Origin of the sequence: Qipengyuania flava, assembly GCF_011762005.1 — a bacterium.
GTDB lineage: Bacteria > Pseudomonadota > Alphaproteobacteria > Sphingomonadales > Sphingomonadaceae > Qipengyuania > Qipengyuania flava.
Map to the genome: position 1 here is coordinate 397,681 of NZ_JAASQU010000002.1, position 112,036 is coordinate 509,716.

The following is a 112,036-nucleotide window of genomic DNA, read 5'->3' on the forward strand; positions in this document are numbered from 1 at the left end:
CGCAGTTTCGTAATCGCCGCTCATCCCCATGCTCCGGCCGTCCAGACCGTGATCGCGCGCCAGCTTGTCGAGAAAGGCGAAGAAGGGCGCGGCTTCGATCTCGAAGGGCGGGATGCACATCAGGCCGGCTACCGGAATGTCGGCATCGCGCGCCTGTTCGAGCAATGCGGGTAGCTCTGCGACCGGACAGCCACCCTTCTGGTCTTCCTCGCCCACATCGACCTGCACGAAGCACGGTACGCGGCGATCGAGCTTGTCCATCGCCTTCGCCAGCGCCTTCACCAGGCTCGGCCGATCGAGCGAATGGATCGCGTCGAACAGCGCTACCGCGTCCTCCGCCTTGTTCGACTGGAGTTGGCCGATGAGGTGCAATTGCACTGCCGGATGCGCTTCGCGCAGCGCGGGCCATTTGCCCTGCGCTTCCTGCACGCGATTCTCGCCGAAATGGCGCTGGCCTTCGCGCAGCAGCGGCTCGATCGCTTCCGCCGGGTGCATCTTGCTGACCGCGATCAGCGTCACATCCTCAGGTTCGCGGCGAGCGATCGCGCAGCTCTTCGCGATATTCGCTTGCACGTCCTGAAGCGGGGTCTGGGCCTTTTCCATCGCCGCGCGCTATAGCGGTTACATGGCGCGAAACCAGTCCCCCTTGCCGCTGCTGTGGCTGCTCAGCGACAAGCGCAATGATGCCGGGCTGGAAGACGCGCTGCGCGCCCTGCCCCCGCGTTCGGGCTTCGTGTTCCGGCATTATCATCTCGAGGAAAGCGCGCGGCGGCAAAGATTCGCGGAGCTCGCCGGCCTGGCGCGCGCGCTGGGCCATACGGTAATCCTTGCGGGACACGAGAACTGGGGCGCCGACGGGCACTATGGGCGGCCAGATCGACTGGGTGCGGGGCTTCGGCTTGCCACCGCGCATGATGCGGCGGAACTGGCAGAGGCGGTTGCCGCGCAGGCCGATGGCATCTTCCTCTCGCCCGTGTTCGCCACCGCCTCGCATCCCGGCGCCGACACGCTCGGCGCGGCAGGTTTCCATGCCCTGGCCCGCGACAGCAGCGTGCCGGTTATCGCGCTGGGCGGCATGAATGCCGCACGCGCACGCGAACTCGCTTGGCCACGCTGGGGCGCGATCGACGGACTCGGTTCGACGAAGCGCGCTTGACGGGCGAGTCCCCGAGGATTCATACTGTGCGCCTTCGACGGATCAGGGGATAATTCATGGCTTCGCGCGCAGGCGCAGCACCCGATTGGCGTGCGGCATTCCGCCGCAGCTTCCGCCGCGCCACGCATATGGCCGGCGCGGGGATACTGTTCGCGCTACTCGTCTTCCTGACGCTGGCGCTGGCCAGCTACACGCAGACCGACCCCAGCCCGTCGACCGCGGCGAGCGGCGACGACATCCGCAACTGGATGGGCGCGAGCGGGGCTTGGGCAAGCGAACGCGCGCTCAACTTCCTCGGCATCCCGGCGGTCCTGTTGTTGCCGCTGTTGTATATTTCCGCGCGCCGGCTGTGGACCGGCGTCGAACGCGACGACGAGACCGAGACGCCCGGTCGCTGGTGGGGCCCCTTCGCCATGCTGTTGGCGGCAGTCGCGCTGCTGGGCACCGTGCTCGCGCTCGTGTTCGAACCCGATACCGGCAGCCTGCCCGCGGGCGTCGGCGGGTTGTTCGGCCAGCTTGGCGGCCTCGGGATCGAAGCGGTGGCCGAACGGTTCGGCGGAAGCTTTTCAGGCTGGATCGTGCTGGTTCTCGCGCTGCTGGCGCTGGGTGGCGGGGTGGCGCTCGTAACCCGTGTGTTCGCGCTCGACTGGGCACAGTTCCTGACGCTGCCCGACTTCGTCCGCCGCAAGGCGCAATTGCCCGATATCGACTTGCCTCTCGCCCCCAAGAAGCAGAAGCGCGTTGCCGCGCCGCCTGCAGGGGACGACGCAGACGAGCCCGAGATCGCTCGCGAGCCACGGCGCGCACCCGAGATCGCCGATCCCGCGCCGATGCCCGCGCAGCCGCGTCCGGCAAAGGCCAAGCAGCGCGACATGTTCGCCAATTTCCAGCTGCCGAGCCACGATCTGCTCGACGACGCGCCGGAGAATTCCGCGCCCAAACTCGACAAGATGGCGCTCGAACGCAACGCGCGCCTGCTCGAGAACGTGCTCGACGATTTCAACGTCAAGGGCGAGATCACGGCGGTCCGCGCCGGCCCCGTGGTCACCATGTACGAACTCGAGCCCGCCCCAGGCATCAAGGCGAGCCGCGTGGTCGGACTGGCCGAAGACATCGCGCGCAACATGAGCGCGATCAGCGCGCGCGTTTCGCCGATCCCCGGGCGCACGGTGATCGGCATCGAACTGCCCAATGCCGACCGCCAGATGGTCAGCTACAAGCAGCTGGCCAATTCGGCAGCCTTCGTCGACCATAAGGGCAGCCTGCCGATGATCCTCGGCAAGGACATCGCCGGTGAACCGATCGTCGCCGATCTCGCCGCCATGCCGCACCTGCTGGTCGCGGGCACTACCGGATCGGGTAAGTCGGTGGGGCTCAACGCGATCCTGCTGTCGCTGCTCTACCGCTTCACTCCCGACGAATGCCGCCTGATTCTGATCGATCCCAAGGTGCTCGAGCTCAAGACCTACGACGACATCCCGCACCTGCTCAGCCCGGTGGTCACCGAACCGCACAAGAGCGTGCGCGCGCTCAAATGGGCGGTCGAGGAAATGGAGAAGCGCTACCGCATGATGAGCAGCGTGAACTCGCGCAATATCGCGGGCTTCAACGAGAAGGTCAAAAAGGCAGCCGAGAAGGGCAAGCCGCTGGGCCGCCGCGTGCAGACCGGCTTCGACCCCGAAACGGGCGAAGAGCTCTACGAAGAAGAGCAGCTCGATTACGAACCGCTGCCGCTGATCGTGCTCATCGTCGACGAGCTGGCCGACTTGATGGTCACCGTGGGCAAGGAAATCGAAGTGCTGATCCAGCGGCTGTCGCAGAAATCGCGCGCCGCCGGCATCCACCTGATCATGGCGACGCAGCGCCCGTCGGTCGATGTCATCACCGGCGTCATCAAGGCCAACCTGCCGACCCGGATCAGTTTCAAGGTCACCAGTCGCATCGACAGCCGCACGATCCTGGGCGAACAGGGCGCCGAACAGCTGCTGGGCAAGGGCGACATGCTCTACAAGCCCAACACCGGCGCGATGATCCGCGTCCACGGCCCCTTCGTATCCGATGAAGAAGTCGAACGCGTGGCCGATCACTGGCGCGAACAGGGCAAGCCCGATTACGTCGACGCGGTGACCGAAGAACCCGAGGATGGCGGCTTCAATTTCGAGGACGAATTCACCGCCAGCGACAATCCCGACGAACGCAAGTATCGCCAAGCCTGCCAGATCGTGATCGAGAACCAGAAGGCCTCGGGTTCGTGGCTGCAGCGCCAGATGGGCGTGGGCTACAATACCGCCGCCAAGTGGATCGAACGGATGGAAAGCGAAGGGCTGGTCGGCCCCGCCAACCACGTCGGTCGCCGCGAGATCTTCCGCGATCAGGATGGCAATCCGATCTGATTGCGCGTGCGGGCGAACCGCAGCGGACAAAATCCACGCGACTCGCTGGCTGCGGCAAGCTAAACACCGCGCCGATGACCAGCCCGACCGACGACACAGCCAGCATTGCCGACAACGACAAAGCCCGCACCGGGGCCTTCGCCAGCCGCCGCCCGATCAGCCGCTGGACGGTGCTGCGCGCTCTGGCCGAAATTCGCATGTGGTGGCGCGACGGAGTCATCGCCGATCTCGACCATGTCGCGACGATCGAACGGGTGCGCGGCGAATCGCTGCTGACCAGCCGCTACATCTTCATGACCGCGATGAGCGCGGGCATTGCCATCCTCGGCCTGCTGCTGTCGTCTCCGGCAGTGGTGATCGGCGCCATGCTGCTCTCGCCGCTGATGAACCCGATCATCGGCACCGGCTTTTCTCTCGCCACGGGCGACGCGGACTGGCTGCGGCGCTGCGGCAAGGCGCTGCTCGCCGGATCGGCCTTCGCAATCCTGTTCTGCGCGCTGATCGTATTCGTCTCGCCCCTGCAGACGGTGACCGAGGAAATCGCCGCGCGCACACGGCCGAACTTGTTCGACCTGCTGGTGGCGCTGTTCTCCGCGCTCGCGGGTTCCTACGCGGTGATCCGCGGCCGCGAAGGCACGATCGTCGGTGTGGCGATCGCCACAGCCTTGATGCCCCCGCTGGCGGTGGTCGGCTTCGGCCTGGCCACTTTCAACTGGACCGTTTTCGGCGGCGCGCTCGGCCTGTTCATCACCAACCTCGTGACGATCGGGCTGACCGCCGCGATCATGGCGCGGTTGTACGGCTTCCAGTCCGACCTAACGCATCGCCAGAGCCGGTTCCAGTCGCTCGGCATCATCGCGATCTTCCTCGCGCTGGCGGTGCCGCTCGGCTTCTCGCTGCGCACGATCGCGTGGGAGGCCAACGGCCAGCGGATCGTCAATCAGGAGGTCGCCGAAGCCTTCACCGATCGCGCACGTGTCGACCAGCCGATCGTCAATTGGGCGGCGCAGCCGGTCACTGTTTCGGCCAGTGTCTTCACCCCCGAATTCAATCCCGATGCCGACAGCGAGGTCGCGACGCGCCTGGCCGAACGGCTGGGTCGCCCGGTGGTGGTCACCATCGACCAGTTCCAGGTCGGCACCGACCCGGGCGCGGCCGAACAGGCGGCGCTGGCGCAGGCGCGGGCACGCGAAGCTGCCGAGGCCAGCGAACGCCAGATCGCCGCCCTAGGACAGAATCTCGCCCTGATCGCGGGTGTCGAACGCAGCGACGTGCTGCTCGATCGTGACAGCCAGCGCGCGCAGGCTGCGGCGCGGCCGCTCGAAGGGCTTACGCTTGCCGGCTATCGCGAGCTCGAACGCCGCCTCGAAAGCAGCACGCCGGGCTGGACGGTGGAATTGCGCCCGCCGCTGGCGGTCCTGCCGACGATTGCGGTTGGCGACGAAGGGCTCGATGCGGACAACGAGCGGCGCGTAGCGTTGCTCGCCTGGGCGGCACAGCGGACCGGGCTGCGCATCACGCTCAGCGGCGGGACCGATTCGGTTGGCGCCGTAACCGAAGCGCTTGGGAGCGCCGCCGCATCCTTCGACACGCGGCCGAGCGGCAATGGCAATACGGTCAGCGCCGCGTGGTCGACTGCCGCGACGCCGCAGGGCTAGAGCGAACGTTCGGCAAGGCGGGGTTTGGGAGGAAAGAGGGCGCGCGCCCCGCGGGCGGGCGCAGCACTTGCCGCGGCTTGGTTGCAGTTGTAACGAGCGCGCGCAACAAGGAGTCCCCCCATGCTCATCGGCAGCCCCAAGGAAATCAAGAACCACGAGTACCGCGTCGGCCTGACGCCCGAGAGCGCGAAAGAGCTCGTCATGCAGGGCCACGATGTGTGGATCGAAACGCAGGCCGGCAGCGGTATCGACGCGTCCGACGAGCAATATGTCGCCGCGGGGGCCAAGATCGTCGATGGGCCCGACGCGATCTTCGCCGAGTGCGAGATGGTGGTGAAGGTCAAGGAACCGCAGGCGGTCGAACGCAAGAAGCTGCGCGAAGGCCAGATCCTCTACACCTATCTGCACCTCGCGCCCGATCCCGACCAGACCAGGGACCTGCTCGACAGCGGCGTCACTGCAATCGCCTATGAAACCGTCACCGGCCCGCGCGGGCAATTGCCGCTCCTGAAGCCGATGAGCCAGGTTGCCGGGCGCATGAGCGTGCAGGCGGGCGCCACCGCGCTCGAAAAGGCGCACGGCGGGCGCGGCGTGCTGCTCGGCGGTGTCCCCGGGGTGATGCCGGGCAAGGTCGTGGTCATCGGCGGCGGCGTGGTCGGCTTCAACGCGGCGCAGATGGCGGTCGGCCTTGGCGCGGACGTAACCATCCTCGACCGCGATCCCGAAGTGCTCGAAAAGGTCGGCACGCATTTCGAAGCGCGTGCCAGCACGCGGTTCTCCAATGCCGCCAACCTCCACGACGCAGTGACCAATGCCGATCTGGTCATCGGCGCAGTGCTCATTCCCGGCGCAGCGGCACCCAAGCTGGTGACACGCGAAATGCTCAAGGACATGCAGAAGGGCGCGGTGTTGGTCGATGTCGCGATCGATCAGGGCGGTTGCTTCGAAACGAGCAAGCCGACCACGCATGCCGAGCCGACCTATGTGATCGACGACATCGTGCATTATTGCGTCGCCAACATGCCCGGTGCCGTGGCGCGCACCAGCACCTATGCGCTCAACAACGTCACGCTGCCGCACGCGCTGCGCATCGCGCGCATGGGCTGGAAGGACGCGCTGGCCGCCGATCCGCATCTCGCCGAAGGCCTCAACGTCCATGAAGGTCAGGTGACCTACGAGGCAGTCGCGACCGAGCTTGGTTACGATTACCGTCCGACGGCAGAACTGCTGCGCTAGATCAGACGAACGGCGCGATCACTTCGGGGCGCACCCGCGCGGGGCGCCCCGTTTCGCGTTCGAGCATGGCCCAGGTGGTCGCCGCGCTGACGATCACCTTACCCGCCGCATTGCGGAAATCGACCCGCCGGAGCGATTTGGCGCCGCGCGCACCGCCTTCGATCCAGGTTGTCGCCTCGACGCTCTGTCCGACATCTATATTGCCGCGATAATCGATCTCGTGGCGCACCACGAGCCATACGTAACGCGCGCGATCCTCTGCGCGGGCCACCGCATCCCAATGCGCGGTGGCCATGTCCTGAATCCACTGCACCCACACCGCGTTGTTGACGTGCCCCATCTCGTCGATGTGGCGCGGCTCGGCGGTAAAGCTGCGCGTGAAACTGGGCGTCATTCGGCCTCGCCCATCTGCCACAGGATGAAAGCGACTTCCTCGGCGGTCTCATAGATCGACTGGAAGCGGCCGGACTTGCCGCCGTGTCCTGCGCCCATATTGGTCTTGAGCAGCAGTTCGCTGTCACCGGTCTTCACCTCGCGCAGCTTGGCGACCCATTTCGCGGGCTCCCAATAGGTCACGCGCGGATCGTTCAGGCCTGCGGTCACCAGCATCGGCGGATAGTCCTGCGCCACGACCTGGTCGTAGGGGCTGTAGCTGAGGATGTAGGCGAAGGCCTGCTTGCTCAGGATCGGATTACCCCATTCGGGCCATTCGCCGGGAGTCAGCGGCAGATCTTCGTCGAGCATGGTGCTGAGCACGTCGACGAAAGGCACATGCGCCACCACCGCGCCCCACAGATCGGGATCGGTGTTGACCACCACCCCCATCAGTTCGCCACCTGCCGAGCCGCCCGAGATGCTGATCTTGCCTTTCTCGGTATAACCCTGGTCGATGAGACCCTTCGCCACGTCGACGAAATCGTTGAACGTGTTGGTGCGCTCGTTGAGCTTGCCCTGCAGGTACCACTTGCGCCCCAGGTCGTCGCCGCCGCGGATATGCGCGATGGCATAGGCATAGCCGCGATCGACGAGGCTCAGCCGCGAAGTCGAGAATCCCGGCGGCACCGCATAGCCGTAAGCGCCATAGGCATAGAGATGCAGCGGGCCGGTCCTGGGGCGGTCCTTGCGCATGATGATGCTGACCGGGACCTTGGTGCCGTCGCGCGCAGCGATCTCCACCCGCTCGGTGGTGTAGAGCGAGGGATCGTAGCCGCTCGGGATTTCCTGCTGCTTGAGCAGTTCCAGTTCACCCGTGGCGACATGGTAGTCATACACCGAATCGGGCGTGACCATGCTTTCATAGGCCAGCCGCAGCCGGTCCTGATCGTATTCGGGATTGTTGCTCAGCCCGGCGCTGAAGCTGGCTTCGGCAAAGGCTACCGGTTTGACCAGATTGGGGTCCGCGTAGGAGCGCAGCTGGATCTGGTCGAGACCCCGCAGGCGCCCTTCAGTGACGTAGAAATCCTTGAACAGTTCGAAGTCGGTCAGGTAGAATTCGTCCGAACCCGCGATCAGCGTGGTCCATTCGCCGGGCTTGTCGAGCTTCGCGGTCGCCAGCCGGAAATTGACGTGGTCGTCATTGGTGTGGACCCACAGCGTCCCGTCGCGCACATCGACATCGTATTCGACGCCCTTCTGCCGCTGCCTGACCACGATCGGCTCGGCGGTTGGATCGTCGGCCGGCACCAGCCGCACTTCGCTGGTCTCGTTATCGCCGGTAGAGATGATCAGCCAGTCTTCCTGCGCCGACAGGCCCGCGCCCACGCGGAAGCCCTCGTCCTGCGTCTCGCGATAGAGCTCGACGTCCTTGCTCACCGGCGTGCCCAGCACGTGCATCGTAGCATCATGGACGCGCCAGTTTTCGTCGGCCGTCCCGTAGACCAGCGCGGTGTCGTTCTTGACCCACACCAGCCCCGACAGCGTTCCGGGAATCTCATCGGGCAGCAATTCGCCCGTTTCGAGATCCTTGATCCGCGCGGTAAACCGTTCCGAACCGTTGGTATCCGCCGAATAGGCAAGATAGCGCCCGTTCTGCGACACCGAGAAAGCGCCGAGCCGGAAATACTCGAGCCCGTCAGCGAGCAGGTTCTCGTCGAGAATCAGGTCGGGCGAACCGCCGGAAACCGGCCTGCGGTAATACTTGCGATACTCCGCCCCTTCCTCGAACTCGGACCAGTAGAGGTAATCCCCGCGACGCTGCGGTACGGTGGAATCGTCTTCCTTGATCCGCGCCTTCATCTCTTCGAACAGGCTGTCGACCAGTTCCTGTTGCGGCTTCATCCGCGCTTCGAACCACGCATTCTCTGCCTTGAGATGGTCGAGCACGTCTTCGTCGTCGATGGTCGGATAGGACTGGTCCTTCAACCAGTGGTAAGGATCGGAAATCGTGATCCCGTGGTGCGAATAGCTGTGTTCGCGCTTCTCGGCAGTCGGCGGTGAAGTCGGCTGTGTCACTGTGGTCCCTTCGGAATTCTGGGCATTGAGCGGCGCGGCCAGCGCCAGAGAGGCGGCAGATAGGAACGCGGCATATCGCATGAAAGGCATGGATGGTCCTCCCCCGGGCGGCGCAGAACTGGAAAGGGGCGCCGCGGATGACTATGACAGGGGGGTGATTATGCGGCCATGCGAAGGCCCGCAAGCGCCGAGTCGCCTCAGCTGCGATCGGACACGATGAAAGGAATTCCTCCCATGCTGATGCAGACCCACGAAGCCCGCCTCGACGGATTGCGCAAGGAACTGGCCCGCCGCGGCCTGGATGGCTTCGTCATCCCGATTTCCGACGAGCATATGAGCGAATATGTCGGCGCCTATGCGCAGCGGCTCGAATGGCTGACCGGTTTCGGCGGCAGTGCGGGAAGCGCCGCAGTGTTGCGCGACCGCGCGGCGATGTTCACCGACGGGCGCTACACTGTGCAGGTTCGCGAGCAGGTCAGCGGCGCGCTATACGATTACGAGGACGTGCCTGCCACCTCGCCCGCGAAGTGGATCGCCGAACATGCGCCTGAGGGAGCGAAGATCGGCTACGACGCATGGCTCCACGGCATCGGCTGGGCCGAAGAGGCGCAGCAATATTTCGCCAAGAAGGGGATCGAGCTGGTCGCGGTCGACGGCAACCCGATCGACGCGATCTGGGCCGACCGGCCCGAGGCCTCGCTGGCAGCGGCGGTGCCGCATGACGATGCGCACGCCGGCCGGTCGAGTGCCGACAAGCGCGCCGAGGTGGCCGACTGGCTCAAGGAGGAAGGCTATGACGCCACTGTTGTAAGCGCGCTCGATTCGGTCGCCTGGCTGCTCAACATGCGTGGCAGCGATGTCGACAACACCCCGGTCGCACTGTCCTACGTTCTCGCGCATGCCGATGGCACGGCCGAACTGTTCATCGCGCCCGACAAGGTCACGCCCGAACTGACGCAGCACCTCGGCAATGCGGTGACCGTGCGCGACCGCGCGGATTTCGTACCCGCACTCGAAGCAATGAAGGGAAAGACCGTAGCGGTCGATCCGAACCATGCAGTGGCGGGTATTTTCCATGCGCTCGAAACCGGCGGCGCGAAGATTGTCCGGACCGACGATCCCACCGTCCTGCCCAAGGCGATCAAGAACGCGGCCGAACAGCAGGGCCATCGCGATGCACAGGCGCGCGACGGGGCGGCCGTGGCGCGCTTCCTGCGCTGGCTCGGCGTCGAGGCACCCAAGGGCGGCATCGACGAATTGACAGCGGCGGCCAAGCTGCGCGAGTTCCGCGAGGCGTGTGGCCAATTGAAGGATGCCAGCTTCGATACGATCAGCGCCGCTGCGGGCCATGCCGCGCTGCCGCATTACAAGGTCGATGAGGACAGCAATATCCCGATCCCGCCGTCGTCGATCTATCTCGTCGATTCGGGCGGCCAGTATCTCGACGGGACGACCGATATCACCCGCACCGTGTGGATCGGTCCGGGCGAGCCGACCGCCGAAATGGTCGAGCGCAACACGCGCGTGCTCAAGGGGCACATCCAGCTCGACATGCAGAAATTCCCCGACCGCACCAGCGGCGGCGCGCTCGATGCGCTGGCGCGCATGCACCTGTGGAATGGCGGAGTCGATTACGGCCACGGCACCGGCCACGGTGTCGGGAGCTTTCTCTCCGTGCACGAGGGGCCTCAGCGGATCAGCAAGCCCGGCGGCGCCTTCCCGGGCACCGAGACCCCGTTGCGCGAAGGCATGATCCTCTCCAACGAACCGGGCTATTACAAGCCCGGTGAATACGGCATCCGCATCGAAAACCTCGTCCTGGTGGTCGATGCAGGGATCGAGGGCAGCGAAGGCAAGTATCTCGGCTTCGAGACGCTCACCTTCGTCCCGCTCGATCGCACGCTGGTCGACAAGGCGCTCCTGACGAACGCCGAGATCGATTGGTGGAACAACTATCATACCGCGGTGCGTGCCGTGCTCGCGCCCCAGCTTGAGGGCGACGATCTCGCGTGGCTCGAGGAGCAGTGCGCACCCTTGTAAGCCACCCTGTGTTCTCGTAATGTTCCAGCCGGTCGCGAATCGTTTCTTCAAGGGAGAATGTGCATGATCGGCTACGTAACGGTGGGAACCAGCGACCTCGAACGGGCGGCGCGATTTTACGATCCGCTGGCGGCCGAACTGGGTGTCGGCCGGATGATGGAGTTCGACAGCTTCATCGCCTGGGGCGATGCCGATGGCGCGCCGGGCATCGCCGCGACCATGCCGTTCGACGGCAAGCCAGCCAGTGTTGGCAATGGTACGATGGTCGCGCTCGAGGCAAAAGACCGTGCGCAGGTCCAGCGGCTGTACGACATCGCGCTCGCCAATGGAGGGAGCGACGAGGGTGCCCCCGGGCCGCGCGGCGAGCCCGACGATAACGGGCTCGTGTTCTATGCCGCCTATTTTCGCGACCCCGACGGCAACAAGCTCAATGCTTTCCTGATGGACAAGGTGGCCTGACATGCATGCGCCGCGCCGCCTTGCCGACAGTTTCATCCATCTCGGCCTCGGCGCGACCGCAGTGCCGCAGCCACCGTTCGACGGGCTCGAATGGTACGAAGCCTACGGCGAACGGCACGGTGCCGACGGACGCGAGGGTCGCTTGGTCAGCGAGCACTGCTTCACCCAGAGCTGGTCCAGCTGGGAAATGCACCCGCTGGGCGAGGAGGTGGTGATCTGCACTGCGGGCGAGATGATTCTGGTGCAGGAATTTCCGGACGGGCAATGCGAAACGGTCACGCTGCGACCGGGCGAATATGCCATCAATCCGCCCGGCGTCTGGCACATTGCCGATATTGCCGATGAAGCCACCGCGATCTTCATCACCGCAGGCGAAGGCACGCAGCACCGTCCGCGCTGACTTGCCGCCCGATGAACGCGAGGCCGCGGTTGATGCATTCCGTTACAATTCACGCGCGATTCGGCATATTGCTGCGACATGGCGTACCTAGAAGGGGGACACGAGCTGCGGCGGGCATACCGTTCCTCCCCTCAGACCCCTGGTCCGTCGCAGCTCTCCAGACTTTTGGAGACATGCTATGAAGAAGACCATCCTCGCCCTGTCCGCTGCAGCGCTCGCGCTGACCGGAACCACCGCCATCGCCCAGTATCGCGGCGCCGGCCACAATGCCGACACCAATGGTGACGGCACCGTCACCCTCGCCGAAATGCAGAGCCAAAGCGCCAAACGCTTTGCGCGCATGGATGCGAATGGCGACGGTGTGCTCGATGCGCAGGACCGGGCTGCACGCGGTGAAGCGATGTTTGCCCGCGCCGACACCAATGGTGATGGCGAACTGACGATCGCGGAAATGCAGGCCGCCCGCGAAGCGCGCAAGGCCGAACGCCCCGAACGAAGCGACCGACCCGAGCGCGCCGAACGACGTGGAAAGCGCGGCGGCGACCGCAGCGAACGGATGGCCGAACGCTTCGCAGCGGCCGATACCGACAATTCGGGTGGCCTCTCGCAATCTGAGCTGAAGGCGATGCACGAAGCGCGCGGCGAACGCGGGCAGCGCGGCAAGCGGGGCAAACGCGGGATGCGGATGCTCGAGCGCGTCGATACCAATGGCGACAAGGCGATCAGCCGCGCGGAGTTCGATGCCGCCGCCACGGCCCGCTTCACCCGCCTCGACAGCAATGCCGACGGCGCGATCTCCGCGGCCGAGCGCGACGCCGCCAAGGCCGAACGCAAGCAGCGCCGCGAGCAACGTCGCGGGCAGTAAGCGCTTGCGTGCCCACTTCACCCGGCAGTAGGCGCGGACAGGATCGATCATGACCGAACCCACGCCCACTTCCATCCTGCTCGTCGACGACGAACGCAGCCTGCGTGAACCCCTGGCGGAGTATCTCGTCCGCCAGGGGTTCGCCGTGCGCGAGGCCGAAAGCGCGGCGCAGGCGCGCACACTCCTGGCGCAGGAAAGCCCCGACCTCGCGCTGCTCGACATCATGATGCCCGGCGAGGACGGCCTTTCGCTTTGTCGTCATCTCGTTGAAAGCCGTGGTCTGCCCACCATCCTCCTCACCGCGAAGGGTGAAGCGATGGACCGCATCATCGGGCTCGAGATCGGCGCCGACGATTATGTCACGAAACCGTTCGAACCGCGCGAACTGGTCGCGCGCATCCGTTCGGTCCTGCGTCGCGCCGAACGCCCTGCCATCGCACCCGAAGAAGAGCTGTTCTACGCTTTCGAAGGCTGGCAACTCGATCCACTGAAGCGCCGCCTGATCGATCCGGACGGCGCGCTGGTGCCGTTATCGACTGCCGAGTTCCGCATGCTGCGCGCATTCTGCGACCATCCACGGCAGGTGCTCGACCGCGATCGTCTGCTCGACATGGTGCAGGGGCGCGAAGCGCATCTCTTCGATCGCGCGGTCGACAACCAGGTCAGCCGGCTGCGCCGCAAGATCGAGGCCGACAGCCGCAACCCGTACTTCATCCAGACCGTGCGCGGCGGCGGCTACCGTTTCGGCGCCGATGTCACGCGCACCGCGCGAAGCGACGCTTCGTGATGCGCGTTCTCCCGCGCAGCCTGCTTGGTCAGGTCATGCTGGCGCTTGCCGCAGCACTGCTCATTGCCCAGGCGATTTCGGCAGTGATGCTCTATCGCGCGGCCTCCGAACGCCGCGAATTCGCACTTTCGAGTGCTGCCAGCTTTCAGCTCCTGGTCGGGCAGCGGCGCGAGGCGCGCGGCGGACCGGACCGCGAACTCCGCGTTCGCCCCCCGCGCCCGCGCGGCGGACGCGGTGCCATCGACGATGCACCCATCATTCGCCTCCCCCGCAGCATCCGTTTTACCAATTCCACTGCCACCCCGTTGCAGCCGGGCGATGAGCGCGATGCGGCGCGGGAAACGGCCATCACCCAGCAGCTCGAGCGACAGGGACTATCCGTCGCAGAGGTGATCGCGATCGAGCGCAGCCTGCGCGATGATCCTCTGATCGCAAGCCTCGAGGACGCCAGCCCTGCCTGGCGGCAGCGCCTGCGCAATGCGCCGCACGAACTGCTCGTCGTGGGCCTGCGCCAGCAGGGGGAGGCCGACTGGCAGGTCGCCCGCATCGCTGTCCCTCCGCGCGACCGCGGGCTGGTCGGCACGCTGCTGTTGCAGACGCTCATCCAGTTCCTTGTGCTGGTCGGACTCCTCTATTTCGTGCTCCGCCGCATCACCCGCCCACTGGCTACTTTGGCCGAACGCACGCGCCGTTTCGGCAGCGCCGGCGCGCCCGAGGAGCCGCTTGCTGCGAGCGGTCCGGATGATGTCCGGCGTTTGATCGACGCGCACAATGCGATGCAGGCCCGGATCGGTTCGATGCTCGACGAGAAGGACGTCATGCTCGGCGCGATCGGACATGACCTCAAAACACCGCTCGCCGCCTTGCGAGTGCGGATCGAAAGCGTCGAGGACGATAACGCGCGCACCAAGATGGCCGCAACTATCGAGGACATCACGCGCACACTCGACGAGATCCTCTCGCTTGCGCGCATCGGCCGCAGCGACGCCACTCCCGAAATGACCGAGCTCGGCGCGCTGGCTGCATCCGTCATGGAGGAATTCGAGGATATGGGCCAACCGGTGACGTTGAGCGAGGGCGAGCGCGTGGCTACTCCCGTTCACCTGACCTGGCTCAAGCGTGGCCTGCGCAACCTCGTTACGAATGCGCTACGCTATGCCGGTTCGGCCGAAGTCGCCGTTTTGCGCGAGGGCGAGAACGCGGTGCTGCGCGTCGACGACGACGGGCCGGGCATTCCCGAAGAACGGATCCACGACATGCTCGAGCCCTTCACTCGTGGGGAGGCGAGCCGCAATCGCGAAACCGGCGGCGCGGGGCTCGGTTTGACGCTGGCCCGCGCAGTCGCCGAACAGCATGGCGGATCGCTGGTGCTGGCGAACCGCCCGACCGGTGGCCTGCGCGCGGAAATCAGGATCCCGCTCTAGCGCATCAATCCGCCGACGAGGTTGCGGACGAACCGGCCGGCGATGCTACCGCCGAATTCGCTGGCGATGGTTCCAGCAGCCGAGGTAGCCGCTGTCCGCACGGGATTGGCTCGGCTCTTTTTTCCCATGACCTTGGCGGCGATGATCGATGCCGCGCTGCTCGCCGCAGCGCCCGCCGCAGCCTTCCCAGCCCGCTCCCACAGGGACGTGGTCTTGCGGCGGCGCTTGCGCACCTCCTTTTCGCCCTTCTCCTCGACCTCGGCGGCGGTTTCCGCGGCATCGGCAGCCTTCGCGGCCAGCACCTCTTCGGCGCTCTCGCGATCGACCGCGGTATCATATTTGCCGTCGAGCTCGCTCACCGAATTGACGATCTTGCGCTCTTTCTCGGTGACCGGGCCAAGCCGCGACCGCGGTGGCTTGATGAGCGTCCGCTGGACCACTGTCGGTGCGCCGTCTTCGTCCAGCGTCGAAACAAGAGCCTCGCCGACCTTGAGTTCGGTGATCGCCTCGGCGACGTCGAGATCGGGATTGATGCGGAAGGTTTCCGCCGCGGCCTTGATCGCCCGCTGGTCGCGCGGGGTGAAGGCGCGCAGCGCATGCTGAACGCGATTGCCCAGCTGGCCGGCGATCTTCTCGGGAATGTCGATCGGGTTCTGCGTGACGAAAAAGACGCCCACCCCCTTTGACCTGATAAGCCTGACGACCTGCTCGACCGTGTCTTCCAGCGCCTCGGGTGCATCGTCGAACAGGAGGTGTGCCTCGTCGAAGAAGAACACCAGCTTGGGTTTCTCGGGATCGCCCACCTCGGGCAGCGTCTCGAACAGTTCCGCCAGCAGCCACAACAGGAAGGTGGCGTAGAGCTTGGGCCCACGCATGAGCTTGTCGGCTGCGAGCACATTGATGACCCCGCGGCCCTGATCGTCCACCGCGAGGAAGTCGTCGATCTCCAGTGCGGGCTCGCCGAAGAACATGTCCGCGCCTTGGCTTTCGAAACTGAGCAGCTGGCGCTGGATCGCACCGACGCTCTGCTTCGAGACATTGCCGTATTTGCCCGACATGTCCTTGGCGTTTTCATAGGCAAAGGCGAGCATCGACTGCAGGTCGCCCAGGTCCAGCAGCAACAGTCCGTTATCGTCGGCATAGCGGAAGATGATGTTGAGCACGCCTTCCTGCGTGTCATTGAGATCGAGCAGGCGGGCGAGCAGCAGCGGGCCCATCTCCGAAATCGTGGTCCGGATCGGGAAGCCCTGCTCGCCATAGAGATCCCAGAACACAGCGGCGTTATCGGCATAGGCATAATCGTCCATGCCGAGTTGCTTTGCGCGTCCCTCGAGCTTGTCGGCATGTTTGAACTGCGGCGAACCGGCCATCGAAATGCCCGCCAGATCCCCCTTCACATCGGCGACGAAGACGGGAACGCCCGCAGCCGAGAAGCTTTCCGCCAGCCCCTGCAGCGTGACGGTTTTGCCGGTCCCCGTTGCCCCGGCAATCAGGCCGTGCCGATTGGCCTGGCCAAGCCGGAGGTGCTGGTTTTCGCCATTCGCGCCGAGGCCCAGAAAGATTTCGCCCATGTGTCGTGCCCGCTCCCGGTGGATGATAGCTGGCCGGCGGTGTGGCGCAGCCTTGTGGGTGCGGTCAAGCTATCCCTCGACAGGCGCGGCGCTTGCGGTAAAGGCTGCGGGCGATGGCGGAACGGCGTCCCTTTGTCCTGCTCGATGATGCCCGCGAAAGCGGCGCGGCCGACGCATTGCTGTTCGAAAACCCGCAGCGGACATTCGTCGCGTATCGCGCCGACCAAGTGGCCGATGTGCTCGCCGCGGCCGATGCGGCGCGGCGCGAGGGTGGCGAACTGGCAGGCTATATCGGCTATGAGGCGGGGCTCGCGCTCGAACCCAGGCTGGCGCCGCTTGCCGACCGCCGCGTCGGTGGCCAAGGCCCGCTGGTCTGGCTGGGGTTGTTCGACCAGCCCCTGCGGATCGCGGCCAGCGCCATGCCCGAATGGCTCGCGGGTCATGCCGAAGGCCGCGCCGGAATTGGCCCGCTCGAACCGCAGGTTTCGCCCGGTGGCTATGCCCAGGCCTTCGCCAGTCTGCAGCAGGCGATCACCGCGGGCGATATCTACCAGGCCAATCTTACCCTTCCGCTGGCAGGCAACTTCACGGGCGATCCGCTCGCGCTTTACGGTGCGCTGCGTCCCGCGGCGCAGGCAGGTTATGGCGGGGTGGTGTTCGACGGTTCGCATTGGCTGCTCAGCCTGAGCCCCGAACTGTTCGTGTCGCTCAAAGGCAATGAAGCCAAGGCCAAGCCGATGAAGGGCACGCGCCCACGGGCGAGCGAGCCCGAGCTCGATCGTGCGCTGGCCGGGGAGCTTGCCGCATCGGTCAAGGATCGGGCGGAGAACCTCATGATCGTCGACCTCATGCGCAACGATCTGGCGCGCGTCGCGGATGCCGGCAGCGTGCGCGTGGACGAACCCTTTGCCGTCGAAAGCTATCCAACCGTCCATCAGATGGTCAGCGTGGTGCGCGCTAGGCTGAAGGACGATGCGAACGCGCTCGATCTGGTGCGCGCGTTGTTTCCCTGCGGCTCGATCACCGGCGCGCCCAAAATTCGCGCAATGGAACTGATCGACGCTGTCGAGCGCGATCCGCGTGGCCCCTATTGCGGCGCGATTGGGAGGATCGGCGCCGATGGCAATGCGGCATTCAATGTCGCTATCAGAACGCTGCGCCTGACCGAGATCGAGAACGGCCGCGGCAAGGCAGTGCTGGGCGTCGGTGGCGCGATCGTCGCCGACAGCGAACCGCGCACCGAATGGCGCGAGGCGCTGCTCAAGGGCGCCTTTGCCCGCAGCAGTTCGCCCGAGCACGGCGCGGCGCAATTCAATCTGATCGAGACCATGCGCTTCACCCCCGAGACAGGCATCCCTTTTCTCGAAACTCACTTGCTGCGAATGAAGGCGAGCGCCGCAGAACTCGGCTTTTCCTTCGATCGTCATGAGGCGCGCAACCAGTTGCACGCGCTGTGCTTCGTGCTCGAGAAGCCGAGCCGGGTCCGGTTGTTGGCCGCGCGTTCGGGCGCGATCGCCTTGGAAGCGCATGACCTGCCCGGTCCGTGGGACGAACCGGCGCGCTGCATCGTCATGCCGCTGCCAGTCGATCCCGGCGACTGGCGTTTACGACACAAGACCAGCGATCGCGGCTTCTACGAGGATGCGCAGCGCATCGCGCGCGCGCATGGCGCGCAGGAAGCCCTGTTCGTGCGCGAAGACGGCTTGCTGACCGAGGGATGCGTCACCAATATCTTCGTACGCGGCAGCGATGGCGTGCTGCTCACACCTCCCGCTACGCTTGGCCTGTTGCCCGGCGTTTATCGCCAGACGCTGCTCGACGAGGGCCGCGCGCGCGAAGCCGAACTGCGGATCGAAGATCTGGAGGGCGGCTTCCTGCTCGGCAATTCCCTCCGCCTCATGATGGAAGCGAAACTGACCGCATGACCGATATCCCGATCCTGTTCGAAGACGGCGAGGCGCTGGTGATCGACAAACCCGCCGGTCTGCCGATCGAACGCCCGCGCCGCGGCGGCGGCAGCCTCGAAGACCATTTCGAAGCGCTCAAGCTCGGCTTCCAGCGCGCGCCCGTCCCGGTACACCGGATCGACACCGACACCAGCGGCTGCCTGCTGCTTGCGCGCAACCCCAAGGCGCTCAAGCGGTTTGCGAAATGCTTCGAGGATCGCGTGGTCGAGAAACGCTATCTCGGCGTGCTGTCCGGGGTACCGGCAGACAGCGAAGGGACGATCGCACTGTCGTTGTCCAAGATCAGCAGTGCGGAAAAGGGCTGGCGGATGATCGCGGCAAGGAAGGGCAAGCCCTCGATTACGCATTGGCGCGTCTTGCACGAGATCGATGGCCGTGCATTGCTCGAATTCCGCCCCGAGACGGGGCGGACGCACCAGATCCGCGTTCATTGCCAAGCCGGGCTGGGCATGCCGCTGCTGGGCGACCCGGTCTATGGCAACGGGAAAGGCGCGCCGCGCACCATGCTCCATGCCGCTGCTCTCAGTGTCCCGCGCGACGGCAAGCCGCCGGTCTCTGCCACTGCGCCGCTGCCACGCGATTTCACCGCGCTGGGGTTTGCGGATGATCACGGCTGAATGGGACACATCGCCGACACTGCGCTCGACATCGCCGAAGAGAAGTTCCTCGCCTCTTCGGGCCCCGGCGGGCAGAACGTCAACAAGGTGGCCACCGCCGTCCAGCTGCGCGTGAACGTCTTTCGCCTGGGGATGCCGCCCGAAGCGTTCGAGCGATTGAAGGAGCTCGCGGGCAGCAAGCTGACCAAGGGCGGCGAGATCGTGCTGACCGCGAACGAATACCGCACGCAGGACCAGAACCGCGAAGCGGCGCGCGAACGGCTGGTGGCGCTGCTAACCGATGCGCTGACGCCTCCGCGCAAACGCAAGAAAAGCCGGGTCAACCGGGTGGGCAAGGTCAAGCGGCTGAAGGCCAAGAAAGCACGCGGCGACGTGAAGGCCAAACGCGGCAAAGTCGACTGGTAGGACGCTTGACTTTCCCGTGTGAATCGCCCAATGGGCGCGCCGGAACGGCGGTGCTGTACGCGCCGCCCTTGTTTTTTCGGGCCCCGTCGGCCCCTTTCAGATCTTTAGGAACACGCCATGGCGAAGCCCGCAACCGTCAAGATCAAGCTCGTCTCGACCGCCGATACGGGCTTCTATTACGTGACCAAGAAGAACCCGCGCAACCACACGGAAAAGTTCACCTTCCGCAAGTACGATCCGGTTGCTCGCAAGCACGTCGAATTCAAGGAAGCGAAGATCAAGTAAGCCCGCTCCGGCTGGTTTGGCTGAACCGCGGGAACGCAGCAGGTTCAGTGATGGTTCAATGCTCCGACCCTAAACGCAGGAGCATGAGCATCTTGTCTTCGAAATCGAAAACCTCGATCCGCGCCGCGCTGGCTCTTACGCTGGCCGCGGCGCTTCCCGCATCCGCCATCCTCGCCCCCGCCCCCGCAGTGGCGGCGCAGGGCGATCTCGATCGTGCGGTGGCCGCATTGCGTGGCATTTCCACGATGAAGGCCGACTTCGTCCAGACCGACCGCAGCGGCCAGAGCGTGCGCGGCGTGATGACGCTCAAGCGTCCGGGCAAGATCCGCTTCGAATACGAAAAGGGCGTGCCCATGCTCATCGTGTCGAACGGCAAGTCGATGTACATGGTCGATTACGAGGTCAGCCAGGTCCAGCGTTGGCCGATCAGCAATTCGCCCCTCGGCGCGCTGCTCGATCCCAGCCGCGACGTGAAACGTTACGGCAAGCTGGTCCCTACCGGCCACCCCGATGTCGTCAGCGTCGAAGTGCGCGACACCAAACGCCCCGAATTCGGCGTGATCACGTTGATCTTCGCGCGCGACGCCTCGGCCCCCGGCGGGTTGCGGCTGACGCATTGGGTCGCGCTCGATTCGCAGAATCACCGCACCACGGTAAGGCTCGCCAACCAGCGCTACGGGGTGGCCGTGGCCGACAGCGCATTCACCTTCCGCGATCCGCGCCGATCGTCCCGTCGCCCGGGTTGAACGGCTCCGCGACGAGCGGTGGGCTGTGTGCGACGCCCCGCTTCCCGACGTTCATAGACGAGCAATCGAAACGGGCGTAATTTTCAATCTACGAGACGACACGAGGCGGGTTTCCCCCCTGTTGACCCCCTCGACCTGGTTCATCTCGTTCTAGGCGTGACGAACGCTCACAGGAAACCCCCGTGCCAATGCCCCCGGCACGGGGGTTTTTTGTATCCGATGCGCAGGCAAAGCCGCCTCGCGCCGCGCGGGTGCATGCTTGCTGCGACGCGGCAAGCGACCTAAAGCCCCCGCATGGTTTCTATCGCTACCTGGAACATCAATTCCGTCCGCCTGCGCATGCCCATTGTCGAGCGCTTCATCGAGGAGCAGGCGCCCGACGTGCTGTGCCTGCAGGAGATCAAGTGCCAGGAGCACCAGTTCCCCTACGAGGCGTTTCGCGCGCTCGGATACGAGCATTTCGCGGTCCATGGGCAGAAGGGCTATCACGGCGTAGCGACCGTCGCGAAGACCCCGCTCAGGGAGTTCAGCCGTCACGATTGGCAGGACAATGGCGAGGCGCGCCATGTCGGTGTCGAATTGACCGATCATCAGGGCATGATCGTCGAGAACGTCTATGTTCCCGCAGGGGGCGACGAACCGAATCGTGAGATCAACGCCAAGTTCGGCCAGAAGCTCGACTTCCTCGAACGCATGACCCGCTGGGCCGATGCGATCGACCGGCCGACGCTGATCGTCGGCGACTTCAACATCGCCCCGCTCGAAAGCGACGTTTGGAACCATAAGCAATTGCTCAAGGTGGTCAGCCACACGCCGATCGAGGTCGAGAGCCTGCAGCGCTTCATGGACGCGCATGGCTGGAGTGACATCGGACGCGAGCACATCAAGGCGCCCGAGCGCTATTACAGCTGGTGGAGCTATCGCTCGAAGGACTGGAAAGTGAACGATCGCGGACGCCGGCTCGATCATATGTGGGCCAGCCCCGAACTGGCCCGCGAGGCGCAGGCGCATTCGGTGCACGAATATGCGCGCGACTGGGAGAAACCGTCCGACCATGTGCCCCTGGTGACGGAGTTCGCGCTCTGAGGGAGCCCGCGCCTGTTGCCAGCCCCGCGCGGCGCGCCGCGCAGGCAGTGGACGCTCTGCGCCACGGCTGGCCGCTGGCGATCGACGGCGCGCCATTGCTGCAACCGGTCGAAACCGCATTCGGCGAGCTCGCTGCCGAGAGCATGCTGCTGTCCGCGACGCGTGCTGCGACGCTCAAGCTTGCAAACCAGATCGAGGCCGCGGTCCCGCGCCATCCGGTGCTGATGCGCGGCGCCGACGCGTTCGATCTGCCCGCCGCGCTGGCGGTGGCCGATCCGGCGCTCGACATAGCCAACCCGCTCAAGGGTCCGTTCAAGGCGCTGTCCCTGGGGTGGGAGACACAGGCCCGTGCCGCGCTCGAACTGGCGCGCATCGCGGGGATCCTGCCCGCCTTCATGGTCGCGCCAGAAGGTGCGGGTGAACCCGTCGCGTTGAACGCGCGCGATGTCGATTCGTTCACCGATGCAGCGCATCTGCAGATCGCCTCGCGGGCGAAACTGCCGGTCGTGGCTTCGCAGGATGCGCGCATCGTCGCTTTCCGCAGCCCCAACGACACGCGCGAACACGTCGCGCTGATCATCGGCGAACAGAGGGCCGAACAGACGCCGCTTGTCCGGCTGCATTCCGAATGTCTCACCGGAGACGTGCTCGGCAGCCTCAAATGCGATTGCGGCCCGCAACTCGACGCGGCGCTGCATGCCATGGCCGACGAGGCCGCCAAAGGCGGGTGGGGCGTGCTGCTCTACATGCGCCAGGAAGGCCGCGGTATCGGCATTATCAACAAGCTGCGGGCCTATCGCTTGCAGGACCAGGGCTTCGACACGGTCGATGCCAACACCCGTCTGGGGCTGCCCGACGAGGCGCGTGATTTCCCCACTGCGGCGCGGATGCTCGAATTGCTCAAGATCGAGAAGATCCGGCTGATGACCAACAATCCCGCCAAGGTCGAAGCGCTGGCAGCGCAGGGGGTTGCCGTGACCGAGCGCGTAGCGCACGCGCTGCCCGACAATCCGCACAATGCGCATTACCTCGCGACCAAGCGCGATCGGTCGGGCCATCTCCTGTGAGCGCAATCGCGATCCGTCCCGAAAGCCCGGATGATGCGGCTGCGATCCATGCCGTGATCGAGACCGCGTTCCTGGGCATGCCCTTTGCGGATGGCGACGAACAGCATCTCCCAGCCCGCTTGCGCGAGGATGGCGACCTTGCCTTGTCATTGGTGGCGGAGGATGCCGAACGGATCGTAGGCCATATCGCCTTTTCTCCCGTCACGATCGCCGGAGGTGCCACCGGCTGGTACGGCCTCGCCCCGCTCAGCGTGCTTCCCGAGCTGCATGGACAGGGCATCGGTTCGGCGCTTGCGAAGCGGGGCATTGCCGATATGCAGGCGCGCGGCGCACACGGGCTCGTGGTGCTGGGGGACCCGGCCTATTACTCGCGGTTCGGCTTCGAGAACGATCCGGCGTTGCGTTACTCCGGCGCACCGGCGGACTATTTCCAGTGCCTGTCGTTCGAGGGGTCAACGCCAGCAGGCGAAGTCGCCTTCGCGCCCGCGTTCAGCGGCTCTCGAACGGACTGATATTGGGTCCGAGACGATTGTTCTCGATCACCAGCGCATCGCCGGTCCAGTCCGCCACGAAGGACGGGTTGCGCGTCAGGCCCGGGGCCAGCCGGGCATCGTTTTCAGCAATGATCAACCCGTCGGACGAATAGCGCGCGCCCTCGGCTCCGATCGCGATCATCGTCGACCAGTTTTCCTTGTCGCGTCCCTGCACGAACCAGTTGCCGCGGATCACCCCGTTGCCGCCATTGGGCAGATCGATCAGGTAGTTGGTGCCATTGCCATTGGCATCGTCGAAGCTGCAATCTTCGACCACGATCCGCGCGGCGCGTGACTTCAGATAGTGTCCGCCGGTGCCCTGTTCGAAGCGCGTGCGGGTGACGGTGACGCTGCCGTAATCGCCGGCGTAGATCGAATGCGCGCAGCCGCCCGAATATTCGCAAGTGCCCAACCGGGTGAAGGTGGACTTGTCGACCACCAGCTCGCTGTCGACACCATTGGCGGTAAGGATGCCCTGCTGGCTGTCGCGGAACCAGCTCTGCGAAACGCGCAGCGGGCCTTCCTCGAGGCGGATGCCCGCGCCATTGCCGTCTTCTACCGCAAGATCGGCGAAGACGAGGCCTTCCACGCTGGCACCGCGCCCTCTTAGGACCAGGGCTGCCTTGCCTTCACACGCTTTCCCGCCAAGCAGCGAACGGCCCGCTTCCGCGGCACGGAAATGAACCACCCCCTCGCGCTGGACCGCACACTCGTTCCAATTGCCCGGCGCGATCACCACTGTGCCTTCGCGATCGCCGATCGCATCGACTGCCGCCTGCAGCGAGCCATAGCCGCGGCCGGTTTCCGCGACGGTGAAGCTTGCACTTGGCCCGTTCTGCGCGAGCAGGGCGGCGACGGGAATGGCCCCAACAGCGACGAGCGCTACACTGGCCAGAAGCCAGCGTGGCAGACGCGAGGCCGGAGGGACGAAGGGCGAAACCATGGTAATTGCATAGGACTTGATGGTTAACATCGCGCTAACTCCGTCGATCTGTCAGCGCTATCTATCGCCACCCCAGCGCCAGCGCCAGCCGCCGCGTGTCCTGGCCGCCGCGACCCACCCCAGCAGGAGCGTGGCCAGCAATCCGACGACAAGCGCCATGGGCAAGCCGATTTCCGCGTCCCACTCGACCAGCACGACGCAGCCCAGCATCATCACGATGTAGCCAGCCAGCAGGGCCCAGCCCTGCCAAGCGACCGGCAGCCCCGCACCATATCCGTAGCGCTTGGGTGCGAGCCATGCCTTGTCGTCCTTGCGGCTCAATTCTCTTCCCCTCGCGGTCGCATGACGAACTCGGCGACCGCCTCGACCAGCGCCGGCGCGACCGGGAGCGACGCGTCCGCATAGCTGGCGCGATTGGCGAAGGGGTCGTCGGCCGGCACTTCCTTGAACACATGGTTCATCGCATCGATCTCGACATATTCGGCATCGGGCGCGCCTGCACGCAATGCTGCGGCGTCGGCGTCGCCGATCTGCAGATCGTTGCCGCCGTGTACGATCAGCAGCGGCTCGTCCGTGGCAGCCGCGAGCTGTGCGGGATCATGCGCCATCAGATCGATCATGAAGCCCTGCACCGTCGGCGCGAACAAGCGGCCCAGCAGCGGGTGAAGCGACTCGACATCGACCCGGTTCCCGGCCTCGAGTTGCGCGATCGCCGCATCGACACCCTCGAGCAGCGGGGCGTTTGCGGGGTTGGCGTGCAATTGCTCGCGCAGCACCGTGCCCATGGGCCGCCCGGGTGCCGTAACAAGGATCACCCCGCACAGATTGTCGAGTTCCTGCGCCGCGGCCAGCGCCACGATCGCGCCCTCGCTATGGCCAAGCAGCCAGACGCAATCGATCGCGAATTGCGCGCGCGCCGATTCGATCCAGCTCGCCGTATCCGCGACATAATCCGCGATCGTCACGGCATTGGGATCGGCGGTCGCTGTCTTGCTGCCGAACATGCCGCGCTTGTCGATCCGCAGCGTCCCGATGCCACGTTGCTGCAACGCATCCGCAAGCAGGCGATAGGGCGCCGCGGTGACCGCGAGCGGGTTGTTGCCATCGCGGTCGGTCATGCCCGATCCCGGAATGATCAGCACCAGCGGATGATCGGGCTTGGGCGTAACCAGCGTACCTGCAAGTTCGCCCTCCGGCCCCGGAGCGGTGAGCGTTTGCTGTGCGGATGCTGGCGCAGCGAGGCCTGCAAACAGCGCAGCAATTAGCGTCAGTGATCTCAGTCGTGGCATCTCATTCCCCCTTCTTGGGTCGGCCGCGCCTGGGCGGCTTCGCAACAGGCACCTCGATCCCGCGCTTTGCCAATGCCTCGCGCAGAAGCATTTCGATCTGCGCATTGGCGCTGCGCAACTCGCTCGCTGCGAGGCGCTCGACCGCGGCGTGAACCGCCGGATCGAGCCGCAGGGCGAAGGCCTTCTTCGTCATCGGACCAAACCTCGGCTGCGCACTACTGGTAGAGCGAACCTGCATTGATGACGGGATGCGCGTCTTTCTCGCCGCACAGCACGACCATCAGGTTGGACACCATCGCGGCGCGCCGTTCGTCGTCGAGTTCGACGATCTCGTCCTGCGCCAGCTTGGTCAGGGCATCTTCGACCATGCCCACCGCACCGAGCACGATCTTGGCGCGCGCAGCGATGATTGCATCAGCCTGCTGCCGCTTGAGCATCGCGCTGGCGATTTCGCTGGCATAGGCGAGATGCGTCAGCCCCGCTTCGTCGACCACGATCCCCGCGACGCGCAACCGGTCGTTGAGCTCCTCGAGCAGCTCGCGATTGATGACGTCCGCGCTGCCGCGCAGCGTCACCTCCTCATTCTCGAAATCGTCATAGGGATGGCGCGACCCTACGGTGCGAAGACCGGCCTCGATCTGGATGTTCACGAACTCCTTGTAATCGTCGACATCGAAGCTCGCCTGCGCGGTGTCGGCCACCCGCCACACGACGTTGCAGGCGATCTCGATCGGATTGCCCCGCAAGTCGTTGATCTTCACGCGCTCCGAATGGATGTTGTGCGCACGCGCTCCGAATGGATGTTGTGCGCACGCGCCGAAATCTTGTCCTTGCCCATCCACGGCCAGACCCAGCGTAGGCCTTCGCGCCGCTCGGTGCCCCGGTAATCGCCGAACAGGGTGATGACCGCTGCCTGGTTGGGCTGGATCATGAAGAACCCGGCCGAGAGGAATGCGAGCGCAAGGATCGGCAGGATGAGCAGGCCGACGAAGACCAGCTTTTCGGCCTTGTCGGCCCCGTGCATCGGCAGGCTTGCCGCAATGTTCCAGCCTATCAGAATCAGCAGGACCAGGATTGCCGCGAGCACCGGGTAGCCGCTGAAAGTCGAGCCGGGGCTCTCGGTGCTCGTCTTCATACCCTTCAAATCAACCGCCATGGCGAATCGCTCCTCGATACAATTATGATATCATATTTATATCGCAGGAGGCGCGTCGTCAAACCGGTCTCAATTGCGGGCGATCGCCTCGAGAAAGCGCTCGCCATATGCGTCGAGCTTCTTGGCCCCGATCCCGGGCAGCCGGCCCAGGTCTCCCAGCGATGCGGGACGGGCTGCCGCCATTTCGCGCAAGGTCGAATCGTGAAAGATCACATAGGGCGGAACCTGTGCTTCCTCGGCCAGCTCCTTGCGCAGCGCACGCAGCGCCTCGAACAGCGGATCGCCGACCGGGTTGGGCGTAGCATCGCTGCGGCGGCCGCGCTGGCGCTTGGGGGGAATGACGATCTCGACGCTGCTTTCGCCTTTGAGGATCGCGCGCGCGGACCCGCCCAGCGCCAGTCCACCATGCTCGGTCGCCACCAGGTCGCCGCGCGCCTGCAGCGCGCGCGACAGCGGTTGCAGCAATCGTGCCTCGTCGCCCTCGACGATCCCGAACACGCTCAACCGGTCGTGCCCGCGCTGGCGCACGCGCTCGTCTTCGTTGCCGGTCAACACCTTCTGGACATGGCCCATCCCGAAGCTCTGCCCGGTCCGGTAGACCGCGGAAAGCAACTTGCGCGCCAGCTCGGTGACATCGGTGACGCCCGGTTGTTCGAGGCAATTGTCGCAATTGCCGCAGCTCGCGGGAGGATGCTCGCCAAAATGGCGCAGCAGAACCGCGCGGCGGCATTCGGCGGTTTCCACCAGCCCCGCCAGCGCATCGAGACGCGCGCGTTCGGAATTGCGCCGCGCCTCGTCCACCTCCGCCAACCGCTGGCGCGCGGTCGCGAAATCGCCCGCGCCCCAGAACATGACCGCCTGCGAAGGATCCCCGTCGCGGCCCGCCCGCCCGGTTTCCTGATAATAGCCTTCGATCGACTTGGGCACGCCGACATGCGCGACGAAGCGCACATCGGGTTTGTCGATCCCCATGCCGAACGCGACCGTCGCGACGATCACCATCTCTTCCGAAGCGACGAAGGCCGCCTGGTTGGCGGCGCGCACTTCGGGATCGAGACCGGCATGATAGGGCCGGACCGATCGCCCGGTCGCCGCAGCGAGTTTCTCCGCCAGCTCCTCGACCTTGCGACGGGTCTGCGCGTAGACGATGCCTGGGCCCGGCTCGCCCGCCATCAGACTGGTCAACTGCCGCACCGGATTGTCGCGATGGCGGATCGCGTAGCGGATATTGGGCCGGTCGAAACCTGCAAGGACCAGCCCGTCCTCCGGGATGCCCAGCTGCGCCATGACATCGGCGCGGGTCTGCTTGTCGGCGGTGGCAGTCAGCGCCAGCCGGGGCACCTGCGGAAAGGCATCGAGCATTCCGCGCAGCAAGCGATAATCGGGCCGGAAGTCGTGCCCCCATTCCGATACGCAATGCGCCTCGTCGATCGCGAACAGCGAGAGCGGCGCGCTGCTCAGGAATTCGCGAAAGGCTGGCTGGCTCGCGCGTTCGGGTGCGACATAGAGCAAATCGAGCGCGCCCGCGCGGAAGGCGTCTTGCGTTTCGCGCCAATCTGCATCCGCGCTGGTCAACGTGGCGGCGCGAATACCGTTGGCGCGTGCGCTGCGCAGTTGGTCGTGCATCAGCGCGATCAGTGGGCTGATGACCACGCAGGTGCCTTCGCGCATGACGGCGGGCAATTGATAGGTGAGCGACTTGCCCGCTCCCGTCGGCATGACCGCCAGCGTCGATCGTCCGTCGAGCACCCGCGCGACCACCTCTTCCTGCCGACCGCGAAAGCCGTCGAAGCCGAAGACGTCCTTCAGCACGGGAAATGCGCCTGCGATGCTGCTCATGCCAGCCTGATGACAGAAGCAATTGCCCGTGCAACCGTCGAACGGCGATTTTCCCCTTGCCCCGTGCCCCGCGCATGCGCTTTATCCGCAGCGAAGATTTGAACATTGGAGAGAGTAGCCATGAAATTCCGTCTTGCCCTGACCGTTGCAGCCACCGCCGCGCTTGCCGCCTGCGGCAGCAGCGAAGACGCCTCGCTCGAAGCCGAAGCCGACACGGTCGAAATGACCGCGGACGAAGCGCTGACCGACGTCGAGGAAATGCCCGTCGAAGATCCTGCCGCCAGTGCCGAAGCGGCCGAGCCCGAAGCAATGGCACCGGCTGAAGAAGCGCAGATCCAGGAAGCCGGAGATGCCGCTGCCGATACGGCAGCCGCGGCGATGGACGCGATGGCGCAGGACGCCAACTGATCCGTACTGCGGGCGGGTTTCGGCTCGCCCGTTTCCTGCCGGTCCGCGTATCGCCGCGCCGTAGCGTCCTTGGCGCTGCGTGCGGCTGCGCATAACCTGGTGCGCGCATGATCCGAGTCCCTCTGCCCTTCGCCGCGCTGTTCGCACTCGGCACGCTGGCCGCCTGTTCCGATGATGCGGATCCGGTGCCGCCAGTGGAGCAGGTCTCGCCCAGCGAGGCCGAAGCGCTCGACGCCGCCGCGGCCATGATCGAGCAGCGCCGCCTGCCCGCGGGTGTGCTGCCCGGCGAAGAGTCACCGCAGCCCGATGGAACGGGCGCCCTGCCCGCTGGCGCCGAGGCCGAAGAAACCGGCGGACCTGTAAGCATGGAGCTTCCCGATGAGTGAGACCCCCGCCCCCGGCATGGATGCCGAGACCTTCGACCAGTTTCTCGAGCAGCTCGAACGTTATGTCCGCGAACGGCTGATCCCGGCGGAAGCGGAGGTCATCGCCAATGACCGCATTCCCGACGAGATCGTCGCGGAAATGAAGGAAATGGGCCTGTTCGGCCTGACCGTGCCCGAGGATTTCGGCGGCGCCGGCCTCAATACGACGCAATATGCCAAGGTCGTGAAGACGATGGCCTATGCCGCCCCCGCCTATCGCTCGATCTTCTCGATCAATGTCGGGATGTTCAATTCGGCGATCAAGAACGGCGGCACCGATGCGCAGAAGGCCGAATGGTGGCCGCGCATCGCTGCCGGCGAAATCGCCTGCTTCGGCCTAACCGAGCCCGGCTCGGGGTCCGACAGCGCCGCCATGGCGACCACCGCGCGCCCCGACCCGGATGGCAACGGCTGGATCCTCAACGGAACCAAGCGCTACATCACCAACGCGCCGCACGCCGACGTCGCGCTGATCATGGCGCGCACCGAAAAGGACGCGCTGCCCAAGAACGCGCATGTCAGCGCCTTCATCGTACCGATGGATACGCCGGGAATGTCGACCAGCAGTCCCGACAAGAAGATGGGCCAGTCGGGCAGCCACATATCGGACGTGATGCTCGACGACGTGCATGTACCGGGCGAAGCCCTGCTCGGCGGGGAGACCGGCAAGGGCTTTCGCTTTGCGATGATGAGCCTCGACAATGGTCGCATATCGGTCGGCGCGGCAAGCACGGGCTATGCCCGCCGGGCGCTCGATTCGGCGCTGAAATATGCCAATGAGCGACAGGCATTCGGCGAGCCGATCGCCAATTTCCAGCTCATCCAGCAGATGCTCAGCGAAAGCTGGACCGAAATCTACGCGGCCGAAGCAATGATGGCCGATGTCACCGCGCGGGTCGATCGCGGCGAGAACACGGTCAAGCACGCCGCGGCCTTCAAGGTCTTCGCCTCCGAAATGTGCGGCCGCGTGGTCGACCGGGTGGTGCAGATCTATGGCGGGGCGGGCTATCTGGCCGAATACGACGCCGAACGCTTCTTCCGCGATGCGCGCATCTATCGCATCTACGAAGGCACCACGCAGATCCTCCAACTGCAGATCGCCAAGCACATGCTGCGCGATTACGCGGCGGGGGTCTGAGCGTGTACCAGCTTCTCGACGGACTGAGCATCATCGAAGCCTCGAGCTTCGTCGCCTCGCCCACCGCCGGCCTCTACTGCGCGCAATTGGGCGCCGAGGTGATCCGCGTCGATCACAAGGCGGGCGGGCTCGACTACGACCGCTACATGCTGACCGAGCAGGGCCGCAGCCTCAGCTGGGAGAATCTCAACCGCGCGAAGAAGTCGGTCGCGCTCGACCTGCGCAGCGGCGAAGGCCGCGAACTGCTGGTCGCGCTGTCTGCCAATACGGGCAATCTCATCACGAATTTGCCCGAGAAGAGCTTCCTCGGTCACGACGCCATCGCCACCAAGCAACCCGAAAGCGCGCCCGAACTGGTCAGCGTGCGTATCATGGGCTGGCACGACGGGCGCCAGGCAATGGATTTCACCGTCAATGCCGCCAGCGGTTATCCGCTCATGTGCGGACCGGAAGACTGGGACATGGCGACCGCGCCGCCGGTCAACCAGGTGCTGCCTGCATGGGATTTCATCACCGGCGCCTATTGCGCCTTCGCGTTGCTCGCCGCCCTGCGCCACCGCGATGCCACCGGCAAGGGTAGTGAGGTCCGCGTGCCACTGGGCGATGTCGCGATCGGCACCATGGCCAATAGCGGTGCGATGGCCGAGATGCTCTATCGCGGCGGCGATCGCGAACGGCTGGGCAATGCCATCTGGGGCGCATTCGGCCGCGACTTCCGCAGCCGCGACGGAGTGCGGTTCATGGTCGCGGCGCTGACCGCCAAGCAATGGGACGGCCTCGTCGCTGCATTCGGTATCGCGGAACGGATCGCCGCGCTGGAAACTGAGCTGGGGGTGCGCTTCGCCGATGGCGACCGGCCGCGCTTCGAACATCGCCACCGCCTGTTCGCGCTGTTCCAGGAACGTGCGGATGCGATGGACTGGAACGAGTTGTCCGCCAGCCTCGCAGCGCAAGGAACCACGTTCGAACGCTACCGCACGATGCATGAAGCGGCGAATGATCCCGAACTCGTTGCGGACAACCCGCTGTTCGGTCCCTCGCCCGCCAATCCCAGCGGCTTCGCCTACCCGGCGACCCGCAGCTTCGCCAATATCCCGGATCGCGCCGCGGGTTCTCCCGCGCCGGCACCCTATCTCGGGCAGCATACCGAAGAAGTCCTTGCCGACCGGCTCGGCCTTTCCTCCGGCGCGATCGGCAAGCTCGTCGATCGCGATATCGCCCGCCTGTCGGACAAGGAACACTCCGCATGACCTCACTTCGCCGCGTCGCCATCTGCAAGCCCCTGCGCACCCCGGTCGGGCGATTTCTCGGCAGCCTCGCACCGCTCGAAGCCGGCCAGCTCGGCGCGGTGATCATCAAGGCGCTCGTCGAACGCAGCGGGATCGACCCGGCGCGGGTCGACGACGTCGTCTTCAGCCAGGGCTATGGCAGCGGCGAGGCTCCGGCGATCGGCCACTGGAGCTGGCTTGCCGCAGGCTATCCCGAGGAGGTCCCCGGCTTCCAGCTCGACCGGCGTTGCGGATCGGGTCTCCAGGCGGTCGCTACTGCAGCGATGATGGTCCAGACCGGCGTCGCCGATTGCGTCCTCGCGGGCGGGGTCGAGAGCATGTCCAACGTCGAGCATTACACCACGAAGGCGCGCAACGGGGCGCGAATGGGCGACATGGTGTTGTGGGACCGGCTGACCCGCGGCCGCCTGATGAGCCAGCCGATCGAGCGCTACGGCATCATCACCGGCATGATCGAGACCGCCGAGAACCTCGCCAAGGATTACGAGATCAGCCGCGAGGAAGCCGATGCCTTCGCGGTGCGCAGCCACCAGAATGCGGCACGCGCCTGGGAAGAGGGGAAATTCGACGAACAGCTGGTCGCGGTCGAAATTCCCCAGCGCAAGGGCGACCCCGTCGTCTTCGCACAGGACGAGGGCTTCCGCGCCGATGCCAGCATGGAAACGCTCGGGGCGCTGCGTGCGATCGATCTCAAGCGCGATCCCGACGCCATCGTCACCGCGGGCAATGCCAGCCAGCAGAACGATGCTGCTGCAGGCTGCCTCGTCGTCGCCGAAGACAAGGTCGAGGAACTCGGGCTCGAACCGATCCTGTGGTTCCATTCGTGGAGCGCAGCGGGCTGCGATCCCAGCCGCATGGGCATCGGCCCCGTTCCCGCAGTGGAGCGACTTTTCGCGCGCAACGGACTGGGTTGGGACGACATCGGCCTCATCGAGTTGAACGAGGCCTTCGCCCCGCAGGCGCTTGCCGTGCTCAAAGGTTGGGGCTTCGCCGCCGACGACAGCCGCCGCGAGCTGGTCAACGTCAACGGTTCGGGCATTTCGCTCGGCCATCCCATCGGTGCGACCGGTATCCGCATACTCGCCGACATGGCGCACGAAATACAGCGGCGCGAGGTGCGGTATGGCCTTGAAACCATGTGCATCGGCGGCGGACAGGGAATGGCCGCAGTCTTCGAACGCGCGGCCTGATGGCCGATTGGGGCGAATGGATTGGCCGCGAACAGCGTGCGGTCGACCGGCTCGATCCCGCGCTCGCGACTCGTTGGCACGCGACCTTCGATCGCGGCGCCCCGGCTTCGGCTGCGATGCCGCAGGGCATTCATTTCTGCCTCTGCACGCCGGAGGCTCCGACCGCGCAGCTGGGCCCCGATGGGCACCCGCTGCGCGAAGACCAGCCGGCCAGCTTTCTCCCGCCGATTCCGCTTCCGCGGCGCATGTGGGCGTCGAGTGCGATCCGGTTCCACAGGCCCATCGCCGTCGGCGCGGGCATTGAACGCGTCAGCCGGGTGGTTTCGATCACTCCCAAGTCGGGGAACCGCGGCGATATGGTTTTCGTCGAGATCGATCACGAGACCAGCGCAGATGGCGAACTGGCTGTCAGCGAACGGCAGACCGCGGTCTATCTCGAAGCCCTCGCCAATGATGCGAAGCTGTCGCCCCCCGAACCCGGCGAGGGCCGCTTCGATCCCACCGCCTGGGACAGCCACCGCGTTCTCCTACCCGACGAGCGCCTTCTGTTCCGCTATTCGGCGCTGACCTTCAACACCCACCGAATTCACTACGATGCGCCTTATGCACGAGACATCGAACGTTATCGCGGGCTGGTGGTTCACGGACCGCTGACCGCCAGCCTGCTGCTGCAACTGGCGGCCGATCGGTTTGGCGAGAATCGGCTGGCCACGTTCAGCTTTCGCGGATTGAGCCCGGCGGTCGCCAATGAACCTTTGCACCTCGTACTGCGCGGAACGGATGAGGCGATCGCAATCGCGGCCTTCGCCGATGATGGACGGCAGGTGACCAAGGCGTCGGCTACGCTGGCCTAGCTCTCGTCGGCGGCCACGCCGCACCTGCAGGTCGCGCGAAGGCTATCCCAGGGGATAATTAGCAATCGGCTGCAGCACCGAATAGCGTTCCGCCCTAGGCTGACGGCCGAGAGGCGGGAAATCGATCTCCGGTGGCGGCACTTCGGTGTTGGGCAGCCGATCCAGCATATCGCGGACCAGGGTCAGACGGCCGCGTTTCTGATCGTTGAAATCGACCAGTGTCCACGGCGCCCAATCGCTATGCGTCGCCGTGAGCATCGCCTCGCGCGCCTCGGTATAGGCGTCGTAGCGCTCGCGCGCGGCAAGATCGACCGGCGATAGCTTCCAGCGCTTGAGCGGATCGTCGAGCCGTTCGCGCAACCGCTCTTCCTGGCACGCCTGATCGGTCGTCAGCCAGTATTTGAACAGCAATATGCCGTCGTCGACGAGCATCCTCTCGAATTGCGGCGCCTGTTCGAGAAAGCGCGACACCTGAGGTTCCTCGGCATAGCCCATGACCTTCTCCACACCCGCCCGATTGTACCAGCTGCGGTCGAACAGCACGATTTCGCCGGCGCTGGGCAGGTGCTGGACGTAACGCTGGAAATACCATTGCGTCTGCTCCGCCTCGGTGGGCTTCGCCAGCGCGACAATATGGCACTGGCGCGGGTTGAGCTTTTCGGAAACCGCGCGAATCGCGCCGCCCTTGCCCGCGGTGTCGCGCCCTTCGAACAACACCACGATGCGCTGTCCGGTGACTCGCGCCCAGCGCGCCATCGCCACCAGCTGTTCGCGCATCGGCGCCATCGCCGTCTCATATTGCTTGCGTTTCATCGCGCAGCAACTCCCATCGTTTGTGTGCCCGCCGCATTGATAGTATCAGTCGGAACGATATGGCTACACTTACGCACCCAACCGAAGCGGATGGCGAACAGGACTTCACCCGCCTGCCCGACCTGCCCGAAGACGTTTTCACCGCACCGCTCCAGCGCCCTGAGCATCTTGGCGAGGACTGGCTCGAACCGAAGCAGACCGTCTATTCGAGCGAGGACGATGCCATCTGGCACGACCTTTTCGAACGTCAGATGCGCGTGTTGCCCGGTCGCGCGGCCAGCGCTTTCATGGCCGGGCTCGACAAGCTCGATCTGGGCCGCAGCGGCGTACCCGAATTCGCCAAGCTGTCCGAGGATCTCGGCGCACTGACGGGTTGGAGCGTGGTGCCCGTGCCCATGCTCATTCCCGATCACGTCTTCTTCTGGCACCTTGCCAATCGGCGTTTCCCCGCGGGCAATTTCATCCGCACGCGTGAAACCTTCGACTACATCCAGGAACCCGATGTCTTCCACGACGTGTTCGGCCATGTTCCGATGCTCACCGATCCGGTCTATGCCGATTACATGCAGGAATACGGCCGCGCCGGGTGGAAGGCGATGCGGTACAACCGGCTGAAGGCGCTTGGGTCGCTCTACTGGTACACGGTCGAATTCGGACTGCTGCAGGAAGCCGACGGCATCAAGGCCTATGGCGCGGGCATCCTCTCGGGTCCGACCGAAGTCGTCTACGCCACCGAGGCGCAAAGCCCCAACCGGATCATGCTGAATGTCGACCGCGTCATGCGCACCGATTACGTGATCAGCGACCTGCAACCGACCTATTTTGTGATCGAGAGCTTCGAGGATCTCTATCGCCAGACGGTGGAGCGCGATTTCGACCGGCTTTATCGCAATCTCGGAGCGGGATTCACCTATGCCAACACGGCGGTGATCGATGTCGACAATGTGGTGCATCGCGGCACATTGGAATACACGCTGCGGGGCGGGCGCGGCAGCGGCGCGCAACCGGTCTGAGCCGGATATGAAAACGGCCCCGGATCGCTCCGGGGCCGTTCTCGAAAATATCGCGGAAGCGAGATTACATCTCGTTGCCGTCCATTTCTTCGCCAACCGTGTCGGCCTGTTCTTCCATGGTATCTTCGACCGCGTCGGCCTTGTCTTCCATGGCTTCGACTTCGGCTTCGGGTGCGCCGGCGTCTTCCATGGCTTCAGCCTGGGCGTCCAGTTCCGATTCCATCTGCTCGCCAGTGTCTTCCATGGCTTCTTCGGTGGGGCCGTCGCAGGCGGCGAGGCCGAGGCTCATGGCAGCGGCAGAAGCAACGAGAGTGGCTTTGGTGAATTTCATTATGTTTCCCCTTAGACCTTTCTAAAGCGCCGCCAACCGGCGCGGGTTCGCGCCGCTGGATGTCCAAATGCGGCGAGAATGTGATGAACGGGCAGGAATACACTCGGTTCCCGCACATTACTACCTTTGCGATGAACCGCGTGGGAGTGCCGCGTCAGCGATAGGCGCGCTGGCGAACAAGGTTGAACAGGCCGATCGCCACGACCGAGCCAAGCACCGCCCATAGCAGGGCAACGCCGCTGACCGTGCCGAACACCGCGCCATTGCCAGCGATCGCGCCGACAATCAGCGAACCGAGCACGCCAACCAGCGCATTGGCGAGAATGCTGCGTCCATCCTCGATGCGCAGAATGATCGTCGCCAACCAGCCCAACAGGGCGCCCACGACAAGGAGGATCAGCAAACCCATCGATTACAACCTTCGTATTTCACTCACTGGCAATAAACCGCGCGTGGGACAAAAGTTCCGGGTTCCGTCGTGTTCGATGGCACGCTTCAGGCGAAAGTGAGCCAGGCCAGCGCGGCCGATCCGGCAATGATGCGGTACCAGGCGAAAGGCGTGAAACCGCTGCGGCTGACATAGGCGACGAAGGCCCGGATCACGACCAGCGCGACGACGAAGCTGACCACGAAACCGACTGCAATCTCGTCCCAGCCGACGCGTGTCGCTCCGGCCATCAGCTCGTCATACTTGGTGAAGATTTCCAACGTGCTCGCCCCGATCATGGTCGGCACGGCAAGGAAGAAGGAAAATTCGGCCGCGGTCTTGCGATTGATGCCCATGGCGAGCGCTCCCATGATGGTCGCGCCCGAACGGCTGACGCCGGGGACCATCGCGAGGCACTGGGCGAAACCCACTGCGAGCACCTTCCCCAAGGGCAGTTCGGCGACGCCGCGCCCCTCGTCGCGCGGCTTGGCGGTGCGTTCGATCGCAATGATCGCGAAACCGCCGATGATCAGCGCCCAGGGAACGATACCCGGATTGCCGAGCATGGCCTCGAAGCTTTCATAGAGCGCGAAGCCGATCACTGCACTGGGCAGGAAACCGAGCAGGATGTTGCGCGCGAACATCAGCCCTTCGCGCTCGCGCCTGAGCACGCCCATGCCCGCCGACCAGAAGGTGCCCCAGTACTGATAGACCACCGCGAGAATCGCCCCCAGCTGGATCACCACGTTGAACATCGCCCATTCGTCCGGATCCGCGCCCGACAGTTCGGTCGCCAGGATCAGGTGCCCCGTCGAGGAAACGGGAATGAATTCGGTGAGTCCCTCGACAATGCCGAGGAAAATCGCGGTGAGGTAGTCGTTCATTGCGGGAGGCCCCAAGAGCACAAGGTTGCGGGAGTCAAGCGGTCAGGCGGTCTCGAGACCGAACTGCAGCGAAGCGAGCCGTGCGTAGAGCCCGCCGCCGGCCGACAGCGCGTCGTGCGAACCCTGTTCGACGATGCGTCCATCCTCCATCACGACGATGCGATCCGCGGCGCGCACGGTCGATAGGCGATGTGCGATGACCAGCGTTGTGCGCTCGGCCATAAGATGTTCGAGCGCGTCCTGCACCAGCCGCTCGCTCTCCGCGTCGAGCGCGCTGGTCGCCTCGTCGAGCAGGAGGATCGGGGCATCGCGCAACAGGGCCCGCGCAATCGCGATACGCTGGCGCTGACCGCCCGAAAGCTGGGTCCCGCTTTCGCCGAGATAGGTGTCGAGACCCTGCGGCAGTTTCTCAAGAAATTCGGCGGCATTGGCAGCGCGCGCGGCGGCCCAGATGTCGTCCTTGCTCGCGTCCCAATTGCCATAGCGCAGATTGTCGCGCGCATTCGCGCTGAACAGCACGCCTTCCTGCGGAACATAGGCGATGCGCCGCCGGACTTCGGCGGGGTCGGCGCCCGTCAACGGAATGCCATCAAGCCTGATCGAACCCGCCTGCGGATCGTAAAACCGCTCGGCGAGCTGGAAAATGGTCGACTTGCCCGCCCCCGACGGGCCGACGATCGCAACCGTTTCGCCGGGCTCGATCTCGAGGCTGAAATCGGTGATGGCGGGGGCTTCGAGCCGCGTCGGATAGCGGAAGGTGACGTTGCGGAACGACAGGCTTCCGCGCGGGGGCACGGGCAGGTCCTGCGAGCGGTCGGGCGCAGTGATTGCGGGCTTTTCCTCCAGCAGTTCGGACAGACGGCTCGCTGCCCCCGCTCCGCGCAGCAAGTCGCCATAGACCTCGGTCAGCGCCCCGATCGCGCCCGCGACAAGGCCCGCCGTGAGCACGAAGGCGGCAATCGTTCCGCCCGAGATCGTGCCTTCGCTGACCGCCTGCGCCCCGCGCCAGACCAGCAGCGTGATCCCGCCAAAGACAAGCAGGATGACCACCGCGGTCATGGCCGCACGGATGATCACACGGCGGCGCGCGACGGCGAAGGTCCGTTCCACCGCCTCGCGAAAACGCCCGTGCTCGCGGTCTTCCTGGTTGAACCCCTGCACGATCTTCATCGCCGACAGCACTTCGGTGACCATCGCGCCGATATCGGCCACCCGGTCCTGACTGGTGCGAGAGACCTTGCGCAATCGCCGGCCGAACAGCGTGATCGGGATCACGATCGCCGGGATGATGAGCAGCAGGCCCATGGTCAGGCCGGGCACCAGCCAGAACAGGTAGGCGCTGCCGCCGATCGCCATCAGCGCGTTGCGCAAGGCGACCGAGACGGTCGTGCCCACCACCTGTTCGATCAGCGCGGTATCGCTGGTCATCCGGCTGGAGATTTCCTTGGGGCTGTTCTCTTCGTAGAAGCCCGGCGCCAACCGCAGGAGGTTTTCCTGCACACGCAGGCGAATATCGGCGACAACGCGCTCGCCCAGCCAGCTGACGTAATAGAACCGCATCGCCGTGCCGAGCGCGAGCACGCCCACGATCATCAGCAGATAGCGGAACCAGCGTGCCATATCGTCGGGCGTCGCGCCTTCGGCGAAACCGCGGTCGATGACCATCTTGAAGCCCGCCGGGATGGCCAGCGTGGCAGCGGCCGTGATGAAGAGCGCGAGCAGCGCAAGCGCGACATGGCCGGGATAGCGCGAGCCCGCCTGCCAAACCATGCGCAGCGGACGCAGCGATCGTTCGCGCGGGGCATCCGCAACCGCCGTCTTGCGGGCGAACCGCCCGCGCCCGGCGGTCTTCGTATCGTCCTTCGATGACATGCGCGATGCGTTACGTCCGCAGGCCGCGAAAATCCACTGTGCTGCACTGCCGCAGGCACATTTTCCTCTATTGTGCATTGCACAATCGTCGATCGGTCGGCAGGATCGTCATCTTCTATCCGGACGACAGAACCACAAAACGCCGGGTCAGCAGGGGATACGCATTGCTTTATCACGCCTATGAACTGCAGCGCAGCTGGCTCAATTCGGCCAGCGCCTTCGCCTCGATCGGGGTGGAGATGCTCAACAATCCCGCCAACCCGTTCAATTACATCGGCCCGATGGGCTATATGAACATCGGCCCCGTCGCGGCGAGCGCGCTGGAGGTGTTCGCGCATGCGACCGCATCCTATGGCAAGCCTGCATGGAACCTTGAGGCGATCGAGGTGGATGGTGTGGCCGATTCGGTGGTCGAGGCGACCGTGGTCAATCATCCGTTCGGGGATTTGAAGGAATTCTACCGCGAGAATCTGCCCGACGATGCGCCACGAATGCTCGTAGTCGCCCCGATGAGCGGCCACTACGCCACACTGCTGCGCGGCACGGTCGAACGGATGCTGCAGAACTATCGCGTCTTCGTGACCGACTGGGCCGATGCCAAGACCGTGCCGCTGCACGAAGGCACCTTCGATCTCGACGACTACATGGATTATGTGATCGGCTTCCTCGAGCATATCGGAGAAGGCGCGCATGTCATGGCGGTATGCCAGCCCTCGGTCCCGGTGTTTGCAGCGACCGCGATCATGAACCGCGACGCTCACCCCTGCGCGCCGCGCACGCTGACTATGATGGGTGGCCCGATCGACACGCGATGCTCGCCGACCAGCGTCAACGATCTTGCCATGGACCGCCCGATCGAGTGGTTCCGCCACAATGTCATCGCCACCGTACCGATGCAGTATCGCGGCGCGGGTCGCCGGGTCTATCCCGGTTTCATGCAGCTTGCCGGGTTCATGAGCATGAATCTCGGCAATCACATGATGAGCCACTACGAGATGTTCAAACACCTCACCGTAGGCGACGACGAGAGCGCGCAGGCGACCAAGGACTTCTACGACGAGTATCGCAGCGTCTGCGATATGACCGCCGAATTCTACCTGCAGACGGTGCAGGAAGTTTTCCAGGATCACGCGCTACCCAACGGCACCTTCCTGCATCGCGGCAAGCGCGTCGATCTGGGCGACATCACCCGAACCGCGCTGTTGGCGATCGAGGGCGAGCGCGACGACATCTCGGGCCTGGGGCAGACCAAGGCCGCGCTGGAGCTGACCCCGCGGCTCGATGCGTCGAAGAAGCGCTATTACATGGCCGAAGGTGCAGGCCATTACGGCATCTTCAATGGCAGCCGCTGGCGCGAGAAGATCGCCCCGGTGGTCGAGGAATTCATCGCCGCGCATGGCTAGGCGCGCTGCGCCGCGCCGATGCCGCCGCGGTCAGGGATAGACCGGCGCGCGCTTCTGCATCATCGCGGCGACGCTCTCGGCAAAATCGGGCGAGCCGAGCTGGTCGGAAAACAGCTTGCCCTCGCGCTCCATCTGCGCCGCGATTTCCACACCGCGATGGCGGATCAGCGACTTGGTCAGCCGGAGGGCATTCGGGGCCGAATTCGCGACATGAAGCGCGATCTCTCCGACGCCGTCGGCCAGTTCCGTATCGTCGAACACGCGTGCGACGAGGCCGAATTGCAGCGCCTCATCCGCCAATAGCGCGCGGCCGGTCATGAAGATGTCGTTCGCCACCGCCTGACCGACCGCTTCCGGGAGCAGCAGTGAAGAGGCCGCTTCGGGTACGAGCCCGAGCTTGACGAAGGGCGCACTCAGCGTCGCGCCGCGTGCAGCATAAACGAGATCGCAATGCAGCAGCATGGTCAGGCCCACACCGATCGCAGGCCCGTTGACCGCCGCGATCAGCGGTTTCTCGCATGAGGCGATCGCGTTGAGAAACTGAACGACGGGAGGAGGCCCCTCACCGTCCGCGCCGCGCGCGAAATCCTGCAGGTCGTTCCCCGAAGTGAAATAGTCGCCTTCGCCCGTGATGACCAACGCGCGCGCATCGTCCCCGGCGGAATACTCGCGGATCGCCTGCGCCATGCTGCCGTACATCGCCTGCGTGATCGCGTTCTTCTTCTCGGGACGCGCGAGGACGACGTGCGTCACGCGGTCCGTGGTCGAGATGCGGACGTGTTCGGTCATGGCTCGGCAGGTCTCCATCGGAAAAGGGGATCGCGCTTTGCCGTATGCGAAACGAACCCGCGCTGTCGAGAAAATGTGGCGTGCGTGCGACTACCGCCCCACTTCGGGCGTGCGGAAGAAGACGCGCCTGACGATCTTCCGCGCCAGCCAGAGCATCGTGAAGGCGAGAATCAGCAGGACCAGCGCGATACCGCCCGCCGCAAGCGGATATTCATAGGCGAGCCAGAGCAGACCGACGGTCGCCACGTCTTCCGCGCTCGAGGCAACGACATTGCTGACCGGTTCGGGGCTGGCGTTGACCACTGCCCGCGCACTCGCCTTGCCGCCATGCGCGAGGAAACTGGCACCGCCACCCAGCAGGAACGCCACCACCTGTGTTGCGGGATCGGAGGGATCCACGATCGCCAGCGCCAGCAGCGCCCCGCCGACCGGCCGGATGAGGGTGTGGAGCGTGTCCCAGGCACTGTCGAGCCACATCACCTTGTCGGCGAAGAACTCCGCCAGAGCCCCGAAGGCCGCGATTGCGAGAACCCACGGGTTGCCGAGGACCGAGAGGCTGGCGAGATGTTCGGGAAGCGGCAGGACATCCAGCCGCATGGCGAGCCCGGTCGCGAAAATGCACAGATACAGCCGCCAGCCCGCCAGCAGGCTGACGCTGCCGGCAATCCCGATGATTTCCATGATACCCAAAAGCAAACATCCCCCGACCGATCGGGCCGGAGGATGCGCTTTTTGGATTGTCCGGGCAAGCACGGGGCTTGCCGGATGGATGTGAGACCTAGAAGATCTCGAACAGGCCGGCTGCGCCCATGCCGCCGCCGACACACATGGTGACGACACCGTATTTGGCACCGCGGCGCTTGCCTTCGATCAGCGTGTGGCCGACGCAGCGCGCGCCGGTCATGCCGTAGGGGTGGCCGATCGAAATCGAGCCGCCGTTGACGTTGAGCAGTTCGCCCGGGATGCCCAGCTTGTCGCGGCAGTAGAGCACCTGCACCGCGAAGGCTTCGTTCAGTTCCCACAGGCCGATGTCGTCGACCTTGAGGTCGAAGCGTTCGAGCAGCTTGGGAATAGCGAAGACCGGGCCGATGCCCATTTCATCGGGCTCGGTGCCCGCAACCGCCATGCCGACATAGCGGCCGAGCGGGGTCAGGCCCTTCTTCTCGGCGACCTTGGCTTCCATCAGGATCGAGGCCGACGAACCATCCGACAATTGCGAGGCATTGCCCGCAGTGATCGTGGTATCGGGGCCCATCACCGGCTGCAGGCTGGAAAGGCCTTCGAGCGTGGTCTGCGGGCGGTTGCCCTCGTCCTTGGCGATGGTGATTTCGACATCCGAGATCTCGCCGGTTTCCTTGTTCTGGACCTTGTGCGTGGTGCTGACGGGGACGATTTCATCGTCGAACAGGCCCGCTTCCTGCGCCGCAGCGGTACGCTGCTGGCTCTGCAGGGCGTATTCGTCCTGCGCTTCGCGGCTGATGCCATAGCGCTGCGCGACCGTTTCGGCGGTCTGCAGCATCGGCATGTAGATCGCGCCGTGCATATTCACCAGTTCGGGATCGGGCATCACGCGCATTTCCTTGGTCTGCACGAGGCTGATCGATTCCTGGCCGCCTGCGGCGACCACGTCCATCCGGTCGGTGATGATCTGCTTGGCCGCGGTGGCAATGCTCATCAGGCCGCTCGAGCACTGGCGGTCGATGGTCATGCCGCTGGTGCCGATCGGGCAGCCGGCGCGCAACGCGACCTGGCGCGCGAGGTTGCCTGCCTGCGTGCCCTGCTGAAGCGCACTGCCCCACAGCACGTCGTCGACTTCGCCGGCATCGATGCCGGCACGTTCGATTGCGGGCTTGAGCGAATAGGCGCCGAGCGTCGGGCCCTTGGTGTCGTTGAACCCGCCCTTGTAGGCACGGCCGATGGCGGTGCGGGCGGTGGAGACGATGACTGCGTCACGCATGGGTAATTCCTTGGTTTGCTGAAAGTGCCTGAATCCTCGCCGGGGAGGAGGGGGAAATCAGACGAAAATCTGGGTAATCCACTCGGTGATCAGGGCAGGCTTGTCCTCGCCTTCGATCTCCATCGTGATCTCGCAGGTCTGCTGCCACTGGCCCGGGCGCTTCTCGGTCATTTCGACCAGCTTCCAGTGCCCGCGGATCCGCTTGCCGCTGCGGACGGGCGAGATGAAGCGCGTCTTGTTGCCACCGTAATTGACGCCCATCTTCACGCCGTCGAGCTTGGGCATGTCCGAATTGGCACCCAGATAGGGGATCATCGACAGCGTCAGGAAGCCATGCGCAATGGTGCCGCCGAACGGCGTCATCTTGGCCTTTTCCTCGTCGATATGAATGAACTGGTGGTCGCCGGTGGCCTCGGCGAACTGGTTGATGCGCTCCTGGCTCATCTCGACCCATTCGCTGGTGCCGATGGTTTCGCCGACTTTCGCGGCCAGATCCTGCGGGCTCATGCGCGCCTCTCCTTCGTCCTGAATCCGTGGGTTTCACGCGACTCCCGCCGCGCGATGCGGCGCAAGTCATGGCGCATGGCGCAGGAGCGCGCAACCGCGCGAATGCTGCCGTTACGGCATTGCGGGCTTGCCCGAGGCGGCAGCGCGACGGGCGTCGCGCAGCGCCTTGCGCTCCACTTCGAGCCGCGCCGAATCGCGCTTGGCGCAATAGGTCGACAGTGCGATCTGCAGGCCGATCAGCATCAGGAACACCGGCTGGTAGGCGATCCCCTGGAAGGATGCCCCGACGAGGTAGATGATATTGGCGAACTGCAATGCGCTGGCCAGCGGTCCCTGCCATTGTTCGGCTGGCGCTTCGCGGTCGCGCCAGCGGCGCCGGATCCGCTCCATCTGCAACAGGCCGAGCGCATGCAGCGCGAGCCACATGATGAGCCCCGGCCAGCCTTGTTCGCCAAGCATCTCGAAGAAGGAGGAATGATAGGCGCGGCCCGAATCGGTCACGTCCTCGATTTCGGTCACCAGCGCGCCGCCCTCTTCGCGCGTGACGGGAAGCCGGTAGGTGAACTCATTGCCGCGATAGGCATCGAAGCCACCACCCAACGGATTCTCGGCGGCATAATCAAGTGTCCACGACCATACCTGCATCCGGGTCGAGGCCGACTGGTCCGATTCGACCGAGCCCAGCGTCGCCATGCGCTCGTAATAGCTCGCCGGAAGGAAGGGCAGCGCCATTACGCCGAGGGCACCCGCTGCCAGCAGGTACATCATCCGGTTCTTTATATCGCGCAGCATCAGCAGGCCCAGCACGGCGATACACACCAGCCCGGTGCGCGCCTCAGTCCCGACCGGGATCAGCAGGCAGGCGAATATCAGCGCGCCGCCGAAGGTCCGTACCCGCCGGTCGGGCGGGAAGATCGTGCCATGGCGCATGAACCACAGGATGATCGGGATCAGCGCGATCGCGACTGTGGCCAGAGTTGAGCTTTCGTAGATGTTCGAATTGTCGTTCACGAAGAAATAGAGGCTGCCGTAGCCACCGCCGCCAAGCGCGGTTTTCATCCCGGCGGAGATGATGATCGCCCCCGCGGTCAACGTCAGCACCAGCGCAGCGGCCTCGATCCGCAGCCGTGTGATCAGTGTGACGGGGAGAAAGATGGCAAAGACCAGCGCCTTCCACACCCATTCCCATTTGAACGCTGCATCGACGGGGAAATCGGCCCATTGCATCGACAGGAAGCAATAGACGAGCAGCGCCGCGAGGATGCCCTGCCGCAGGGTGAAGCGCGTTTCCGCCTTGGGATCGGCCACTGCCCAGCCCGCGAAGGCGAGCAGGAAGGCGATGAAGGAGATCGGCAGCATCGGCGTCAGTGTCCAGCCGATCTTCTGCGGGGCGAGAATATCGATGTAGAGATAGGCCAGCACCCAGATGAACGGGCGGCGCAGGCCGAGCAGGAACATGCCCATGACGGTCAGGAAGAGCGCAGCGTCAAGCATCCTCACGGCCCTCGTCACGGCCCTGGCGATGGCGACGCCGGGCGCGGCGCTGCTTCGCCCGGGCGGCTGGCGCTGCGGCCGTCACGGCCGGATCGGATGCAAGCGGATCCTCGCGATCGAGCTCGTCGCGCGTCAGGATACGCAGCAACGCGATCACGATCAGCGCATGGGTCAGGGCGAGGGCGAGATAATCGATCACGGCATGGTGCTTCCGGCTGCTCTCCTAATGCCGCGCGGTTGACGCGTCGTTAAGCGTAATGTGACAGATGCCGCCAGCAATGACCCGTGTGCTGCACATTCTCGACCACTCGCTGCCGCTGCATTCCGGCTACACTTTCCGTACGCGCGCGATCCTCAAGAGCCAGCAGGCAGCGGGATTGACGGTCCGGGGGGTTACCGGACCGCGCCATGCGGACGCAGGGCCCGAGATCGAGGAAATCGACGGCCTGACCTTCGACCGCGTGGCCGGCCGGTTCGCCGGTCCGCCGGGGCTCAGCGAATGGCGCGAGATCGAGGCATTTCGCGAAGGGATCGAAGGCGTGGCGCGGCAATGGCAGCCCGAGGTGCTGCATGCGCATTCGCCCGCGCTATGTGGAATGGCGGGTCTGCGCGCCGCGAAGCGACTCGGCCTGCCCTTTGTCTACGAGATCCGCGCCTTCTGGGAGGATGCGGCGGTGGGCAATGGCACGGGCCGGGAAGGCTCGCTCAAATACCGCCTGACCCGCGCGCTCGAAAACCGCGTGGTCGCAGGCGCCGACGCGGTGTTCACGATTTGCAAGGGCCTGCGCGACGATCTGGTCGCACGCGGGCACGATGGCGAGAAAATCGGCCTTTCTCCCAATGGCGTCGATCTCGCCCTGTTCGGCGATCCCGTTGCGCGTGACGATGCGCTGGCTCACGAGCTCGGCATCGGCGCCGGCCCGGTCGTCGGCTTCATCGGCAGTTTCTATGATTATGAAGGGCTCGACGACCTGGTGGCCGCGCTGCCCGCTCTGCGACAGCGCCACCCACACGCGCAATTGCTGCTGGTCGGAGGCGGGCCGATGGAAGAAGCGCTGCGCGCACAGGCCGCGGCCTCACCCGCCGGGAATGCGATCGTCTTCACCGGCCGCGTGCCGCATTCGGAAGTAGAACGCTATTATTCGCTGATCGACGTCCTGGCCTATCCGCGCAAGCATTCGCGGCTGACGGATCTCGTCACCCCGCTCAAGCCGCTCGAGGCGATGGCACAGCGCCGAATCGTCGCGGCAAGCGATGTCGGCGGCCACCGCGAACTGATTACCGACGGGCAGACCGGGCTGCTCTTCCCGCCCGATGATCCGGCGGGAATGGCGGTTTCGCTGGCGGATTTCATCGACCGCCGCGACTCGTGGCCGACGATGCGCGAAGCCGGACGTGCGCATGTCGCCGCGCACCACGATTGGGCGCGGAACGTGCAGCGTTATCAACGCGTTTACCAAGATCTGATAGGTCATGATGGTTCGGCGGTCGCGTGAACCGCCCACCATGATTATATACGAGACACAATGACCACTGCCGCGCGCCCTGCACCGCTCACCCGTCACCCGGCATTCCGCTGGGGGGTCGCCGCATGGTTCGCCCTGCTGCTGGGACTCGGCCTGTTCGTCATGCCCGAAGCGGTACACCAGGCGATCGGCGAGAAGCTTGGCCTCGGCGGCGTGCTGCCGGGGGCGGAAGCCAAGCGTGTGGTGCTCTCGTTGCTGGCGGCCCTGCTGGGCCTCGGCATCGGACTGGTGCTGGCCATGCGCGTCACCGCGCTGAGCGACGCACGCGAACCCGGCTGGGACGGCGAAATCGACGAAGATGACGTGATCGATGAGGAGTCCAGCAGCATCTGGCTTTCGGACCGCGAGCAACCCGCGCCCGCAGTTGCTCCGCCCTCTGCGCCCCCGATCGAAACCCGCGCCCGGCGGCTGTTCAACCCGCGCGAGGATCTGGCCGAGGAGGGAATCGCGCCGGTGCTGGATACAGAGAGCATCCCAGCGCTCGAAGACGATAACACCGAGCCCGCATTAGACGAAACCGCCCCGAGTGACGATGAGCCGGTGCCGCACGAACCCTATTTCGGCGATGCGTGGGATGGTGAACAGCCCGAGCCGCATGACTGGACCCTAGCGGGGCGGGATCCGCTAGGGCATGACGAAGCGCTTGCCGGACTCGACGAGGATATCCCGGCCGAACGTACTGATGAGATGTCTTTTCCCGCCGAAGAAAACGTCGAAACTTCCAGCTTTGAAAGCTTTGAAGAGGCTAAGGACACGGCACCCGAGCGCGGCGGAGACAATGAGGGTTCTGCCACTACAGGCACAGGTGACGAACGCGTCCCGGTGGCCGATATGCCGCTCGACGCCCTGACCCGGCGTCTCGCGGACGCGCTGGCAGCGCAGAAGCAGCCGCGTAAAGCTCCGGTGGATGCGGATGCCGATCCGGTCATCGCATTCCTGCGGCGAGAGGCGGAGCGTGAGGTCACGGTTGCTTCCGCATCGGTTGAAACTCCTTCGACCAAGGGAGATTCACAGCGCGAACTGCGCAGCGCGCTAGACCGGCTGAGCCGTATCCGCCGCTCCGAATAGCGCGCTGCCCCGTTCCACCGGGCAAAAAGACTTTACGCTACGGCATCGCTGCGAATAGCAGAATTCTTGAGGCTGCCGAAATTTTGCTACGCGCCATGCAGTTGCAAAATTTCGATCCTGTCGGCATTACGGCCCTTCGCGCAATTTTGCTGGTGCCGCAAAGGACACCGCTCGACTTGCTCCCGGTTGGCCCGCACCCCCACAGCGAGGCCGGTCGGCGGGCACCAAGGAGGACGCTTCGCCCATGGGACGCACGCCGCCCCACGCCACGGGTCTTTACGATCCGCGTAACGAACACGACGCCTGCGGGGTCGGCATGGTCGCGCATATCAAGGGCGCAAAAAGCCACGCGATCGTCACCCAGGCACTCGAAATTCTGGCCAATCTCGACCATCGCGGCGCGGTCGGCGCCGATCCGCTGCTGGGAGACGGCGCCGGTATCCTGCTGCAGGTGCCCGATCCGCTGCTGCGCAAATGGGCCGAGAGCCATGGCCACGACCTGCCGCAGCCGGGCGACTACGCGGTCGCGATGTGTTTCTTGCCGCAGCAACCGGAGGCGCGCACATTCGTCGAGCGTCAGCTCGAACGCTTCGCCGAGAAGGAAGGCCAGCGCGTAGTCGGCTGGCGCGATGTCCCGACCACGCTCGACGGCCTTGGCAAGGCGGTGGTCGATTCCATGCCCGTCATCCGCCAGTGCGTGATTGCGCGCGGCGAGGGCTGCGCAGATGGCGACGCCTTCGAGCGCAAGCTCGTGGTGATTCGCAAACAGACGCTGAACCCGCTTGCCGCGCTCGAGGAAAAGCACGGCATCCCGGGCCTTTCGACCGCCTATATTCCCAGTTTCTCCAGCCGCACCGTGGTTTACAAGGGTCTCTTGCTGGCGAACCAGGTGGGCAGTTTTTACGACGATTTGCGCGACCCCGATTGCGTCAGCGCGCTCGGCCTCGTCCACCAGCGCTTCTCGACCAATACCTTCCCCAGCTGGCGGCTGGCGCATCCCTATCGTTTCATGGCGCACAATGGCGAGATCAATACGGTCCGCGGCAATGTGAACTGGATGGAAGCGCGCCGTCGGACGATGGAAAGCGAGCTGCTCGGTTCCGACCTCGACAAGATGTGGCCGCTGATTCCGCATGGACAGTCGGACACGGCTTGCCTCGACAATGCACTCGAACTGCTGCTGACGGGTGGATACAGCCTCGCGCACGCGATGATGATGCTCATGCCCGAGGCATGGGCGAAGAACCCGCTGATGGATCCCGCGCGGCGTGCCTTCTACGAATATCACGCGGCGCTGATGGAGCCGTGGGACGGCCCGGCGGCGGTGTGCTTCACCGACGGGCGCCAGATCGGCGCCTGCCTCGACCGCAACGGCCTGCGCCCGGCCCGCTGGTGCACCACCAAAGACGATCTCGTCGTGCTCGCCTCGGAAAGCGGCGTGCTGCCGTTCGACGACAGCGAGATCACGCGCAAATGGCGCCTCCAGCCCGGTCGCATGCTGCTGATCGATCTCGAGCAGGGCCGTATCGTCGAGGATGAAGAGCTCAAGGCCGATCTCGCCAATGCCGAACCCTATGAGGAATGGCTCAAGGCGGCGCAGTACAAGCTCAAGGACCTCGATCATATCGAGCCCGAGCTGAGCGAGACGCCCGAGGCGGCGACCAGCCTGCTCGAACGCCAGCAGGCCTTCGGCTATACGCAGGAAGACATTGCCCGCTTCCTCGAGCCGATGGCCCGCGGGAGCGAGGATCCGATCGGTTCGATGGGTACCGATACGCCTATCGCCGTGCTGTCCGACCGCAGCCGCCTGCTGTACGATTATTTCAAGCAGAACTTCGCGCAGGTCACCAATCCGCCGATCGACCCGATCCGCGAGGAACTGGTGATGAGCCTGTTGTCGATGATCGGCCCGCGCCCCAACCTGCTGGGGCGCGACGCGGGCACGCACAAGCGGCTCGAGGTCAGCCAGCCGATCCTCACCAATGAAGGGCTCGCCAAGATCCGTTCGGTGGAGGTCGCGCTCGATGGCGCATTCCGCACCGCGACGATCGACATCACCTGGGACGCCAGCACCGGTGCCGACGGCCTTGCCATGGCGCTCAAGGAAATGTGCTGGGCGGCAACCGAAGCAGTGCTGGGCGATGCCAACATCCTGATCCTGTCCGATCGCGGCCAGGGCCCCGACCGCATTCCCATGCCCGCCCTGCTGGCCACCGCCGCAGTGCATCACCAGTTGGTGCGGCAGGGCCTGCGCATGCAGACCGGGCTGGTCATCGAAACCGGCGAAGCGCGCGAAGTGCACCATTTCTGCGCGCTCGCTGGCTATGGTGCGGAAGGGATCAATCCCTATGTCGCCTTCGAGACGCTCGAGGATTTGCGTGCCCGGCGCTTCCCCGATCTCGATCCGGCCGACGTCCGCCAGAACTACGTCAAGGCGGTCGGCAAGGGCATTCTCAAGGTCATGTCCAAGATGGGCATCTCGACCTACCAATCCTATTGCGGCGCCCAGATCTTCGACGCGGTCGGGCTCAATTCCGACTTCATCGACACCTATTTCACTGGCACGGCCACCACGATCGAGGGCATCGGTCTCGCCGAAGTGGCCGAGGAAGCGGTGCAGCGCCATGCGCAGGCCTACGGTGATAATCCGCTCTATGCAGGGATGCTCGATGTCGGCGGGATCTACCAGTTCCGCCTGCGCGGCGAAGCGCACGCATGGACGCCGCAATCGGTCGCGCAATTGCAACATGCTGTGCGCGGCAACGACGCCGGCAATTACGGCGAGTTCGCGCGTTCGATCAACGAGCAGAACGAACGCCTCCTGACCATCCGCGGACTGATGGAACTCAAGCCGGCCGAGCAACCGCTCAGGCTCGAGGAAGTCGAACCCGCCGCAGAGATCGTCAAGCGCTTCAGCACCGGCGCGATGAGCTTCGGTTCGATCAGCCACGAAGCGCATTCGACGCTGGCGATCGCGATGAACCGGCTGGGCGGCCGTTCGAACACCGGCGAAGGCGGCGAGGAGCCCGAACGCTTTCTGCCGCTCGACAATGGCGATTCCATGCGCAGCCGGATCAAGCAGGTCGCCAGCGGCCGCTTCGGCGTGACCACCGAATACCTCGTCAATTCGGACGATATCCAGATCAAGATGGCGCAGGGCGCAAAGCCCGGTGAGGGCGGGCAATTGCCCGGCCACAAGGTCGACAAGCGGATCGGCAAGGTGCGCCATTCGACCCCGGGCGTGGGCTTGATCTCGCCCCCGCCGCACCACGACATCTATTCGATCGAGGATCTCGCGCAGCTGATCCACGACCTCAAGAACGTCCAGCCCGAGAGCCGCATCTCGGTCAAGCTGGTCTCCGAGGTCGGGGTCGGGACCGTCGCTGCGGGCGTATCCAAGTCCAAGGCCGACCATGTTACCATCTCGGGTTATGAAGGCGGGACCGGCGCATCGCCGCTGACCAGCCTCACGCATGCGGGCTCTCCATGGGAAATCGGCCTGGCCGAGACGCAGCAGACGCTGCTGCTCAACGATCTGCGCAGCCGCATCGCGGTGCAGGTCGATGGCGGGCTGCGGACCGGTCGCGACGTCGCAATCGGCGCGCTGCTCGGTGCGGACGAATTCGGTTTCGCCACCGCGCCGCTGATCGCCGCAGGCTGCATCATGATGCGCAAGTGCCATCTCAACACCTGTCCGGTGGGCGTGGCGACGCAGGATCCCGAGCTGCGCAAGCGCTTCACCGGCACGCCGGAACACGTGATCAACTACTTCTTCTTCGTCGCCGAAGAACTGCGCGCCATCATGGCCGAAATGGGCTTCCGCACGGTCGAGGAAATGGTCGGCCGTGTCGATCGCGTCGACATGCGGCGGGTCGAACGCCACTGGAAGGCGCATGGGGTCGATCTTAAGCGCATCCTGCATGCGGTGCCCGCCCCCGAGGGCAAGACGCTGTATCACACCGAACTGCAGGACCACGGCCTCGCCGCGGCACTCGATGTCGAGCTGATCGAAGCCTGCAAGCCAGCGATCGAAAGCGGCCAGGCCGTGCATCTGACGCGCCCGATCCGCAACGTGAACCGCACGGTCGGCGCGATGCTGTCGGGCCGGATCGCCGAAGCGCATGGCCACGCCGGACTGCCCGCGGATACCATTCGCATCGACTTCACCGGTGTGGCCGGGCAGAGCTTTGCCGCATGGCTCGCCCATGGCGTGACCGTGAGCCTGACGGGCGATGCCAACGACTATGTCGGCAAGGGCCTGTCTGGCGGTCGCATCATCGTCCGCCAGCCCGAGCAGGCGCCACGCTCGCCGGGCGACAACATCATCGTCGGCAACACCGTGCTCTATGGTGCGATCGCAGGTGAAGCCTATTTCCACGGTGTCGCGGGCGAACGCTTCTGCGTGCGCAATTCGGGCGCGATCGCAGTGGTCGAGGGCACGGGCGATCATGGCTGCGAATACATGACCGGCGGAGTGGTCTGCGTGCTCGGCCCGACCGGGCGCAATTTCGCTGCCGGAATGAGCGGCGGGATCGCCTATGTCTACGATCCCGATCGCCGGTTCGAGCAATTGTGCAACCCGGCACAGGTTGACGTGCTCGACGTGGGTCCGGGCGATGGCGAGGGTGCCGAGAAGAGCTGGGGCGCACCACAGCAACGGCCGATCTCGGTCGAGAACTTCGGCATGGGCGATCCGCTCTACCACGATGCCGAGCGGCTCAAGATCCTGGTCGAGCGCCACCTTCTGCACACTGGCTCGGCCAAGGCGCAGCGCCTGCTCGACAATTGGGCCGAAGAGCTGGGCAATTTCCGCAAGGTGATGCCGCGCGACTACCAGCGCGCGCTCAAGGCACTCGAGGACGAACGCGAACAGGCCGCAATGGAAGCGGCGGAGTAAGGGTCATGGGCAAGGAAACGGGTTTCCTCGAATACGAGCGCGAGGATCGCACCTACCGCGATCCCGCAGAACGGCTGACGCATTACAAGGAATTCGTGGTTCCGCTGAGCGAGGACCAACTGCGCAAGCAGGCTGCGCGCTGCATGAACTGCGGCATCCCCTATTGCCACAACGGCTGTCCGGTGAACAACATCATCCCGGACTGGAACCACCTCGTCTACGAGGACGACTGGAAGAATGCGCTCGACGTGCTGCATTCGACCAACAACTTCCCCGAATTTACCGGCCGCGTGTGTCCCGCTCCCTGCGAGGCGGCTTGCACACTCAACATCGTCGATTCGCCGGTGACGATCAAAAGCATCGAATGCGCGATTATCGATCGCGGCTTCGAAGAAGGCTGGGTCAAGCCGCAGCTGCCCGAGAAGCGCACGGGCAAGTCGGTGGCCGTCGTCGGCAGCGGCCCCGCGGGTCTCGCCTGCGCCCAGCAGCTCGCGCGCGCGGGCCATGCGGTTACTGTGTTCGAGAAGAGCGACCGGATCGGAGGCCTGCTGCGCTACGGCATCCCGGACTTCAAAATGGAAAAGCACCTGATCAACCGCCGCGCGGTGCAGATGGAGGCCGAAGGCGTCCAGTTCCGCACCTCGAGCGAGGTCGGGGTCGAAGTCAGCTTCACCGCGCTGCAGGAGAATTTCGACGCGGTGGTGCTCGCGGGCGGGGCGGAAGAAGCACGCCAGCTCGACATCCCCGGCTCCGAACTCGACGGCGTTCGGCTGGCGATGGAGTTTCTCACCCAGCAGAACAAGCGCAATGCGGGCGACGACGAAGTGCGCGCCGCACCGCGTGGCAGCCTGACCGCGACCGGCAAGCACGTCATCGTGATCGGCGGGGGCGACACCGGCAGCGACTGCGTCGGCACCAGCAACCGGCAAGGGGCCGCCAGCGTCACCCAGCTCGAAATCATGCCCAAGCCGCCCGAGAAGGAAGACAAGGCGCTGACCTGGCCCGATTGGCCGCTCAAGCTGCGCACCTCCTCGAGCCACGAGGAAGGCGCGGAACGCGATTGGGCGGTGCTGACCAAGCGCGTGGTCGAGGAAAACGGCGATGTCGCGGGCCTCGAATGCGTCCGTGTCGAATGGAAAGACGGGCGCATGCAGGAGGTGGCGGGCAGCGAGTTCACGCTCAGGGCCGACCTTATCCTGCTCGCGATGGGTTTCACCGGTCCCAAGCGGCGCGGCCTGCTCGACCGCGCGGGGGTCGATCTCGACCAGCGCGGCAATGTTTCGGCGGACACCGAATGGTACCTGACCAGCGAGGCGAATGTGTTCTCCTGTGGTGACATGCGCCGCGGACAGAGCCTGGTGGTCTGGGCGATCCGCGAAGGCCGCCAATGCGCCCGCGCCGTGGACCTGGCACTCATGGGCGCGAGCGAACTGCCCCGCTGAGGGCGTTCGCCGCGAATGCCTAACCCTGCGTTCGCCCGCGCTGCTGCACGGCGGCGCGGCGCGCTTCGACTTCTTCTGGGCTGACCGCGCTGTTGGCAGCGGAGGACAGGCGGTGCTCCATCGCCAGCCCTTCGCCGAAGCTCGCGGCATAGCCCTCGTCGATCAACGACTTGTATTGCGCGAGGAAGGCCGGATCGATGCTCGCCATGTCGGCGGCGAGCCGGTGCGCCTCGGCCAGCAATTCGTCTGGTGCCACCACGCGGTTGACCAGCCCCCAGCGCTCGGCGGTTTCGGCGTCGAGGAAATTACCGGTGAAGCTCAGCTCCTTTGCGCGGCTGATCCCGATCATCCGGCTCAACTTCTGCGACAGGCCCCAGCCGGGCACGATGCCGACACGCGCGTGTGTGTCGGCGAAGCGCGCGTTGCTGCTTGCGATCAGCACGTCGCAGGCGAGCGCCACTTCGAACCCGCCGGTGATCGCGACGCCGTTGATCGCCCCGATCACGGGCTTGCGACATTGCTCGATCGCCTTGACCGGATTTTCGTCTGCCCCTTCCGCATTGGCGGCACCCAGCGCTCCCGGCTCGCTCCCCAGTTCCTTGAGATCGAGCCCTGCCGTGAATGCGCGCGTGCCTGCGCCAGTCAGCACGACTGCGCGCACGGCATCGTCGGCATCGAGCGTGGTCATCACTTGATAAAGACGATGGCGCAGAGCCTTGGACAGCGCGTTCATCGCTTCGGGGCGGTTTAGCGTGACGGTGGCGATGCCATCGGCGATTTGGGTCAGGACTGTCTCGGTCATGGCGACAGACTAGCCAATAGGTTGCTTCTTGCAATCGTTGCCCGCCTCGGATTGAGTGGGGACGAGAGGAGAAACGAATATGGCTTTCACACCCTTCGACCTCACCGGCAAGGTGGCGGTGGTGACCGGCGGCAATGGCGGTATCGGGCTGGGCATGGCGCAGGGCCTGGCTGCGGCGGGCGCCGACATCGCGATCTGGGGGCGCAATGCGCAAAAGAACGCCGATGCGCTCGAGGCGCTCAAGACGCACGGGACGCGCGTCGAAGCGCTGGAGGTCGATGTCGCCGATGAAAACGCAGTGGTCGACGCCATGGCCGAAAGCCTGGCACGGCTTGGCCGGATCGATACGTGCATCGCCAATGCCGGTGTCGGCGGCGGCGCGCCGCTGACCGAACAGACCACCGAGCAGTGGCGCAAGGTCACCACGGTCAATCTCGACGCGGTGTTCTGGACCTTCAGGGAGGCGGGCAAGCACATGGTCGCGCGCGCCGAAGCAGGTGACAAAAGCGGTTCGCTGCTGGTCACCTCGAGCGTCTCGGCGATCCATGGCGCGCCGCAGAACCAGGCTTATGCTGCGACCAAGGCAGGCGTGCTTGCCATGGTCCGGGGGACTGCGGTCGAACTGGCCCGCCACGGCATCCGCGCCAATGCGGTGCTGCCCGGCTGGATCGCCACCGAAATGACCGAACGCCTGCAGGGCTGGGACGCCTTCAACGATAAGGCGATCGGCCGCGTGCCCATGCGCCGATGGGGCGAAGGCGAGGATTTTGCGGGCATCGCGGTCTATTTCGCCAGCGACGCCAGCAAGTTCCACACCGGCGATTCGGTGGTTATCGACGGCGGCTATTCGATCTTCTGAGCTAGAGTCCGCGCAGCCGTTGGCTGGTGTTCGAATGCTGGCGGATGGCGCGGACGTTACCGTTCGAATCGCGTTCGAACACGACCTCGTGGCGTTCCTCGCCCTTGTCGGTGACTGCACGGAAGCGATCACCGCCCAGCGGCTTCAGGCGATAGAGGTTGCGCGCCGGTTCGTCGGTATCGGGCGCGATCCAGGTCAGCCCTCCCGCCCACGGGATCAGCATACTGTCCGCGCCCCATGGCTGGCCGCTGTAGACACCGGCATATTGGGCCAGATCGACTCCCTCGACCGGGTCGAAGGGCTTGGACTCTCCGCGCGCCTTGATCAGGGCGACAATGCCGCGGGCGATGGTGCCCGGATCGTCCATGGCGTTCATGGCGACTGCCACACCCATCCCTTCGTCGGGCGCGATCATCAGCGCGCTGCGGTAGCCGGGGCACGAACCGCCGTGGCCGACCACCGTGGTGCCGCCTTCCTGCCGGACCGAGAAACCGAGCCCCCAGCTGGTCTGCCAATCGGGCGAGATATAGTGGACACGCTGCATCTCGCGCAGCGTCGAAGCGCGCAACACCTCGGCTTCTCCCGATTCGGCGAGGCGTAAGGTCCAGCCGGCGAATTTCGCGAGGTCGGCCACGCTGGCGCTGAATCCGGCGGCAGGGGTGATTCCCGCGGGATCGAACAGCTTTATCGGTGGGCGCGAACCATCGATCTCGAGCGCACCCCAGCCGACGGCCATCTGCTCGCCGTACAGATCCGCCGGAATACCCGGGCGCGTGTCTTCGAGGCCGAGCGGGTCGAGGATGTTGGCGCTGACGTAATCGGCATAGGCCTGTCCACTGACCGCCTCGACCGTCTCGCCCACCAGCGTCAGGCCGAGGTTCGAATACTGCCAGGTGGTCGATGCGGGGTATAGCGGCGCCTGCTGGCCGATCGTGGCGCGGACCTGCGCCTGGCTCGGGAACGGGTAATCGGGTCCGGTCCAGTAGGGGAAGTCTGATTCGCGCGGCAGGCCCGCCGAATGCGTCAGCGCGCCGCGCAGCGTGACCGGCACGCTTTCGCGATCGTCTGCAGCGAGCTTGGCCCATGGCAGATAGGTTTGGATCGGCGCATCGAGCGCGACCTTACCCTGTTCCCACTGCTGCATCAGTGCGACCGCGGTGAACAGTTTCGAAATCGAACAGATCGAATAGATCGTGTCGGGGGTGGCGGGTTGCTGTAGCGCGCGGTCGGTGGTTCCGAACCCCTTGGACCAGACGGTTGCTTCTCCCTGTACGACCGCAGCCGAAATCGCGGGGATGCGGCGGTATTGACGGCGTCCCTCGATCCACAGTTCGGCGGCACGCATCGCTTCGGCGAGCGCGGCTGCTTTCGCTTCATCCGCTCCCTGTCCCTGCTGCGAGGCCGCTGGCGCGTGATGCTCGCGCGCGCTCCCCATAGTGGACGGGACCATCATCCCCATGACCGCCAGCGCGGCACCGGCCCGGTAAATCGCTCTCATCGAAAACCTCCCCAAACGCCGGCGAAACCTTTACCACACGGAGCCGATTTGCAAGCGGGGCCCGGCAGCGGGGTTAGAGTGACCAGTCGATCGCGCCGCGTCCCGTGCGTTCGAGGAAGGCATTGGCCCGGCTAAAGGGACGCGATCCGAAAAAGCCCCGACGCGCCGATAGCGGGCTTGGGTGCGGGCTTTCGATGACGCAATGCCGCGGGTCGCGAAGATGTTCGATACGCGCGGCCTTGGCCTGCGCATGCCCTCCCCAAAGGATGAAAACGCTGGGATCGCTGCGCGCCGCAACCGCTGCGACACAGGCGTCGGTGATTACCTCCCACCCGCGCTTCGCATGGCTCCCCGCCAGGCCCGCCTCGACGGTCAGCGCATTGTTGAGCAACAGCACGCCTTGCCGTGCCCAGGGGCTGAGGTCGCCGTGCGCCGGCCGCGGAAGGCCGAGATCGGCTTCGCGCTCCTTGTAGATGTTCACCAGGCTAGGCGGCACCTTTACGCCCGGTGGCACCGAAAAGCTCAGGCCCATCGCCTGCCCCGGACCGTGGTACGGGTCCTGTCCGAGGATCACCACCTTCACCCTGTCGAGCGGCGTCAGTTCCAGCGCCTTAAGCCGCATCCCGCGCGGCGGGTAGATCGTCTTGCCCGCAGCTTCCTCTGCGCTGAGGAACCCGCCGAGCTGCCGCGCGCGGTCGCCAGCCAGCACGTCTTTGAGCGCGCGCTGCCAGCTCGGGGGGATCGGGTCGTCTGCCATGGCCCCGCGACTACGCCCCCGAATGCCCGCGTGCCAGCACCCCTTTCCAGCAATCCCCGATGCGCCTAAGGCCTCGGCCATGGCAGTGCATTTCCACGAAGAAGACCTCCCCGCAGGCGTCCTCGCCGATGGCCCGGTGGCCGTCGATACCGAAACCATGGGTCTCGTGACCATCCGCGACCGGCTGTGCGTCGTGCAGATCAGCGACGGCAAGGGCGACGAACATCTCGTACGCTTCGGCCCTGACAGCAATTATGACGCGCCCAACCTCAAGGCCGTGCTGGCCGATCCAGCCCGGCTCAAGCTGTTTCATTTCGCGCGTTTCGACCTCGCCGCGATCGAGCATTATCTCGGGGTGATGGCGACGCCGTGCTATTGCACCAAGATCGCCAGCAAGCTGGTGCGCACCTATACTGATCGCCACGGTCTCAAGATGCTGGTCGAGGAACTGCTCGGCGAGAGCATTTCCAAGGCGCAGCAGTCGAGCGACTGGGGCGGCCCCGAACTGAACGAAGCGCAGCGCGACTATGCCGCGAGCGACGTACGCTTCCTGCACCGGATGAAGGACGAGCTCGACAAGCGGCTCGAGCGCGAGGGCCGCACGGAAATGGCGCAGGCCTGTTTCGATTTCCTTCCCACGCGGGCGCGTCTCGATGTCGCCGGCTGGGCGGATCACGACATCTTCAGCCACATGTAAGCACCGCGCGGGCACACGAGAGCCATGGTATTCCGGCAACGCAGGATCGAGACGCAGGAGGCGAAACAACGCCGCAGCCTGCGCAAGCACTGGGCGGAGCCCGGTGGCTCGCACGACCGGCTGGTCGGCTTTCTCGCACGGGCGCTGCCGATGGGCGTGGGCGTACTTGCCGCGCTGATGGTAATTACCCCGCTGAGCCCGCGCGGCGAAGTCAGCTTCCTGCTCGACCGCAACAAGGTGGCGGTGATCGACAACCGCCTGCGGGTGGACAATGCGCTGTACCGCGGCGCCGATGCCAGGGGGCGCCCCTTCTCGCTTACCGCGGGCGAAGCGGTGCAGCGGTCGAGCGCGGAGGGCATCGTACGCATGAACGACCTGGTCGCGCGGCTGCTGCTCGACGACGGGCCCGCGCGGCTGATAGCGGGGGCGGGCGAGTACGATATCGACCAGGAGGTCGTCTCGGTCGTCGGCCCGATGCGCATGCTTGCCGCCGATGGCTATCGCATGCTGGCGCGCGACGTTTCGGTCGATCTCGCCGCCAAGCAGCTGACCGGCGCGGGCGGCGTCGAGGGCGCCATTCCCGCCGGCACCTTCAGTGCCGACCGCTTGACCGCCGACCTGTCGGCACGCACGATTACCCTGACGGGCAATGCGCGGCTGCGCATGGAACCCGGAAAGCTGAGGATGCCGTAATGAAGCAGCTGCTCCCCACCACGGCCCGCTGGGGCATCGGATCCTTCGCGGTGACTGCCGCGGCCTTTGCCGGCATCCAGCTCTCCGCGCAGGCGATCGCCTCGCACAATTCGAACGCGCCCGTGTCCTATGCCGCGGACCGGATCGAGCTGCAGGACCGCCAGAACCGCGTGGTGCTGTCGGGCAATGTCAAGATCACTCAGGCCGGTCTCAATCTCTCGGCTGCGCGGACGATCGTCAATTACACCGATGCCGGCGACCTCAAGATCCAGCGCATCATGGCCACCGGCGGGGTCAACGTCACTCGCGGCAACGAGCGCGCGCGCGGCGATACCGCAGTCTACGACTTCGACCGCCGGATCATCACCATGGCCGGCAATGTGCGCCTCAACCGCGGCGGCGACACGCTCAACGGCGGGCGGCTGGTAATCGACCTCGCGTCGGGCGTGTCGAGCGTCGACGGTCGCGCCAGCGGCTCTTCCTCGGTTACCGGACAGGGCCAATCGGGCGGCCGCGTCACCGGCAGCTTCTCGGTCCCCGAGAACTGATCGCAGCGCGCTAGCGCGCGCGGGCGACCGCGACCCGCGCAATATCGGCCAGCCCCTGCGCCAGCAGCAGCTCTGCGGCCTGGCTGTTGGTGAGCAATTCGCGGTGCAGCGCGACCAGCCGCTGGGTCAGCCGGTCGAGCTTGTCTCCATGGCGCCACAGCGCCAGCTGCTGGCCGATGTCGCGCTTCTCCTTGAAGAAAATGCCCAGCCGCGCCTCTTCGCCGCGGTCGAGATCGCCGAACGAGCGCGAGCCAAGCGCCGCCGCGATCCGCGCGAGTTGCGCCGCGCGCCGTTCGAAAGCGAGCAACACGCCCACCGGGTTGAGCCCCAATTGCTTCATCCGCGCCAGTTCGGTCCCGACCTTCGGCGCCTGCCCGCCCATCACCGCGTTTACCAGCGGGGTAAAGCCATCGTCCTCGCTCGCCGCGCCGATCGCGTCGAGATCCTCCGCATTTGCCGTCTGCGGGCTTTGCGCGCTCGCATCGAGATACAGTGCCAGCTTCTCGACCTCGCTGCGCGCAAGGCGGACATCGAGATTGGCCGCACGTGCGATGCGTTCGGCAAGGTCCCCGCCGAGCCGCACGCCCGCGCCGTCGGCAAGCCCGCGCACACTGCGGGTCACCGACTGCAGGTCGGGCGGGTAGAACATCGCCACCAAGGCGTCCTTGCGCTTCTCGAGCAGCTTGGCGGTGCGCGACTTGTCGGTTGCCGATGTTGCCACCACGATTACGGGACAGGCCTCGCCCGCTCCCGATTCGCCCGTTTCGACCAGCACCTTGATCGCCTCGTGCGCTTCGTCGCCGCTCGCGCGCACCCAGATATGACGCCGGTCGCCGAACAGCGAAGTGGTGCGCGCCTCGTCGCCCAGCTTCGCCGGGTCGCCGCGCAACTCCGCGCCCGACATTTCCACCCGTTCGCCCGGTTCGGGCAGCCAGCTCACCAATTCGTTGGCAGCAGCGCTGGCACCCGCCTCGTCCTGCCCGCAGAAGAAGAAAATGCCGCAGCCCTGCGCGGCACCCCGTGCCTTGGCCGCGAAATCGCGGTTGGTAAGCTTCACTGCTGCGCTTCGCCCTGCTCGCGCAGCGCGAGCGCGACCCGCGTCACCATCCGCTGCGCGAGATCCTGCGACAGATTCTGCAACGCGGTCTGCTCCGCCGCGATGACCGCATATTCGCTCGACACCACGTCGATCCCGGCGTCGGAGCCGTCGGTCGCATCAAGCACGATTTCGCCCGTGGCGAGATCGACCAGCTGGTATCGCGCGCGCAACGTGCGCCGTTCGCGGCTGATCGTATCGTCGCGCAATACGGCGAGTCCTTCGAGCTGGTCGTCGAGCCGCACGTCCATGCGGTAACGCGCATTCGCCTGCCCCGCGGCGCCCAGCCGTTCCTCGAGCGCGCTGCGCACCAGCCAGCCCGCACGCCCCTCGATGGGCGCCACCTCGATCGCCGCGAGCGATTGCGCGACCATTCCGCTGCCGCCACCGGCATACATCGGCGCCAGGCCGCAACCGGACAGCAGGGCAAGGGCGAGCGAGGCGAGGAGGATGCGCATCAGGTGACGATATTCACCAATCTGTCGGGCACCACAATGATCTTGCGGACTTCTGCCCCGTCGAGCGAGCGCTGCACCTTGTCGGAAGCCAGCGCCATCGCTTCGAGATCCTCCTTGGAGGCTCCCTTGGGCGCGGTCAGCGTGTCGCGCAGCTTGCCCTTGTGCTGGACGGCGATGGTGACTTCGTCCTCGACCAGCAGCGCCGGGTCCACTTCGGGCCACGCCGCGTCGGCCACCAGTCCCTCGGTGCCCAGCGCGCTCCATGCCTCTTCCGCGAGATGCGGCATCATTGGCGCCACCAGTTGAACCAGCGTGCGGATCGCGGCCGATCGGCTGGCCGAAGGCGCGGCCTTCTCGACCGCTCCGGTCAGTTCGTAGATCCGCGCCACCGCCTTGTTGAAGCCGAGCGATTCGATGTCCTCGGCTACCGCGGCGACGGTCTGGTGGGTCTTGCGCAGCAACGCCTTGTCCTCACCCTCGGCGCCCGCATCATATGCCGCGAACAGCCGCCACAGGCGATGCACGAAACGGCTGCAACCCTCGATCCCCGCTTCGGACCACGGCAGGTCGCGCTCGGGCGGGCTGTCGGACAGCATGAACCAGCGCACCGCGTCGGCGCCATAGGTGTCGATGATCGTGTCCGGGTCGACGACGTTCTTCTTCGACTTGGACATCTTGATGACGCGGCCGATCTCGACTTCGCCGCCGTCCGCCTTGAGCAGCGCGCGCTCTGCTTCGCGGCTGATTTCGTCGGGGGCGAAATAAAGCGTCTTGCTCCCGTCCTTGCGGCTGTAGGTCTCATGCGTGACCATGCCCTGCGTGAACAGCGAGGCGAAGGGTTCGGTTACGTCGATCTGACCCATATGCGCCAATGCGCGCGTCCAGAACCGGGCGTAGAGCAGGTGCAGGATCGCATGTTCGATCCCGCCGATATACTGTTCGACCGGCAGCCATTTGGCGATCTCGTCCTTGTCGAACGGTTTGTCCGCCGGCTGGCTGGCGAAACGCAGGAAGTACCATGAGCTGTCGACGAAAGTGTCGAGCGTGTCGGTCTCGCGCTCCGCCTTGCCGCCGCACTTCGGGCAGTCGACATGCTTCCATGTCGCATGGCGCAGCAGCGGGTTCCCCGGCGTCTGGAAGTCGACGTCCTCGGGCAGCGTGATCGGCAGGCTGTCCTTGGGCGCGGGCACTACGCCGCAGCTCTCGCAGTGGATGAAGGGGATCGGCGTGCCCCAGTAGCGCTGGCGCGAGACGCCCCAGTCGCGCAGCCGCCAGACGGTCTTGCCACTGCCGCGTCCCTGATCCTCGATGCGGCGGATGATTTCGCGCTTGGCTTCCTCGACTTCCATCCCGTCGAGAAAGTCCGAATTGACCAGCACGCCCTCGCCCGCCTCGGCTTCGCCGTCGAAACCCTTGCCCGCATCTTCGACGCTTGCGGCGACGACGCGCGGAATCGGCAGGCCGTATTTGGTGGCGAACTCGAAGTCGCGCTGGTCGTGGCCTGGCACCGCCATGATCGCGCCGGTGCCGTAATCCATCAGCACGAAATTGGCGATGTAGACGGGCAGATCCGCGCCCGTGAAAGGGTGTTTGGCGGTGATGCCGGTGTCGAAGCCGAGCTTCTCCGCGGTCTCGAGTTCGGCGGCGGTGGTGCCGCCCTTCTTGCACAGCGCGATGAAATCGCGCGCGTCATCGCTGTCGATGCCCTGCGCCAGTGGGTGATCGGCGGCGACCGCCACAAAACTGGCACCGAAAATCGTATCGGGCCGCGTGGTGTAGACCGGCAGCTTGTCGCCATTGGACAGGTCGAAGCTGAATTCGAGCCCCTTCGACTTACCGATCCAGTTTTCCTGCATCAGCCGGACCTTGTCGGGCCAGTTCTCGAGGCTGCCCAGACCTTCGAGCAGGTCCTCGGCGAAGTCGGTGATCTTGAGGAACCACTGGCTGAGCTTGCGCTTCTCGACTTCCGCGCCGCTGCGCCAGCCCTTGCCGTCGATCACCTGTTCATTGGCGAGCACGGTCATGTCGACCGGGTCCCAATTGACCTCGCTTTCCTTGCGATAGACAAGACCGGCTTCGTAAAGATCGATGAACAGCGCCTGCTCGTGACCGTAATAATCGGGTTCGCAGGTGGCGAGCTCGCGGCTCCAGTCGAGCGCAAAGCCGAGGCGCTTCAATTGCGCCTTCATGTGTTCGATATTGTCGCGAGTCCAGCCGCCCGGGTGGACGCCCTTTTCCATCGCGGCATTTTCCGCCGGCATGCCGAAGGCATCCCAGCCCATCGGGTGCAGCACCTCGTGCCCGGTCGCCTTCTTGTAGCGTGCCAGCACGTCGCCCATCGTGTAGTTGCGCACGTGGCCGATGTGGATGCGCCCGCTGGGATAGGGGAACATCTCGAGCACGTAGCTCTTGGGCTTGTCCGAATTGCTGTCGGCGCGGAAGGTCTGCGCCTTGTCCCACGCGGCTTGCCAGCGTGCATCGGCGCTGGCCGGATCGAAACGGGTATCGCTGCTCATGCGAGCCGCGTTTACGGATTTTGCTGCTCAAGGGAAGGCGTTTTCCCGCCTTCCATCCCGGCTCAGCCGACTGCGTCGCGGCGCAGTTCGCGGGCCTTGGTCAGGATGATGTCTTCCAGCTTCTGCACGGTTGCCGCCTGTACGGGCGCATCGACCCAGCCCCCGCCCTGGCTGACCTGGCGACTGGCGGCGACGCGCAGTGCATCGGCGCGCAGGTTCGAATCGAGGATCGTGACGGTGATCTTGACACGCTCGGCAGGATTGCTGGGATTGGCGTACCAGTCGGTCACGATCACACCGCCGTTGCTGTCGGCCTGAAGCAGCGGCGCAAAGCTTACCGCATCGAGAGCGGCACGCCAGAGGTAGGAATTCACCCCGATCGTGGTCACCTGCGCCGCGGCCAGATCCGCTTGCGGCCGTTCGCGCCCGCCGCCGCATGCCGCGAGGCCGACCGTGGCGGCGATCGCAACGGCGAGGGTGGCAGGGCGGCGGATGGTTGCGAAAGCGCTCATGTCGATCCTTGGTATCACTGACGTTCCCGGCTCTATAAAGCCTGCACGCTTCGGAGCAAGGCATAGGCAGGCCGGGACGCACACAGCCGCCCGCGCGTGAATACGCGCTTAATCTTCGGGCGACCGGAAACGGTTGGCGTCCGCCTACGGACAAGTCCTTGTGGATGTTGGGCAACACTTGCCCGCGAATAACACCGGCGCTTGTGGAAAAGCTGGCCATGACACGATCGGGTGTTACGTTGCCAATCAACGAAGACAGGGACTCGCTCGTCGGCCAGGCGGGAGTCAGGAACCGTTCAGCGGCTCGTGACTATGGGTTACTGATGGAAAGGGAAGCGGGTCGCGATGGCACGTTCGGTGAAAAGTCAGGGCAAGACGCGGTTCGTTCCCGCTGCGCTGGCGGCTGCCGGGCTCGCGCTGACGATTCCCGCTGCCGGTCTCGCCGTCGTTCAGGGCGATACGGACGCACCGCTTCCCGATGCGGTATCCTATCTTCCCTTCACCCCTGCCAAGGTCGATCCCCAGCTTGCCGCGCGCGTTGCTGCGGTGATGGGCGAAGACGGGCTGCGCTTCACGCCGGCCAGCAAGCCGGGGCTGGCGTCGGACCGCACCGTCACCGTTGCGGTCCGGGTAGACGATGCCACTGCACGCGCCATTTCGGTACGCAGTGCAATCAATTCGGTCGGCACCGGCGAGGATCGCGAACGCGTGCTCGCGGTCAGCCCGACCAGCTACAATCTCGGCGTCGCTCGCGGCTACCAGAGCTTCGCGCAGGCGACCAAACCCGCCAATGTCTCGGTCGGGCTGCGCGACATGGGGATGCCCGATCTCGCCAGCTTCGCGCCCGACAAGAGCGACCGGGCAGAGAAGCCCGGCCGGTTCGCTTCGCGGCTCGCGCTCGAAAAGCAGGAAACCGCCGGCGCCTCGCCGCGCACCTTCGACGGCACGGGCAATCAGAGCGTCGATTTGAGCACCTCCTACCGCGTGGTCGGCAATGTCAACGTGACCGCAGGCGTGCGGCTGTCGAAAGACAGCAACCGCCTCGCCCCGCTGACCGATGGGGTCGAAGACGACCAGGCCGTTTACGTCGGCACGCGCGTCAGCTTCTGACCGCTTTCGCCTGACCATCCCCTCAGCGTAAATACGTCTGCACGGCGGCGCTTCGCGCGCGAAAGTGTTTGGCGCCTCCCCGCCGCTCGCTTACTCCTCGGCCAACGCTAGGGAATGGGAGGCTTTGCTATGTCACGGGTAGCCATCGTAACCGGGGGCACGCGCGGGATCGGACGCGCGATCTGCGAAAGGCTGCGCGACGAGCGCGGCTTCACCATCATCGCCAACTACGCGGGCAATGACGACGCAGCCCGGCGGTTCACCGAGGAAACCGGCATTGCCACGGCGCGCTTCGATGTCGGCGATCACGACGCGGTGGTCGGCGCCTGCAAGGCGATCGAGGCCGAACATGGTGCGATCGACGTGGTGGTGAACAACGCCGGGATCACGCGCGACGGGACCCTCCTCAAGATGAGCTATGAAGACTGGGACGCGGTCATGCGCACCAATCTGGGCGGCTGTTTCAACACCGCCAAGGCCACTTTCGCCGGGATGAAGGAACGCGGGTGGGGCCGCATCGTCAACATCGGCTCAATCAACGGCCAGGCCGGGCAATACGGCCAGGTCAATTACGCCGCCGCCAAGAGCGGGATTCACGGCTTCACCAAGGCGCTGGCGCAGGAGGGTGCGCGCTTCGGAATCACGGTCAACGCGATCGCACCGGGCTATATCGATACCGACATGGTCGCCGCCGTGCCCGAACCTGTGCTCGAGAAGATCGTCGCCAAGATCCCAGTCGGCCGCTTGGGCAAAGCCGGTGAGATTGCGCGCGGGGTCAGCTTCCTGTGTTCCGAACACGCCGAATTCGTCACCGGATCGACGATGAGCATCAACGGTGGACAGCACATGTATTGATCGTTTGGGGGCTTTCCGGCCGGAGCGCGCCTGTCTAGGAGCGCGCGCAATGCAAATGCCCCCTTACCATCCCCCCAAGAAGTACTCGGTCCGCATCGATGGACACCGCACCTCGATCAGCCTCGAACCGCTGTTCTGGGAAAAGCTCACCACCGCCGCACGGATGCGCAACCAGTCGATCAATGCGCTGGTCGCCGAGATCGACGCCGAGCGGATTCGCGCCGAGACCCCGCCGGGTCTCGCGGGCGCGATCCGCATCTGGCTGGTCACGCATGAAAAGGGCGGCTGGATCGCTCCAGCCGCCCCTTCTTCGGTCGGCGACGGGCACTAGCCCGTCGCGTCAGTATTTGGCGGTCGCGTCGCTCGCGGGATAGGTCTCGTCGAGCGCTTCGTCGGTCTTGCTCATCGTGTCGCCCTTGGTGCCCGTTGCCGCGGCGCCCGCGTCGCGGAACTGCCCTTCGGGCTGGCCATCGGCAAAGGCGACGCCGTTGCGGTCGACACGGTTCTTCTCGTAATAGCGATATCCGGCATAGCCGAGGCCGCCGAGTGCAAGCAATTTGAGTAACATATGCGAACTCCTTTCTTGGCGATCCAACGTGCGGATCGCCGGAAAGGTCCGCGCAGTTTGGCTCAGTCGTCGCCGACCCGTTCGATATCCGCGCCCACCAGCTGAAGCTTCTCCTCGAGCCGCTCGTAACCGCGGTCGAGGTGGTAAAGCCGCCGTACGGTGGTCTCGCCCTCGGCTGCCAGTCCGGCGATCACCAAGCTCATCGAGGCGCGCAGATCGGTCGCCATTACCTCGGCCCCGGTCAGTTCGACCGGTCCGCGGACGATCGCGGTGCGCCCCTCGGTTTCGATATCGGCACCCATCCGCGCCAGCTCGGGCACATGCATGAAACGGTTCTCGAAGATCGTTTCCTTGAGCACGCTGGTGCCTTCGGCGCGGGTCAGCAGGCTCATTAGCTGCGCCTGCATGTCGGTCGCGAGGCCGGGGAAGGGCGCGGTGGTGAGGTTGTGCGCCTTGAGCGGGCCGCGCGCGGCGACGTTCACGCCGTGCTTGTCGGTTTCCACCTCGACCCCGATGTTGCGCAGCGCGTGCAGCGTGGAACCCATGTCGCCCGCATCGGCACCCTCGAGCCGCACCTCGCCCCCGGTGATCGCCGCTGCGCAGGCGTAGGAACCCGCCTCGATCCGGTCGGGCATCACGCGATAGGTCGCGCCATGCAGCTTCTTGACGCCGTGGATCGTCAATTCGGATGTGCCGATGCCTTCGATCTCGGCACCCATTGCGCCCAGCAGATTGCACAGATCGACGATCTCGGGTTCGCGCGCGGCATTGATCAACCGGCTGGTGCCGTTGCACAGCACCGCCGCCATCAGCGCGTTCTCGGTTGCGCCAACCGAGACCACGGGAAAATCGAAGTCGCCGCCGGGCAGCCCGCCATCGGGCGCGATCGCCTTCACATAGCCCTGCGCCAGTTCGATCTGCGCGCCGAAGGCTTCCAGTGCCTTGAGATGCAGGTCAATCGGGCGATTGCCGATCGCACAGCCGCCGGGCAGCGAGACGGTCGCTTCGCCGGTGCGGGCAAGCAGTGGGCCGAGCACGAGGATCGAGGCGCGCATCTTGCGAACGAGATCATAGGGCGCGACCGAGCTGGTGATCCGCATCGCTTCGAGCGTGACGTTGCGGCCGAAATCCTCGGGCCGCTTGCCGGGGATGGTATGGCTGACGCCGAACTGCGTCATCAGGTGCTGGAAGCCGTCGATATCGGCCAGCCGCGGGAGATTGCGCAGCGTCACCGCCTCTTCGGTCAGAAGCGCGCAGGGTATCAGCGTAAGCGCGGCGTTCTTGGCGCCCGAAATGGGAATGGTGCCCGACAGGCGCTTGCCGCCGCGAATGATCAGTTTGTCCATGGAACCGTGCTTTACCCTTACGCGTCTAGCTGGCAAGCGTCACGAGAGTGTCGCACCCGCGCGCCAGCGGTCGTTTGTCGTTTCATTCCTATGCGCCCAGCGCACAACCTTGCACGTGAGGCAGCATGTCAGCTCATAAACCGATCAAGAAAGCCGTGTTTCCCGTCGCCGGACTGGGTACCCGTTTCCTCCCCGCGACCAAGGCCATTCCCAAGGAATTGCTGCCGATCGTCGACCGCCCGCTGATCCAGTATGCGGTGGACGAAGCGCGCGAGGCGGGGATCGAACAGATCATTTTCGTCACCGGCCGCGGCAAGACCGCGATCGTCGAACATTTCGACATGGCGTTCGAACTCGAAACCACGATGGACGAGCGCGGCAAGGACCTATCGGTGCTGGATCCCACCCGCGCGACGCCGGGCGACATCATCACCGTACGCCAGCAGGTCCCGCTGGGGCTGGGCCATGCGATCTGGTGCGCGCGCGCGATCGTGGGGGACGAACCCTTCGCGATTCTCCTGCCCGACGAATTGATGGTCGCGGCCAAGGGCGGCGGCACCGGCTGCATGAAGCAGATGGTCGAAGCCTATGACAAGGTCGGCGGCAATCTGATCTCGGTGCTCGAAGTGCCGCAGGACGAAGTGTCGAGCTATGGCGTCATCGCACCCGGCGCCGAGCTGTCGGACACGCTCACCGAGGTGACCGGGCTGGTCGAGAAGCCTCCTGTCGCGGAAGCGCCCAGCAACAAGATCATCTCGGGTCGCTACATCCTCCAGCCCGAAGTCATGCGCGTACTCGAGGATCAGGAAAAGGGCGCAGGCGGTGAAATCCAGCTGACCGACGCCATGGCGAAGATGATCGGCAACCAGCCCTTCCACGCCGCCACCTTCGCCGGCCGCCGCTTCGACTGCGGCAGCAAGACCGGCTTCGTCGAGGCAACTCTGGCGCTGGCGCTCGAACGCGAAGACATGGGCGCCGAGGTGCGCATGATGGCGCAGCGGTTGCTGGCGGAGTAAGGCAAAAAAGGGGACGCCGAAGCGCCCCCTTCATATTGCCTGAATTGGCGTGTTATGCCGCCGGAGCGCCCTCGTCCTTCGTGACTTCCGGCTTTTTCGGTGCCTCGGCTTCGGCCTCGTCGACCTGCTCCGCAATATCGTCGAGCACGTCTGCCAGCCGCGGCGACACTTCGGCCGCCGCCGGCCCCTTGACCAAACTGTCGAGCGACGAGCCGTCGAGGCCAAGTTCCTTCATCAGCCCGTCGAGCACCGGGGCCTGCGCACGATAGGCCAGCGCGGCGCTGACCGCGTCGCTCGCCAGATTGCCCGAGCCACTGCCCGATCCGGGCATACCGCTGGCGTCGGTACGGTTTCCGCCGCCATTGGTCAGCCCGTCGACCTGGACGATCTTGATCGAATCGATCGCCTCCATCGGTTTTGCACTTTCGCGAATGACCTCGGGGAGAACCTTGAGCAGCGCCATCTTGGTCTGCAGGCTGATCTGGCCAGATGACAGGATGTTGGCGGCTTCGTTGATCGCCTTCTGACCGGCGGCTTCGACTTCGAAGCGGACCCTGGCTGCCTCCGCCCGCAGTTTCTCGGCTTCCGCTTCGCCCTCGGCCTCGAGACGCGCGGCTTCGGCCCGGTTCGATGCGGCGTCCTTTTCCGCTTCGGCGTCGACGCGGATCTTGATCGCATCGCGCTCGGCCTGTTTCGAAGCCTCGATCAGCTCAATGCGCTTCTGACGTTCGGCGATTTCGGTCTCGCGACTGGTCGAAACCTGCTCTTCGGCAGCGACCGCCTTGGCCCGCGCCGCATCGGCTTCGGACTTGGCCTGGCTTTCTTCGCGGCTCTTGTTCTGCACCGCGATCTGCTGCTCCTGCCGGGCAATTTCGAGCGCGCGCTGCTGGTCGATCCGAGCCTCCTCGACCAGTCGGTCCGCTTCGATTTGCTGCGCATCGACCTGTTTCTTCGCCTCGATTCGTGCGGCGTCGGCCTCGCGGCTGCGCTCCGCCTGTTCACGGGCGATTTCGGATGCCTGCGCGGCCCGGCGGATCTCGACCTCGCGCTCCTGCTGCAGGCGGGCATATTCCTTATCGCGCCCGATCTCGAAACTCCGCGCATCGGCCTCGAGGTTCTTGGTTTCCATCTGCACGCGCGTGTCCTGCTCGATGTCGTTGCGCAGCTTCTTGCGCGCCTCGATCTGCTCTGTGAGCTTGGTCAGGCCTTCGGCGTCAAACGCGTTGTTGGCATTGAAATGCTCGATGCTGGTCTGGTCGAGACCGGTGAGCGAGACCGATTCGAGCTCAAGACCATTCATCGCGAGATCGTTGGACGAAACCTGCTGCACCTTCTGAACGAAATCGGCGCGCTGTTCGTGCAGCTCGTTCATGCTCATGCCTGCAGCGACCGACCGCAGTGCGTCGACGAACTTGCCTTCGACGAGATCCTTGAGCATTTCCGGCTGCATGGTGCGTTGGCCGAGCGTCTGCGCTGCCATGGCGATCGAACCCGCGTCGGGCTTCACGCGAACATAGAATTCCGCCTTCACGTCGATACGGAGCCGGTCAAGCGTGATCAGAGCCTCGCCATCGCGGCGCACCACCGACAGCACCAGCGTGTTCATATTGACCGGCATGGTTTCGTGGAAAACCGGCAGGACCAGCGCACCGCCATTCATGACGACCTTTTCGCCGCCCACGCCCGTCCGAACGAAGGCGATCTCCTTCGAGGCGCGGCGATAAAGGCGCGTAAGCGTCAACGCGATGATGAGCAGGACGGCAAAACCGCCTCCACCCCAGATGGCGATTTCAGGCAGGTTTTCCATTGCTTCTCCTAGGTGATGAACGAGATGATGATAAAAGTGCGCGGGTCAGGCGTGCGGTGCGAGACGCCGTTCCGCCAGCGCGGTGGCATAGAACCGATCGCCATCGCGCCGGACGAGCAGGATCTCGTCGCCAGCGTGCATCTCGCTGGAGGATTCGTGTGGCTCGACCATGACGTGATGCGGATGTCCGTGGACGTCGTTCACCCGCGCCCGAGCCGGCGAACCAGCGCGCGCTACCCCGTCGGTGATCGTCGCACGGCGTCCTAGCAGCGTTTCGGTGCCCACCGCCGAGGTCTCGTCTTGCGGGAGGATTTTCCCCAGCGGCTTGACCAGCAAGGCAGTGATGGGCGCTGCCGCCGCAGCAGCGATAAGCGCTGCAAGCCAGCGGTCGAGCGCTGCGCCCGTAATGCTTTCTGCCAGCGCCTGGATCGATACGCCGATTGCAGCAAAGCCGAACAGGAACAGCGCCAGCCAAACGGTAAATGGTACGCGGCCTATTCCCAGCAGCGTGAACAGTCCGTCGAGCGTACCCGCTTCGGGTACGGCCTGGCCTTCGACATCCGCCGTCAAATCAGCTTCTGCGTCGCCGCCAAGAAAGTCGCCAAGCCCCAGCGCCTGTGCCATTGCAAACAGTAGGACCAAGACGAACGCTACCGCGAACGGCATGTTGTGTGCTTCGAATATCGACATGACCCCCCATGTTCTTAACTATGAATGCGCACTAGCGTTGAAGCCTTCTCGCAGCTTGAATAGCCGGCTTTCGAAGCATTCAGTTTGCATTATTAGCAAGTATTTGCGCATCTCTACAGAAATATGCGACGAACCGAGTTCGGTTTTCCTACAGGGTTTGGGCTTTGCTAGGATGAGGACTTCCCGAGTGCTTGCCCGATGCGTCGTTCCCAAGGCTCCGAACTCAAACAGATAGAAGAATGGAGCCTCTTGAGAAGGTCACAAAGGCGCGTGACCGGTGCCCTCCGCAAACCGCGGATTACTGCGCATCCGGCGCCAAAGATCACGCTTTCTTGAAACACCGAAAGCGGTCCATTGCGTCGTCCCCAATGGGAATTCTCATCAGGCGGCGGTGAAGCGCAGTGGCAGCGTCTTGAGCCCGCCGACGAAGGTCGATTTGGACCGCGCGGGTTCGCCCGCCAGTTCGACGGCCTCGATCCGGTCGAGCAGCACTTCGAACAGGATGCGCATCTCGAGCCGGGCGAGATGCAGGCCGAGGCACTGGTGTGCGCCCGCGCCGAAGGCGAGGTGGCGGTTGGGGCTGCGTGCGGCGTCGAAGTGGCGCGGGTCGTCGAAATGCGCCGGATCGTGATTGGCGGCGACATAGTTCATCATCAGCCAGTCGCCCTTGGCGATGGCCTGACCGCCGACCTCGGTATCCTCCGCCGCAGTGCGCATGAAGTGCTGCACCGGCGTGGTCCAGCGGATCGCTTCCTCGACGATGCCGGGCAGCAGGCTACGGTCGGCGCGCACGCGTGCCCATTGCTCGCTATCCTGCGCCAGTGCGAGCATCGCGCCCGCGGTGCTGGCGCTGGTGGTGTCGTGGCCCGCGGCGGCGAGGATGATGTAATAGCCCATCATGTCGCGGTCGTTGAGCGGCTGGCCGTCGACCACCGCATTGGCGATGGTGCTGGCGACATCACCGGTGGGGTTGGCGCGGCGCTCGGCGGTGAGCTTGGCGAAATAGGCCTCGAAGTCCTTGACCGCGCCCGCCACCAGCTGGGTGATCGCCTCGGGCGGGAGGTCCTTCATCCCCGACTGGTTGAGGTCCTCGTCACTGCCGCCGAACATCTGCTGCGTAAGCGTCAGCATGCGCGGCTCGTCTTCCTCGGGCACGCCGAGGATCTGCATCACCACATGCAGCGGATAGGGCGCCGAAACGGCCTTCACGAAATCCGCCTCGCCGCCGCCCGCCAGCAGCCGGTCGACCGCCGCATGTGCGATGCTGCGGATTTCGTCCTCCACGCCGCGCAGGTTCTTGGGCATGAACCATTCCTGCGTCAGCTTGCGGTACTTCATGTGAACCGGCGCATCGAAGGTGACGAGGCTGGCGACCATGTGTTCGCTGCCCCCGGTGAGCGCCTTGGCGAACTCGATCCCCTCGGTCAGGCTGAACACGACGCTGTGAGGGTTGTTGAGGAAGGTCGCATTGTCCTTCGACATGCGCATTACATCGTCATAGCGCGTGACCAGCCAGAAGGGCGGATGGACCGCATCGTCGGCCGGTTCGACCCAGGCGATGGGGGTGTCCTCGCGCAGGCGGTCGAACGCGTCGAGCAGGCCGTCCCATTCGGCATAGCTCTGCGGGTCGATCACCGCGCGGGCGGTGGCCGGATCGAGGCGGGGCCGGTCCTGCGCCGGCATCAGGCCTGCTCCGTCTGCTGTTCGGCCGCCTGCTGGTATTCGTCGCGCAATTCGCGCTTGTACAGCTTGCCATTGGCCTCGCGCGGGAGCTGCGCGCGGAAGTCGAACAGCTTGGGCATCTTGATCTTGGCGAGACTGGGAGCGAGGAAATCGCGCAGTTCGGCCTCGAGCGCTTCGCCTGCCTCGGCCATGTCCATCGGCTGCACCACGGCGACCACCTTCTCGCCGAAATCGGGGCAGGGCGCGCCGATGACTGCAGCGTCCATCACCTTGTCATGCGTCACCAGCAGGTTCTCGATCTCCTGCGGGTAGATATTGACCCCGCCCGAGATGATCATGTGGCTCTTGCGGTCGGTGAGAAAAAGAAAGCCATCCTCGTCGACATGGCCGATGTCGCCCAGCGTCATCCAGCCCTTGGGGTGCATCGCCTCGCGCGTCTTCTCGGGGTCGTTGTGATAGGTCGGGATCTGGTCGTTTTCGAAGAACAGCAGCCCGTCCTGGCCGGCCGGCAGCTCTTCCCCTTCGGCATCGCAGACATGCAACGTGCCGTGGATCGCCTTTCCGACGCTGCCCGGGTAAGTCAGCCAGTCCTCGGCCTTGATAAGCGTCATGCCGATGCCTTCCGAGCCGGCGTAATACTCATTGATGATCGGCCCCCACCATTCGATCATTTCGCGCTTGATCGGGACCGGGCACGGCGCAGCGGCATGCAGCGCGCGCTGATGGCTGGAAAGGTCGTAGCGCGTGCGCACTTCGGGATCGAGCTTGAGCATCCGGACGAAATGGGTCGGCACCCACTGGCTGTCGGTGACCTTGTATTTCTCGATCGTCTCGAGCGCGTGTTCCGGATCGAACTTCTCCATCACCACGACCGTGCCCCCCAGCCGCTGGGCGGTGGTGCACCAGCCGATCGGCGCCGCATGATAGAGCGGGGCGGGCGAGAGATAGACCATGCTGCCATCGGCAGGCATGCCCGCGCCCATCACCGCCAGGCCGACCAGCGGATTGATCGCGAGGATGTCGTCGTCCTCCGGCGGTGCGGGCTTCACCCCCTTGGGCCGGCCGGTGGTGCCCGAGGAATAGAGCATATACTGCCCCGGTGCCTGGTCGGCGATCGGTTCGGACGGCTGCGCGGCGAGCGCCGCCTCGTAATCCTCGTCGCCTTCTCCGCCGACGATCAGCAGCGGCAAGTCCGGACATTCACTGCGGATGCCTGCGATCGCTTCGGCATAGTTCGTGCTTGTAAGCAGAAACTTCGCGCCTGCATCCTTGAGGATATAGGCGATCTCGGGCGCGGTCAGCCTGGTGGAGATCGGCACCATCATCGTGCCTGAGCGCTGCGATCCCCACACCACCTGCAGGTAATGGACATTGTTTTCCATCAGCACGGCGAAATGATCGCCGCGCTCGAGCCCGCGCGCGCGCAGCAGCTGGGCGAAGCGGTTCGCATAGGCATCCATTTCGCCGAAGGTGACGGTTTCGCCGCTTCCCGCCATGATCATCGCGGGATGGTCGGGACGCGTCTGCGCATGGGTGATGGGGTGCATGATAGGCCTTTCTTTCCTCTCCGTCGGTCCGCATCGCGTGCGGACTCGTCCAGTTTCGAGAAGAAACCTACCTAAGCCTCTCGCATGGGCAAGAAAAAAGGCGGCGGGATTGCTCCCGCCGCCTCTTTTGCAAAACCCGAAGTGCTTTTCTGCTTATTCCTCGTCGCCGTCGCCCTGGCCGCCGGTACCGGTCGCGAGCGCGAAAGCGCGCTGGGCTTCCGATTCGACCATATAGGGAACCGGGTTCACGGCACGCCCGTCGATGCGGACTTCATAATGCAGGTGCGGTCCGGTCGAACGGCCGGTCGAACCGACATAGCCGATGATGTCACCCTTCTTCACGCGGGTGCCGGCCTTGACGGTGATGCCCGACATATGGGCGAAACGGGTCTGGAGATTGGCGCCGTGCTCGATCGCGACATACTTGCCGTAGCTCGAGAACCATTCGGCCTTGCTGACGTAACCATCGGCAGTGGCGTAGATCGGCGTGCCGGTCGGCGCGGCCAGGTCGACCCCCTTGTGGCTGCGACGGCCGCCAAGAACGGGATGGGTCCGCATGCCGAAATCGCTGGTCAGCCGGGTGTCGTCGAGCGGCATACGCGAGGGAACCGATACGCGTGCCGCGGCGGGCGTATCGCGATCGAGCTGGTCCCACTGCGCAAACAGCTGCTGGAACTGGGCGTCATCACCCTTGGGCGCGGCGTCGGTGACCTTGCTCATGTCGATCGCGCCGACCGCTGCGGCGGCATTGGTTTCCTGCGCCTGCGCCGGAGCGGCGGCAATACCGAAACCGGCCGAAACTGCGAGAGCAAGCGTTGCGCGCTTGGTGATCATGCTAACCCGTCCATCCGGCGCTTTTGCGCCTGTTAGATCTTTGGCGAAGCCGGCGTCCCATGCCGTTTTCGCCCTTTCTACGTCACTGCCGGAACCCCCCGGCGTCTCGTGAGTTTGGGTTATCGGTGAAAAAACTGATCACGCAAGCGCAGCGTAGAAGTCTCGCGGCAAGCCGCCTGCCAAACGCGCCGAGTCGTTGAACGGCCCTTTCAGCACTCCCGAAAAATGCACCTCGACCAGCTTTTGCCATGATTCTCGCGGTTTTTCGTCGCGTTCGGCACAAACGGCATGAAAATGCTTGGAGCCGACAGCGACATGACGAATTTCGTCGTCAAGGATTCGCTGCAGGATTCGCGCGCCATTTTCATCTCCCTGCGCGCGAACACGCTCGAGCGTGGCAGGGGTAACATCAAGTCCGCGCGCTTCCAGTACCATCGGCACGATCGCCAGTCGCGCAGCGACGTCATGAGCGGTATCCTGCGCCGCGCTCCACAAGCCGTCATGGACCGGCAGCGCTCCGTATCGGCTATCCAGCGCTTCGAGCTTGCGTGCGATCAGCGCGAAATGCATCGCCTCATCGGCGGCGACACTCAGAAAATCATCGACGAACGCCCGCTCCATTGCGGCACCGAAGCGACCGGCCATGTCGAGCGCGAGGTCGATGGCAGCGAACTCGATATGCGCCAGCGCATGCCACAGCGCGATCCGGTTACGCTGCGAACCCATCTTGCCGCGCCTGGGCATTTGCGAGGGTGGCAGCAGCTCGAGCGAAGCGGGCCAAGCGGGACGATCGGGCATGGCGACGTCGAATTCGCATGCCAGGCGGCCCAGACGCCAGTCACGCGCCACCTGACGCGCAGCGAAGACCTTCGCTGTCGGTTCGCCGGTGAGGAGCGCCTCGCGAATTGCCTGCGCGACGGTACGACGCGGTGACGTCATGCCGACCGGACGGCTTCGAGCACCTCTTCTGCATGCCCCTTTACGCGTACCTTAGGCCAGATGCGCAGGATGCGACCCTCTGAGTCCAGCAGGTAGGTGCTGCGGATCATGCCCATGTAGGTCCGTCCGTAATTCTTCTTCTCGCCCCAGACGCCAAGCGTATCGGACAATCCGCCTTCCGCCGCATCGGTCGCAAGTTCGACCTTGAGATCGTGCTTAGCGATGAAGTTCTGGTGTTTCTTCGCCGAATCCTTGCTGACGCCGATCAACCGGACGCCGGCCGCGTCGAACGCGGGCTTGAGTTCAGTGAAGTCCTTTGCCTCGGTCGTACAGCCCGGTGTGTTGTCCTTGGGGTAGAAGAAGATCACCGCCTTGCGTCCGGCAAGGTCGGCTTTCGTCAGGCTGCCACCATCGGGGGTTTCCATCGTGAAATCGGGGAAGGCGTCGCCCTCGCCATAGCTCTTGCTCATCAATCCATCTCCAGTTTCTCGCCGAACACATCGTGCCACACCGCCGCGACGTCTTCGCGCGCGGCACGCAGGCACAGGGTCAGATCGTCATAGTCCCCGCAACCGCTCTGCCGCGCCAGCAGCGTCGCGGCAGCCGCCCCAGGACGTTCGAGTTCGGGAGCGAGCAGCCGCGTACCCACCAGCAGCCGGGTCATCAAGCCATGCGCATCGACGAGCGCGGGGGGCAGGTGATCCGCGGCGACCAATTGCGCGATCGCTTCGCCCAGATGCGGGACGAGCGCCTCGCGATGCCGGAGCTGCAAATAATGAACGAGGAACTCCAGATCCACGAGACCGCCGCGCAGCAGCTTGGCATCCAATGGGCCCTTGGGCGGTTTGTGCGCGGCCATCTCGTGGCGCATCTTGAGCACATCGGCGCGCAGCGCATCGCCGTCGCGCTTCCGGCACAGGATATCCAGCACGACATCGCAGACCGTATCGCGCGCCCTGTCGCTACCGACCAGCGCGCGGGCACGGGTCAACGCCATGTGTTCCCACGTCCAGGCATCCTCGCGCTGATAGCGGGCGAAACTGTCGATGCTGACCGCGAGCGGCCCCTGCGCGCCCTGCGGTCGCAGCCTTGTATCGACCTCGTACAGCGCGCCCTGCGCGGTCGGCACGCTGAGCGCTGCGGTCACCCGTTGAGCCAACCGGTTGAAATAGAGTGTCGCCCCCAACGGCCGCGGCCCGTCCGATTCACCCTCGTGCGTTCCGGTAAACAGGTAGATGATGTCGAGATCGGAAGCGTGCGTCAGCAGCCCGCCGCCGAACCGGCCCAGCCCCAGCACGATCAACTCGCAACCCGCGATGCGGCCGTGCTTGGCGACGAATTCCTCTTCCGCCGCTTCCACCGCCACTTGCAGCGCCGCCTCGGCGGTGCGCGCCAGTCCGGCCGCAATTTCCAAGGGATCATGCGCCGCCTCGATCAATTGCACGGCGAGCGCGAATCGCGTCTCGCCGGTGATCACGCGCAAGCGGTCGAGCCGCATCTCGTAGTCGTCGCCGCGTTCTCGCCGCCGCATGGTATCGGCCAGTTCCGCGACCCCTGCGGGCAAGTCGAAGGCGGTGCGATCAATCAGCGCATCGAGCAGGTCGGGCCGCCGGGCGAGTTCGTCGGCCATCGGCGGCGCAAGCGTGAGACAATCGGCGATCAGCGCAAACAGTCCGGGCCGCGCCTCGAGCAGGCGGAACAGATTGATCGCGCTGGGCAGACGCGCGATCAAGCTTTCCCAGCGGATCACAGCTGCATCCGGATCGGGCGAGCCGGCGACCGAAGCGAGCAGGTCTGGACGGATCGCCTCGAACGCGCTGAGGGCGGCGCTGCTGCGAAGCGCGGGGTACTTCCCGTCGGTCCATCCGGTCACCCGCTCGACCAGTTGCGCGGGCACTTCGGCGGGGGCGCTGCCTTCGCTCAGCACGTGCGGCGCGCTGCGAGGGACCGAGATGCGATCTTCGTCGAGCAGCGCATCGAAGCGTTCGGCGATCGGCCGCGCGTGTTCCGACACCAGATCGACAAGCTGGGCGCCCTTTTCGAGCCCATGTAGCTGCGCCACGGCCTCGAGCGCCTCGCCCGCCGGCAGCGTGTGCGTCTGCTTGTCCCCGATCATCTGCAAGCGGTGTTCGATCGTCCGCAACCCGTCATAGGCCTCGCCCAGACGCCGCGCATCGCCGGGCCGGATGCGCGCTGTTGCCGCCAGCGCGTCGAGCGCTGCCCGCGTTCCGCGCGCGCGCAGCGTGTGGTCGCGCCCGCCATGGATCAGCTGGTGCGTCTGCGCGAAGAACTCGACCTCGCGGATCCCCCCGCGGCCGAGCTTGAGATTGTAGCCAGGTTCGGGACTCCCCGGTCCGCGCTGTTCGTCGCGAATGCGATGGGTCAGTCGGCGAATTTCGTCGATCGCACCGAAATCGAGGCTCCGCCGCCAGACGAAGGGCCGGATATGATCGAGAAACGCTTCACCGGCAGCGATGTCGCCCGCACAGGCGCGTGCGCGGATATAGGCAGCGCGTTCCCAGGCCAGCGCCGAACTCTCGTAATGCGTGATGGCCGCTTCGAGCGGCAATGCGAGAGGGCTGACTTCGGAGGCCGGGCGCAGCCGCAGATCGACGCGGAAGACGTACCCTTCGCTGGTCACTTCGGACAGCAGGCGCACGGTCTCGCGCGCATAGCGCTGGGCCGCCTCCCCCGGTTCGTCGCGCTGGCGCCGCGGCAGCGTTTCGGGATCGTACAGCAGGATCGGATCGATATCGGAAGAATAATTGAGCTCGCCCGCACCATGCTTACCAAGTGCCAGCCCGATCATCCCGATCGGTTCGGCGTCGGGCACGCGCTTGCGAATCGCGGCTTCTAGCGCCGCGTGCAACGCGCGGTCGGCAAAGGTCGAGAGTTCGCGCATGACCTTCTCGAGATCGAATGCACCGGCAAGGTCTCCGACTGCGAGCACCAGCGCGAGCCCCAGCCGTTCGCGCCGCAGTGCGGTGGCGACATCGGCATCGCGCGACTGCTTGGCGAGCAGCAATGCCGCCTCGCCCTGCCCGTCTGCCAGCAGTTCGGCGAGGTCGGCGCGTCGTTCGAGCGCATGCGCGAGAAACGGCGCATGGGAGCGCGCGCGATGCAGCGCGGAGGTCCAGTCGGCATCCATCGGCAGCTCCCTGCCGCAATGCGCAGCGGCTGCGCAAGCTTGCCCTTGCGCGGTCATGCTGACAGAAGCGCGCGCAGACGCTTTCGAGAGGACCCGCTAGCCATGAAACGTTTCCTGCTTGCCGCCAGCACCGCGCTGTTGCTGACCGCCTGCGACGTCGGGATGGATCCCGCGATGGACACGCTCGACATGCCCGAGGTGGCTGACGGAACGCTTTCCGAAGACACGATGAAGCGCGTAACCGAACGGCTTTCCTCGGACGAATTCGAAGGCCGCGCGCCGGGTACGCCAGGCGAGGAGAAGACCGTTGCCTATCTGATCGAGGAATTCGAGAAGGCCGGACTCGAACCGGGCAACAACGGCAGCTGGGTACAGGAAGTGCCGCTGGTCGAGATCACGGGCAAGGATTATGCGCCGTTGACCATTGGGGGCGCCGAGGGCGGCCCGATCGAGCTCGAATACGCCAGCGACTGGGTCGGGGTCAGCTATCGCGAGGACGTGCAGACCACGCTCGAGGATAGCGAACTGGTCTTCGTCGGCTATGGCATCAATGCGCCCGAGAAGGGCTGGAACGATTACGAGGGCCTCGACATGGCGGGCAAGACCGCGGTCATCCTCGTCAATGACCCCGACTTCGGCGCGGAAACACTTGAGGGCCCGTTCAACGGCAAGGCCATGACCTATTACGGCCGCTGGACCTACAAATACGAAGAGGCCGGGCGCCAGGGGGCGGCCGGTGCGATCATCATCCACGACACCGAACCGGCCAGCTATGGCTGGAACGTGGTCGAAAGCAGTTGGTCCGGCCCGCAGGCCTATGCCTCGCGCGGGGAAAACCCGCCGCCGATGACGCAGGTCAACGGCTGGGTGCAGAAGGAGGTCGCCGAACGGCTGTTCGCCGCGGCGGGCAAGGATTTGGGCGAACTCGCCGCCGCCGCGCGGGAGGAAGGCTTTGCGCCCGTGCCGCTGGGCCTGACCGCGTCGACCAGCTTCCGCAACGACATCCGCACCTTCGCCTCACAGAACGTGATCGGCATGCTGCCGGGCAGCGAGCGCGCAGACGAATATGTGATGCACACCGCGCATTGGGACCACCTTGGCCGGTGCACGCCCGCGCCCGATGGCGACGACATCTGCAATGGCGCGGTCGACAACGCGACCGGCACCGCCGCGCTGGTCGCGCTGGCCGAGGCGCATGCCAAGGCCGGTCCGGCCAAGCGTAGCCTCGTCTTCCTCGCGGTGACCGCGGAGGAATCGGGCCTGCTCGGCGCGGACTATTATGCCGCCAATCCGGTGTTCCCGCTCAACCGGACGGTCGGCGGGATCAACATGGACGCCTTCCTGATGGCGGGCGCGGCGAAGGACGTGACCGTGGTCGGTCCGGGCAAGTCGCAGCTCGACCTGTTCCTCGACAAGGCGCTGATGAACGACGATCGCGTCACCACGCCCAATCCCAATCCCGAAGCGGGCTATTACTACCGCTCGGACCATTTCGCCTTCGCCAAGCGCGGCGTACCGATGCTCTATCTCGATGGCGGCGAAGACCTCATCGAAGGCGGTACCGAGGCCGGTGCGGCGGTGGCAGCCGATTACCGCGAGAACCGCTATCACGGCCCGAAGGACGAATACGATCCTAACTGGGACTGGTCGGGCGTGATGAGTGATCTTTCGCTGTTCTACCGCATCGGACGGATGCTGGCAGATAGCGGCAGCTGGCCCAACTGGAACGAAGGCGACGAGTTCAAGGCGACGCGCGACGAAGATTGCGCCGCCGAAGGCGCGGGCTGCGGCGCCTGAACGGGCCTGGTGGAAGAACCGATCCATGGGTTTTCGCATGCCGCCCGAATGGGCCCCGCAGGACTGGCTGTGGATCGGTTTCCCGCACGATGCGGATGAGTGGCCCGACGTTCTCCCGCGCGCGCAAGAACAGATTGCCGCATTCGCCAACGCCGTGGCCGAGAGCGGGCAGGAGGTCCGCCTGCTGGTGCGCGACGCCGCGAACGAGGCCCGCGCTCGCCAACTGACGCACGGCGCGGTCACGCTCGAACGGCGCAGTTACGGCGATGTCTGGCTGCGCGACACCGGCCCGCTGGTACTGTGCGACGGCTCGGGCAACCGCGTTGCGCGCCGGTTCGGCTTCAACGGCTGGGGCGGTAAATATCTGATGGACGGCGACCAGACGGTCGGCGCCGAACTGGCCGAAGACGCAGGTCTCCCGCTGGCAACGGCCGACTGGATCCTAGAAGGCGGGGCGATCGATGGCGACGGAACCGGACTGGTGGTCACGACCGAGCAGTGCCTGCTCAATCCGAACCGCAACCCGCAGCTGTCGCGTGCTGAGATCGAGGACCGGCTGACCCGCGATCTGGGCTTTACGCGCGTGCTATGGCTGGGCAAGGGGCTGATCAACGATCACACCGACGGGCATGTCGACAATCTCGGGCGTTTCGTTGCGCCCAATGTGCTGTGCCTGCCGCACGCGACCGGGCCCGACGATCCGAATGTTCATATCTACGCCGACGCGCAAACGCGCGCCGAGGCCGCGGGGGTTATCGTGAAGACCATTCCTTCGCCCGGGCGCATTACCAGCGGCGATCATATCGAACCGGCCAGCTATGCGAATTTCGCGATCACCAGCCATCTCGTGGTGGTCCCGACTTTCGGCAGCCCGCATGACGAGGCAGGCGTTGCAGCGGTGGCGGAACTGTTTCCCGATCGCGCAACCATCGGCCTGCCGGGCGACGCGGTGCTGGCCGGCGGCGGAGGTTTCCATTGCGCCAGCCAGCAGATGCCTGCTGCCGACTGGACGCCCTGAGGGTCGGCCCGGCGACGCGCTTTAACCCTTCGTTAGGGATTGCAGCCGAGAATGGCGGCCATGCCCAAGGCCACGATCCTTACCCGCTCGACTGCTGCCGCAACGGCTGCGGATGTGGCGCGCGTGCTGATCGTCACTGGCTGCGCGCTTGCGCTGGTGCTCGCCGGCCCCGTACTGCCGCTCTGACGCGCTAGACCAGCCGGAGCAGCGCTGCGAGCGCCGCCCCGCCGAGGATAACCCCGACAGCCGATCGCCACAGCCGGTCACCGATCCGGCCCGAAGCCCGATCCCCCAGCGCATTGCCGATCAGCACTGCGGGGAACAGCACCGCAGCCAGCAGCGGCAATCGCCAGGCCAGAATGCCCAGCGCCGCGCCCGAGACGAGCCCGGCGAATGAGGCGATGGTGAAGATCAGCATCATCGACACCTTGGCAGTTTCGCGCGGAATGTCGCGCCCGACGTAATACGGCACCACCGGGGGCCCCGGCATCCCCGCATAGCCGGTCATCAGGCCGCTGAGCACGCCGACCCCGCCGGTGGCGAGGTGCCCGGGCTCCGTCCCCGCGCGGCGCGGGAGCAGGATCGCGAAGAAGGCCGACAGCGCGATCATCGCGATGAGGAAACGGGCAAGGTCGTCGCTCGTGGCGGCCAGTGCGAGCAGTCCCAGCGGCGTGAACAGCACCACGAGCAGCGAGACACGCCAGGCCGAACGTTCGGCCCCGCGAACCAGCCGGCGCACTTCGGTCAGGCCGATGAAGAGCGACAGAAAATTGGCCAGCAGGACCGATTCGACCGGCGGCAGCGCCAGCGCGAGTATCGGCACCAGCAGGATCGCCATGCCGAAGCCGGTCAGCCCGCGAACGAAGGCCGAGCCGAGCGCAGCGCCAAGCGCAGCAGCAATCTGCCACGGCGCATAGGCCGCCAGCAATTCCATCGCGCGCGCCTCCTAGCGCAGGTCGGGTGGCGTGGCTGCGCTACGCAACATTGCGATCGCCTCGTCGAGGCTCATCACGCGCTGGTCCTTTTCGCCCAGCGTGCGAACGGCGACCGTGCCTTCCTCGGCTTCACGATTGCCCACAACCAGCAGGTGCGGGACCTTGGCGAGGCTGTGTTCGCGCACCTTGTAGTTGATCTTCTCGTTGCGCAGGTCGCTCTCGACGCGGATGCCCGCGGCCTCGAGCTTGGCGACGGCCTGCTTCGCATACTCGTCGGCGTCGGACACGATCGTCGCGACCACCGCCTGCACCGGGGCGAGCCAGACGGGCAGGCGCCCCGCGAAATGTTCGATCAGGATACCGATGAAGCGTTCGTAGCTACCAAAGATCGCACGGTGCAGCATCACCGGGCGATGCTTGTCGCCATCCTCGCCGACATAGCTCGCATCGAGACGATCGGGCAGCACGCGGTCACCCTGGATCGTGCCGACCTGCCAGGTCCGCCCGATCGCATCGGTGAGGTGCCATTCGAGCTTGGGCGCATAGAAGGCGCCTTCGCCTTCCAGTTCTTCCCAGCCGAATTCCTCGCTCATCATGCCGGCTTCCTCGACTGCATCGCGCAGTTCCTGCTCGGCCTTGTCCCAGTCCGCGTCCGAACCCAGACGCTTCTCCGGCCGCAGCGCCAGCTTGATCGCGAAGCTGAAGCCGAAGTCCTTGTAAACTTGCGCGGCGAGGCTGCAGAAGGCGCGCACTTCCTCGACGACCTGTTCCTCGGTGCAGAAGATATGCGCATCGTCCTGCGTGAACTGGCGCACGCGCATGAGGCCATGCAGCGCGCCATGCGGCTCGTTGCGGTGGCAGCAGCCCATCTCGCCCAGCCGGATCGGCAGGTCGCGATAGGAGGTAATGCCCTGCTTGAAGACCAGCACATGCGCCGGGCAGTTCATCGGCTTGATCGCCATCCAGTCGGCGTCCTTGGCGACGCTGGGGTGTGCTCCCGCACCGCTGTCATCGACCTCGGGCACCATGTCGGGCACCGCGAACATGTTCTCGGCATATTTGCCCCAGTGGCCGGACTGTTCCCACTGGCGCACGTCCATCAGCTGGGGCGTCTTGATCTCGCGATAGCCAGCACCATCCATCTTGCGGCGCATATAGGCTTCGAGCTCGCGCCAGATGCGATAGCCCTTCGGGTGCCAGAAGACGCTGCCATGCGCCTCTTCCTGCAGGTGGAACAGGTCCATTTCGCGGCCCAGCTTGCGGTGGTCGCGCTTGGCCGCTTCTTCCAGCCGCGTGAGATGCGCATTGAGCTGCTTCTTGTTGAGCCAGCCAGTGCCATAGATGCGCGTGAGCTGCGCGTTCTTCTGGTCGCCCCGCCAATAAGCGCCCGCAACGCGCATCAGCTTGAACGCCTGCGGATCAAGTTTGCCCGTGCTGGGCAGGTGCGGCCCGCGACACATGTCGAGCCAATCATCGCCCGACCAGTAGACCGTCAGTTCCTCGTGTTCGGGCAGTTCCTTCGCCCACTCGGCCTTGAAGGTCTCGCCCTCGGCTTCCCACTTCTCGATCAGCTGCTGGCGGCTCCAGACCTCGCGGCGCAGCGGCTTGTCGGCCTTGATGATCCGCCGCATCTCTTCCTCGATCGCGGGGAGGTCGTCCATGCTGAACGGGTCGCGGCTCTCGGGCGCTTTCACATCGTAATAGAAGCCATCGTCGGTCGCGGGACCGAAGGTGATCTGCGTGCCCGGCCAGAGCGCCTGCACTGCCTCGGCGAGGACATGGGCAAAATCGTGCCGCGTCAGTTCGAGCGCGTCGTCCTCATCGCGATTGGTCACCAGCGCCAGCTCGGCATCGCCTTCAAAAGGCCGGTTGATATCGCGCAATTCGCCATCGACACGCGCCGCGATCGCCGCCTTTGCGAGGCCGGGGCCGATCGCCGCCGCCACATCCGCCGGGGTCGCGCCGGGTTCCATCTCGCGCACCGATCCATCGGGCAGGCTGATCTTGAGCAGTTCGGTCATGTCACTCGTCGTCCATCTGGTTGCCGCGCCCATGGCACAAGCGGGCGCAGCCTTGAAGCGGCGTTTTCGAGAATGGACCGCTGTGGCCCAGGTGGATCGATATCGGGGGAAACGCCGACCGCCCGATACCGGGCGGCGGTGGATCGCTTAAGCCGCGACCGCCCGCCCCCGGTTGCCCGGGGTGGTGGTAGTGGTCGTGAAGCGCGGCTGCGTCATGATTGGAGAGATAGCGACTGCAGCGAAATCCTCAACCCATGTCGAGCATTCGGCTACCCGCCCTCGCGGAAACGCGATGCGTGGCGGAAACGCCTGCCCCTTTCTCGCGCACGCTCGACAGGAAGCGGAATTCGCTCGTCGCCGCCTGCGGAGTGAGCTCCACCGCCATGTATCCGCGGCGCGAACCCTCCATCCATTTGAGCTGGCGATTATGCGCCACGGTCTCGCGTTCGAGGACATCGACAGGCAGATAGGAAGCGTAGCTCTCGAGCCCCGGCGAGGTCACGCCTTGCACGCCGAATTCGACGCCGACCCTCTCCCCTGCATGGTCGAGATCGAACGCCCAGGCATTGTGCGTGTCCCCCGCGAGGCTCACGAGATTGGCATTCGCATCGAGAGCGGCCTTGAACACGCGATCACGCGCGGCGGGGTAGCCATCCCAGGCGTCCATGTTGAGCGGCAGTTCTGCCCGGCTTGCCATGGCTCCGGAGATGATCCGCTGGCGAATGTAGTCGGCAAGGTCTTCGGGCAGGCCTTCGGCGAGTTTGGGTGCAGTGTTGAGATTTCCCATCAGCACCTGCTGCACCAGCACCTGCCAAGGCTTGCCCGCCCCGGCCGAGCGCCTGAGCTCGTCGGCAAGCCAGGCCTGCTGCTTCATCCCCAGCAGTTCGCGGCTGCCATCACGGTAATCGCCGTCGCGGAAGGCGACCAGCGCCGCCATTGCAGCTTCGGGGGCCGTCTTCCCCGCAAGGATATCGCCATAGGAGAACTGCTCGGCGCGCGCAGTGAGCCGGGTCTCGAGCCGGAACAGCGTCGCGAGATCGCCAATCTCATAGGTCGCCCAATCGTCGTCCGACACCGGCATCCATTCGCGGTAGGCCTTGATCGCCGCAGCCTTGCGGACCGACCATTCGCCCTCGCGCTCGCGCTGATGGTTCTGCGCGCCACCTTCCCACGAATCATTGGTGCTTTCGTGATCGTCCCAGCCGGCGATCATCGGATAGAGCTGGTGCAGCCTGCGCAGGTCGGGATCGCGGCGATAGGTCGCATAACGCGTCCGGTAATCGGCCAGGGTGACGATTTCATGCGCAGGGAACAGCACCCTCCCCGGCTGCGCCTGCTCGGTCGCGGGATAGGTGCCCGGGCCGTACTCATAGAAATAATCGCCGAGGTGCAGCGCGCAGTCGAAGTCGCCATCCGCCGCAGCGTGTGCATAGGCGTTGAACCAGCCGAAGCCGATGTTCGAACAGGAGAACACCGCCATGCGGAACTTGTCGGTCTTGCCTACGGGGAGCGTTTTCGTGCGACCGATATCCGAATGCGATCCGTCGGGTGCGGTGAATCGGTAATAATACCAGCGCCCCGGTTCGAGCCCCTCGGCCCAGGCCTTGCAGCACCAGTCGTTTTCGGGACGCGCAGTGATCGAGCCTCCAGCCGCGACGCGCGAAAAGTCGAGCGTTTCGCTGACCGCGAATTCGAGCTTGGTATCCTGCGCACCCACGAAACGGGTCCACAGCAGTACGCGATCGGCCGCCGGCTCGCCGCTGGCGACGCCGTGGCTGAACCCGGCGCCACCGGGCTGCGCGGCGAGGGGGGCACCGGCCACCCCCAGCCCGAGGATGCCGCCCTTGAGCAGCGTGCGACGGTCGAGCGCGGATAGCGGGGCAGCGGCGGGCGGTTCGGTCGCGTACATTCGAATTCTCCTCTTCCGGCCCCCTGCCTGCGCCCGATGACGGTGTGGTGACAAGCCATTTTCTGCCGCGACAAGCACGCGTGACTGTTTGGAAAGCAGACTTGACAACAGGCCCAACCAATGACAAACACGCTTTACATAACGGAAAGGACCACTGCCATGTCATTCAAGCCCGCCCTCCTGTTCGCCAGTGCGATCATTGCGATTGCCGTGCTGGCGATCTTCGACGTTGTTCCTGAGCAATTCGCGCGGTTCAGCGTAATCCTCTTGCCCGCGCTGGCGGCCATCCACATCGCCCGCCGCGGGTCGTGCGGGTGCAGCGCGAAGATCGACGCATGAGCGGTACCAGCAGACCCTGGCTGCTCACGTCACCGGGACGCTGGGTCGCCCTTTATTTCTTCAGTGTCGTCATCATCGCGGCGCTGAAACTGACCGGGGCAATCGAATCGCCGGTCGGCTTCATCCTGCTGGCAGCGGCGACCTGCCTGCTCCTCCCGCTGGCGCGGCGGCGATCCGACGGCTGCATCAGCCGCGCCATGGCCGATTACAACCGGCGGATAGTGTTCAGCAGCCTGGGTTACGTGCTCGGGCTCGGCATCGCCGTGACGTTGTGGAATAGTTATGAACTGTCGGACGCGCTCGTTTTCGCGATCTCACTCCTGCCGACCGTCCCGACCTTCGGCATCATCTGGGCCATGGCGCGCTACCTCGCCGAAGAGCAGGACGAGTACCTGCGCCACCGCATGATCATGGCCGCGCTCGTCGCGCTGGGCGTCGTGCTTGCGATCGGCATCTTCTACGGTTTCCTCGAAATGTTCGAGCTGGTGCCGCATATTTGGGCCTGGTGGGTGCTGCCTGTCTGGGCGATCGGGCTGGGCCTGGCGCAGCTTTGGCAGAAGGTGCGCGGGTCATGAAGAACCGCCTGAAGGTGCTGCGAGCCGAACGCGACTGGAGCCAGCAGGACCTCGCCACCCGCCTCGAGGTCTCGCGCCAGAGCGTCAATGCGATCGAAACGGGGCGCTACGACCCCTCGCTGCCGCTTGCTTTCCGCATCGCCGATGTCTTTGGGCTGGCGATCGAGGATATCTTCCTGCGCGGCGAATAGGCGCCAGCGCAATTGACACTGCCCCTTCGATCCCCGACCACCGGGCATCAGGGATCGAAGGGGTTTTTATTCATGAACGGGTCGCACCAGAACGAAGACGCCGACAGCGCCTTCGCATTCGAGGGCAATTGGCAGGATTTCGCGAGGATCGCGTTGCCCAATCTGCTGCTCACCATCGTCACCTTGGGCGTCTACCGTTTCTGGGCAACCACACGGGAGCGCCGCTACCTGTGGTCGCGCACGCGTTTCGTCGACGAAAATCTCGAATGGGCCGGAACCGGAATGGAACTGTTCATTGGTTTCGTCATGGTTTTTGTCCTGTTCGGCATTCCTTACTTCGGGCTGAGCTTCGTCGCGCAGGCGCTGGTCGCGCGCGGGTACGAATCGCTTGGCATCGCGCTTTCGGCAGTCGCGGCGCTGGCGATCTTCTACCTTCTGGGCGTCGCCCGTTTCCGCGCGCTGCGCTACCGCCTTTCGCGCACGCGTTGGCGCGGCATTCGCGGTGGCAGCAACAGCAACGGCTTCCTTTTCGGCCTGTCCTACATGTGGAAGACCGCCCTCGGCTGGCTGCCGCTGGGCCTGCTGCTGCCATGGTCGATGACCAGCCTGTGGAACGAGCGCTGGAACCGGATGAGCTTCGGCCCCTTCGCCTTCGAAGCCGATGCGCGTTCAGGCAATGTTTTCGCGCGCTTCCTGCTGTTCTACCTCTCCCCGCTCGTGTTCTTCATCGGTGGCATGGTCATGGCCGCGATGGGTATGCTCGCCGGATACGGCATCGGCGGCGAAGGCGGCGCGCAGATCGGCGGGGTTATCGGTATGGCCGGTCTGATACTGTTCTTCTATCTCGGACTCGGACTGATCGCGGTGGCGTTCTACGCCAAATACTACCGTGAAGTGGTCGGCGCGACCCGCTGGCGCGACCTCGGTTTCCACTTCGAGGCCAGTTCGCTCGACTGGGTCAAGCTGCTGCTCGGCGATGCGCTGCTGGTGGTACTGACCTTCGGCATCGGCTTCGTCTTCCTGTCGTATCGCCATTGGAAGTTTTTCGTCACCCATCTCGATGCGCATGGCGAAATCCTGCTCGACGAACTGACCCAGTCGCAGACGCGCACCGCACGTCATGGCGAGGGCCTGCTCGATGCTTTCGACATGGGCGCGATCTGAACCGATGGAGGAGAATTTCTCCCTCGCTGCAGAGTGGTATGACGGGACCAACGCCTTGCGCCATTCGGGCGTGCTGCGATGGGACGGTGCCGACAGGCTGACGCTCGACGCATCCGGTGTGGAGACACAATTCGACGTCGCAGACCTTCAATTTGCAGAGAATCGCCCGGACCAAATCGTATATCGGCGTGAGACGGTCCCGGATTTCCGCCTGATTTTGCCGTCGGAGCTGCCGCCGGGTCTCGCCGCGCGATTGCCCGCCGAGAGCAACTATGGCGCATGGATCGATCGGCTTGGCCTCGGCAGATCGGTAGCCGCTTTCGCCGTTGTCAGCGCGGCCGCGGTGGCGCTGTTCCTGACCGCTCCGGATTGGCTCGGCCCGCGCATCCCGGCGAGCTGGGAGCGCGAGATCGGCGAGGCCATGATTGGCGATTTCGGCGGTCGCATATGCCATACGCCCGCCGGTGATGCCGCGCTCGCCAAGCTACTCGACAAGGTCGATCCGGCGGAGGAAAAGGTCCGCGCAGGCATCGCCAATATGGATATGGTCAACGCAGTCGCCCTGCCCGGCGGGCAGGTGCTGCTGTTCGACGGCTTGGTGCAGCAGGCGGAAACGCCCGACGAACTGGCAGGTGTTCTCGGCCACGAAGTAGGCCACGTGCGCGAACGCCACGTGATGACCGCATTGCTGCGGCAGTTCGGCCTTTCCATCCTGCTTGCCGGGGCTGATTCGGGCGTGACCAACTCGGTCTTCGGGCTCGCGGCCATGGGCTATTCGCGCGAGGCCGAGCGCGAGGCCGATAGCTATGCCCGCGCGCGGATGCGCGAAAGCCGCATTTCCCCGCTCGGCGCGGCGGGCTTCTTCGAGCGGATGGCCGAACAGCACGGCGATCGCGAAGAGGAAGGTTCTGCCGTGCTTGGCTGGCTGGCCAGCCATCCTTCGGCCGGGGAACGCGCGGAAGCCTATCGCGATGCCGCCCGCGAGGGCGCGGACTACCCGCCCGTGCTCAGCGAAGCGGAGTTCGCCGCACTCAAATCCATGTGCGAAGACGATCCCGACGCCGAGGAGTTCGGATTCTTCTGACCCTTGCCATTGCGCCTGCACCCGTCGACAGCATGCGCGCATGAGCGAGATCCAATTTCACACCATGCCCGATGGGCGTCGCATCGCCTATCGCTTCGTCGCGGGCGATGGCCCGACACTGGTCTTCCTGCCCGGCTATATGTCCGACATGGCGGGCGGCAAGGCCACTGCGCTGTTCGATTGGGCTCAGGCGCATGAGCGATCCTGCCTGCTGCTCGATTATTCGGGCTGCGGGCAGAGCGAGGGCAATTTCACCGAGGGCACGCTCTCGCGTTGGCGCGACGAGGTGCTGGCGCTGATCGAGACGGTGGTCGAGGGGCCGGTAATCGTCATCGGTTCGTCCATGGGAGGCTGGCTGATGCTCACCGTCGGCATCGCTCTGGGCAGCCGGCTGGCCGGCGTGATCGGTATCGCCTCCGCCCCCGACTTCACCGACTGGGGACGCGACGAAGCCGACAAGGCCAGACTGCTGACAGGCGAAACCGTGTATGACGACAATCCCTACGGCCCTGAACCGACACCCATGCACCCGGGCTTCTTCGCCGACGGGCAGGAGCAATTGCTGCTCGGCAGAACGATTGCGATCGACGCCCCCGTGCGGCTGATCCACGGGCAAGGCGACGCCGACGTGCCGTGGGAGATCAGCATGCGGCTCGCACAGAGCCTGCGTTCGGACGATGTACAGGTCACGCTGGTAAAGGACGGCGATCACCGCTTGTCGCGCGATCAGGACATATCCCTGCTGCTGTGCACGGTGGACGCGCTTTCGAAAGGTACCGCATGATCGCCTCCGCACTCGCCCTGCTCCTGATGCAGGTCGGCCCCAATCCCGCCCAGGGCGCCTTCCCCGGCATCCCCGAGGAGCTGCGCGACCGGCCCGTACGCGACCAGGCGGCCACTCCGCCCAGCGCAAGCGCGACCTCTGGCGGCAAGCTGGCCGAGTGCGTGACGCTGGCGACCGACGATGCCGAGGCCGCAAGCGACATGGCGCAGCTTTGGCGCGAATCGGCGGCCAACCAGCTCGAACTGGCGCAATCGGCGCATTGCCTTGGATTGTCGCTGGTCCGGCTCGACGATTTCGAAGGTGCGCAGCGCGCGTTCGACCTCGCCACCGACGAGGTCCCGCCGGGTGCACCGGCCTATCAGGCGCGGCTCGCCGCGATGTCCGGCAACGCCGCGATGGCGCAGGGCAAGCCTGCGATTGCGGAAATCGCCTTCGCCCGGGCCATCCGGTTCGCCTCATCCTCGGGCGACATGCCGCTGCTCGCCAGCGTGGCGGTCGACCGCGCGCGGGCACTGGTCGCGCTCGGCCGGAACGAAGAGGCCGTCGCTGCGCTTTCTGATGCGAGAAACAGCGATCCGACGCATGCGCGGGCATGGTTGTTGTCCGCCACACTTTCGCGCCGGCTCGAGCGGCTGGGCGAAGCGCGCGAACAAATCGCACAGGCCGCGACCCTGTCACCGCAGGACCCTGCGGTGGGTCTCGAAGCGGGGGTGATCGCCGCGCTTTCGGGGCGCGAGGAAGAGGCGCGCCGCAGCTTCCAGTCGGTGCTCGATGTCGCGCCGCAAAGCGAAGAGGCCGCGCGTGCCCACAGCTATCTGGAGCAGCTTGCCGAATGACCGATTTTTCCGTTCTCGACCTCGTCCCCGTGCGCGAAGGCGGCACTGTATCGGACGCTTTCAGCGCAGCGACGCGCCTGGCACAGACGGCGGAAGAGGTCGGCTGCAAGCGCTTCTGGATTGCAGAACATCACGCGATGCAGGGCATTGCCGGGGGCGCGACCTCGGTCGTGCTCGCGCATATCGGCAACGCCACCTCGACCATCCGCATCGGCTCGGGCGGGATCATGCTGCCCAACCACACGCCGTTCCAGATTGCCGAGCAGTTCGGCACACTCGATGCGCTGTTTCCCGGTCGCGTCGATCTCGGGCTCGGGCGCGCGCCCGGCGCCGGCCCCGAACTTCAGCGCGCGCTGCGCAAGGATCTGCACCGCGCGGCCGAGATGTTCCCGCAGGATGTGGCCGAGTTGATGGCACTGATGGCTGGCGAGACCGCAATCCATCCGACACCCGGCCTGGGCGCGAAGCCCGAGTTCTGGATGCTGGGGTCGAGCCTCTTCGGCGCCCAGCTCGCAGCGAAACTCGGCCTGCCCTATGCCTTCGCGAGCCATTTTGCACCTGACCACCTAGACAATGCACTCGCCCTCTATCGCCGCGATTTCCAACCATCCGCGCATTGCGCAAAGCCGCATGTGATGGCGGCCATGAACCTGTTCGTTGCCGAAACCGAGGAAGAGGCCGAATATCTCGCCTCCTCGCAATTGCAGGCGTTCGTGGCCCTTCGGACGGGGACACCGGGCAAGCTCCCTCCGCCGGTCCGCGGCTATCGCGAGAGCCTGCCTGCACGAGCGCAGGCGATGCTGGCGCACATCGGCCAGGCCAGCGCGACGGGCACCCCGCAGCAGGCCGCCGAAGCGGTGCGCGGCTTCATCGCACGGACCGGTGCGGACGAGATCGTTTTCGGCGGCAGCATGTTCGATGGCGAGGCGCGCTGCCGTTCGCTGCGCCTCGCGATGAGTGCGCTCGGGAGCTAGCGTGCCGTAACGTCGCCTGTCTGGCACGGGGGCGTGCATAGGATTGCGCAATTGCGTCTGCAGCACCTTGCGAGGGCGCGGCAACAGGCCTAGGCGCGGAGCCGTGTCGTGGCGCACACGACTCGGATATTTCGTGGCGCGGAAATGATCATGCGCCGCCAGGAGAGAGGCCCCGCATGGGTTCGACAACTGCCGCGCTTCCGAAAAAGCTTCAAAACGCCATCACCGAACGCATGCGGCTGTCGCTGCTGCGCGGGGACACGCCGTTCGACAAGGCCCGGCTGGCGGATGCCGCCCAGTTCGTCGGCGAACTGGCAAGCCAGCGCACGCGCGGTCGGTCGGCAATGGCGATCGAGAGCATCAGCGACGAACGTCGGCTGACCCGTATCGCGATCATCAATGACGACATGCCGTTCCTCGTCGATTCGATCGCCGCGACCATCGCCGCGTTGGGTCTGTCGATCGACCGACTGGTGCATCCGGTCATCCCGGTGGAACGCGACAGCAAGGGCAAGCTCGAGGCGATTCCCGACGGCGATCCCGACGACGCATTCTGGGAATCGATGATCTACATCGAAGCGGCACGCGTCGACGCCAAGACCCGCCGCCAGCTTCAGGAAACGCTCAAGACGACGCTGGGCGATGTGCGCGCGGCAGTGACCGACTGGCCCGAACTGCAGAAGGCCATGTCGCAGGACGCCGAGCGCATTGCATCGGCGGACGCGGAAGGCGCCGAACTGCTGCAATGGCTCAATTCGGGCATGCTCACGCAGCTTGGCCATGTCACGCGCTATCGCGACGGGCGACAGGACGACGAACTGGGCATCTGCCGCAAGAGCGCGCGCGAATTGCTTGCCGAAGCCTCCTACGACCGCGCTTTCGCCTGGTTCGAGAATGCCAAGGACGATCGCCGCCCGTTGATCATCAAGGCGAACCATCTCAGCAACGTCCATCGCCGCGTTCCGCTAGACCTGTTCATCGTGCCGGTCACTCAGCAGGGGACGACGGTCGCGCTGTCGGTCCATGCGGGCGTTTGGACCAGCGCGGCGCTGGCAGCGCCCCCGCGGCAGGTGCCTCGCCTGCGGAACCAGCTCGATACGCTGCGGACGCGTCATGGCTTCGACGACACGGGCCATGCAGGCAAGGCGCTGGTCCACGCATTGACCACGCTTCCGCACGATTTGCTGATCGGCTTTTCCGAAAGCGATGTCGAACGCGTCGCGACCACCATGATGAGCCTGGTCGATCGCCCGCGCCCGCGGCTGGCGCTGGTCGAGGCACCGCTGGCACGCCACCTGTTCGCCTTCGTATGGCTGCCGCGCGACATGGTGGCGACGCAGGTGCGCATGGAGATCCAGACACTGCTCGAGGACGCGGCATCGGCGCGTCTGCTCGACTGGAGCCTCGAAGTCGAGGGCGGCAATCTGGCGACGATCCGCTTCGTGTTCGACATCCGCGATGGCGACACCGCTCCCGACGAAGCGCAGCTCGAAGAGCAGATGCAGACGCTGCTGCGTGGCTGGAGCGAAGCGGTAGAGGCCGAGCTCGGCACGGTCGAGGACGGATCGCGCGCTGCTGCGCTTGCAATGCGTTTCGCCGATCACTTCCCGACGGGTTTCCGTGGACGCTTCGGACCGCGCGAAGCCGCGCTCGATATCGCACGCCTGCACGATCTGGGCGCGAGCCTGGAAAGCGAGGAAATTGTCCGCGGCGCGCGAATGTATTTCTGCGAGCGCGAGAGCGACGGCTGCCTGCGTCTCAAGCTTTACCAGTCAGAGGGCAGCCTGCCCCTGTCCGAGGGTGTTCCCGCGCTGGAAGACTTCGGGTTCTACGTGCGGTCCGAAATGCCCACCGTGCTCGACGACGGTCGGTTGGGCACGATCCACGACTTCCTGCTCGATCTCAAGCCAGGGAGTGACCCCAAGGGGCTGGTCGATCGCGCCGGCGCGATCGAGGAAGCGCTCGCCGCCGTGCTCAATGGCGAGGCCGAGAACGATCCGTTCAACCGCCTGGTGCCCGAGGCCGGGCTCGCCGCGCGCGAGGCCAACTGGTTGCGCGCGTTCTATCGCTATCTGCGCCAGGCGGGCATGGGCTTCACCATTTATACCGTGGTCGATGCACTGGCGGCCGCGCCCGATGTCACGCGCGCGCTGATCGCGCTGTTCACCGCGCGGCACGACCCCGAATTCGGCAACGGTCGCGACAAGGCGATCGAAGAAGCACGCGCGGCGATCAAGCGCGGGCTGGCCAAGGTCAAGGCGATCAATGACGACCGCCTGCTGCGGCTCTACAATTCGCTGATCGACGCGATCCTGCGCACCAACGCCTTTGCCCCGGCTGCAGCCGAGGCGCTCGCTTTCAAGATCGATTCGGCCAAGGTGCCGAACCTGCCCAAACCGATCCCCTATCGCGAAATCTTCGTCTATTCACGACGCGTCGAAGGGATCCATCTGCGCAGCGGCCCGGTGGCGCGCGGCGGCTTGCGCTGGTCCGACCGGCGCGACGACTTCCGCACCGAAATCCTCGGCCTTATGAAGGCGCAGCGGGTCAAGAACGCCGTGATCGTCCCGACCGGCGCGAAGGGCGGCTTCTATCCGAAGCAATTGCCCAATCCAGCGATCGATCGCGAAGCCTGGGCCGCCGAAGGTCGCGGCAGTTACGAGACTTTCATCCGTACGCTGCTGTCGGTCACCGACAACATCGTCGACGATAAGGTCGTGCACCCGCGCGATGTCGTCATCACCGATGGCGAGGATCCCTATTTCGTCGTTGCGGCGGACAAGGGCACCGCGACCTTCTCCGATGTTGCCAATGCGATCGCCGAAGCGAAGGACTTCTGGCTCGACGATGCGTTCGCCAGCGGCGGGTCGAAGGGTTACGACCACAAAGCGATGGGCATCACCGCCAAGGGTGCCTGGGTCAGCGTCCAGCGCCACTTCCTCGAGATGGGCATCGATGTGCAGGAGGACCCGATCGAGGTGGTCGGCTGCGGCGACATGTCGGGCGACGTGTTCGGCAACGGCATGCTGCTGTCGCGAGCGATCAAGCTGGTCGCGGCCTTCGACCATCGCCACATCTTCCTCGATCCCGATCCCGATCCGGCGGCAAGCTGGAAGGAACGCAAGCGCTTGTTCGACCTGCCACGATCGAGCTGGGCGGATTACGATGAAGGCTTGATCTCGAAGGGCGGCGGCGTCTTCGCGCGCGACGCCAAGACCATCAAGCTGTCCAAGGCCATGCAGGCGAAGCTGGGCATCGAACAGGCGCAGATCGAACCCGAGGCGTTGATTTCCGCGATCCTGAGGGCACCGATCGACCTGATCTGGTTTGGCGGGATCGGCACCTACATCAAGGCCAGTCACGAGAACAATGTACAGGTCGGCGATCCAGCCAATGATGCGCTGCGCGTCGATGGCAAGGAAGTGCGCGCCAAGGTTATCGGCGAGGGTGCCAATCTCGGCATCACGCAGGCCGGGCGGATCGAATTCGCCATGGCCGGCGGCCGGTCGAACACCGATTTCATCGACAATTCCGCCGGCGTCGATTGCTCGGACAACGAGGTCAACATCAAGATCGCGCTCGCTGCAGCCAAGCGCAGCGGCAAGCTGAGCGAACCCAAGCGCGTCGCCCTGCTCGAATCGATGACCGAGGAGGTCGGCCAGATCGTTCTCGAAGACAATCGCCTGCAGGCGCTTGCGTTGTCGATCGCTGAATTCGGCGGTGCGCGGGCTATGGCTTCGCAGCGGCACATCATCGAGACGCTTGAGGCGGGGGGCAATCTCGACCGGCGGACCGAAGGTCTGGCCGACGACCAGACCCTGCAGCGCCGCGCGGCCGATGGCAGCGGCCTGACCCGACCCGAACTGGCGGTACTGCTGTCATCCTCCAAACTGGTTTTGCAGGACGCGATCGAGCGCGGGACACTGGCCGACGACGCGCTGCTCGAGGCGACTCTGTTCGCGGCCTTCCCCGTGCCGATGCGCAAGAAGTTCAAGACGCAGATCGAAACCCACCAGCTGCGCCGCGAGATCATCGCAACCAAGCTGGCCAACCGGATCGTCAACCGCATGGGCGTGGTCCATCCCTTCGAACTCGCCGAAGAGGAAGGGGCAGAGCTGAACCAGGTTGCAGCGGCATTCCTGGCCGCCGAACACTTGTTCGACCTGCCCGCACTGTGGGCCGCGATCGACGCTTCGACGATGCCCGAAAATGCCCGTCTGATGCTGTTCGATCGCATCGCCGCAGCGGCAGGTAATCTGATGTCCGATATCCTGCGCACTTCGGCGGGCAATGTCGATCCGGGTGCGCTGGTGGAAGAAATCGGCAAGGCGGTGACCAAGCTGGCGGGTGCGACCACGCAATTGCTCAGCAGCGAATCGCGGCTGCAATCCGATCGCCTGCGCGAACAACTCGTCTCGGCCGGGGCGCCGGAGGAACTCGCCGCCCGTGTCGCGCATCTGTACGATCTCGATGGCGCGGTCGGTCTCGCGAAGCTCGCGAGCGAGACGGGAATTCCTCCGATCGGCCTGACCGAAGCCTTCACCGAGGTGGGCCGCCGACTGGGCCTCGACTGGGCCCAGTCGACCGCTGCCTTGATGAGCCCCTCCGATGTCTGGGAACGCCTGCTGGTGTCGGGACTTGCGCGCGATTTCCAGCAAATGCGGCTCGACCTGCTTCGCCGACTGGCACGGCGCAAGGACGCGAAGAAGGACATGCCGGGCATCGTGGGCAAGTGGGCCGAGGAACAAGCGGTCGCAGTACGCAGTTTCCGCTCGATGATCGCGCGTGCGCAGGCGCAGTCCCCGGTCGCCCCGGCGATGCTCGCGCAAGTGGCCAGCATGGCGCGCAATCTGCTGGGCCGGTAGCGCTCCGCTTGACCGGCTGGCGATTTCGCGCCAGCCAGTGCGGCGATGGAACATTACGACGTCGTCATCGTGGGATCGGGGCATGGCGGTGCCCAGGCTGCAATTGCGCTCCGCCAGAACGGGCATGAGGGATCGATCCTCATGGTCAGCCGCGACCGCAATCCGCCCTACGAGCGCCCGCCGCTGTCGAAGGAATACCTCGCGGGCGAAAAGCCCTTCGAACGTATCCAGATCCGCCCCGAACAGTTCTGGGCGGACAAGCAGATCGATCTGCGGCTGGGCCGCAACGTCAACGACGTCGACCCCATGGCGCACGAACTCGGCCTCTCCGACGATACGCGGATCGGTTATCGCAAACTGATCTGGGCGGCCGGTGGCGATGCGCGGCGCATGTCCTGCCCCGGCAGCGATTATGCGGGCATTCACTACATCCGCACGCGGCGCGATGTCGATACGCTCCGCGGAGAACTGGGCGGGTGCGGCAAGCGCGCGGTCATCATCGGCGCCGGATACATCGGGCTCGAGGCCGCGGCTGTGCTGCGCAAGCTCGATTGCAAGGTAACCGTGGTGGAAATGCTCGACCGCGTACTCGCGCGCGTCGCCGGGCCTGAACTGTCCGAATTCTACGCAGCCTACCACCGCGAGCAGGGCGTCGACCTGAGGCTTTCGACCGGGGTCGAGACGATCGAAGGCGAGAACGGCCGCGTGACCGGTGTGGTGACCGATTCGGGCGAACGCATCGCTTGCGATGTCGTGATCGCGGGGATCGGCATCGTGCCTTCAGTCGGTCCGCTGATCGCCGCCGGCGCGGCGGGTTCGAACGGGGTCGACATCGACAGCTATTGCCGCACCACGCTCGACGACATCTATGCGATCGGCGACTGCGCCAGCCACGCCAATTGCTATGCCGACAACAAGGTCATCCGGCTGGAATCGGTCCAGAACGCCAACGACATGGCCACCGTGGCAGCGAAAGCCATCATGGGCGACAAGCAGGATTACGATGCCGTGCCGTGGTTCTGGTCGAACCAATACGACCTGCGCTTGCAGACCGTGGGCATCTCCATCGGCTACGATGCCACCGTGTTGCGCGGCGATCCTGCCGAGAAGAAGTTCAGCGTGATCTATCTGCGCGAAGGAGAGGTCATCGCACTCGATTGCGTGAACAACACGCGCGACTATGCACAGGGGCGCAAGCTGGTGATGGCGCATGCCGAGGTCGCCCCGGACACGCTCGCCGATGTCTCCGTCCCGCTGAAGGAGATGCTGTGATCGAAGCGGGCGACAATCGCCCGATGCTCGAAGGGCTGCGCGTGGTCGACATGACCTCGGTCGTTTTCGGGCCCTATTGCACCCAAATCCTCGCCGATTTCGGCGCCGAGGTTATCAAGGTGGAAGCACCCGGCGGGGATGTCTTTCGCCACGCGGCGCGTCCCGCACGCACGCCGGGGATGGCCCCAGGCTATATCGCGCTCAACCGCGGCAAGCAGTCGCTCCTGCTCGATCTCAAGCAGGATGCCGACCGAAGGATACTGAGCGACCTGCTGTGCGACGCCGACATCTTCATCCACAACGTTCGCGCCGAAGCGATCGCACGGCTGGGCTTCGACTACGACACCGTCCGTGAGCTCGCCCCCGACATCATCTACGCGCATTGCGTGGGATTCGGATCGGGTGGGCCCTATGCCGGGCTGCAGGCCTATGACGATGTCATCCAGGCCGCGAGCGGGACGGCAACACTGCTTCCGCGCGCCGATGGCGATCCTCGCCCACGCTACCTGCCTTCGCTGATCGCGGACAAGGTAGCCGGGTTGCACGCCGCCTATGCCGTGATGGGTGCGGTCATCCATCGCCTGCGCACGGGCGCCGGACAGCATGTCGAAATTCCCATGTTCGAGGCGTTCAGCAGCTTCATGCTCAAGGAACATCTGGGCGGCAACACATTCGACCCTCCGGTCGGCGATGCCTGCTACGCTCGACAGGTCGATCCGCATCGCCAACCCTTCCCCACCCGGGACGGGCATGTCAGCATCGTGCCTTACCGGCTCGATCATTTCACCAAGGTTGTCGCGTTGATGGGCGACGAAGCCTTTGCGACACAAGAACGCTTCGCCACGGTCGAAGGATTGGTGGCGGGCCAGCCCGAGCTCTACACGCGCATTGCCGAACTGAGCACAGACTTCGCAACCAGCGAACTTGTCGAACTGATGCATGCCAATGCGATCCCCGCCATGCCCGTACGCGACATGGCCGATATGGCGTCGGAGCCGCACCTCCACGCTTCGGGCTTTTTTCTGCGCCGCGAACATCCGAGCGAGGGAGCCATGGTCGAAATGCGCGAACCTTCGCGCTTTTCGGGATGGGATGCCCCCGATCCGGCGCCCGCCCCGCGACTGGGCGAACACGACAGCATCTATCGCTAGGCGGCGGTGAGCCGCTGCGCGGCCCATCGCGCAGCATCGGCGACGACCGAATCCGGATCGCTGCACAGGCCCGAGACCAACGGGAGTAGCTGCGCTGCGCCGCTATTGCCTGCAGCGTAGAGGCAATTGCGTACGAACCGGTCGCGGCCGATGCGCTTGATCGGCGAACCCGAGAAGAACTGCCTGAAGCCCGCATCGTCGAACTGGAGGAATTGCGCCAGTTCGGGCGCCTCGAGTTCGGCGCGGGGAGCCAGCTTGATATGCCGGTGCGCTGTGTCGGCGAACTTGTTCCAGGGGCAGACGGCAAGGCAATCGTCGCAGCCATAGATGCGGTTGCCGAGCGCGCCGCGAAATTGCTCGGGTATCGGCCCCTTGTGTTCGATGGTGAGGTAGGAAATGCACCGGCGGGCATCGAGCTGGTATGGCGCAGGGAAGGCATCGGTAGGGCACGCATCCTGGCAGGCGCGACATTGGCCGCAGCGGTCGGCATGGGGTGCGTCCGGTTCGAAGCGGAGCGTCGAGTAGATCGCGCCGAGGAAAAGCCAGCTGCCGTGGCTCCGGCTGACCAGATTGGTGTGCTTGCCCTGCCAACCGATTCCGGCGGCCTCGCCAAGCGGCTTCTCCATCACCGGCGCGGTATCGACGAAGACCTTGAGCTCGCTCACGGGTTCGCGTTCGATCAGCCAGCGCGCGAGCGCCTTGAGCGCCTTCTTGACCACATCGTGATAGTCGCGCCCCTGCGCATAAACCGAAATGCGCGCCTTCTCCGGGTCCTCTGCAAGTGCCAGCGGATCGATATCGGGCGCATAGCTCATGCCCAGCGCAATGACGCTGCTGGCTTCGGGCCAGAGCCCCTGCGGCGAAGCGCGCTGGGTCTTGCGGGCCTCCATCCATTCCATTGAACCGTGGCGGCCCTCGCCGAGAAACCGTTCGAGCCGTTCGGCGCGCTGCGCATCGGGTGTTGCCGCGGTGAAACCGCAGGTGGCGAATCCCACCCGGGTCGCCTCCGCACGCAGTTCCGCCTGCAACTCCGCATTAACCATGCTTGCGCGTACTCCCGTTCACTGCCAGCCCCTAGCCATGGCTGCATGCTTATCGAGACAGGCTCCATGACGCGCCCCGCTTCCGGGGACAACCGTTCGCTGGCAATCGAGGCCCGCGGACTGGTCAAGCGATTCGATGATACGCTCGCGGTGGACGGAGTGGACATAGAGGTGCCCGAGGGGGCGATCTACGGCATTCTCGGCCCCAATGGGGCGGGCAAGACGACGACCCTGCGGATGCTGCTGGGGATCATCGATCCGGACCAGGGCGTTCGGCGTATCTTCGGCAACGATCGCCCGCACGAAGTCGCCAAGCTGATTGGCTACCTGCCAGAGGAACGCGGGCTTTATCCGGCGATGAAATGCGACGAGGCGATCGCCTTCATGGGCGCGCTACGTGGTCTGTCCCTGGCCGAAGGGCGCGCCAGAGGCCGCGAATTGCTCGAGCGCCACGGACTCGGTCACGCCGTCGATCGCCAGATCCGCCAATTGTCCAAGGGCATGGCGCAGACCGTACAATTGCTGGGAACGCTGGTGCATCGGCCGCGGCTGGTCGTTTTCGACGAGCCTTTCAGCGGACTCGATGCGATCAACCAGGGCAAGCTCGAGGTGATGATCCGCGCATTGGCCGATGACGGCACCACCGTGATCTTCTCGACCCATGTGATCCATCACGCCGAACGCCTGTGCGACGATGTCGCGATCATCGCCGGGGGCAAGGTTCCCTATGCCGGTTCGGTGGACGTGGCACGTGATCGCATCCCCGCGCAGGTGCGGCTCGAGACGCGGAGCGGCGATGGCCCCTGGCGCGCTGCCCTGCCCGACACCGCGCGACACGACGCCAAGGCTGGCGGCAGCCATTTCTGGTATTTCCCCGTTCCCGAGACGGGAATCGAAGCGCTGCTCAAGCCGCTGATCGACGGCGAAGCGGGCATCCTCTCGCTTTCGATCGAGCGCGCGGGATTGCACGATGCCTTCGTCGAGATCGCAGGCGAAGCGGCCGCGCGGGCGCTGGCCGAAGAAACCGCGGCGGGAGCAAGCCGATGACCGATACCACCCGCCTTTCGCGGCTCGAGGCGGCGCGCGTCGTCGCTCGCCGGGATTTCCACGCCATCCTGTTCAGCCGCGCCTTTCTCTTCTTCCTGCTCGGCCCGCTGTTCCCAATCGTGATCGGTGCGCTGGCGGGAGGCATCGGAGGGCAGGTCCAGCGCGATGCGAATACGCGGCTGGTCGCCGTCGCCATGTCCGAGGCGGATACCGCTGCCATGCGCGATGCGCAGGCACGGCTTGCGCCGCAGATCGGCTCTGCGCTTCCCGAACTCGCCGCCACGGACAGTTCCGCCGCTCCCGAGACGATCCTGCGCGAGCCCGGCCGCAATTACGTCGCGGTCGTGAGCGGCTCGCTGGGCCGGCCCGAGATCACCGCCCCGGCGGACGCGATCGAGAGATGGCGCGGGCCGATCGCCATTCTGGTCGCGGAGGCAAGCGCAAGCGACAGCCGTTCCTATCCCGAGATCACTGCCAATCCGGTCGCCACCAGCATTGCCGCCCAGCGCAGCGACCGCATCCGCACGGCCCAGGCAGGGCAGTTGCTGCTGTTCCTGCTGATGATGCTGCTGGCGGGCATGGTCCTGTCCAATCTGGTGGAAGAGAAGGCCAACAAGGTCATCGAGGTTCTCGCTGCAGCGATCCCGATGGATGCGGTCTTCCTCGGGAAACTGGCTGCCATGCTTGGCGTCAGTCTCGTCGGCATCGCGGTCTGGGGCGCGGTCGGCAGTGCCATCGCGCTGCTTGCCGGAAACGCCTTACCGCAACTGCCCGAGCCCGCGCTCGGCTGGCCGCTTTTCGCGACGCTGGGCCTGCTCTATTTCGCCATGGGTTATCTGCTGCTCGGGTCGCTGTTCCTGACCATCGGCGGGATGGCCGCGACGGTGCGCGAAGTGCAGACGCTGTCTATGCCGGTCACCATGGCGCAATTGCTCGTTTTCTTCCTGGCTGCCTCGTCGATTACGCGTCCCGGTTCGCCGCTCGAACTGTTTGCCGCGATTTTCCCGCTCTCCTCGCCCTTCGCCATGCTCGCGCGTGCCGCCCAGTCGGACGCGCTATGGCCGCACGCGCTTGCACTCGCCTGGCAGGCGCTTTGCGTATTGGTGTTCGTCCGGGTCGGAGCGACCATCTTCCGCCGCCGGGTGATGAAATCGGGCAAGGGTGGGCGCGCTATCAGGGGCCATGTCGGCGGGACGACCTCCGCCTGAGCCGTCGCACCTCGTTGCGATTGGGTGGCGAATTGCAACGCACTATTGACACATGTGTCAGTTAAGGCAGGATGGTGGCAATCAGAGAGAGCGGCGTCGAGAGTCGCTCCTGCGAGGAGAGAATACATGGCAACCGCCGCTATCGAACGTCCGCAGTGCCGCACGACGCCCAGTGCCTACCAGGCACTCAAGCAGCATTTCGCCGAGCATCCCGAGGACAAGCTCAACCATCCGCACAAGTGGGACGTCAGCCGCAGCGACATCTATGCCGAGAACACCTGGCACCCGATCTTCCGCGAAATGCGCGAGGCCGGACCGCTGCACTACATTCCCGAAAGCCCGTTCGGTCCCTATTGGGCGGTGGTCGGCCACAAGGCGATCCAGCATATCGAGGCCCTGCCCGACACCTTCTCTTCCAGCTGGGAGCATGGCGGGATCACCATCCTCAACCGGCTGACCGATGAGGAACTGGCCGAGGCGGGGATCGAGGAGCGGCGCGAACTGCCGATGTTCATCGCCATGGACCGCCCGCAGCACACCGGCCAGCGGCGCACCGTCGCGCCCAAGTTCACGCCCAGCGGCATGGCCGAGATGGAAGGCGAAATCCGCCAGCGTACCGGCGAACTGCTCGACAGCCTGCCGCGCGGCGAAGTGTTCGACTGGGTCGACAAGGTTTCGATCGAACTGACCACGGGCATGCTCGCGATCCTGTTCGGCTTCCCTTGGGAAGACCGCCGTCTGCTCACCTTCTGGTCCGATTGGGCGGGCGATACCGAACTCGCCACCGTGCGCGATCTCGATGAAATGCGCTGGGGCTTCCTCAACGAGATGGCGGCCTATTTCCAGTCGCTGTGGATCGAGCGCACGCACGACAAGGAACCCGGTGACGATCTCATCTCGATGATGATCCACTCCGAGGCGATGAACCAGATGAGCCCGCAGGAATTCATGGGCAATCTGATCCTGCTGATCGTGGGCGGCAACGACACCACGCGCAATTCGATGAGCGGCTTCGTCTACCAGCTCGACAAAAACCCCGAGCAGCGCAAGCTGTTCGAGCAGAACCCCGACGTGATCCCCAATGCGGTGCAGGAAATGCTCCGCATGCAGACTCCGCTGGCGCATATGCGCCGCACCTGCACCGAGGACACCGAGGTGTTCGGCCAGACCATCAAGAAAGGCGAGAAGGTCGTTCTGTGGTATCTGTCGGCCAATCGCGACGAGGAGGTGTTCGAGAACCCCGACAAGCTCGATCTCACGCGCGAGAACGCTCGCCGCCATATCGCCTTCGGCTACGGCATCCATCGCTGTGTCGGTGCACGGCTGGCGGAGTTGCAACTGCGGGTCCTGCTCGAAGAAATGCACAAGCGGCGCATGCGCGTTCATATCGCGGGCGATATCGAGCGCGTTCGCGCCAATTTCGTCCATGGCTTCCGCAAACTCGAGGTCGAGATCACCGAATTCTGATCCGGCCGGGCGTAACCTTTGGCGGCTTTCAAGCGTAGGTTCAGGCGTGGGGTTTTACCGTCCCACGCATGGACCGAGGCATGATGACGCAACCGAACTGCAACCGCCGTGGGCTTCTGCGCTGGATAGGCGCATCCGCGAGCCTCTCGGTACTGGGCGCCTGCGGATCGGGTCGTGCGGAAGCCAAGAGCTTTCCCGTGCGCCTGACCGAGACCCAGTGGCGCAAGAAACTGTCGAAGCAGGAATTCTACCTTCTCAGGCAGGCGGGAACCGAGCGGGCCTATTCATCCTCGCTCAACGATGAAAGCCGGCCGGGCACCTTCACCTGCGCCGGATGCGGCAATGCGCTGTACAGTTCGAAGACCAAGTACGATTCACGCACCGGCTGGCCCAGCTTTTGGCAGGCCATCGACCGGGGCGCGGTGGGCACCAGTACCGATTACAAAATCGGCTACCCGCGAACCGAAGTTCACTGCGCGGATTGCGGTGGCCATCTCGGGCACATCTTCAACGATGGCCCGAGACCGACCGGCAAGCGGCATTGCATCAACGGCGCAGCATTGGATTTCAAGCCAGCTTGAGCGGGCAGCCAGCCGGAGCTTTAGGGGATTTTCGGCCAGGCGTCGTCTTCGACGAGGAAGGGGCACTGGACCTTCGCTGCGGCAATGGCGAATTCGCGCAGCGTGAACGTGTCCTCGAAGACGAGGCCATAATTGGCATCCTTGCGCCACCGCACCGTGCTGCGGATGTCGGGCAGATGCTCGCATGAGATCGTCACCCGCTGGTCGATCGCGTAGATCTGCTCGCATTCGATCCGCGCGCCCTGTTGCGAGATATTGATCGTCACTGCTTCGGCCTTGCCCGATAGCGACGACACGGTCAGCGGCAGCATAAGGTTGAGCCGCAGCCCGCGCTTGGGATATTTCCAGTTTTCGCGGATCAGCCGTTCGACTTCGACCGGCGCGTCGAACTTGTAGCTTGCCTCGTATCCTTCGGATCGCACCAGTTCGAGCTCGTAGGCTTCGCCATTCTGCAATTCGAGCGCGATGGCGGCGTCGGTCGGCAATTGGTGAAAGGTTCGCACCGATACACCCGTCGCGGACACGTCGCGGATCACGCAGACGAATTCGCCCTGCCCGCAGACGAGCTTTGCCGCGCGGATGAGCGAGGTGTAGCGCGGCGCACCGCGCTGATCATTCCCGCCCTGCGAAGCATTGTCGTCCATAGCCAGCCCGGTGCTCAGTTCCATCGCAGTACAACTTCCGCAGTGCATTGCCCACCCCGAGGCCCGAAATGGCACTCGCGGTCGAAGTAGACATGAAGAAACAGCCCACCTTCGTCTGCCATTCTAGCCGGAAGTTCTTAACGACCGGCTAAGGATAGGGCGGAAATCCAGCGCTGTCCGGTTACGGGACTGGTACGGGTGGCGGGACTCGAACCCGCACGAGCAAAGCTCAGGGGATTTTAAGTCCCCGGCGTCTACCATTCCGCCACACCCGCCTCGCGTGCGCAGCCCTAGTCGCTGCCGGCGCTCCGGGCAATCACCATAGGTGCAACCGATGCGTATCAGTCGTCGTTGAGGCGACGACGCATATCCTTGCCCGGTTTGAAATAGGGAACGCGCTTGGCCGGGACGTCGACTGTCTCGCCCGTGCGCGGGTTGCGTCCCTTGCGGGCCTCGCGCTCGCGCGTCGAGAATGCACCGAAGCCTCTCAATTCGACGCGCCCGCCTTCGCTGAGACGCTGGGCGATCTCCTCGAAGAAGATATCGACCACCTGCTCGACTTCCTCGGCCCGCAAATCGGGATTGTCCTGGGCCAGCGAGTTGAGAAGTTCGGATCGAATCATTCGGGTTCTCCCCCGCGCGTACGCGCACCTGTTCGCGGAAGCCGGGCGGCACACTATCGCTTTATCGCCCAATTCCAATCGCATGAATGTGGCAGAAGCGCCGCTGGGCCGCAAGTTCACAAAGGTAAACCCTGATCGGTCAGGCCTCTGCCAGCAATTCGCGTGCTGAAACCCCAAGCCGGGCCATGCGGGCGCGTATCTCGGGCCACTCGTCGCGCAAGAAGGCTTCGCGCTCGCTCCGGCGCAGGCGATCGGCGGCGCCGGCCACGACATACATGCCAACCCCGCGTTGCACTTCGACCAGTCCGTCGTTCTGGAATTGCTGATAGGCTTTCGCGACGGTCAGCGGATTGGCGCCCTGTTCGGAGGCAAGCGCACGGACCGAGGGCAGCATTTCGCCTTCTGCATAGCGCCCGTCGATGATAGCGGCCGCGATCATGTCGCGCAGCTTGAGATAGACCGGCTTGGACTGGTTGCTCATCAGAAATTCCCCGACTGACTGCTTCAGTGCCATAATACAGCGCGGCGCGCAAGGTTCCCGCCCTGCGGCGAGTACCTAGCGGGCGCTCCCGCCACGAGACGGTCACTGCTGTAACTAATGCTTCACATGGGCGCGCAAGCCGCTAGGGTGCGCGCTTCTTCGGGGAGGAAGCCCCATGCGAGGCGGCTTCCTGAAAACAATCTAAGAGGTTTGCCACGCATGGCCACAACACAACCGGTTGACGGGGATTCGGCAGGGACCTTCCTTGGCCACCCCAAGGGTCTCTACGTCCTGTTCTTCGCCGAGATGTGGGAGCGCTTTTCCTATTACGGGATGCGCGCCCTGCTGATTTTCTACCTGACCAAGCACTGGCTGTTCTCGGACAGCGATGCGGGTGTAATCTACGGCGCCTACACCGCGCTGGTCTACATCACGCCCGTTGTCGGAGGTTATCTTGCCGACAAGTACCTCGGCCAGCGAAAGGCAGTACTGTTCGGAGCCGTGCTGCTCACGCTCGGTCACTTCTTCATGGCTTTCGAAGGCGAACCCGCAGTCGGAACGGAAAACAATCCGATCGTCCTCGTATTCTGGCTCGCGCTCGCGTTGATCATTGTCGGTTCGGGCTTCCTTAAGGCGAACATTTCGGTGATCGTCGGCCAGCTTTATCCGCGCACGGACACGCGGCGCGATGCCGCCTACACCATTTTCTATATGGGGATTAACCTCGGCGCGGCGATCGGTTCGCTGCTCTGCGGTTATATCGGCGAAACCTACGGGTGGGCCTATGGCTTCGGACTGGCTGGTATCGGCATGCTTGCCGGGCTCGTGGTGTTCGTTTGGGGCAAGCCGCTCCTGCTCGGTCGCGGCGAACCGCCCAAGCCGCTTGCCAAGAACACCGAGTGGTCGATGTATGGTATCGGGATTGCGATGGTCGGCGTTTGCTGGCTCGCGATCCAGTATCAGGATATGGTCGGCTACGTGCTCGGCCTCTTCGGCGGTGCGCTTGTGCTTTACGTCCTTTTCACGGCCGTCGTGAAGCTGCCGAGCGAAGAGCGTGATCGCATTTTCGCGGCGATGTTCCTGATCCTCACCTCGATCGTCTTCTGGGCACTGTTCGAACAGGCGGGCTCTTCGCTGAACCTGTTTACTGATCGTCACGTTGATCGCGGTGGCGTGCCCGCTTCGGTCTTCCAGTCGATCAATGCGATCTACATCATCCTCCTGGCGCCGGTTTTCGCGGTCGTCTGGCAGACCCTCGGACGCAAGGGGGCGGAGCCCAGCGCACCGCTCAAATTCGGGCTCGGCGTCGTACAGGTCGGTCTCGGCTTCCTCGTCCTCGTCTGGGGCGCCCAGTCGGTCGGTATGGAGGCGGCAGTCCCCGTTCTGTTCATCTTCCTGATCTACCTGCTGCACACCACCGGCGAACTGTGTCTCAGCCCGGTTGGCCTATCGGCGATGAACCGTCTGGCCCCGGCACATATGGCCTCGCTCATCATGGGCACGTGGTTCTTCGCCTCAGCGACCGGCAATTTTGCGGCCGGCCTGATTGCGGCGGCAACCGGTGCCGAAGGTGTCGGCGAGGAAGCGGGCAAGCAGGTTGTGCTCGATGTCTATTCGACCGTCGGCTGGTATGCCGTGGCGATCGGCGTCGGCGTCATGGTCATCAGCCCGCTGATCAAGAAACTCATGCATCTCGATACGCTGGTCGACGACACGATCGACGACGATCTGCTGGGCCAAGCCGAAGGCCCGGGCGAACCGCAAGGGGCGGGCATCCACCCGGAAACCCGCTAAGGCGCTGATCGGTCGGCCTGTCTTTCGGCGAATGGCAGCCTGACACCGACAAATGCATTTGACCGATCGGGCCGGGGCAGCGATGCTCCGGCCCGACTGCATTGGGGGTTCCATGAAGACATACACCTTGCTCGCCTGCGCGGCCGCTGTCGCGCTTGCCGGATGTTCCACCACGAGCGGCAGCGGCAATGTCGCTTCGGCCGCGACCAAGGACTGGACGGCGCCGGTCGGAAAGGACGGCAACGTCCCCTTCCCTTCGACCTACACCCCCTATCCCGGGCGCCCGACGGCGCTGGTCGGCGCCACCGTCTTCGACGGGCGCGGCGGCCGGATCGACAACGGCACCGTGCTGTTCCGCGATGGCAAGGTCGTCGCGGTGGGCGATGCCTCGCTGGCCACCGACGGCTACGACCGGATCGATGGCAGCGGCAAATTCATCACCCCCGGAGTGATCGACATCCATTCGCACCTCGGCGACTATCCCACCCCCAGCGTGCAAGCGCATTCGGACGGGAACGAGGCGACCAGCCCGATGACGCCCGAGGTCTGGGCCGAACATTCGGTCTGGCCGCAGGATCCCGGTTTCACCCGTGCGCTGGCCAATGGCGGCGTCACCAGCCTGCAGATCCTGCCGGGTTCGGCCAATCTCACAGGCGGACGCTCGGTCACGCTGAAGAACGTTTCCGCGCGGACCGTGCAGGGGATGAAGTTCCCCGGCGCCCCCTACGGCATGAAGATGGCCTGCGGCGAGAATCCCAAGCGTGTCTATGGCGGCAAGGGCCGCATGCCTTCGACCCGCATGGGCAATTTCGCGGTCAACCGGCAGATGTGGCTCGATGCGCAGGCCTATGACGGCAAGAAACGCGATCTCGGCAAGGAAACGCTCAAGGGCGTTCTCGACGGCGAGATCCTCGTCCACAACCATTGCTACCGCGCCGACGAAATGGCGCTGGTCATGGATATGGCCAAGGAGATGGGCTACAAGGTCACCGCCTTCCACCACGCGGTCGAAGCCTACAAGATCGGCGATCTGCTCCGCGAGAACGACGTCTGCAGCGCGATCTGGGCCGATTGGTACGGCTTCAAGATGGAAGCCTATGACGGCATCCTCGAGAACGCCGCCTTCCTCCAGCGCGAAGGCGCCTGCGTGGTGATCCACTCGGATGATGAGAACGGGATCCAGCGGCTCAACCAGGAAGCCGCCAAGGCACAGGCCGCCGGACGCCGCATCGGAATCGACATTCCCGATGCCGAAGTGGTCGGCTGGTTCACCTACAACGCCGCCAAGGCGATGGGCATCGCCGAGATGACCGGGAGCCTCGAAACCGGCAAGATGGCCGACGTGGTGCTGTGGAACGGCGATCCGCTGTCGGTCTATTCGCGACCCGAAAAGGTCTGGGTCGACGGTGCGCTGATGTTCGATGCAATGGATCGCAAGCGGCGCCCGGTGAGCGATTTCGAGCTTGGACAGCCTGGTGAAGGAGACGTGAAATGAAGGCTCTTGCAACGCTTCTCGCCTCCGCCGCCATCGCCCTGAGCGCGCCTGCCGCCGCGCAGAGCTTTGTCGTCACCAACGCCACTGTCGCCGCGGGCGATGGCAGCGAACCGATCGAGAGCGGCTATGTCGTTGTCGAGAACGGCAAGGTCGCCGCGATCGGCAGCGGTACGCCCGCCAGCAACCTTCCCGCGATCGATGCGAACGGCGCCTGGGTCACCCCGGGCATTTTCGCGACCGTCACCAGCCTCGGTCTGTGGGACGTCGGTGCGGTGAGCGAATCGAACGACACGCGCGCCGGGGGTGCGCCGTTCAGCGCCGCGCTCGATGTGGCACCGGTGATCAATCCCTCCTCGCAGCACATCCTCGTGCACCGCGCCTCGGGGATCACGCGCGCTGCCACGGTCACCCTGCCTTCGAGCTCGATCTTCGGCGGCCAGGGCGCGGTGATCGATCTGGGGGCTGATCCCGATGCAGTCACGCAGGCGCGCGCTTTCCAGGTCGTCGCGCTCGGCGAATATGGTGGTCGGATTGCGGGCGGCAGCCGCGTCGCCACCCACACGCTGCTACGCGCCGCATTGCGCGAAGCGAGCGCCAAGCGCGCGGCCACCAGTGCCGACATTCGCAGCGATGACGTCCTGCTCACGCGCTTCGACGCT

General features: G+C 65.1%; 103 protein-coding genes, 1 tRNA gene and 1 pseudogene (2 of these 105 running past the window's edge). 59 read left to right on the forward strand and 46 right to left on the reverse strand.

The window, feature by feature from the left end; all coding sequences use genetic code 11:
• A protein-coding gene (locus FHS69_RS08565) for a YggS family pyridoxal phosphate-dependent enzyme (RefSeq protein WP_166777365.1) crosses the window boundary here: on the reverse strand, positions 1 to 603 show its 5' portion. It extends 69 nt beyond the left edge of the window; 603 of the gene's 672 nt are visible here — the first part of the coding sequence; it begins with the start codon at positions 601 to 603; the stop codon falls past the left edge of the window.
• A gap of 22 nt (positions 604 to 625) precedes the next feature.
• Here FHS69_RS08565 and FHS69_RS08570 point away from each other — a divergent pair, with 22 nt between their 5' ends.
• From FHS69_RS08570 to ald, 4 genes are all read left to right on the forward strand, one after another.
• Positions 626 to 1,156, forward strand: a complete 531-nt coding sequence (locus FHS69_RS08570) for a thiamine phosphate synthase (RefSeq protein WP_166777366.1) — start codon at positions 626 to 628, stop codon at positions 1,154 to 1,156.
• 56 nt (positions 1,157 to 1,212) lie between these two features.
• On the forward strand, positions 1,213 to 3,549 hold the full coding sequence (locus tag FHS69_RS08575; RefSeq protein WP_067675450.1) for an FtsK/SpoIIIE family DNA translocase: 2,337 nt from the start codon (positions 1,213 to 1,215) through the stop codon (positions 3,547 to 3,549).
• Positions 3,550 to 3,623: 74 nt separating this feature from the next.
• The gene (locus tag FHS69_RS08580) at positions 3,624 to 5,207 is read left to right on the forward strand and encodes a DUF389 domain-containing protein (protein WP_166777367.1); all 1,584 of its coding nucleotides are present in this window, start codon (positions 3,624 to 3,626) and stop codon (positions 5,205 to 5,207) included.
• Between the two features lie 120 nt (positions 5,208 to 5,327).
• The gene (gene ald / locus FHS69_RS08585) at positions 5,328 to 6,443 is read left to right on the forward strand and encodes an alanine dehydrogenase (protein ID WP_166777368.1); all 1,116 of its coding nucleotides are present in this window, start codon (positions 5,328 to 5,330) and stop codon (positions 6,441 to 6,443) included.
• A gap of 1 nt (position 6,444) precedes the next feature.
• Here the strand turns inward: ald and FHS69_RS08590 are convergent, their stop codons facing one another.
• Together FHS69_RS08590 and FHS69_RS08595 are read right to left on the reverse strand one after the other, a co-directional pair.
• Positions 6,445 to 6,837, reverse strand: coding sequence for an acyl-CoA thioesterase (locus FHS69_RS08590; protein WP_172603118.1), 393 nt, complete (start codon positions 6,835 to 6,837; stop codon positions 6,445 to 6,447).
• On the reverse strand, positions 6,834 to 8,975 hold the full coding sequence (locus FHS69_RS08595; protein WP_166777640.1) for a S9 family peptidase: 2,142 nt from the start codon (positions 8,973 to 8,975) through the stop codon (positions 6,834 to 6,836). The genes FHS69_RS08590 and FHS69_RS08595 overlap by 4 nt, the downstream gene beginning before the upstream one ends.
• 153 nt (positions 8,976 to 9,128) lie before the next feature.
• On the opposite strand from FHS69_RS08595, the gene FHS69_RS08600 reads away from it, so the two are divergent.
• The 6 genes from FHS69_RS08600 (at position 9,129) to FHS69_RS08625 (ending at position 14,869) form a co-directional block, all read left to right on the forward strand.
• Positions 9,129 to 10,934, forward strand: a complete 1,806-nt coding sequence (locus FHS69_RS08600; protein WP_166777369.1) for an aminopeptidase P family protein — start codon at positions 9,129 to 9,131, stop codon at positions 10,932 to 10,934.
• A gap of 63 nt (positions 10,935 to 10,997) precedes the next feature.
• On the forward strand, positions 10,998 to 11,393 hold the full coding sequence (locus FHS69_RS08605) for a VOC family protein (RefSeq protein WP_067465693.1): 396 nt from the start codon (positions 10,998 to 11,000) through the stop codon (positions 11,391 to 11,393).
• Between the two features lies 1 nt (position 11,394).
• Positions 11,395 to 11,793: a cupin gene (locus FHS69_RS08610; RefSeq protein ID WP_067465690.1), complete on the forward strand. Its 399-nt coding sequence runs from the start codon at positions 11,395 to 11,397 to the stop codon at positions 11,791 to 11,793.
• Positions 11,794 to 11,971: 178 nt separating this feature from the next.
• A complete protein-coding gene (locus tag FHS69_RS08615; protein ID WP_166777370.1) occupies positions 11,972 to 12,658 on the forward strand; it encodes an EF-hand domain-containing protein in 687 nt (228 codons plus the stop codon).
• Between the two features lie 49 nt (positions 12,659 to 12,707).
• Entirely contained in the window at positions 12,708 to 13,445 is a 738-nt protein-coding gene (locus FHS69_RS08620) for a response regulator (protein WP_067465685.1), read from the forward strand.
• On the forward strand, positions 13,445 to 14,869 hold the full coding sequence (locus tag FHS69_RS08625; protein WP_166777641.1) for an ATP-binding protein: 1,425 nt from the start codon (positions 13,445 to 13,447) through the stop codon (positions 14,867 to 14,869). Before FHS69_RS08620 ends, FHS69_RS08625 begins: the two co-directional genes overlap by 1 nt.
• On the opposite strand, the gene FHS69_RS08630 is transcribed toward FHS69_RS08625, so the two are convergent.
• The gene (locus FHS69_RS08630; protein ID WP_166777371.1) at positions 14,866 to 16,440 is read right to left on the reverse strand and encodes a helicase HerA-like domain-containing protein; all 1,575 of its coding nucleotides are present in this window, start codon (positions 16,438 to 16,440) and stop codon (positions 14,866 to 14,868) included. The two genes, FHS69_RS08625 and FHS69_RS08630, sit on opposite strands and share 4 nt — an antisense overlap.
• A gap of 113 nt (positions 16,441 to 16,553) precedes the next feature.
• On the opposite strand from FHS69_RS08630, the gene pabB reads away from it, so the two are divergent.
• The 8 genes from pabB (at position 16,554) to FHS69_RS08670 (ending at position 23,125) form a co-directional block, all read left to right on the forward strand.
• A complete protein-coding gene (gene pabB, locus FHS69_RS08635) occupies positions 16,554 to 18,365 on the forward strand; it encodes an aminodeoxychorismate synthase component I (protein ID WP_166777372.1) in 1,812 nt (603 codons plus the stop codon).
• Positions 18,362 to 19,024 carry an RluA family pseudouridine synthase gene (locus tag FHS69_RS08640; protein WP_166777373.1) on the forward strand — a complete coding sequence of 221 codons (663 nt, stop codon included), beginning with the start codon at positions 18,362 to 18,364 and terminating at the stop codon, positions 19,022 to 19,024. Before pabB ends, FHS69_RS08640 begins: the two co-directional genes overlap by 4 nt.
• On the forward strand, positions 19,025 to 19,429 hold the full coding sequence (gene arfB / locus FHS69_RS08645) for an alternative ribosome rescue aminoacyl-tRNA hydrolase ArfB (protein ID WP_166777374.1): 405 nt from the start codon (positions 19,025 to 19,027) through the stop codon (positions 19,427 to 19,429).
• Positions 19,430 to 19,546: 117 nt separating this feature from the next.
• The gene (gene rpmG / locus FHS69_RS08650; protein WP_050601641.1) at positions 19,547 to 19,714 is read left to right on the forward strand and encodes a 50S ribosomal protein L33; all 168 of its coding nucleotides are present in this window, start codon (positions 19,547 to 19,549) and stop codon (positions 19,712 to 19,714) included.
• An 83-nt stretch (positions 19,715 to 19,797) separates the two neighbouring features.
• A complete protein-coding gene (locus FHS69_RS08655; protein WP_067500122.1) occupies positions 19,798 to 20,460 on the forward strand; it encodes a LolA family protein in 663 nt (220 codons plus the stop codon).
• A gap of 294 nt (positions 20,461 to 20,754) precedes the next feature.
• Positions 20,755 to 21,546: an exodeoxyribonuclease III gene (xth, locus tag FHS69_RS08660; protein WP_166777375.1), complete on the forward strand. Its 792-nt coding sequence runs from the start codon at positions 20,755 to 20,757 to the stop codon at positions 21,544 to 21,546.
• Between the two features lie 47 nt (positions 21,547 to 21,593).
• On the forward strand, positions 21,594 to 22,613 hold the full coding sequence (gene ribA / locus FHS69_RS08665; RefSeq protein ID WP_166777376.1) for a GTP cyclohydrolase II: 1,020 nt from the start codon (positions 21,594 to 21,596) through the stop codon (positions 22,611 to 22,613).
• Positions 22,610 to 23,125, forward strand: a complete 516-nt coding sequence (locus FHS69_RS08670) for a GNAT family N-acetyltransferase (protein ID WP_166777377.1) — start codon at positions 22,610 to 22,612, stop codon at positions 23,123 to 23,125. Before ribA ends, FHS69_RS08670 begins: the two co-directional genes overlap by 4 nt.
• Here the strand turns inward: FHS69_RS08670 and FHS69_RS08675 are convergent.
• The 6 genes and pseudogenes from FHS69_RS08675 to recQ all read right to left on the reverse strand — a co-directional run bounded on the left by FHS69_RS08675 (position 23,103) and on the right by recQ (position 28,373).
• Positions 23,103 to 24,119, reverse strand: coding sequence for a right-handed parallel beta-helix repeat-containing protein (locus tag FHS69_RS08675; RefSeq protein ID WP_243844601.1), 1,017 nt, complete (start codon positions 24,117 to 24,119; stop codon positions 23,103 to 23,105). The two genes, FHS69_RS08670 and FHS69_RS08675, sit on opposite strands and share 23 nt — an antisense overlap.
• Positions 24,120 to 24,146: 27 nt before the next feature.
• Complete coding sequence (locus FHS69_RS08680) at positions 24,147 to 24,410, reverse strand: hypothetical protein (protein WP_166777378.1); 264 nt, start codon at positions 24,408 to 24,410, stop codon at positions 24,147 to 24,149.
• Positions 24,407 to 25,378 (reverse strand): alpha/beta hydrolase, encoded by a 972-nt coding sequence (locus tag FHS69_RS08685; RefSeq protein ID WP_166777379.1) that lies wholly within the window; start codon positions 25,376 to 25,378, stop codon positions 24,407 to 24,409. The genes FHS69_RS08680 and FHS69_RS08685 overlap by 4 nt, the downstream gene beginning before the upstream one ends.
• A 1-nt stretch (position 25,379) precedes the next feature.
• Entirely contained in the window at positions 25,380 to 25,571 is a 192-nt protein-coding gene (locus FHS69_RS08690; protein ID WP_166777380.1) for a type II toxin-antitoxin system antitoxin, read from the reverse strand.
• Positions 25,572 to 25,593: 22 nt separating this feature from the next.
• Positions 25,594 to 26,513 (reverse strand): annotated as a pseudogene (locus FHS69_RS08695) (SPFH domain-containing protein).
• A 90-nt stretch (positions 26,514 to 26,603) separates the two neighbouring features.
• Positions 26,604 to 28,373: a DNA helicase RecQ gene (gene recQ / locus FHS69_RS08700; RefSeq protein WP_166777381.1), complete on the reverse strand. Its 1,770-nt coding sequence runs from the start codon at positions 28,371 to 28,373 to the stop codon at positions 26,604 to 26,606.
• 120 nt (positions 28,374 to 28,493) lie between these two features.
• Here recQ and FHS69_RS08705 point away from each other — a divergent pair, with 120 nt between their 5' ends.
• The 6 genes from FHS69_RS08705 to FHS69_RS08730 all read left to right on the forward strand — a co-directional run bounded on the left by FHS69_RS08705 (position 28,494) and on the right by FHS69_RS08730 (position 33,677).
• Positions 28,494 to 28,781 (forward strand): hypothetical protein, encoded by a 288-nt coding sequence (locus FHS69_RS08705; protein WP_067500137.1) that lies wholly within the window; start codon positions 28,494 to 28,496, stop codon positions 28,779 to 28,781.
• Between the two features lie 107 nt (positions 28,782 to 28,888).
• Positions 28,889 to 29,167 (forward strand): hypothetical protein, encoded by a 279-nt coding sequence (locus tag FHS69_RS08710; RefSeq protein ID WP_166777093.1) that lies wholly within the window; start codon positions 28,889 to 28,891, stop codon positions 29,165 to 29,167.
• Positions 29,160 to 30,344, forward strand: coding sequence for an acyl-CoA dehydrogenase family protein (locus tag FHS69_RS08715; protein ID WP_243844602.1), 1,185 nt, complete (start codon positions 29,160 to 29,162; stop codon positions 30,342 to 30,344). The genes FHS69_RS08710 and FHS69_RS08715 overlap by 8 nt, the downstream gene beginning before the upstream one ends.
• 2 nt (positions 30,345 to 30,346) lie before the next feature.
• Entirely contained in the window at positions 30,347 to 31,594 is a 1,248-nt protein-coding gene (locus tag FHS69_RS08720; protein ID WP_166777382.1) for a CoA transferase, read from the forward strand.
• Positions 31,591 to 32,823 (forward strand): acetyl-CoA C-acetyltransferase, encoded by a 1,233-nt coding sequence (locus FHS69_RS08725; protein ID WP_166777383.1) that lies wholly within the window; start codon positions 31,591 to 31,593, stop codon positions 32,821 to 32,823. Before FHS69_RS08720 ends, FHS69_RS08725 begins: the two co-directional genes overlap by 4 nt.
• A complete protein-coding gene (locus FHS69_RS08730; RefSeq protein WP_166777384.1) occupies positions 32,823 to 33,677 on the forward strand; it encodes an HTD2 family dehydratase in 855 nt (284 codons plus the stop codon). The genes FHS69_RS08725 and FHS69_RS08730 overlap by 1 nt, the downstream gene beginning before the upstream one ends.
• A 42-nt stretch (positions 33,678 to 33,719) precedes the next feature.
• Here FHS69_RS08730 and ppk2 read toward each other — a convergent pair whose 3' ends face one another.
• The gene (ppk2, locus tag FHS69_RS08735; RefSeq protein ID WP_166777385.1) at positions 33,720 to 34,490 is read right to left on the reverse strand and encodes a polyphosphate kinase 2; all 771 of its coding nucleotides are present in this window, start codon (positions 34,488 to 34,490) and stop codon (positions 33,720 to 33,722) included.
• A gap of 59 nt (positions 34,491 to 34,549) precedes the next feature.
• Here ppk2 and phhA point away from each other — a divergent pair, with 59 nt between their 5' ends.
• Positions 34,550 to 35,503, forward strand: a complete 954-nt coding sequence (phhA, locus tag FHS69_RS08740) for a phenylalanine 4-monooxygenase (RefSeq protein ID WP_151885068.1) — start codon at positions 34,550 to 34,552, stop codon at positions 35,501 to 35,503.
• A 64-nt stretch (positions 35,504 to 35,567) separates the two neighbouring features.
• On the opposite strand, the gene FHS69_RS08745 is transcribed toward phhA, so the two are convergent.
• The 4 genes from FHS69_RS08745 to FHS69_RS08760 form a co-directional block, all read right to left on the reverse strand.
• A complete protein-coding gene (locus FHS69_RS08745) occupies positions 35,568 to 35,834 on the reverse strand; it encodes a hypothetical protein (protein WP_067465628.1) in 267 nt (88 codons plus the stop codon).
• A 154-nt stretch (positions 35,835 to 35,988) separates the two neighbouring features.
• The gene (locus FHS69_RS08750) at positions 35,989 to 36,243 is read right to left on the reverse strand and encodes a GlsB/YeaQ/YmgE family stress response membrane protein (RefSeq protein ID WP_067465625.1); all 255 of its coding nucleotides are present in this window, start codon (positions 36,241 to 36,243) and stop codon (positions 35,989 to 35,991) included.
• Between the two features lie 86 nt (positions 36,244 to 36,329).
• Entirely contained in the window at positions 36,330 to 37,145 is an 816-nt protein-coding gene (locus FHS69_RS08755) for an undecaprenyl-diphosphate phosphatase (protein ID WP_166777386.1), read from the reverse strand.
• A gap of 42 nt (positions 37,146 to 37,187) precedes the next feature.
• Complete coding sequence (locus FHS69_RS08760) at positions 37,188 to 38,915, reverse strand: ABC transporter transmembrane domain-containing protein (protein ID WP_243844627.1); 1,728 nt, start codon at positions 38,913 to 38,915, stop codon at positions 37,188 to 37,190.
• Between the two features lie 266 nt (positions 38,916 to 39,181).
• Between FHS69_RS08760 and FHS69_RS08765 the strand changes: the two genes are divergently transcribed.
• Complete coding sequence (locus FHS69_RS08765) at positions 39,182 to 40,420, forward strand: polyhydroxyalkanoate depolymerase (protein ID WP_208380273.1); 1,239 nt, start codon at positions 39,182 to 39,184, stop codon at positions 40,418 to 40,420.
• A 30-nt stretch (positions 40,421 to 40,450) separates the two neighbouring features.
• Here the strand turns inward: FHS69_RS08765 and FHS69_RS08770 are convergent, their stop codons facing one another.
• The 6 genes from FHS69_RS08770 to FHS69_RS08795 all read right to left on the reverse strand — a co-directional run bounded on the left by FHS69_RS08770 (position 40,451) and on the right by FHS69_RS08795 (position 45,366).
• A complete protein-coding gene (locus FHS69_RS08770; RefSeq protein ID WP_166777389.1) occupies positions 40,451 to 41,209 on the reverse strand; it encodes an enoyl-CoA hydratase-related protein in 759 nt (252 codons plus the stop codon).
• A gap of 90 nt (positions 41,210 to 41,299) precedes the next feature.
• Positions 41,300 to 41,899 (reverse strand): DUF4126 domain-containing protein, encoded by a 600-nt coding sequence (locus tag FHS69_RS08775; protein ID WP_166777390.1) that lies wholly within the window; start codon positions 41,897 to 41,899, stop codon positions 41,300 to 41,302.
• A gap of 88 nt (positions 41,900 to 41,987) precedes the next feature.
• Entirely contained in the window at positions 41,988 to 43,166 is a 1,179-nt protein-coding gene (locus FHS69_RS08780) for an acetyl-CoA C-acyltransferase (protein WP_067465612.1), read from the reverse strand.
• Positions 43,167 to 43,223: 57 nt separating this feature from the next.
• The gene (locus tag FHS69_RS08785; RefSeq protein ID WP_067465610.1) at positions 43,224 to 43,673 is read right to left on the reverse strand and encodes a MaoC family dehydratase; all 450 of its coding nucleotides are present in this window, start codon (positions 43,671 to 43,673) and stop codon (positions 43,224 to 43,226) included.
• 111 nt (positions 43,674 to 43,784) lie between these two features.
• The gene (locus FHS69_RS08790; RefSeq protein WP_166777643.1) at positions 43,785 to 45,167 is read right to left on the reverse strand and encodes a DUF5935 domain-containing protein; all 1,383 of its coding nucleotides are present in this window, start codon (positions 45,165 to 45,167) and stop codon (positions 43,785 to 43,787) included.
• Positions 45,160 to 45,366 carry a hypothetical protein gene (locus tag FHS69_RS08795; protein ID WP_166777094.1) on the reverse strand — a complete coding sequence of 69 codons (207 nt, stop codon included), beginning with the start codon at positions 45,364 to 45,366 and terminating at the stop codon, positions 45,160 to 45,162. Before FHS69_RS08795 ends, FHS69_RS08790 begins: the two co-directional genes overlap by 8 nt.
• Before the next feature lie 79 nt (positions 45,367 to 45,445).
• Between FHS69_RS08795 and FHS69_RS08800 the strand changes: the two genes are divergently transcribed.
• From FHS69_RS08800 to FHS69_RS08815, 4 genes are all read left to right on the forward strand, one after another.
• Positions 45,446 to 46,663, forward strand: coding sequence for a TIGR04063 family PEP-CTERM/XrtA system glycosyltransferase (locus FHS69_RS08800; RefSeq protein WP_166777391.1), 1,218 nt, complete (start codon positions 45,446 to 45,448; stop codon positions 46,661 to 46,663).
• A gap of 30 nt (positions 46,664 to 46,693) precedes the next feature.
• Positions 46,694 to 47,761 carry a hypothetical protein gene (locus FHS69_RS08805; RefSeq protein WP_166777392.1) on the forward strand — a complete coding sequence of 356 codons (1,068 nt, stop codon included), beginning with the start codon at positions 46,694 to 46,696 and terminating at the stop codon, positions 47,759 to 47,761.
• Positions 47,762 to 48,005: 244 nt separating this feature from the next.
• Entirely contained in the window at positions 48,006 to 52,658 is a 4,653-nt protein-coding gene (gene gltB, locus FHS69_RS08810) for a glutamate synthase large subunit (protein WP_166777393.1), read from the forward strand.
• Between the two features lie 5 nt (positions 52,659 to 52,663).
• Positions 52,664 to 54,100, forward strand: coding sequence for a glutamate synthase subunit beta (locus FHS69_RS08815; protein WP_166777394.1), 1,437 nt, complete (start codon positions 52,664 to 52,666; stop codon positions 54,098 to 54,100).
• A 19-nt stretch (positions 54,101 to 54,119) separates the two neighbouring features.
• On the opposite strand, the gene FHS69_RS08820 is transcribed toward FHS69_RS08815, so the two are convergent.
• Positions 54,120 to 54,902 carry an enoyl-CoA hydratase gene (locus FHS69_RS08820; protein ID WP_166777395.1) on the reverse strand — a complete coding sequence of 261 codons (783 nt, stop codon included), beginning with the start codon at positions 54,900 to 54,902 and terminating at the stop codon, positions 54,120 to 54,122.
• A 79-nt stretch (positions 54,903 to 54,981) separates the two neighbouring features.
• Here FHS69_RS08820 and FHS69_RS08825 point away from each other — a divergent pair, with 79 nt between their 5' ends.
• Positions 54,982 to 55,761, forward strand: a complete 780-nt coding sequence (locus tag FHS69_RS08825; protein ID WP_166777396.1) for an SDR family NAD(P)-dependent oxidoreductase — start codon at positions 54,982 to 54,984, stop codon at positions 55,759 to 55,761.
• 1 nt (position 55,762) lies between these two features.
• Here FHS69_RS08825 and FHS69_RS08830 read toward each other — a convergent pair whose 3' ends face one another.
• Complete coding sequence (locus tag FHS69_RS08830) at positions 55,763 to 57,259, reverse strand: serine hydrolase domain-containing protein (RefSeq protein ID WP_166777397.1); 1,497 nt, start codon at positions 57,257 to 57,259, stop codon at positions 55,763 to 55,765.
• A gap of 73 nt (positions 57,260 to 57,332) precedes the next feature.
• A complete protein-coding gene (locus tag FHS69_RS08835) occupies positions 57,333 to 58,016 on the reverse strand; it encodes a uracil-DNA glycosylase (protein WP_208380274.1) in 684 nt (227 codons plus the stop codon).
• A 79-nt stretch (positions 58,017 to 58,095) separates the two neighbouring features.
• Here FHS69_RS08835 and FHS69_RS08840 point away from each other — a divergent pair, with 79 nt between their 5' ends.
• Genes FHS69_RS08840 through FHS69_RS08850 form a run of 3 tightly spaced genes read left to right on the forward strand, consistent with a single transcriptional unit; the run spans position 58,096 to position 59,954 of the window.
• Positions 58,096 to 58,713 carry a ribonuclease D gene (locus FHS69_RS08840; RefSeq protein ID WP_067675349.1) on the forward strand — a complete coding sequence of 206 codons (618 nt, stop codon included), beginning with the start codon at positions 58,096 to 58,098 and terminating at the stop codon, positions 58,711 to 58,713.
• Between the two features lie 24 nt (positions 58,714 to 58,737).
• Positions 58,738 to 59,406, forward strand: coding sequence for an LPS export ABC transporter periplasmic protein LptC (locus tag FHS69_RS08845; RefSeq protein ID WP_166777399.1), 669 nt, complete (start codon positions 58,738 to 58,740; stop codon positions 59,404 to 59,406).
• Positions 59,406 to 59,954 (forward strand): LptA/OstA family protein, encoded by a 549-nt coding sequence (locus FHS69_RS08850; RefSeq protein WP_166777400.1) that lies wholly within the window; start codon positions 59,406 to 59,408, stop codon positions 59,952 to 59,954. The genes FHS69_RS08845 and FHS69_RS08850 overlap by 1 nt, the downstream gene beginning before the upstream one ends.
• 10 nt (positions 59,955 to 59,964) lie before the next feature.
• On the opposite strand, the gene holA is transcribed toward FHS69_RS08850, so the two are convergent.
• The 4 genes from holA to FHS69_RS08870 all read right to left on the reverse strand — a co-directional run bounded on the left by holA (position 59,965) and on the right by FHS69_RS08870 (position 64,536).
• The gene (holA, locus tag FHS69_RS08855) at positions 59,965 to 61,011 is read right to left on the reverse strand and encodes a DNA polymerase III subunit delta (protein ID WP_166777401.1); all 1,047 of its coding nucleotides are present in this window, start codon (positions 61,009 to 61,011) and stop codon (positions 59,965 to 59,967) included.
• Complete coding sequence (gene lptE / locus FHS69_RS08860) at positions 61,008 to 61,508, reverse strand: LPS assembly lipoprotein LptE (protein ID WP_166777402.1); 501 nt, start codon at positions 61,506 to 61,508, stop codon at positions 61,008 to 61,010. Before lptE ends, holA begins: the two co-directional genes overlap by 4 nt.
• Positions 61,508 to 64,024 (reverse strand): leucine--tRNA ligase, encoded by a 2,517-nt coding sequence (leuS, locus tag FHS69_RS08865; protein WP_166777403.1) that lies wholly within the window; start codon positions 64,022 to 64,024, stop codon positions 61,508 to 61,510. Before leuS ends, lptE begins: the two co-directional genes overlap by 1 nt.
• Positions 64,025 to 64,086: 62 nt before the next feature.
• Positions 64,087 to 64,536 (reverse strand): DUF3576 domain-containing protein, encoded by a 450-nt coding sequence (locus FHS69_RS08870; protein WP_067465568.1) that lies wholly within the window; start codon positions 64,534 to 64,536, stop codon positions 64,087 to 64,089.
• Positions 64,537 to 64,881: 345 nt separating this feature from the next.
• Here FHS69_RS08870 and FHS69_RS08875 point away from each other — a divergent pair, with 345 nt between their 5' ends.
• The 3 genes from FHS69_RS08875 to FHS69_RS08885 all read left to right on the forward strand — a co-directional run bounded on the left by FHS69_RS08875 (position 64,882) and on the right by FHS69_RS08885 (position 66,832).
• Positions 64,882 to 65,646 carry a hypothetical protein gene (locus FHS69_RS08875; protein WP_067465565.1) on the forward strand — a complete coding sequence of 255 codons (765 nt, stop codon included), beginning with the start codon at positions 64,882 to 64,884 and terminating at the stop codon, positions 65,644 to 65,646.
• 129 nt (positions 65,647 to 65,775) lie between these two features.
• A complete protein-coding gene (gene phbB / locus FHS69_RS08880; protein ID WP_067465564.1) occupies positions 65,776 to 66,501 on the forward strand; it encodes an acetoacetyl-CoA reductase in 726 nt (241 codons plus the stop codon).
• 49 nt (positions 66,502 to 66,550) lie between these two features.
• Positions 66,551 to 66,832: a ribbon-helix-helix domain-containing protein gene (locus tag FHS69_RS08885; protein WP_318254411.1), complete on the forward strand. Its 282-nt coding sequence runs from the start codon at positions 66,551 to 66,553 to the stop codon at positions 66,830 to 66,832.
• Positions 66,833 to 66,841: 9 nt separating this feature from the next.
• Here FHS69_RS08885 and FHS69_RS08890 read toward each other — a convergent pair whose 3' ends face one another.
• Together FHS69_RS08890 and murA are read right to left on the reverse strand one after the other, a co-directional pair.
• Entirely contained in the window at positions 66,842 to 67,069 is a 228-nt protein-coding gene (locus FHS69_RS08890) for a hypothetical protein (RefSeq protein WP_067501271.1), read from the reverse strand.
• A gap of 62 nt (positions 67,070 to 67,131) precedes the next feature.
• Positions 67,132 to 68,415: a UDP-N-acetylglucosamine 1-carboxyvinyltransferase gene (gene murA / locus FHS69_RS08895; protein WP_166777404.1), complete on the reverse strand. Its 1,284-nt coding sequence runs from the start codon at positions 68,413 to 68,415 to the stop codon at positions 67,132 to 67,134.
• 125 nt (positions 68,416 to 68,540) lie between these two features.
• Between murA and FHS69_RS08900 the strand changes: the two genes are divergently transcribed.
• Positions 68,541 to 69,431 (forward strand): UTP--glucose-1-phosphate uridylyltransferase, encoded by an 891-nt coding sequence (locus tag FHS69_RS08900; protein ID WP_166777405.1) that lies wholly within the window; start codon positions 68,541 to 68,543, stop codon positions 69,429 to 69,431.
• A 52-nt stretch (positions 69,432 to 69,483) separates the two neighbouring features.
• Here the strand turns inward: FHS69_RS08900 and FHS69_RS08905 are convergent, their stop codons facing one another.
• The 8 genes from FHS69_RS08905 to glnE all read right to left on the reverse strand — a co-directional run bounded on the left by FHS69_RS08905 (position 69,484) and on the right by glnE (position 80,136).
• Entirely contained in the window at positions 69,484 to 71,238 is a 1,755-nt protein-coding gene (locus FHS69_RS08905) for a flotillin family protein (RefSeq protein WP_166777406.1), read from the reverse strand.
• Positions 71,239 to 71,283: 45 nt separating this feature from the next.
• Positions 71,284 to 71,928 carry an OB-fold-containig protein gene (locus tag FHS69_RS08910; RefSeq protein ID WP_166777407.1) on the reverse strand — a complete coding sequence of 215 codons (645 nt, stop codon included), beginning with the start codon at positions 71,926 to 71,928 and terminating at the stop codon, positions 71,284 to 71,286.
• 381 nt (positions 71,929 to 72,309) lie between these two features.
• Positions 72,310 to 73,611: a cytochrome P450 gene (locus FHS69_RS08915; protein ID WP_166777408.1), complete on the reverse strand. Its 1,302-nt coding sequence runs from the start codon at positions 73,609 to 73,611 to the stop codon at positions 72,310 to 72,312.
• Positions 73,611 to 75,158 carry an acyl-CoA synthetase gene (locus FHS69_RS08920; protein WP_166777409.1) on the reverse strand — a complete coding sequence of 516 codons (1,548 nt, stop codon included), beginning with the start codon at positions 75,156 to 75,158 and terminating at the stop codon, positions 73,611 to 73,613. The genes FHS69_RS08915 and FHS69_RS08920 overlap by 1 nt, the downstream gene beginning before the upstream one ends.
• Before the next feature lie 153 nt (positions 75,159 to 75,311).
• Positions 75,312 to 75,992, reverse strand: a complete 681-nt coding sequence (locus FHS69_RS08925) for a M23 family metallopeptidase (RefSeq protein ID WP_166777410.1) — start codon at positions 75,990 to 75,992, stop codon at positions 75,312 to 75,314.
• A gap of 138 nt (positions 75,993 to 76,130) precedes the next feature.
• Complete coding sequence (locus FHS69_RS08930; RefSeq protein ID WP_166777411.1) at positions 76,131 to 76,931, reverse strand: ferritin-like domain-containing protein; 801 nt, start codon at positions 76,929 to 76,931, stop codon at positions 76,131 to 76,133.
• Positions 76,928 to 77,401, reverse strand: coding sequence for a peroxiredoxin (locus tag FHS69_RS08935; RefSeq protein WP_067501203.1), 474 nt, complete (start codon positions 77,399 to 77,401; stop codon positions 76,928 to 76,930). Before FHS69_RS08935 ends, FHS69_RS08930 begins: the two co-directional genes overlap by 4 nt.
• Positions 77,401 to 80,136, reverse strand: coding sequence for a bifunctional [glutamate--ammonia ligase]-adenylyl-L-tyrosine phosphorylase/[glutamate--ammonia-ligase] adenylyltransferase (gene glnE / locus FHS69_RS08940; RefSeq protein ID WP_341801733.1), 2,736 nt, complete (start codon positions 80,134 to 80,136; stop codon positions 77,401 to 77,403). The genes FHS69_RS08935 and glnE overlap by 1 nt, the downstream gene beginning before the upstream one ends.
• A 45-nt stretch (positions 80,137 to 80,181) precedes the next feature.
• On the opposite strand from glnE, the gene FHS69_RS08945 reads away from it, so the two are divergent.
• The 3 genes from FHS69_RS08945 to FHS69_RS13905 are packed head-to-tail and all read left to right on the forward strand — an operon-like array spanning position 80,182 to position 83,080.
• Entirely contained in the window at positions 80,182 to 81,876 is a 1,695-nt protein-coding gene (locus FHS69_RS08945) for a M28 family metallopeptidase (protein ID WP_166777413.1), read from the forward strand.
• Between the two features lie 25 nt (positions 81,877 to 81,901).
• Positions 81,902 to 82,894: an agmatine deiminase family protein gene (locus FHS69_RS08950; protein WP_166777414.1), complete on the forward strand. Its 993-nt coding sequence runs from the start codon at positions 81,902 to 81,904 to the stop codon at positions 82,892 to 82,894.
• A gap of 51 nt (positions 82,895 to 82,945) precedes the next feature.
• Positions 82,946 to 83,080: a hypothetical protein gene (locus FHS69_RS13905; RefSeq protein WP_257605000.1), complete on the forward strand. Its 135-nt coding sequence runs from the start codon at positions 82,946 to 82,948 to the stop codon at positions 83,078 to 83,080.
• Between the two features lie 4 nt (positions 83,081 to 83,084).
• On the opposite strand, the gene FHS69_RS08955 is transcribed toward FHS69_RS13905, so the two are convergent.
• The 3 genes from FHS69_RS08955 to FHS69_RS08965 form a co-directional block, all read right to left on the reverse strand.
• Positions 83,085 to 83,828, reverse strand: coding sequence for a sulfite exporter TauE/SafE family protein (locus tag FHS69_RS08955; RefSeq protein ID WP_166777415.1), 744 nt, complete (start codon positions 83,826 to 83,828; stop codon positions 83,085 to 83,087).
• A gap of 12 nt (positions 83,829 to 83,840) precedes the next feature.
• Positions 83,841 to 85,850, reverse strand: coding sequence for a threonine--tRNA ligase (gene thrS, locus FHS69_RS08960; protein ID WP_166777416.1), 2,010 nt, complete (start codon positions 85,848 to 85,850; stop codon positions 83,841 to 83,843).
• 247 nt (positions 85,851 to 86,097) lie between these two features.
• Positions 86,098 to 87,759, reverse strand: coding sequence for an alkaline phosphatase D family protein (locus FHS69_RS08965; RefSeq protein WP_166777417.1), 1,662 nt, complete (start codon positions 87,757 to 87,759; stop codon positions 86,098 to 86,100).
• A gap of 159 nt (positions 87,760 to 87,918) precedes the next feature.
• On the opposite strand from FHS69_RS08965, the gene FHS69_RS08970 reads away from it, so the two are divergent.
• The 11 genes from FHS69_RS08970 to FHS69_RS09020 all read left to right on the forward strand — a co-directional run bounded on the left by FHS69_RS08970 (position 87,919) and on the right by FHS69_RS09020 (position 100,994).
• Positions 87,919 to 88,098 carry a hypothetical protein gene (locus tag FHS69_RS08970; protein WP_151885039.1) on the forward strand — a complete coding sequence of 60 codons (180 nt, stop codon included), beginning with the start codon at positions 87,919 to 87,921 and terminating at the stop codon, positions 88,096 to 88,098.
• On the forward strand, positions 88,095 to 88,673 hold the full coding sequence (locus FHS69_RS08975) for a hypothetical protein (protein ID WP_166777418.1): 579 nt from the start codon (positions 88,095 to 88,097) through the stop codon (positions 88,671 to 88,673). The genes FHS69_RS08970 and FHS69_RS08975 overlap by 4 nt, the downstream gene beginning before the upstream one ends.
• A complete protein-coding gene (locus FHS69_RS08980; RefSeq protein WP_067501181.1) occupies positions 88,670 to 88,864 on the forward strand; it encodes a helix-turn-helix transcriptional regulator in 195 nt (64 codons plus the stop codon). The genes FHS69_RS08975 and FHS69_RS08980 overlap by 4 nt, the downstream gene beginning before the upstream one ends.
• 72 nt (positions 88,865 to 88,936) lie before the next feature.
• The gene (locus tag FHS69_RS08985; RefSeq protein ID WP_166777419.1) at positions 88,937 to 90,028 is read left to right on the forward strand and encodes a YjgN family protein; all 1,092 of its coding nucleotides are present in this window, start codon (positions 88,937 to 88,939) and stop codon (positions 90,026 to 90,028) included.
• A 4-nt stretch (positions 90,029 to 90,032) separates the two neighbouring features.
• On the forward strand, positions 90,033 to 91,112 hold the full coding sequence (locus FHS69_RS08990) for a M48 family metallopeptidase (RefSeq protein ID WP_166777420.1): 1,080 nt from the start codon (positions 90,033 to 90,035) through the stop codon (positions 91,110 to 91,112).
• 40 nt (positions 91,113 to 91,152) lie between these two features.
• Complete coding sequence (locus tag FHS69_RS08995) at positions 91,153 to 91,896, forward strand: alpha/beta fold hydrolase (RefSeq protein ID WP_166777421.1); 744 nt, start codon at positions 91,153 to 91,155, stop codon at positions 91,894 to 91,896.
• Positions 91,893 to 92,732, forward strand: a complete 840-nt coding sequence (locus FHS69_RS09000; RefSeq protein ID WP_166777422.1) for a tetratricopeptide repeat protein — start codon at positions 91,893 to 91,895, stop codon at positions 92,730 to 92,732. The genes FHS69_RS08995 and FHS69_RS09000 overlap by 4 nt, the downstream gene beginning before the upstream one ends.
• Positions 92,729 to 93,706, forward strand: a complete 978-nt coding sequence (locus FHS69_RS09005) for an LLM class flavin-dependent oxidoreductase (protein WP_166777423.1) — start codon at positions 92,729 to 92,731, stop codon at positions 93,704 to 93,706. The genes FHS69_RS09000 and FHS69_RS09005 overlap by 4 nt, the downstream gene beginning before the upstream one ends.
• A 176-nt stretch (positions 93,707 to 93,882) precedes the next feature.
• Positions 93,883 to 98,571, forward strand: a complete 4,689-nt coding sequence (locus FHS69_RS09010) for an NAD-glutamate dehydrogenase (protein ID WP_166777424.1) — start codon at positions 93,883 to 93,885, stop codon at positions 98,569 to 98,571.
• A gap of 45 nt (positions 98,572 to 98,616) precedes the next feature.
• Positions 98,617 to 99,843 (forward strand): NAD(P)/FAD-dependent oxidoreductase, encoded by a 1,227-nt coding sequence (locus FHS69_RS09015; protein WP_166777425.1) that lies wholly within the window; start codon positions 98,617 to 98,619, stop codon positions 99,841 to 99,843.
• On the forward strand, positions 99,840 to 100,994 hold the full coding sequence (locus FHS69_RS09020) for a CaiB/BaiF CoA transferase family protein (protein WP_341801734.1): 1,155 nt from the start codon (positions 99,840 to 99,842) through the stop codon (positions 100,992 to 100,994). The genes FHS69_RS09015 and FHS69_RS09020 overlap by 4 nt, the downstream gene beginning before the upstream one ends.
• Here FHS69_RS09020 and queG read toward each other — a convergent pair.
• Positions 100,991 to 102,037 carry a tRNA epoxyqueuosine(34) reductase QueG gene (queG, locus tag FHS69_RS09025; RefSeq protein WP_166777426.1) on the reverse strand — a complete coding sequence of 349 codons (1,047 nt, stop codon included), beginning with the start codon at positions 102,035 to 102,037 and terminating at the stop codon, positions 100,991 to 100,993. The genes FHS69_RS09020 and queG overlap by 4 nt on opposite strands.
• Positions 102,038 to 102,103: 66 nt before the next feature.
• Between queG and FHS69_RS09030 the strand changes: the two genes are divergently transcribed.
• The 4 genes from FHS69_RS09030 (at position 102,104) to msrB (ending at position 106,340) form a co-directional block, all read left to right on the forward strand.
• Entirely contained in the window at positions 102,104 to 103,084 is a 981-nt protein-coding gene (locus FHS69_RS09030; protein WP_067501163.1) for an ABC transporter ATP-binding protein, read from the forward strand.
• A complete protein-coding gene (locus FHS69_RS09035) occupies positions 103,081 to 104,292 on the forward strand; it encodes an ABC transporter permease (protein WP_166777427.1) in 1,212 nt (403 codons plus the stop codon). Before FHS69_RS09030 ends, FHS69_RS09035 begins: the two co-directional genes overlap by 4 nt.
• 126 nt (positions 104,293 to 104,418) lie before the next feature.
• On the forward strand, positions 104,419 to 105,759 hold the full coding sequence (locus tag FHS69_RS09040; RefSeq protein ID WP_166777428.1) for a cytochrome P450: 1,341 nt from the start codon (positions 104,419 to 104,421) through the stop codon (positions 105,757 to 105,759).
• An 83-nt stretch (positions 105,760 to 105,842) separates the two neighbouring features.
• Positions 105,843 to 106,340 carry a peptide-methionine (R)-S-oxide reductase MsrB gene (msrB, locus tag FHS69_RS09045; RefSeq protein ID WP_166777645.1) on the forward strand — a complete coding sequence of 166 codons (498 nt, stop codon included), beginning with the start codon at positions 105,843 to 105,845 and terminating at the stop codon, positions 106,338 to 106,340.
• 20 nt (positions 106,341 to 106,360) lie between these two features.
• Here msrB and FHS69_RS09050 read toward each other — a convergent pair whose 3' ends face one another.
• From FHS69_RS09050 to FHS69_RS09065, 4 genes are all read right to left on the reverse strand, one after another.
• Complete coding sequence (locus tag FHS69_RS09050; RefSeq protein ID WP_067675273.1) at positions 106,361 to 107,008, reverse strand: PilZ domain-containing protein; 648 nt, start codon at positions 107,006 to 107,008, stop codon at positions 106,361 to 106,363.
• 166 nt (positions 107,009 to 107,174) lie between these two features.
• Positions 107,175 to 107,259, reverse strand: a tRNA-Leu gene (locus FHS69_RS09055).
• A 66-nt stretch (positions 107,260 to 107,325) separates the two neighbouring features.
• Entirely contained in the window at positions 107,326 to 107,607 is a 282-nt protein-coding gene (locus FHS69_RS09060) for an integration host factor subunit beta (protein WP_067465501.1), read from the reverse strand.
• 139 nt (positions 107,608 to 107,746) lie between these two features.
• Positions 107,747 to 108,088: a GntR family transcriptional regulator gene (locus FHS69_RS09065; protein ID WP_067465498.1), complete on the reverse strand. Its 342-nt coding sequence runs from the start codon at positions 108,086 to 108,088 to the stop codon at positions 107,747 to 107,749.
• Between the two features lie 219 nt (positions 108,089 to 108,307).
• Here FHS69_RS09065 and FHS69_RS09070 point away from each other — a divergent pair, with 219 nt between their 5' ends.
• From FHS69_RS09070 to FHS69_RS09080, 3 genes are all read left to right on the forward strand, one after another.
• Positions 108,308 to 109,882: a peptide MFS transporter gene (locus FHS69_RS09070; protein ID WP_067465494.1), complete on the forward strand. Its 1,575-nt coding sequence runs from the start codon at positions 108,308 to 108,310 to the stop codon at positions 109,880 to 109,882.
• A gap of 112 nt (positions 109,883 to 109,994) precedes the next feature.
• A complete protein-coding gene (locus FHS69_RS09075) occupies positions 109,995 to 111,377 on the forward strand; it encodes an amidohydrolase (RefSeq protein ID WP_166777429.1) in 1,383 nt (460 codons plus the stop codon).
• A protein-coding gene (locus tag FHS69_RS09080; protein ID WP_166777430.1) for an amidohydrolase family protein crosses the window boundary here: on the forward strand, positions 111,374 to 112,036 show its 5' portion. It continues 630 nt past the right edge of the window; the window shows 663 of its 1,293 coding nt (coding positions 1-663); its start codon is at positions 111,374 to 111,376; its stop codon lies off the right edge, out of view. The genes FHS69_RS09075 and FHS69_RS09080 overlap by 4 nt, the downstream gene beginning before the upstream one ends.

What these genes read in the sequence shown, in the direction of transcription:
- FHS69_RS08570 (WP_166777366.1), top strand. Translation starts at nt 626, where the DNA reads ATGGCGCGAAACCAGTCCCCCTTGCCGCTGCTGTGGCTGCTCAGCGAC.
- FHS69_RS08575 (WP_067675450.1), top strand. Translation starts at nt 1,213, where the DNA reads ATGGCTTCGCGCGCAGGCGCAGCACCCGATTGGCGTGCGGCATTCCGC.
- FHS69_RS08580 (WP_166777367.1), top strand. Translation starts at nt 3,624, where the DNA reads ATGACCAGCCCGACCGACGACACAGCCAGCATTGCCGACAACGACAAA.
- ald (WP_166777368.1), top strand. Translation starts at nt 5,328, where the DNA reads ATGCTCATCGGCAGCCCCAAGGAAATCAAGAACCACGAGTACCGCGTC.
- FHS69_RS08590 (WP_172603118.1), bottom strand. Translation starts at nt 6,837, where the DNA reads ATGACGCCCAGTTTCACGCGCAGCTTTACCGCCGAGCCGCGCCACATC.
- FHS69_RS08595 (WP_166777640.1), bottom strand. Translation starts at nt 8,975, where the DNA reads ATGCGATATGCCGCGTTCCTATCTGCCGCCTCTCTGGCGCTGGCCGCG.
- FHS69_RS08600 (WP_166777369.1), top strand. Translation starts at nt 9,129, where the DNA reads ATGCTGATGCAGACCCACGAAGCCCGCCTCGACGGATTGCGCAAGGAA.
- FHS69_RS08605 (WP_067465693.1), top strand. Translation starts at nt 10,998, where the DNA reads ATGATCGGCTACGTAACGGTGGGAACCAGCGACCTCGAACGGGCGGCG.
- FHS69_RS08610 (WP_067465690.1), top strand. Translation starts at nt 11,395, where the DNA reads ATGCATGCGCCGCGCCGCCTTGCCGACAGTTTCATCCATCTCGGCCTC.
- FHS69_RS08615 (WP_166777370.1), top strand. Translation starts at nt 11,972, where the DNA reads ATGAAGAAGACCATCCTCGCCCTGTCCGCTGCAGCGCTCGCGCTGACC.
- FHS69_RS08620 (WP_067465685.1), top strand. Translation starts at nt 12,708, where the DNA reads ATGACCGAACCCACGCCCACTTCCATCCTGCTCGTCGACGACGAACGC.
- FHS69_RS08625 (WP_166777641.1), top strand. Translation starts at nt 13,445, where the DNA reads ATGCGCGTTCTCCCGCGCAGCCTGCTTGGTCAGGTCATGCTGGCGCTT.
- FHS69_RS08630 (WP_166777371.1), bottom strand. Translation starts at nt 16,440, where the DNA reads ATGGGCGAAATCTTTCTGGGCCTCGGCGCGAATGGCGAAAACCAGCAC.
- pabB (WP_166777372.1), top strand. Translation starts at nt 16,554, where the DNA reads ATGGCGGAACGGCGTCCCTTTGTCCTGCTCGATGATGCCCGCGAAAGC.
- FHS69_RS08640 (WP_166777373.1), top strand. Translation starts at nt 18,362, where the DNA reads ATGACCGATATCCCGATCCTGTTCGAAGACGGCGAGGCGCTGGTGATC.
- arfB (WP_166777374.1), top strand. Translation starts at nt 19,025, where the DNA reads ATGGGACACATCGCCGACACTGCGCTCGACATCGCCGAAGAGAAGTTC.
- rpmG (WP_050601641.1), top strand. Translation starts at nt 19,547, where the DNA reads ATGGCGAAGCCCGCAACCGTCAAGATCAAGCTCGTCTCGACCGCCGAT.
- FHS69_RS08655 (WP_067500122.1), top strand. Translation starts at nt 19,798, where the DNA reads ATGAGCATCTTGTCTTCGAAATCGAAAACCTCGATCCGCGCCGCGCTG.
- xth (WP_166777375.1), top strand. Translation starts at nt 20,755, where the DNA reads ATGGTTTCTATCGCTACCTGGAACATCAATTCCGTCCGCCTGCGCATG.
- FHS69_RS08675 (WP_243844601.1), bottom strand. Translation starts at nt 24,119, where the DNA reads ATGTTAACCATCAAGTCCTATGCAATTACCATGGTTTCGCCCTTCGTC.
- FHS69_RS08685 (WP_166777379.1), bottom strand. Translation starts at nt 25,378, where the DNA reads ATGCCACGACTGAGATCACTGACGCTAATTGCTGCGCTGTTTGCAGGC.
- FHS69_RS08690 (WP_166777380.1), bottom strand. Translation starts at nt 25,571, where the DNA reads ATGACGAAGAAGGCCTTCGCCCTGCGGCTCGATCCGGCGGTTCACGCC.
- recQ (WP_166777381.1), bottom strand. Translation starts at nt 28,373, where the DNA reads ATGAGCAGCATCGCAGGCGCATTTCCCGTGCTGAAGGACGTCTTCGGC.
- FHS69_RS08705 (WP_067500137.1), top strand. Translation starts at nt 28,494, where the DNA reads ATGAAATTCCGTCTTGCCCTGACCGTTGCAGCCACCGCCGCGCTTGCC.
- FHS69_RS08710 (WP_166777093.1), top strand. Translation starts at nt 28,889, where the DNA reads ATGATCCGAGTCCCTCTGCCCTTCGCCGCGCTGTTCGCACTCGGCACG.
- FHS69_RS08715 (WP_243844602.1), top strand. Translation starts at nt 29,160, where the DNA reads ATGAGTGAGACCCCCGCCCCCGGCATGGATGCCGAGACCTTCGACCAG.
- FHS69_RS08725 (WP_166777383.1), top strand. Translation starts at nt 31,591, where the DNA reads ATGACCTCACTTCGCCGCGTCGCCATCTGCAAGCCCCTGCGCACCCCG.
- FHS69_RS08730 (WP_166777384.1), top strand. Translation starts at nt 32,823, where the DNA reads ATGGCCGATTGGGGCGAATGGATTGGCCGCGAACAGCGTGCGGTCGAC.
- ppk2 (WP_166777385.1), bottom strand. Translation starts at nt 34,490, where the DNA reads ATGAAACGCAAGCAATATGAGACGGCGATGGCGCCGATGCGCGAACAG.
- phhA (WP_151885068.1), top strand. Translation starts at nt 34,550, where the DNA reads ATGGCTACACTTACGCACCCAACCGAAGCGGATGGCGAACAGGACTTC.
- FHS69_RS08745 (WP_067465628.1), bottom strand. Translation starts at nt 35,834, where the DNA reads ATGAAATTCACCAAAGCCACTCTCGTTGCTTCTGCCGCTGCCATGAGC.
- FHS69_RS08750 (WP_067465625.1), bottom strand. Translation starts at nt 36,243, where the DNA reads ATGGGTTTGCTGATCCTCCTTGTCGTGGGCGCCCTGTTGGGCTGGTTG.
- FHS69_RS08755 (WP_166777386.1), bottom strand. Translation starts at nt 37,145, where the DNA reads ATGAACGACTACCTCACCGCGATTTTCCTCGGCATTGTCGAGGGACTC.
- FHS69_RS08760 (WP_243844627.1), bottom strand. Translation starts at nt 38,915, where the DNA reads ATGGTTTGGCAGGCGGGCTCGCGCTATCCCGGCCATGTCGCGCTTGCG.
- FHS69_RS08770 (WP_166777389.1), bottom strand. Translation starts at nt 41,209, where the DNA reads ATGACCGAACACGTCCGCATCTCGACCACGGACCGCGTGACGCACGTC.
- FHS69_RS08780 (WP_067465612.1), bottom strand. Translation starts at nt 43,166, where the DNA reads ATGCGTGACGCAGTCATCGTCTCCACCGCCCGCACCGCCATCGGCCGT.
- FHS69_RS08785 (WP_067465610.1), bottom strand. Translation starts at nt 43,673, where the DNA reads ATGAGCCCGCAGGATCTGGCCGCGAAAGTCGGCGAAACCATCGGCACC.
- FHS69_RS08790 (WP_166777643.1), bottom strand. Translation starts at nt 45,167, where the DNA reads ATGCTTGACGCTGCGCTCTTCCTGACCGTCATGGGCATGTTCCTGCTC.
- FHS69_RS08800 (WP_166777391.1), top strand. Translation starts at nt 45,446, where the DNA reads ATGACCCGTGTGCTGCACATTCTCGACCACTCGCTGCCGCTGCATTCC.
- FHS69_RS08805 (WP_166777392.1), top strand. Translation starts at nt 46,694, where the DNA reads ATGACCACTGCCGCGCGCCCTGCACCGCTCACCCGTCACCCGGCATTC.
- gltB (WP_166777393.1), top strand. Translation starts at nt 48,006, where the DNA reads ATGGGACGCACGCCGCCCCACGCCACGGGTCTTTACGATCCGCGTAAC.
- FHS69_RS08815 (WP_166777394.1), top strand. Translation starts at nt 52,664, where the DNA reads ATGGGCAAGGAAACGGGTTTCCTCGAATACGAGCGCGAGGATCGCACC.
- FHS69_RS08820 (WP_166777395.1), bottom strand. Translation starts at nt 54,902, where the DNA reads ATGACCGAGACAGTCCTGACCCAAATCGCCGATGGCATCGCCACCGTC.
- FHS69_RS08825 (WP_166777396.1), top strand. Translation starts at nt 54,982, where the DNA reads ATGGCTTTCACACCCTTCGACCTCACCGGCAAGGTGGCGGTGGTGACC.
- FHS69_RS08830 (WP_166777397.1), bottom strand. Translation starts at nt 57,259, where the DNA reads ATGAGAGCGATTTACCGGGCCGGTGCCGCGCTGGCGGTCATGGGGATG.
- FHS69_RS08835 (WP_208380274.1), bottom strand. Translation starts at nt 58,016, where the DNA reads ATGGCAGACGACCCGATCCCCCCGAGCTGGCAGCGCGCGCTCAAAGAC.
- FHS69_RS08840 (WP_067675349.1), top strand. Translation starts at nt 58,096, where the DNA reads ATGGCAGTGCATTTCCACGAAGAAGACCTCCCCGCAGGCGTCCTCGCC.
- FHS69_RS08845 (WP_166777399.1), top strand. Translation starts at nt 58,738, where the DNA reads ATGGTATTCCGGCAACGCAGGATCGAGACGCAGGAGGCGAAACAACGC.
- FHS69_RS08850 (WP_166777400.1), top strand. Translation starts at nt 59,406, where the DNA reads ATGAAGCAGCTGCTCCCCACCACGGCCCGCTGGGGCATCGGATCCTTC.
- lptE (WP_166777402.1), bottom strand. Translation starts at nt 61,508, where the DNA reads ATGCGCATCCTCCTCGCCTCGCTCGCCCTTGCCCTGCTGTCCGGTTGC.
- leuS (WP_166777403.1), bottom strand. Translation starts at nt 64,024, where the DNA reads ATGAGCAGCGATACCCGTTTCGATCCGGCCAGCGCCGATGCACGCTGG.
- FHS69_RS08870 (WP_067465568.1), bottom strand. Translation starts at nt 64,536, where the DNA reads ATGAGCGCTTTCGCAACCATCCGCCGCCCTGCCACCCTCGCCGTTGCG.
- FHS69_RS08875 (WP_067465565.1), top strand. Translation starts at nt 64,882, where the DNA reads ATGGCACGTTCGGTGAAAAGTCAGGGCAAGACGCGGTTCGTTCCCGCT.
- phbB (WP_067465564.1), top strand. Translation starts at nt 65,776, where the DNA reads ATGTCACGGGTAGCCATCGTAACCGGGGGCACGCGCGGGATCGGACGC.
- FHS69_RS08885 (WP_318254411.1), top strand. Translation starts at nt 66,551, where the DNA reads ATGCAAATGCCCCCTTACCATCCCCCCAAGAAGTACTCGGTCCGCATC.
- FHS69_RS08890 (WP_067501271.1), bottom strand. Translation starts at nt 67,069, where the DNA reads ATGTTACTCAAATTGCTTGCACTCGGCGGCCTCGGCTATGCCGGATAT.
- murA (WP_166777404.1), bottom strand. Translation starts at nt 68,415, where the DNA reads ATGGACAAACTGATCATTCGCGGCGGCAAGCGCCTGTCGGGCACCATT.
- FHS69_RS08900 (WP_166777405.1), top strand. Translation starts at nt 68,541, where the DNA reads ATGTCAGCTCATAAACCGATCAAGAAAGCCGTGTTTCCCGTCGCCGGA.
- FHS69_RS08905 (WP_166777406.1), bottom strand. Translation starts at nt 71,238, where the DNA reads ATGGAAAACCTGCCTGAAATCGCCATCTGGGGTGGAGGCGGTTTTGCC.
- FHS69_RS08910 (WP_166777407.1), bottom strand. Translation starts at nt 71,928, where the DNA reads ATGTCGATATTCGAAGCACACAACATGCCGTTCGCGGTAGCGTTCGTC.
- FHS69_RS08915 (WP_166777408.1), bottom strand. Translation starts at nt 73,611, where the DNA reads ATGCCGGCGCAGGACCGGCCCCGCCTCGATCCGGCCACCGCCCGCGCG.
- FHS69_RS08920 (WP_166777409.1), bottom strand. Translation starts at nt 75,158, where the DNA reads ATGCACCCCATCACCCATGCGCAGACGCGTCCCGACCATCCCGCGATG.
- FHS69_RS08925 (WP_166777410.1), bottom strand. Translation starts at nt 75,992, where the DNA reads ATGATCACCAAGCGCGCAACGCTTGCTCTCGCAGTTTCGGCCGGTTTC.
- FHS69_RS08930 (WP_166777411.1), bottom strand. Translation starts at nt 76,931, where the DNA reads ATGACGTCACCGCGTCGTACCGTCGCGCAGGCAATTCGCGAGGCGCTC.
- FHS69_RS08935 (WP_067501203.1), bottom strand. Translation starts at nt 77,401, where the DNA reads ATGAGCAAGAGCTATGGCGAGGGCGACGCCTTCCCCGATTTCACGATG.
- glnE (WP_341801733.1), bottom strand. Translation starts at nt 80,136, where the DNA reads ATGACCGCGCAAGGGCAAGCTTGCGCAGCCGCTGCGCATTGCGGCAGG.
- FHS69_RS08945 (WP_166777413.1), top strand. Translation starts at nt 80,182, where the DNA reads ATGAAACGTTTCCTGCTTGCCGCCAGCACCGCGCTGTTGCTGACCGCC.
- FHS69_RS08950 (WP_166777414.1), top strand. Translation starts at nt 81,902, where the DNA reads ATGGGTTTTCGCATGCCGCCCGAATGGGCCCCGCAGGACTGGCTGTGG.
- FHS69_RS13905 (WP_257605000.1), top strand. Translation starts at nt 82,946, where the DNA reads ATGGCGGCCATGCCCAAGGCCACGATCCTTACCCGCTCGACTGCTGCC.
- FHS69_RS08955 (WP_166777415.1), bottom strand. Translation starts at nt 83,828, where the DNA reads ATGGAATTGCTGGCGGCCTATGCGCCGTGGCAGATTGCTGCTGCGCTT.
- thrS (WP_166777416.1), bottom strand. Translation starts at nt 85,850, where the DNA reads ATGACCGAACTGCTCAAGATCAGCCTGCCCGATGGATCGGTGCGCGAG.
- FHS69_RS08965 (WP_166777417.1), bottom strand. Translation starts at nt 87,759, where the DNA reads ATGTACGCGACCGAACCGCCCGCCGCTGCCCCGCTATCCGCGCTCGAC.
- FHS69_RS08970 (WP_151885039.1), top strand. Translation starts at nt 87,919, where the DNA reads ATGTCATTCAAGCCCGCCCTCCTGTTCGCCAGTGCGATCATTGCGATT.
- FHS69_RS08975 (WP_166777418.1), top strand. Translation starts at nt 88,095, where the DNA reads ATGAGCGGTACCAGCAGACCCTGGCTGCTCACGTCACCGGGACGCTGG.
- FHS69_RS08980 (WP_067501181.1), top strand. Translation starts at nt 88,670, where the DNA reads ATGAAGAACCGCCTGAAGGTGCTGCGAGCCGAACGCGACTGGAGCCAG.
- FHS69_RS08985 (WP_166777419.1), top strand. Translation starts at nt 88,937, where the DNA reads ATGAACGGGTCGCACCAGAACGAAGACGCCGACAGCGCCTTCGCATTC.
- FHS69_RS08990 (WP_166777420.1), top strand. Translation starts at nt 90,033, where the DNA reads ATGGAGGAGAATTTCTCCCTCGCTGCAGAGTGGTATGACGGGACCAAC.
- FHS69_RS08995 (WP_166777421.1), top strand. Translation starts at nt 91,153, where the DNA reads ATGAGCGAGATCCAATTTCACACCATGCCCGATGGGCGTCGCATCGCC.
- FHS69_RS09000 (WP_166777422.1), top strand. Translation starts at nt 91,893, where the DNA reads ATGATCGCCTCCGCACTCGCCCTGCTCCTGATGCAGGTCGGCCCCAAT.
- FHS69_RS09005 (WP_166777423.1), top strand. Translation starts at nt 92,729, where the DNA reads ATGACCGATTTTTCCGTTCTCGACCTCGTCCCCGTGCGCGAAGGCGGC.
- FHS69_RS09010 (WP_166777424.1), top strand. Translation starts at nt 93,883, where the DNA reads ATGGGTTCGACAACTGCCGCGCTTCCGAAAAAGCTTCAAAACGCCATC.
- FHS69_RS09015 (WP_166777425.1), top strand. Translation starts at nt 98,617, where the DNA reads ATGGAACATTACGACGTCGTCATCGTGGGATCGGGGCATGGCGGTGCC.
- queG (WP_166777426.1), bottom strand. Translation starts at nt 102,037, where the DNA reads ATGGTTAATGCGGAGTTGCAGGCGGAACTGCGTGCGGAGGCGACCCGG.
- FHS69_RS09030 (WP_067501163.1), top strand. Translation starts at nt 102,104, where the DNA reads ATGACGCGCCCCGCTTCCGGGGACAACCGTTCGCTGGCAATCGAGGCC.
- FHS69_RS09035 (WP_166777427.1), top strand. Translation starts at nt 103,081, where the DNA reads ATGACCGATACCACCCGCCTTTCGCGGCTCGAGGCGGCGCGCGTCGTC.
- FHS69_RS09040 (WP_166777428.1), top strand. Translation starts at nt 104,419, where the DNA reads ATGGCAACCGCCGCTATCGAACGTCCGCAGTGCCGCACGACGCCCAGT.
- msrB (WP_166777645.1), top strand. Translation starts at nt 105,843, where the DNA reads ATGACGCAACCGAACTGCAACCGCCGTGGGCTTCTGCGCTGGATAGGC.
- FHS69_RS09050 (WP_067675273.1), bottom strand. Translation starts at nt 107,008, where the DNA reads ATGGAACTGAGCACCGGGCTGGCTATGGACGACAATGCTTCGCAGGGC.
- FHS69_RS09060 (WP_067465501.1), bottom strand. Translation starts at nt 107,607, where the DNA reads ATGATTCGATCCGAACTTCTCAACTCGCTGGCCCAGGACAATCCCGAT.
- FHS69_RS09065 (WP_067465498.1), bottom strand. Translation starts at nt 108,088, where the DNA reads ATGAGCAACCAGTCCAAGCCGGTCTATCTCAAGCTGCGCGACATGATC.
- FHS69_RS09070 (WP_067465494.1), top strand. Translation starts at nt 108,308, where the DNA reads ATGGCCACAACACAACCGGTTGACGGGGATTCGGCAGGGACCTTCCTT.
- FHS69_RS09075 (WP_166777429.1), top strand. Translation starts at nt 109,995, where the DNA reads ATGAAGACATACACCTTGCTCGCCTGCGCGGCCGCTGTCGCGCTTGCC.